This window comes from Streptomyces sp. Q2, from assembly GCF_056820935.1.
Map to the genome: position 1 here is coordinate 56,922 of NZ_JBXEJE010000020.1, position 104,376 is coordinate 161,297.

154 protein-coding genes and 1 pseudogene (2 of these 155 running past the window's edge) are annotated in these 104,376 nt (G+C 69.1%); 133 read left to right on the forward strand and 22 right to left on the reverse strand.

What is annotated here, in order from left to right:
• A protein-coding gene (locus ACWBNA_RS22640; RefSeq protein ID WP_482706278.1) for a M24 family metallopeptidase crosses the window boundary here: on the forward strand, positions 1-836 show its 3' portion. Its footprint begins 292 nt before the window's first position; 836 of the gene's 1,128 nt are visible here — the last part of the coding sequence; the start codon falls outside the window, past its left edge; it ends in the stop codon at positions 834-836.
• Between the two features lie 72 nt (positions 837-908).
• On the forward strand, positions 909-1,847 hold the full coding sequence (locus tag ACWBNA_RS22645; RefSeq protein ID WP_482706279.1) for an aminoglycoside phosphotransferase family protein: 939 nt from the start codon (positions 909-911) through the stop codon (positions 1,845-1,847).
• 75 nt (positions 1,848-1,922) lie between these two features.
• On the opposite strand, the gene treZ is transcribed toward ACWBNA_RS22645, so the two are convergent.
• Positions 1,923-3,668, reverse strand: coding sequence for a malto-oligosyltrehalose trehalohydrolase (gene treZ / locus ACWBNA_RS22650; protein WP_482706280.1), 1,746 nt, complete (start codon positions 3,666-3,668; stop codon positions 1,923-1,925).
• Between the two features lie 171 nt (positions 3,669-3,839).
• Here treZ and ACWBNA_RS22655 point away from each other — a divergent pair, with 171 nt between their 5' ends.
• From ACWBNA_RS22655 to ACWBNA_RS22665, 3 genes are all read left to right on the forward strand, one after another.
• The gene (locus ACWBNA_RS22655; RefSeq protein ID WP_482706281.1) at positions 3,840-4,391 is read left to right on the forward strand and encodes an FHA domain-containing protein; all 552 of its coding nucleotides are present in this window, start codon (positions 3,840-3,842) and stop codon (positions 4,389-4,391) included.
• A 146-nt stretch (positions 4,392-4,537) separates the two neighbouring features.
• Positions 4,538-5,902, forward strand: coding sequence for a M14 family zinc carboxypeptidase (locus tag ACWBNA_RS22660; protein ID WP_482706282.1), 1,365 nt, complete (start codon positions 4,538-4,540; stop codon positions 5,900-5,902).
• Positions 5,899-6,324, forward strand: coding sequence for an SSI family serine proteinase inhibitor (locus ACWBNA_RS22665; RefSeq protein ID WP_482706283.1), 426 nt, complete (start codon positions 5,899-5,901; stop codon positions 6,322-6,324). The genes ACWBNA_RS22660 and ACWBNA_RS22665 overlap by 4 nt, the downstream gene beginning before the upstream one ends.
• 81 nt (positions 6,325-6,405) lie before the next feature.
• Here the strand turns inward: ACWBNA_RS22665 and ACWBNA_RS22670 are convergent, their stop codons facing one another.
• From ACWBNA_RS22670 to glgX, 3 genes are all read right to left on the reverse strand, one after another.
• Entirely contained in the window at positions 6,406-7,656 is a 1,251-nt protein-coding gene (locus tag ACWBNA_RS22670; RefSeq protein ID WP_482706284.1) for a M14 family zinc carboxypeptidase, read from the reverse strand.
• A gap of 581 nt (positions 7,657-8,237) precedes the next feature.
• Positions 8,238-10,586, reverse strand: a complete 2,349-nt coding sequence (gene treY / locus ACWBNA_RS22675; RefSeq protein WP_482706285.1) for a malto-oligosyltrehalose synthase — start codon at positions 10,584-10,586, stop codon at positions 8,238-8,240.
• Positions 10,587-10,656: 70 nt separating this feature from the next.
• Positions 10,657-12,774, reverse strand: a complete 2,118-nt coding sequence (gene glgX / locus ACWBNA_RS22680; RefSeq protein WP_482706286.1) for a glycogen debranching protein GlgX — start codon at positions 12,772-12,774, stop codon at positions 10,657-10,659.
• Between the two features lie 193 nt (positions 12,775-12,967).
• On the opposite strand from glgX, the gene ACWBNA_RS22685 reads away from it, so the two are divergent.
• The 4 genes from ACWBNA_RS22685 to ACWBNA_RS22700 all read left to right on the forward strand — a co-directional run bounded on the left by ACWBNA_RS22685 (position 12,968) and on the right by ACWBNA_RS22700 (position 17,387).
• Positions 12,968-13,798 (forward strand): Tat pathway signal sequence domain protein, encoded by an 831-nt coding sequence (locus ACWBNA_RS22685; RefSeq protein ID WP_482706287.1) that lies wholly within the window; start codon positions 12,968-12,970, stop codon positions 13,796-13,798.
• A 99-nt stretch (positions 13,799-13,897) separates the two neighbouring features.
• On the forward strand, positions 13,898-15,211 hold the full coding sequence (locus ACWBNA_RS22690; RefSeq protein ID WP_482706288.1) for a copper amine oxidase: 1,314 nt from the start codon (positions 13,898-13,900) through the stop codon (positions 15,209-15,211).
• A gap of 102 nt (positions 15,212-15,313) precedes the next feature.
• Positions 15,314-16,555 (forward strand): SAV2148 family HEPN domain-containing protein, encoded by a 1,242-nt coding sequence (locus tag ACWBNA_RS22695; protein WP_482706490.1) that lies wholly within the window; start codon positions 15,314-15,316, stop codon positions 16,553-16,555.
• A 109-nt stretch (positions 16,556-16,664) separates the two neighbouring features.
• Positions 16,665-17,387, forward strand: a complete 723-nt coding sequence (locus tag ACWBNA_RS22700) for an exonuclease domain-containing protein (RefSeq protein ID WP_482706289.1) — start codon at positions 16,665-16,667, stop codon at positions 17,385-17,387.
• A gap of 8 nt (positions 17,388-17,395) precedes the next feature.
• Here the strand turns inward: ACWBNA_RS22700 and ACWBNA_RS22705 are convergent, their stop codons facing one another.
• Together ACWBNA_RS22705 and ACWBNA_RS22710 are read right to left on the reverse strand one after the other, a co-directional pair.
• Positions 17,396-17,893 carry a YbaK/EbsC family protein gene (locus ACWBNA_RS22705; RefSeq protein ID WP_482706290.1) on the reverse strand — a complete coding sequence of 166 codons (498 nt, stop codon included), beginning with the start codon at positions 17,891-17,893 and terminating at the stop codon, positions 17,396-17,398.
• Positions 17,863-18,840: a DMT family transporter gene (locus tag ACWBNA_RS22710; RefSeq protein WP_482706291.1), complete on the reverse strand. Its 978-nt coding sequence runs from the start codon at positions 18,838-18,840 to the stop codon at positions 17,863-17,865. The genes ACWBNA_RS22705 and ACWBNA_RS22710 overlap by 31 nt, the downstream gene beginning before the upstream one ends.
• 93 nt (positions 18,841-18,933) lie before the next feature.
• Here ACWBNA_RS22710 and ACWBNA_RS22715 point away from each other — a divergent pair, with 93 nt between their 5' ends.
• The gene (locus tag ACWBNA_RS22715) at positions 18,934-19,890 is read left to right on the forward strand and encodes a LysR family transcriptional regulator (protein ID WP_482706292.1); all 957 of its coding nucleotides are present in this window, start codon (positions 18,934-18,936) and stop codon (positions 19,888-19,890) included.
• 45 nt (positions 19,891-19,935) lie between these two features.
• Here the strand turns inward: ACWBNA_RS22715 and ACWBNA_RS22720 are convergent, their stop codons facing one another.
• Positions 19,936-20,799: a phosphotransferase enzyme family protein gene (locus ACWBNA_RS22720; protein WP_482706293.1), complete on the reverse strand. Its 864-nt coding sequence runs from the start codon at positions 20,797-20,799 to the stop codon at positions 19,936-19,938.
• A gap of 236 nt (positions 20,800-21,035) precedes the next feature.
• Here ACWBNA_RS22720 and ACWBNA_RS22725 point away from each other — a divergent pair.
• Positions 21,036-21,767 (forward strand): annotated as a pseudogene (locus ACWBNA_RS22725) (carbohydrate ABC transporter permease); the annotation flags it as partial.
• 86 nt (positions 21,768-21,853) lie between these two features.
• Here the strand turns inward: ACWBNA_RS22725 and ACWBNA_RS22730 are convergent.
• Positions 21,854-23,143 carry an integrase gene (locus tag ACWBNA_RS22730; RefSeq protein ID WP_482706294.1) on the reverse strand — a complete coding sequence of 430 codons (1,290 nt, stop codon included), beginning with the start codon at positions 23,141-23,143 and terminating at the stop codon, positions 21,854-21,856.
• Between the two features lie 442 nt (positions 23,144-23,585).
• Complete coding sequence (locus ACWBNA_RS22735) at positions 23,586-24,014, reverse strand: hypothetical protein (RefSeq protein WP_482706295.1); 429 nt, start codon at positions 24,012-24,014, stop codon at positions 23,586-23,588.
• A gap of 176 nt (positions 24,015-24,190) precedes the next feature.
• Here ACWBNA_RS22735 and ACWBNA_RS22740 point away from each other — a divergent pair, with 176 nt between their 5' ends.
• The 24 genes from ACWBNA_RS22740 to ACWBNA_RS22855 all read left to right on the forward strand — a co-directional run bounded on the left by ACWBNA_RS22740 (position 24,191) and on the right by ACWBNA_RS22855 (position 35,777).
• Positions 24,191-24,439 carry a helix-turn-helix domain-containing protein gene (locus ACWBNA_RS22740; RefSeq protein ID WP_482706296.1) on the forward strand — a complete coding sequence of 83 codons (249 nt, stop codon included), beginning with the start codon at positions 24,191-24,193 and terminating at the stop codon, positions 24,437-24,439.
• A gap of 1 nt (position 24,440) precedes the next feature.
• Positions 24,441-24,698, forward strand: coding sequence for a helix-turn-helix domain-containing protein (locus ACWBNA_RS22745; RefSeq protein WP_482706297.1), 258 nt, complete (start codon positions 24,441-24,443; stop codon positions 24,696-24,698).
• 110 nt (positions 24,699-24,808) lie between these two features.
• Positions 24,809-25,090, forward strand: coding sequence for a hypothetical protein (locus ACWBNA_RS22750; protein ID WP_482706298.1), 282 nt, complete (start codon positions 24,809-24,811; stop codon positions 25,088-25,090).
• Complete coding sequence (locus ACWBNA_RS22755; RefSeq protein ID WP_482706299.1) at positions 25,087-25,794, forward strand: hypothetical protein; 708 nt, start codon at positions 25,087-25,089, stop codon at positions 25,792-25,794. The genes ACWBNA_RS22750 and ACWBNA_RS22755 overlap by 4 nt, the downstream gene beginning before the upstream one ends.
• On the forward strand, positions 25,791-26,198 hold the full coding sequence (locus ACWBNA_RS22760) for a hypothetical protein (RefSeq protein ID WP_482706300.1): 408 nt from the start codon (positions 25,791-25,793) through the stop codon (positions 26,196-26,198). The genes ACWBNA_RS22755 and ACWBNA_RS22760 overlap by 4 nt, the downstream gene beginning before the upstream one ends.
• Positions 26,195-26,476 carry a hypothetical protein gene (locus ACWBNA_RS22765; protein ID WP_482706301.1) on the forward strand — a complete coding sequence of 94 codons (282 nt, stop codon included), beginning with the start codon at positions 26,195-26,197 and terminating at the stop codon, positions 26,474-26,476. The genes ACWBNA_RS22760 and ACWBNA_RS22765 overlap by 4 nt, the downstream gene beginning before the upstream one ends.
• Positions 26,473-26,724: a hypothetical protein gene (locus ACWBNA_RS22770; RefSeq protein ID WP_482706302.1), complete on the forward strand. Its 252-nt coding sequence runs from the start codon at positions 26,473-26,475 to the stop codon at positions 26,722-26,724. Before ACWBNA_RS22765 ends, ACWBNA_RS22770 begins: the two co-directional genes overlap by 4 nt.
• A 1-nt stretch (position 26,725) precedes the next feature.
• A complete protein-coding gene (locus ACWBNA_RS22775) occupies positions 26,726-26,968 on the forward strand; it encodes a phiSA1p31-related protein (RefSeq protein ID WP_482706303.1) in 243 nt (80 codons plus the stop codon).
• Entirely contained in the window at positions 26,965-27,147 is a 183-nt protein-coding gene (locus ACWBNA_RS22780) for a hypothetical protein (protein WP_482706304.1), read from the forward strand. Before ACWBNA_RS22775 ends, ACWBNA_RS22780 begins: the two co-directional genes overlap by 4 nt.
• Positions 27,144-27,506 (forward strand): DUF6197 family protein, encoded by a 363-nt coding sequence (locus tag ACWBNA_RS22785; protein ID WP_482706305.1) that lies wholly within the window; start codon positions 27,144-27,146, stop codon positions 27,504-27,506. Before ACWBNA_RS22780 ends, ACWBNA_RS22785 begins: the two co-directional genes overlap by 4 nt.
• Positions 27,506-27,823, forward strand: coding sequence for a hypothetical protein (locus ACWBNA_RS22790; RefSeq protein ID WP_482706306.1), 318 nt, complete (start codon positions 27,506-27,508; stop codon positions 27,821-27,823). Before ACWBNA_RS22785 ends, ACWBNA_RS22790 begins: the two co-directional genes overlap by 1 nt.
• Complete coding sequence (locus ACWBNA_RS22795; RefSeq protein ID WP_482706307.1) at positions 27,824-28,024, forward strand: hypothetical protein; 201 nt, start codon at positions 27,824-27,826, stop codon at positions 28,022-28,024.
• Positions 28,025-28,155: 131 nt separating this feature from the next.
• Complete coding sequence (locus ACWBNA_RS22800) at positions 28,156-28,830, forward strand: hypothetical protein (protein ID WP_482706308.1); 675 nt, start codon at positions 28,156-28,158, stop codon at positions 28,828-28,830.
• Positions 28,831-28,848: 18 nt separating this feature from the next.
• Positions 28,849-29,010 carry a hypothetical protein gene (locus ACWBNA_RS22805; protein WP_482706309.1) on the forward strand — a complete coding sequence of 54 codons (162 nt, stop codon included), beginning with the start codon at positions 28,849-28,851 and terminating at the stop codon, positions 29,008-29,010.
• On the forward strand, positions 29,010-30,143 hold the full coding sequence (locus tag ACWBNA_RS22810) for a DNA polymerase III subunit beta (RefSeq protein WP_482706310.1): 1,134 nt from the start codon (positions 29,010-29,012) through the stop codon (positions 30,141-30,143). The genes ACWBNA_RS22805 and ACWBNA_RS22810 overlap by 1 nt, the downstream gene beginning before the upstream one ends.
• Before the next feature lie 125 nt (positions 30,144-30,268).
• Entirely contained in the window at positions 30,269-30,910 is a 642-nt protein-coding gene (locus tag ACWBNA_RS22815; RefSeq protein WP_482706311.1) for a 3'-5' exonuclease, read from the forward strand.
• Positions 30,907-31,746: a PD-(D/E)XK nuclease-like domain-containing protein gene (locus ACWBNA_RS22820; RefSeq protein ID WP_482706312.1), complete on the forward strand. Its 840-nt coding sequence runs from the start codon at positions 30,907-30,909 to the stop codon at positions 31,744-31,746. Before ACWBNA_RS22815 ends, ACWBNA_RS22820 begins: the two co-directional genes overlap by 4 nt.
• A gap of 10 nt (positions 31,747-31,756) precedes the next feature.
• The gene (locus tag ACWBNA_RS22825) at positions 31,757-32,731 is read left to right on the forward strand and encodes an AAA family ATPase (RefSeq protein ID WP_482706313.1); all 975 of its coding nucleotides are present in this window, start codon (positions 31,757-31,759) and stop codon (positions 32,729-32,731) included.
• 82 nt (positions 32,732-32,813) lie between these two features.
• Positions 32,814-33,188, forward strand: a complete 375-nt coding sequence (locus ACWBNA_RS22830) for a hypothetical protein (protein WP_482706314.1) — start codon at positions 32,814-32,816, stop codon at positions 33,186-33,188.
• On the forward strand, positions 33,185-33,742 hold the full coding sequence (locus ACWBNA_RS22835; protein WP_482706315.1) for an HNH endonuclease: 558 nt from the start codon (positions 33,185-33,187) through the stop codon (positions 33,740-33,742). The genes ACWBNA_RS22830 and ACWBNA_RS22835 overlap by 4 nt, the downstream gene beginning before the upstream one ends.
• 103 nt (positions 33,743-33,845) lie before the next feature.
• Complete coding sequence (locus ACWBNA_RS22840; protein ID WP_482706316.1) at positions 33,846-34,076, forward strand: hypothetical protein; 231 nt, start codon at positions 33,846-33,848, stop codon at positions 34,074-34,076.
• Entirely contained in the window at positions 34,073-34,921 is an 849-nt protein-coding gene (locus tag ACWBNA_RS22845) for a hypothetical protein (RefSeq protein WP_482706317.1), read from the forward strand. Before ACWBNA_RS22840 ends, ACWBNA_RS22845 begins: the two co-directional genes overlap by 4 nt.
• A gap of 5 nt (positions 34,922-34,926) precedes the next feature.
• Positions 34,927-35,586 carry an SAM-dependent methyltransferase gene (locus ACWBNA_RS22850; RefSeq protein WP_482706492.1) on the forward strand — a complete coding sequence of 220 codons (660 nt, stop codon included), beginning with the start codon at positions 34,927-34,929 and terminating at the stop codon, positions 35,584-35,586.
• Positions 35,583-35,777, forward strand: coding sequence for a hypothetical protein (locus ACWBNA_RS22855; RefSeq protein ID WP_482706318.1), 195 nt, complete (start codon positions 35,583-35,585; stop codon positions 35,775-35,777). Before ACWBNA_RS22850 ends, ACWBNA_RS22855 begins: the two co-directional genes overlap by 4 nt.
• A 55-nt stretch (positions 35,778-35,832) precedes the next feature.
• Here ACWBNA_RS22855 and ACWBNA_RS22860 read toward each other — a convergent pair whose 3' ends face one another.
• A complete protein-coding gene (locus ACWBNA_RS22860) occupies positions 35,833-36,114 on the reverse strand; it encodes a type II toxin-antitoxin system prevent-host-death family antitoxin (protein ID WP_482706319.1) in 282 nt (93 codons plus the stop codon).
• A 150-nt stretch (positions 36,115-36,264) separates the two neighbouring features.
• Between ACWBNA_RS22860 and ACWBNA_RS22865 the strand changes: the two genes are divergently transcribed.
• The 17 genes from ACWBNA_RS22865 to ACWBNA_RS22945 all read left to right on the forward strand — a co-directional run bounded on the left by ACWBNA_RS22865 (position 36,265) and on the right by ACWBNA_RS22945 (position 45,512).
• Complete coding sequence (locus ACWBNA_RS22865; RefSeq protein WP_482706320.1) at positions 36,265-37,026, forward strand: HNH endonuclease; 762 nt, start codon at positions 36,265-36,267, stop codon at positions 37,024-37,026.
• A gap of 53 nt (positions 37,027-37,079) precedes the next feature.
• Positions 37,080-37,988, forward strand: a complete 909-nt coding sequence (locus ACWBNA_RS22870; RefSeq protein WP_482706321.1) for a hypothetical protein — start codon at positions 37,080-37,082, stop codon at positions 37,986-37,988.
• A complete protein-coding gene (locus ACWBNA_RS22875; protein WP_482706322.1) occupies positions 37,988-38,572 on the forward strand; it encodes an ATP-binding protein in 585 nt (194 codons plus the stop codon). Before ACWBNA_RS22870 ends, ACWBNA_RS22875 begins: the two co-directional genes overlap by 1 nt.
• Positions 38,569-39,945, forward strand: coding sequence for a replicative DNA helicase (dnaB, locus tag ACWBNA_RS22880; RefSeq protein WP_482706323.1), 1,377 nt, complete (start codon positions 38,569-38,571; stop codon positions 39,943-39,945). The genes ACWBNA_RS22875 and dnaB overlap by 4 nt, the downstream gene beginning before the upstream one ends.
• Positions 39,946-39,963: 18 nt before the next feature.
• Positions 39,964-40,131 carry a hypothetical protein gene (locus ACWBNA_RS22885; protein WP_159050182.1) on the forward strand — a complete coding sequence of 56 codons (168 nt, stop codon included), beginning with the start codon at positions 39,964-39,966 and terminating at the stop codon, positions 40,129-40,131.
• Positions 40,131-40,838 carry a hypothetical protein gene (locus ACWBNA_RS22890; RefSeq protein ID WP_482706324.1) on the forward strand — a complete coding sequence of 236 codons (708 nt, stop codon included), beginning with the start codon at positions 40,131-40,133 and terminating at the stop codon, positions 40,836-40,838. Before ACWBNA_RS22885 ends, ACWBNA_RS22890 begins: the two co-directional genes overlap by 1 nt.
• A gap of 29 nt (positions 40,839-40,867) precedes the next feature.
• Positions 40,868-41,419, forward strand: coding sequence for a hypothetical protein (locus tag ACWBNA_RS22895; RefSeq protein WP_482706325.1), 552 nt, complete (start codon positions 40,868-40,870; stop codon positions 41,417-41,419).
• 327 nt (positions 41,420-41,746) lie between these two features.
• Positions 41,747-42,277, forward strand: a complete 531-nt coding sequence (locus tag ACWBNA_RS22900; protein WP_482706326.1) for an NUDIX hydrolase — start codon at positions 41,747-41,749, stop codon at positions 42,275-42,277.
• Positions 42,274-42,519, forward strand: a complete 246-nt coding sequence (locus ACWBNA_RS22905; protein ID WP_482706327.1) for a hypothetical protein — start codon at positions 42,274-42,276, stop codon at positions 42,517-42,519. Before ACWBNA_RS22900 ends, ACWBNA_RS22905 begins: the two co-directional genes overlap by 4 nt.
• Positions 42,520-42,562: 43 nt before the next feature.
• The gene (locus ACWBNA_RS22910; protein WP_482706328.1) at positions 42,563-42,928 is read left to right on the forward strand and encodes a hypothetical protein; all 366 of its coding nucleotides are present in this window, start codon (positions 42,563-42,565) and stop codon (positions 42,926-42,928) included.
• 79 nt (positions 42,929-43,007) lie between these two features.
• Positions 43,008-43,196 carry a hypothetical protein gene (locus tag ACWBNA_RS22915; RefSeq protein WP_482706329.1) on the forward strand — a complete coding sequence of 63 codons (189 nt, stop codon included), beginning with the start codon at positions 43,008-43,010 and terminating at the stop codon, positions 43,194-43,196.
• A 2-nt stretch (positions 43,197-43,198) separates the two neighbouring features.
• Positions 43,199-44,179, forward strand: a complete 981-nt coding sequence (locus ACWBNA_RS22920) for a hypothetical protein (protein WP_482706330.1) — start codon at positions 43,199-43,201, stop codon at positions 44,177-44,179.
• 1 nt (position 44,180) lies between these two features.
• Positions 44,181-44,399: a hypothetical protein gene (locus ACWBNA_RS22925; RefSeq protein ID WP_482706331.1), complete on the forward strand. Its 219-nt coding sequence runs from the start codon at positions 44,181-44,183 to the stop codon at positions 44,397-44,399.
• Positions 44,400-44,544: 145 nt separating this feature from the next.
• Positions 44,545-44,730, forward strand: coding sequence for a hypothetical protein (locus ACWBNA_RS22930; RefSeq protein WP_482706332.1), 186 nt, complete (start codon positions 44,545-44,547; stop codon positions 44,728-44,730).
• A gap of 157 nt (positions 44,731-44,887) precedes the next feature.
• Positions 44,888-45,040, forward strand: coding sequence for a hypothetical protein (locus ACWBNA_RS22935; RefSeq protein ID WP_482706333.1), 153 nt, complete (start codon positions 44,888-44,890; stop codon positions 45,038-45,040).
• The gene (locus tag ACWBNA_RS22940) at positions 45,037-45,393 is read left to right on the forward strand and encodes a hypothetical protein (RefSeq protein WP_482706334.1); all 357 of its coding nucleotides are present in this window, start codon (positions 45,037-45,039) and stop codon (positions 45,391-45,393) included. Before ACWBNA_RS22935 ends, ACWBNA_RS22940 begins: the two co-directional genes overlap by 4 nt.
• Positions 45,390-45,512: a hypothetical protein gene (locus tag ACWBNA_RS22945; RefSeq protein ID WP_482706335.1), complete on the forward strand. Its 123-nt coding sequence runs from the start codon at positions 45,390-45,392 to the stop codon at positions 45,510-45,512. The genes ACWBNA_RS22940 and ACWBNA_RS22945 overlap by 4 nt, the downstream gene beginning before the upstream one ends.
• A 45-nt stretch (positions 45,513-45,557) precedes the next feature.
• On the opposite strand, the gene ACWBNA_RS22950 is transcribed toward ACWBNA_RS22945, so the two are convergent.
• Both ACWBNA_RS22950 and ACWBNA_RS22955 read right to left on the reverse strand, forming a co-directional pair.
• A complete protein-coding gene (locus ACWBNA_RS22950; RefSeq protein WP_482706336.1) occupies positions 45,558-46,208 on the reverse strand; it encodes a GIY-YIG nuclease family protein in 651 nt (216 codons plus the stop codon).
• A 78-nt stretch (positions 46,209-46,286) separates the two neighbouring features.
• Positions 46,287-47,021 carry a GntR family transcriptional regulator gene (locus ACWBNA_RS22955; protein ID WP_482706337.1) on the reverse strand — a complete coding sequence of 245 codons (735 nt, stop codon included), beginning with the start codon at positions 47,019-47,021 and terminating at the stop codon, positions 46,287-46,289.
• 224 nt (positions 47,022-47,245) lie between these two features.
• Between ACWBNA_RS22955 and ACWBNA_RS22960 the strand changes: the two genes are divergently transcribed.
• From ACWBNA_RS22960 to ACWBNA_RS23050, 19 genes are all read left to right on the forward strand, one after another.
• A complete protein-coding gene (locus ACWBNA_RS22960) occupies positions 47,246-47,725 on the forward strand; it encodes a DUF6907 domain-containing protein (protein ID WP_482706338.1) in 480 nt (159 codons plus the stop codon).
• On the forward strand, positions 47,722-47,964 hold the full coding sequence (locus ACWBNA_RS22965; RefSeq protein WP_482706339.1) for a hypothetical protein: 243 nt from the start codon (positions 47,722-47,724) through the stop codon (positions 47,962-47,964). The genes ACWBNA_RS22960 and ACWBNA_RS22965 overlap by 4 nt, the downstream gene beginning before the upstream one ends.
• Positions 47,961-48,248: a hypothetical protein gene (locus ACWBNA_RS22970; RefSeq protein ID WP_482706340.1), complete on the forward strand. Its 288-nt coding sequence runs from the start codon at positions 47,961-47,963 to the stop codon at positions 48,246-48,248. The genes ACWBNA_RS22965 and ACWBNA_RS22970 overlap by 4 nt, the downstream gene beginning before the upstream one ends.
• Positions 48,249-48,448: 200 nt before the next feature.
• Positions 48,449-48,685: a hypothetical protein gene (locus ACWBNA_RS22975; RefSeq protein ID WP_482706341.1), complete on the forward strand. Its 237-nt coding sequence runs from the start codon at positions 48,449-48,451 to the stop codon at positions 48,683-48,685.
• A 111-nt stretch (positions 48,686-48,796) separates the two neighbouring features.
• A complete protein-coding gene (locus tag ACWBNA_RS22980; RefSeq protein ID WP_482706342.1) occupies positions 48,797-48,982 on the forward strand; it encodes a hypothetical protein in 186 nt (61 codons plus the stop codon).
• Between the two features lie 5 nt (positions 48,983-48,987).
• Positions 48,988-49,191 (forward strand): DUF4236 domain-containing protein, encoded by a 204-nt coding sequence (locus ACWBNA_RS22985; protein WP_482706343.1) that lies wholly within the window; start codon positions 48,988-48,990, stop codon positions 49,189-49,191.
• 3 nt (positions 49,192-49,194) lie between these two features.
• Positions 49,195-49,323: a hypothetical protein gene (locus ACWBNA_RS22990; RefSeq protein ID WP_482706344.1), complete on the forward strand. Its 129-nt coding sequence runs from the start codon at positions 49,195-49,197 to the stop codon at positions 49,321-49,323.
• A 50-nt stretch (positions 49,324-49,373) separates the two neighbouring features.
• Positions 49,374-50,711 carry a hypothetical protein gene (locus ACWBNA_RS22995; RefSeq protein ID WP_482706345.1) on the forward strand — a complete coding sequence of 446 codons (1,338 nt, stop codon included), beginning with the start codon at positions 49,374-49,376 and terminating at the stop codon, positions 50,709-50,711.
• Positions 50,712-50,739: 28 nt separating this feature from the next.
• Positions 50,740-51,210, forward strand: a complete 471-nt coding sequence (locus ACWBNA_RS23000; protein WP_482706346.1) for a hypothetical protein — start codon at positions 50,740-50,742, stop codon at positions 51,208-51,210.
• 60 nt (positions 51,211-51,270) lie between these two features.
• The gene (locus ACWBNA_RS23005; protein ID WP_482706347.1) at positions 51,271-53,517 is read left to right on the forward strand and encodes a hypothetical protein; all 2,247 of its coding nucleotides are present in this window, start codon (positions 51,271-51,273) and stop codon (positions 53,515-53,517) included.
• Between the two features lie 223 nt (positions 53,518-53,740).
• Complete coding sequence (locus ACWBNA_RS23010) at positions 53,741-54,151, forward strand: hypothetical protein (protein WP_482706348.1); 411 nt, start codon at positions 53,741-53,743, stop codon at positions 54,149-54,151.
• A 19-nt stretch (positions 54,152-54,170) separates the two neighbouring features.
• A complete protein-coding gene (locus ACWBNA_RS23015) occupies positions 54,171-54,353 on the forward strand; it encodes a hypothetical protein (protein ID WP_482706349.1) in 183 nt (60 codons plus the stop codon).
• 41 nt (positions 54,354-54,394) lie between these two features.
• Positions 54,395-54,556 carry a hypothetical protein gene (locus tag ACWBNA_RS23020; protein WP_482706350.1) on the forward strand — a complete coding sequence of 54 codons (162 nt, stop codon included), beginning with the start codon at positions 54,395-54,397 and terminating at the stop codon, positions 54,554-54,556.
• 88 nt (positions 54,557-54,644) lie between these two features.
• Positions 54,645-54,830, forward strand: coding sequence for a hypothetical protein (locus ACWBNA_RS23025; RefSeq protein ID WP_482706351.1), 186 nt, complete (start codon positions 54,645-54,647; stop codon positions 54,828-54,830).
• The gene (locus ACWBNA_RS23030) at positions 54,827-55,342 is read left to right on the forward strand and encodes a DUF6197 family protein (RefSeq protein WP_482706352.1); all 516 of its coding nucleotides are present in this window, start codon (positions 54,827-54,829) and stop codon (positions 55,340-55,342) included. The genes ACWBNA_RS23025 and ACWBNA_RS23030 overlap by 4 nt, the downstream gene beginning before the upstream one ends.
• A 14-nt stretch (positions 55,343-55,356) precedes the next feature.
• Positions 55,357-55,554, forward strand: coding sequence for a hypothetical protein (locus ACWBNA_RS23035; protein WP_482706353.1), 198 nt, complete (start codon positions 55,357-55,359; stop codon positions 55,552-55,554).
• Entirely contained in the window at positions 55,551-55,739 is a 189-nt protein-coding gene (locus ACWBNA_RS23040) for a hypothetical protein (RefSeq protein ID WP_482706354.1), read from the forward strand. Before ACWBNA_RS23035 ends, ACWBNA_RS23040 begins: the two co-directional genes overlap by 4 nt.
• A 16-nt stretch (positions 55,740-55,755) precedes the next feature.
• The gene (locus ACWBNA_RS23045) at positions 55,756-55,956 is read left to right on the forward strand and encodes a hypothetical protein (RefSeq protein WP_482706355.1); all 201 of its coding nucleotides are present in this window, start codon (positions 55,756-55,758) and stop codon (positions 55,954-55,956) included.
• A 32-nt stretch (positions 55,957-55,988) separates the two neighbouring features.
• Positions 55,989-56,471, forward strand: coding sequence for a hypothetical protein (locus ACWBNA_RS23050; protein ID WP_482706356.1), 483 nt, complete (start codon positions 55,989-55,991; stop codon positions 56,469-56,471).
• Here the strand turns inward: ACWBNA_RS23050 and ACWBNA_RS23055 are convergent, their stop codons facing one another.
• From ACWBNA_RS23055 to ACWBNA_RS23065, 3 genes are all read right to left on the reverse strand, one after another.
• On the reverse strand, positions 56,472-56,669 hold the full coding sequence (locus ACWBNA_RS23055) for a hypothetical protein (RefSeq protein WP_482706357.1): 198 nt from the start codon (positions 56,667-56,669) through the stop codon (positions 56,472-56,474). It abuts the gene before it with no gap.
• Between the two features lie 70 nt (positions 56,670-56,739).
• Positions 56,740-56,880, reverse strand: a complete 141-nt coding sequence (locus ACWBNA_RS23060; RefSeq protein WP_482706358.1) for a hypothetical protein — start codon at positions 56,878-56,880, stop codon at positions 56,740-56,742.
• Complete coding sequence (locus ACWBNA_RS23065) at positions 56,877-57,110, reverse strand: type II toxin-antitoxin system prevent-host-death family antitoxin (protein ID WP_482706359.1); 234 nt, start codon at positions 57,108-57,110, stop codon at positions 56,877-56,879. The genes ACWBNA_RS23060 and ACWBNA_RS23065 overlap by 4 nt, the downstream gene beginning before the upstream one ends.
• A gap of 177 nt (positions 57,111-57,287) precedes the next feature.
• Here ACWBNA_RS23065 and ACWBNA_RS23070 point away from each other — a divergent pair, with 177 nt between their 5' ends.
• From ACWBNA_RS23070 to ACWBNA_RS23165, 20 genes are all read left to right on the forward strand, one after another.
• On the forward strand, positions 57,288-57,704 hold the full coding sequence (locus ACWBNA_RS23070; RefSeq protein ID WP_482706360.1) for a hypothetical protein: 417 nt from the start codon (positions 57,288-57,290) through the stop codon (positions 57,702-57,704).
• A 118-nt stretch (positions 57,705-57,822) separates the two neighbouring features.
• Positions 57,823-58,179: a hypothetical protein gene (locus ACWBNA_RS23075; RefSeq protein WP_482706361.1), complete on the forward strand. Its 357-nt coding sequence runs from the start codon at positions 57,823-57,825 to the stop codon at positions 58,177-58,179.
• Positions 58,176-58,541 carry a hypothetical protein gene (locus ACWBNA_RS23080; protein ID WP_482706362.1) on the forward strand — a complete coding sequence of 122 codons (366 nt, stop codon included), beginning with the start codon at positions 58,176-58,178 and terminating at the stop codon, positions 58,539-58,541. The genes ACWBNA_RS23075 and ACWBNA_RS23080 overlap by 4 nt, the downstream gene beginning before the upstream one ends.
• Positions 58,542-58,543: 2 nt before the next feature.
• The gene (locus ACWBNA_RS23085) at positions 58,544-58,729 is read left to right on the forward strand and encodes a hypothetical protein (protein ID WP_482706363.1); all 186 of its coding nucleotides are present in this window, start codon (positions 58,544-58,546) and stop codon (positions 58,727-58,729) included.
• Entirely contained in the window at positions 58,729-59,037 is a 309-nt protein-coding gene (locus ACWBNA_RS23090) for a hypothetical protein (RefSeq protein WP_482706364.1), read from the forward strand. The genes ACWBNA_RS23085 and ACWBNA_RS23090 overlap by 1 nt, the downstream gene beginning before the upstream one ends.
• Before the next feature lie 162 nt (positions 59,038-59,199).
• Positions 59,200-59,697 (forward strand): hypothetical protein, encoded by a 498-nt coding sequence (locus tag ACWBNA_RS23095; RefSeq protein WP_482706365.1) that lies wholly within the window; start codon positions 59,200-59,202, stop codon positions 59,695-59,697.
• A gap of 148 nt (positions 59,698-59,845) precedes the next feature.
• Positions 59,846-60,550, forward strand: coding sequence for a hypothetical protein (locus ACWBNA_RS23100; protein WP_482706366.1), 705 nt, complete (start codon positions 59,846-59,848; stop codon positions 60,548-60,550).
• A gap of 328 nt (positions 60,551-60,878) precedes the next feature.
• Positions 60,879-61,115: a hypothetical protein gene (locus tag ACWBNA_RS23105; protein WP_482706367.1), complete on the forward strand. Its 237-nt coding sequence runs from the start codon at positions 60,879-60,881 to the stop codon at positions 61,113-61,115.
• Positions 61,112-61,570, forward strand: a complete 459-nt coding sequence (locus ACWBNA_RS23110; protein WP_482706368.1) for a DUF6221 family protein — start codon at positions 61,112-61,114, stop codon at positions 61,568-61,570. The genes ACWBNA_RS23105 and ACWBNA_RS23110 overlap by 4 nt, the downstream gene beginning before the upstream one ends.
• A 132-nt stretch (positions 61,571-61,702) precedes the next feature.
• The gene (locus ACWBNA_RS23115) at positions 61,703-61,945 is read left to right on the forward strand and encodes a helix-turn-helix domain-containing protein (protein ID WP_482706369.1); all 243 of its coding nucleotides are present in this window, start codon (positions 61,703-61,705) and stop codon (positions 61,943-61,945) included.
• 190 nt (positions 61,946-62,135) lie between these two features.
• Complete coding sequence (locus ACWBNA_RS23120; protein WP_482706370.1) at positions 62,136-64,310, forward strand: polysaccharide deacetylase family protein; 2,175 nt, start codon at positions 62,136-62,138, stop codon at positions 64,308-64,310.
• Positions 64,311-64,323: 13 nt separating this feature from the next.
• On the forward strand, positions 64,324-64,977 hold the full coding sequence (locus tag ACWBNA_RS23125; RefSeq protein WP_482706371.1) for a hypothetical protein: 654 nt from the start codon (positions 64,324-64,326) through the stop codon (positions 64,975-64,977).
• Positions 64,978-64,998: 21 nt separating this feature from the next.
• The gene (locus ACWBNA_RS23130; protein WP_482706372.1) at positions 64,999-65,391 is read left to right on the forward strand and encodes a phage tail fiber protein; all 393 of its coding nucleotides are present in this window, start codon (positions 64,999-65,001) and stop codon (positions 65,389-65,391) included.
• A 166-nt stretch (positions 65,392-65,557) separates the two neighbouring features.
• The gene (locus ACWBNA_RS23135) at positions 65,558-66,163 is read left to right on the forward strand and encodes an HNH endonuclease (RefSeq protein WP_482706373.1); all 606 of its coding nucleotides are present in this window, start codon (positions 65,558-65,560) and stop codon (positions 66,161-66,163) included.
• Between the two features lie 27 nt (positions 66,164-66,190).
• A complete protein-coding gene (locus tag ACWBNA_RS23140) occupies positions 66,191-67,306 on the forward strand; it encodes a hypothetical protein (protein ID WP_482706374.1) in 1,116 nt (371 codons plus the stop codon).
• Positions 67,303-68,517, forward strand: coding sequence for a hypothetical protein (locus tag ACWBNA_RS23145; RefSeq protein WP_482706375.1), 1,215 nt, complete (start codon positions 67,303-67,305; stop codon positions 68,515-68,517). The genes ACWBNA_RS23140 and ACWBNA_RS23145 overlap by 4 nt, the downstream gene beginning before the upstream one ends.
• A gap of 25 nt (positions 68,518-68,542) precedes the next feature.
• Positions 68,543-68,899 carry a hypothetical protein gene (locus ACWBNA_RS23150; protein ID WP_482706376.1) on the forward strand — a complete coding sequence of 119 codons (357 nt, stop codon included), beginning with the start codon at positions 68,543-68,545 and terminating at the stop codon, positions 68,897-68,899.
• A gap of 10 nt (positions 68,900-68,909) precedes the next feature.
• Complete coding sequence (locus ACWBNA_RS23155; protein ID WP_482706377.1) at positions 68,910-69,620, forward strand: glycosyltransferase family A protein; 711 nt, start codon at positions 68,910-68,912, stop codon at positions 69,618-69,620.
• Entirely contained in the window at positions 69,617-70,219 is a 603-nt protein-coding gene (locus tag ACWBNA_RS23160; RefSeq protein WP_482706378.1) for a class I SAM-dependent methyltransferase, read from the forward strand. The genes ACWBNA_RS23155 and ACWBNA_RS23160 overlap by 4 nt, the downstream gene beginning before the upstream one ends.
• A 94-nt stretch (positions 70,220-70,313) precedes the next feature.
• Positions 70,314-71,072 carry a GIY-YIG nuclease family protein gene (locus ACWBNA_RS23165; protein ID WP_482706379.1) on the forward strand — a complete coding sequence of 253 codons (759 nt, stop codon included), beginning with the start codon at positions 70,314-70,316 and terminating at the stop codon, positions 71,070-71,072.
• Positions 71,073-71,078: 6 nt separating this feature from the next.
• On the opposite strand, the gene ACWBNA_RS23170 is transcribed toward ACWBNA_RS23165, so the two are convergent.
• Positions 71,079-71,279 carry a helix-turn-helix transcriptional regulator gene (locus tag ACWBNA_RS23170; protein ID WP_482706381.1) on the reverse strand — a complete coding sequence of 67 codons (201 nt, stop codon included), beginning with the start codon at positions 71,277-71,279 and terminating at the stop codon, positions 71,079-71,081.
• 84 nt (positions 71,280-71,363) lie between these two features.
• Between ACWBNA_RS23170 and ACWBNA_RS23175 the strand changes: the two genes are divergently transcribed.
• The 18 genes from ACWBNA_RS23175 to ACWBNA_RS23260 all read left to right on the forward strand — a co-directional run bounded on the left by ACWBNA_RS23175 (position 71,364) and on the right by ACWBNA_RS23260 (position 84,053).
• On the forward strand, positions 71,364-71,918 hold the full coding sequence (locus ACWBNA_RS23175) for a hypothetical protein (protein ID WP_482706382.1): 555 nt from the start codon (positions 71,364-71,366) through the stop codon (positions 71,916-71,918).
• Positions 71,867-72,736, forward strand: a complete 870-nt coding sequence (locus ACWBNA_RS23180) for an NAD-dependent epimerase/dehydratase family protein (RefSeq protein ID WP_482706383.1) — start codon at positions 71,867-71,869, stop codon at positions 72,734-72,736. The genes ACWBNA_RS23175 and ACWBNA_RS23180 overlap by 52 nt, the downstream gene beginning before the upstream one ends.
• A 24-nt stretch (positions 72,737-72,760) precedes the next feature.
• Complete coding sequence (locus ACWBNA_RS23185; protein WP_482706384.1) at positions 72,761-72,985, forward strand: hypothetical protein; 225 nt, start codon at positions 72,761-72,763, stop codon at positions 72,983-72,985.
• Positions 72,986-73,002: 17 nt separating this feature from the next.
• On the forward strand, positions 73,003-73,575 hold the full coding sequence (locus ACWBNA_RS23190; protein WP_482706385.1) for a hypothetical protein: 573 nt from the start codon (positions 73,003-73,005) through the stop codon (positions 73,573-73,575).
• A 24-nt stretch (positions 73,576-73,599) separates the two neighbouring features.
• Positions 73,600-73,944 (forward strand): hypothetical protein, encoded by a 345-nt coding sequence (locus ACWBNA_RS23195; protein WP_482706387.1) that lies wholly within the window; start codon positions 73,600-73,602, stop codon positions 73,942-73,944.
• Between the two features lie 300 nt (positions 73,945-74,244).
• Positions 74,245-74,484, forward strand: a complete 240-nt coding sequence (locus ACWBNA_RS23200) for a hypothetical protein (RefSeq protein ID WP_482706388.1) — start codon at positions 74,245-74,247, stop codon at positions 74,482-74,484.
• Positions 74,485-74,516: 32 nt separating this feature from the next.
• Positions 74,517-74,696 carry a hypothetical protein gene (locus ACWBNA_RS23205; protein WP_482706389.1) on the forward strand — a complete coding sequence of 60 codons (180 nt, stop codon included), beginning with the start codon at positions 74,517-74,519 and terminating at the stop codon, positions 74,694-74,696.
• A 299-nt stretch (positions 74,697-74,995) separates the two neighbouring features.
• Positions 74,996-75,163 carry a hypothetical protein gene (locus ACWBNA_RS23210; protein WP_482706390.1) on the forward strand — a complete coding sequence of 56 codons (168 nt, stop codon included), beginning with the start codon at positions 74,996-74,998 and terminating at the stop codon, positions 75,161-75,163.
• 228 nt (positions 75,164-75,391) lie between these two features.
• The gene (locus tag ACWBNA_RS23215; protein WP_482706391.1) at positions 75,392-76,030 is read left to right on the forward strand and encodes a bifunctional DNA primase/polymerase; all 639 of its coding nucleotides are present in this window, start codon (positions 75,392-75,394) and stop codon (positions 76,028-76,030) included.
• Positions 76,031-76,158: 128 nt separating this feature from the next.
• A complete protein-coding gene (locus ACWBNA_RS23220; RefSeq protein WP_482706392.1) occupies positions 76,159-76,557 on the forward strand; it encodes a phage terminase small subunit in 399 nt (132 codons plus the stop codon).
• Positions 76,526-78,298 carry a terminase gene (locus ACWBNA_RS23225; RefSeq protein WP_482706394.1) on the forward strand — a complete coding sequence of 591 codons (1,773 nt, stop codon included), beginning with the start codon at positions 76,526-76,528 and terminating at the stop codon, positions 78,296-78,298. The genes ACWBNA_RS23220 and ACWBNA_RS23225 overlap by 32 nt, the downstream gene beginning before the upstream one ends.
• Positions 78,196-79,761 carry a phage portal protein gene (locus ACWBNA_RS23230; protein ID WP_482706396.1) on the forward strand — a complete coding sequence of 522 codons (1,566 nt, stop codon included), beginning with the start codon at positions 78,196-78,198 and terminating at the stop codon, positions 79,759-79,761. Before ACWBNA_RS23225 ends, ACWBNA_RS23230 begins: the two co-directional genes overlap by 103 nt.
• A complete protein-coding gene (locus ACWBNA_RS23235) occupies positions 79,739-80,554 on the forward strand; it encodes a VG15 protein (protein WP_482706397.1) in 816 nt (271 codons plus the stop codon). The genes ACWBNA_RS23230 and ACWBNA_RS23235 overlap by 23 nt, the downstream gene beginning before the upstream one ends.
• Before the next feature lie 63 nt (positions 80,555-80,617).
• Complete coding sequence (locus tag ACWBNA_RS23240; RefSeq protein ID WP_482706399.1) at positions 80,618-81,256, forward strand: hypothetical protein; 639 nt, start codon at positions 80,618-80,620, stop codon at positions 81,254-81,256.
• A 13-nt stretch (positions 81,257-81,269) separates the two neighbouring features.
• The gene (locus ACWBNA_RS23245) at positions 81,270-82,226 is read left to right on the forward strand and encodes a phage major capsid protein (protein WP_482706400.1); all 957 of its coding nucleotides are present in this window, start codon (positions 81,270-81,272) and stop codon (positions 82,224-82,226) included.
• A gap of 74 nt (positions 82,227-82,300) precedes the next feature.
• Positions 82,301-83,260, forward strand: coding sequence for a glycosyltransferase family 4 protein (locus tag ACWBNA_RS23250; RefSeq protein WP_482706401.1), 960 nt, complete (start codon positions 82,301-82,303; stop codon positions 83,258-83,260).
• A gap of 8 nt (positions 83,261-83,268) precedes the next feature.
• The gene (locus ACWBNA_RS23255; RefSeq protein ID WP_482706402.1) at positions 83,269-83,682 is read left to right on the forward strand and encodes a hypothetical protein; all 414 of its coding nucleotides are present in this window, start codon (positions 83,269-83,271) and stop codon (positions 83,680-83,682) included.
• Positions 83,683-83,720: 38 nt separating this feature from the next.
• Positions 83,721-84,053, forward strand: coding sequence for a hypothetical protein (locus ACWBNA_RS23260; RefSeq protein WP_482706403.1), 333 nt, complete (start codon positions 83,721-83,723; stop codon positions 84,051-84,053).
• Here the strand turns inward: ACWBNA_RS23260 and ACWBNA_RS23265 are convergent.
• Positions 84,050-84,370, reverse strand: a complete 321-nt coding sequence (locus tag ACWBNA_RS23265; RefSeq protein ID WP_482706404.1) for a DUF4429 domain-containing protein — start codon at positions 84,368-84,370, stop codon at positions 84,050-84,052. The genes ACWBNA_RS23260 and ACWBNA_RS23265 overlap by 4 nt on opposite strands.
• A 37-nt stretch (positions 84,371-84,407) precedes the next feature.
• Between ACWBNA_RS23265 and ACWBNA_RS23270 the strand changes: the two genes are divergently transcribed.
• The 16 genes from ACWBNA_RS23270 (at position 84,408) to ACWBNA_RS23345 (ending at position 98,824) form a co-directional block, all read left to right on the forward strand.
• Positions 84,408-84,737, forward strand: coding sequence for an HK97 gp10 family phage protein (locus tag ACWBNA_RS23270; protein ID WP_482706405.1), 330 nt, complete (start codon positions 84,408-84,410; stop codon positions 84,735-84,737).
• Positions 84,734-85,126: a phage tail termination protein gene (locus ACWBNA_RS23275; RefSeq protein ID WP_482706406.1), complete on the forward strand. Its 393-nt coding sequence runs from the start codon at positions 84,734-84,736 to the stop codon at positions 85,124-85,126. The genes ACWBNA_RS23270 and ACWBNA_RS23275 overlap by 4 nt, the downstream gene beginning before the upstream one ends.
• A gap of 70 nt (positions 85,127-85,196) precedes the next feature.
• A complete protein-coding gene (locus ACWBNA_RS23280) occupies positions 85,197-85,784 on the forward strand; it encodes a phage tail tube protein (protein WP_482706407.1) in 588 nt (195 codons plus the stop codon).
• Positions 85,785-85,877: 93 nt separating this feature from the next.
• The gene (locus tag ACWBNA_RS23285) at positions 85,878-86,297 is read left to right on the forward strand and encodes a hypothetical protein (RefSeq protein WP_482706408.1); all 420 of its coding nucleotides are present in this window, start codon (positions 85,878-85,880) and stop codon (positions 86,295-86,297) included.
• A gap of 80 nt (positions 86,298-86,377) precedes the next feature.
• Positions 86,378-86,707: a hypothetical protein gene (locus ACWBNA_RS23290; RefSeq protein WP_482706409.1), complete on the forward strand. Its 330-nt coding sequence runs from the start codon at positions 86,378-86,380 to the stop codon at positions 86,705-86,707.
• A 19-nt stretch (positions 86,708-86,726) separates the two neighbouring features.
• The gene (locus ACWBNA_RS23295; RefSeq protein ID WP_482706410.1) at positions 86,727-91,352 is read left to right on the forward strand and encodes a hypothetical protein; all 4,626 of its coding nucleotides are present in this window, start codon (positions 86,727-86,729) and stop codon (positions 91,350-91,352) included.
• A 9-nt stretch (positions 91,353-91,361) separates the two neighbouring features.
• A complete protein-coding gene (locus tag ACWBNA_RS23300) occupies positions 91,362-93,590 on the forward strand; it encodes a hypothetical protein (protein ID WP_482706411.1) in 2,229 nt (742 codons plus the stop codon).
• A gap of 3 nt (positions 93,591-93,593) precedes the next feature.
• On the forward strand, positions 93,594-94,688 hold the full coding sequence (locus tag ACWBNA_RS23305) for a DUF5047 domain-containing protein (RefSeq protein WP_482706412.1): 1,095 nt from the start codon (positions 93,594-93,596) through the stop codon (positions 94,686-94,688).
• Positions 94,685-95,287: a hypothetical protein gene (locus ACWBNA_RS23310; protein ID WP_482706413.1), complete on the forward strand. Its 603-nt coding sequence runs from the start codon at positions 94,685-94,687 to the stop codon at positions 95,285-95,287. The genes ACWBNA_RS23305 and ACWBNA_RS23310 overlap by 4 nt, the downstream gene beginning before the upstream one ends.
• Before the next feature lie 9 nt (positions 95,288-95,296).
• On the forward strand, positions 95,297-95,881 hold the full coding sequence (locus tag ACWBNA_RS23315) for a hypothetical protein (RefSeq protein ID WP_482706414.1): 585 nt from the start codon (positions 95,297-95,299) through the stop codon (positions 95,879-95,881).
• A 63-nt stretch (positions 95,882-95,944) separates the two neighbouring features.
• Positions 95,945-96,853, forward strand: coding sequence for an N-acetylmuramoyl-L-alanine amidase (locus tag ACWBNA_RS23320; protein ID WP_482706415.1), 909 nt, complete (start codon positions 95,945-95,947; stop codon positions 96,851-96,853).
• Entirely contained in the window at positions 96,850-97,401 is a 552-nt protein-coding gene (locus tag ACWBNA_RS23325; RefSeq protein WP_482706416.1) for a 3'-5' exoribonuclease domain-containing protein, read from the forward strand. Before ACWBNA_RS23320 ends, ACWBNA_RS23325 begins: the two co-directional genes overlap by 4 nt.
• Complete coding sequence (locus ACWBNA_RS23330; RefSeq protein ID WP_482706418.1) at positions 97,398-97,715, forward strand: hypothetical protein; 318 nt, start codon at positions 97,398-97,400, stop codon at positions 97,713-97,715. The genes ACWBNA_RS23325 and ACWBNA_RS23330 overlap by 4 nt, the downstream gene beginning before the upstream one ends.
• Positions 97,716-98,150 carry a hypothetical protein gene (locus tag ACWBNA_RS23335; protein WP_482706419.1) on the forward strand — a complete coding sequence of 145 codons (435 nt, stop codon included), beginning with the start codon at positions 97,716-97,718 and terminating at the stop codon, positions 98,148-98,150.
• The gene (locus ACWBNA_RS23340; RefSeq protein ID WP_482706421.1) at positions 98,147-98,521 is read left to right on the forward strand and encodes a hypothetical protein; all 375 of its coding nucleotides are present in this window, start codon (positions 98,147-98,149) and stop codon (positions 98,519-98,521) included. The genes ACWBNA_RS23335 and ACWBNA_RS23340 overlap by 4 nt, the downstream gene beginning before the upstream one ends.
• A 3-nt stretch (positions 98,522-98,524) precedes the next feature.
• A complete protein-coding gene (locus ACWBNA_RS23345) occupies positions 98,525-98,824 on the forward strand; it encodes a hypothetical protein (RefSeq protein WP_482706423.1) in 300 nt (99 codons plus the stop codon).
• 156 nt (positions 98,825-98,980) lie between these two features.
• Here the strand turns inward: ACWBNA_RS23345 and ACWBNA_RS23350 are convergent, their stop codons facing one another.
• A complete protein-coding gene (locus ACWBNA_RS23350) occupies positions 98,981-99,160 on the reverse strand; it encodes a hypothetical protein (RefSeq protein WP_482706425.1) in 180 nt (59 codons plus the stop codon).
• A 263-nt stretch (positions 99,161-99,423) separates the two neighbouring features.
• Here ACWBNA_RS23350 and ACWBNA_RS23355 point away from each other — a divergent pair, with 263 nt between their 5' ends.
• The 4 genes from ACWBNA_RS23355 (at position 99,424) to ACWBNA_RS23370 (ending at position 101,325) form a co-directional block, all read left to right on the forward strand.
• Entirely contained in the window at positions 99,424-100,074 is a 651-nt protein-coding gene (locus ACWBNA_RS23355) for a recombinase family protein (RefSeq protein WP_482706427.1), read from the forward strand.
• Positions 100,071-100,550: an endonuclease domain-containing protein gene (locus ACWBNA_RS23360; protein WP_482706428.1), complete on the forward strand. Its 480-nt coding sequence runs from the start codon at positions 100,071-100,073 to the stop codon at positions 100,548-100,550. Before ACWBNA_RS23355 ends, ACWBNA_RS23360 begins: the two co-directional genes overlap by 4 nt.
• Positions 100,547-100,819 (forward strand): hypothetical protein, encoded by a 273-nt coding sequence (locus ACWBNA_RS23365; protein ID WP_482706429.1) that lies wholly within the window; start codon positions 100,547-100,549, stop codon positions 100,817-100,819. Before ACWBNA_RS23360 ends, ACWBNA_RS23365 begins: the two co-directional genes overlap by 4 nt.
• Before the next feature lie 167 nt (positions 100,820-100,986).
• Positions 100,987-101,325, forward strand: coding sequence for a hypothetical protein (locus tag ACWBNA_RS23370; protein ID WP_482706431.1), 339 nt, complete (start codon positions 100,987-100,989; stop codon positions 101,323-101,325).
• A gap of 69 nt (positions 101,326-101,394) precedes the next feature.
• Here the strand turns inward: ACWBNA_RS23370 and ACWBNA_RS23375 are convergent, their stop codons facing one another.
• The 3 genes from ACWBNA_RS23375 to ACWBNA_RS23385 form a co-directional block, all read right to left on the reverse strand.
• The gene (locus ACWBNA_RS23375; RefSeq protein ID WP_482706432.1) at positions 101,395-101,712 is read right to left on the reverse strand and encodes a hypothetical protein; all 318 of its coding nucleotides are present in this window, start codon (positions 101,710-101,712) and stop codon (positions 101,395-101,397) included.
• Between the two features lie 11 nt (positions 101,713-101,723).
• Positions 101,724-101,909, reverse strand: a complete 186-nt coding sequence (locus ACWBNA_RS23380; protein ID WP_482706434.1) for a hypothetical protein — start codon at positions 101,907-101,909, stop codon at positions 101,724-101,726.
• Positions 101,910-102,164: 255 nt separating this feature from the next.
• Positions 102,165-102,458 carry a hypothetical protein gene (locus tag ACWBNA_RS23385; RefSeq protein ID WP_482706435.1) on the reverse strand — a complete coding sequence of 98 codons (294 nt, stop codon included), beginning with the start codon at positions 102,456-102,458 and terminating at the stop codon, positions 102,165-102,167.
• A 141-nt stretch (positions 102,459-102,599) separates the two neighbouring features.
• On the opposite strand from ACWBNA_RS23385, the gene ku reads away from it, so the two are divergent.
• Complete coding sequence (ku, locus tag ACWBNA_RS23390; protein ID WP_482706436.1) at positions 102,600-103,487, forward strand: non-homologous end joining protein Ku; 888 nt, start codon at positions 102,600-102,602, stop codon at positions 103,485-103,487.
• On the opposite strand, the gene ACWBNA_RS23395 is transcribed toward ku, so the two are convergent.
• Complete coding sequence (locus ACWBNA_RS23395; RefSeq protein ID WP_482706437.1) at positions 103,484-103,822, reverse strand: DUF6233 domain-containing protein; 339 nt, start codon at positions 103,820-103,822, stop codon at positions 103,484-103,486. The genes ku and ACWBNA_RS23395 overlap by 4 nt on opposite strands.
• A 45-nt stretch (positions 103,823-103,867) precedes the next feature.
• Here ACWBNA_RS23395 and ACWBNA_RS23400 point away from each other — a divergent pair, with 45 nt between their 5' ends.
• The 3 genes in view from ACWBNA_RS23400 to ACWBNA_RS23410 are tightly spaced (at most 35 nt apart) and all read left to right on the forward strand, a layout consistent with a single transcriptional unit that may run on beyond the window.
• Positions 103,868-104,089 carry a LexA family protein gene (locus ACWBNA_RS23400; protein ID WP_482706438.1) on the forward strand — a complete coding sequence of 74 codons (222 nt, stop codon included), beginning with the start codon at positions 103,868-103,870 and terminating at the stop codon, positions 104,087-104,089.
• Positions 104,086-104,280, forward strand: a complete 195-nt coding sequence (locus tag ACWBNA_RS23405; protein ID WP_482706439.1) for a hypothetical protein — start codon at positions 104,086-104,088, stop codon at positions 104,278-104,280. The genes ACWBNA_RS23400 and ACWBNA_RS23405 overlap by 4 nt, the downstream gene beginning before the upstream one ends.
• A gap of 35 nt (positions 104,281-104,315) precedes the next feature.
• Positions 104,316-104,376 carry the beginning of a hypothetical protein gene (locus ACWBNA_RS23410; RefSeq protein WP_482706440.1) on the forward strand. 284 nt of this gene lie beyond the right edge of the window, so 61 of the gene's 345 nt are visible here — the first part of the coding sequence; the start codon lies at positions 104,316-104,318; the stop codon falls past the right edge of the window.

A 104,376-nucleotide genomic window follows, 5' to 3' on the forward strand; every position in this document is an offset into this window, starting at 1 on the left:
ACCCCTACGCCGTCACCGCCGCCCTCCTCGACGCCTCCGGCAGCTTCGGCGTCAGCGACAACGCCTGGGCGATGCACCTCCTCGGACTGCAGAGGGCCCTGCCCGGCACGTCCTACGCGTCCCTCACCGAGGCCCTGCCGATGCTGCGCGCCGTCAAGAACGCGGCGGAGCTGGAGCTGATGGCGGCCGCGGGCGCGGCCGCGGACGCGACGTTCGAAGAGATCAGGCACGTCCCCTTCGCGGGCCGAAGGGAATCCGAGATCGCCGCGGACCTCAGCCGGCTGCTGCGAGAACACGGGCACGAGCAGATCGACTTCACCATCGTCGCCTCCGGTCCGAACGGCGCCAACCCGCACCACGAGGTGGGCGACCGGGTCGTCGAGCACGGCGACATGGTCGTCCTGGACTTCGGCGGCCTCAAGGACGGCTACGGCTCGGACACCTCCCGCACGGTCCACGTCGGCGAACCCACCGACGAGGAGCGCCGGGTGCACGACCTCGTGCGCGAGGCACAGCAGGCGGGCTTCGCGGCGGTACGGCCCGGCGTCGCCTGCCAGGAGGTCGACCGGGCCGCCCGCGCGGTCATCGCCGACGCCGGGTACGGCGAGTACTTCATCCACCGCACCGGCCACGGCATCGGCGTCACCACCCACGAGCCGCCCTACATGATCGAGGGCGAGGAACAGCCCCTCGTACCCGGAATGTGCTTCTCCGTGGAACCCGGCATCTATCTGCCGGGCCGGTTCGGGGTACGCATCGAGGACATCGTCACGGTCACCGGGAACGGCGGCCGCCGCCTCAACGACACGACCCGCGAGATGGTGACAGTGGACTGACGCAGACGCAGCAGCGGTGACACCGGCAGGAGCAGGAGCCCCTACGTCCTCAGGAACGACAACGGCGCGACCATGACCCAGGCACCGACACCCACCGCGGACACCGTCCGCCGGCTGGTCCGTACGCTCCTCAGGGAGGGCGCGGCCGACGCCGCCGGCCCCGACGTCCGGCCCGTCGTCGAGGGCGCCGAGCCCGCCACCTGGTGGGTCGGCACGCGCCATGTGCTGCGCCTGGCCCCCGACCGCGAGGCCGCGGTCCGCCGACGCCGCGAACTGCAGCTGCGCGACCTCGTCCGCCCCTACCTGCCGGTCGTGGTGCCGACGAGCGTGGCGCACGGCGAGTGGGCACCCGGGCTGACGTACACACTGGACACCAAGGTGCCCGGCGGCTCGGGGGAGGAGCACGACGTGTCCGCCGTCGGCGAGGCCGACCTGGCGGGTCTGCTCACCGGCCTGCGCGAGGTGCCCGTCCGGCAGGCGGAGGCGCTCGGGGTGCCGCGCACCGGCCCGCGTTCCCTGGAGGGCCTGCGCCGGGAGGCCGAGCGCGCCGCCGCGCGCCTCGCCGCGGCCGACGAGTTCGACCCCGCCCGCCTCCAGCAGCTCACGGCCCCGGCCGCCGTCCAGCTCGCCGCCCAGTCCGGCAGCGCGGTCCTCGTCCACCACGGCCTCACCGCCGACCACCTCGTGGTCAGCGCCGACGGCCGGGTGCGCGGGGTCCTGGACTGGACCGACGCGGTCATCGGCGACCCCGCCGAGGACATCGCCGGCCTCGCCCGCGCCGTCGGCTCCCCGGCCGCGGTCCGCGCCGCCACCCTCGCCGGCTACGGCGCCCGCCCCTGCCTGCGCGGCCTCTGGCTGGCCCGCTGCGACACGGTCGTCCACCTCGCCGCCCGCCTCCAGGGCCGCGACGACACCCCCCTGCCCCTCCTCAGGTCCCGGCTGCGACGGGCCTGGGAGGCGATCCTGCTGGAACGGGTGACGGAACTGCGGGACGAGGCGACCGACGAGTAGCGGTACGGGGACGCCCGGGTTCCGGTCCGGTGACGCCGTCCTGGCCGCCGCCGATGTGCGACGGGCCGGACGGGCTCAGTCCTGCAGGAGCACCACGCAGGACTCGCCGGGCAGGCGCAGCGCCCCGTCCGCGCCCGGCGCCTCGACGGGCTCCCAGGCGGCGAGGACCTGCGCGGGGCGCGAGCCCAGCGGGATCGCCGCCGGCTCCTCGGCCAGGTTCACGGCCACCCGGATGTCCCCGCGCCGGAAGGCGAGCCAGCGGCTCTCCTCGTCGTACGCCACCTTCGTGTCGGCCAGATCCGGATCCGTGAGGTCCGCCTGTTCGTGCCGCAGGGCGATGAGCCGGCGGTACCAGGCCAGCACGCGCGCGTGGGGCTCGCTCTCGGGCTCGGACCAGTCCAGGCAGGAGCGGTCACGGGTCGCGGGGTCCTGCGGGTCGGGGACGTCCTCCTCGGCCCAGCCGTGCGGGGCGAACTCCCGCCGCCTGCCCTTGCGTACGGCCTCGGCGAGTTCGGGGTCGGTGTGGTCGGTGAAGAACTGCCAGGGCGTACCCGCCGCCCACTCCTCGCCCATGAACAGCATCGGCGTGAAGGGAGAGGTGAGCGTCAGCGTCGCCGCGCAGGCCAGCAGGCCGGGGGAGAGGGAGGCGGCCAGGCGGTCGCCCTGGGCGCGGTTGCCGACCTGGTCGTGGGTCTGGGAGTAGCCGAGGAGCCGGTGCGCCGCCACGCGGTTGCGGTCCAGGGGGCGCCCATGGCGGCGGTCCCGGAAGCTCGAGTACGTGCCGTCGTGGAAGTAGCCGCCGGTGAGGGTCTTGGCCACCGCCGCGAGCGGGGCGCGCGCGAAGTCGGCGTAGTAGCCCTGGGACTCGCCGCTCAGCGCCGCGTGCAGGGCGTGGTGGAAGTCGTCGTTCCACTGCGCGTGCAGCCCGAGGCCGCCCTCCTCGCGCGCGGTGACCAGGCGCGGGTCGTTCAGGTCGGACTCGGCGATCAGGAACAGCGGCCGGCCCAGGTCGTCGGCGAGGCCGTCCACGGCCGTCGACAGTTCCTCCAGGAAGTGGCACGCGCGTGTGTCCGCCAGCGCGTGCACCGCGTCCAGGCGCAGCCCGTCGATCCGGTAGTCGCGCAGCCACGCCAGCGCGCTGTCCAGCAGGTACGCCCGCACCTCGTCCGAACCGGGCGCGTCCAGGTTCACCGCGGAGCCCCAGGGCGTGTGGTGGGTGTCCGTGAAGTACGGGCCGAAGGCGGGGAGGTAGTTGCCGGACGGGCCCAGGTGGTTGTGCACCACGTCCAGGACCACGCCCAGACCGAGCTCGTGCGCCCGGTCGACGAAGCGCTTCAGCGCCTCGGGCCCGCCGTAGGGCTCGTGCACGGCCCACAGCGAGACCCCCTCGTAGCCCCACCCGTGCCGGCCGGGGAAGGGACACAGGGGCATCAACTCGACGTGAGTCACGCCCAGTTCGACGAGGTGCCCGAGCCGCTCGGCCGCCGCGTCGAGGGTGCCCTCGCGCGTGTACGTGCCCACGTGCAGCTCGTACAGCACCGCGCCCGGCAGTGGCCGGCCCGGCCACCGGGCGCCCCACGCGTACCGGTCGTGCTCGACGACCGCGCTCAGCCCGTCCGGGCCGTCCGGCTGCCGGCGCGACCGCGGGTCGGGCAGCACGGGGCCGTCGTCCACCGCGAAGCCGTACCGCGTGCCGTCCCGCGCTTCCGCGTCTGTCCGCCACCAGCCCGCGCGCGCCGGATCGTGCTCCATCGCGCGCGTGGCGCCGTCGCAATGGAGCGTCACACGATCGGCCTGCGGTGCCCACACCTCGAACTGCACGGACGGTTCCCCTTCGTCTGCTCAGTGATGTAGCCCGTCCATCGTGCTTCAAACGCGATCAATGTGCCGGTGAATCCGTCCCATTGCGGCAGGTGTCGCCAGGTGGGCGTGTGTGACGGCCGTTTCCGCGTTTTCTGGACACCCGGCGTTCACTGGCCGACAATCACGAGCGTGACGTCGTCCTTCGAGTTCAACACGTACCCCGCGCGGTTGTCCGACGCGGAGCGCGACAAGGCGCTGCAGGTGCTCCGTGACGGCGTCGCCATGGGACGGCTCTCGCACGACACGTTCGTCCGGCGGATGGAACTGGCGCTCTCGGCCCGCCGCTCCGACGAGCTCGCGGCGCTCACCGCCGACCTGCCCACGGAGAGCCGCCTGTCCCGCGTGGTGTTCGGCACCGTCGAGGCGGTCTCGGGGTTCACGGTCAGGCTGCGCAGGGCCTGGCAGGCCGAGCGGCTGCCCAAGCTGCTGCTGCCCCACCCCGGCAGCGGCCACGCCCTGCGGATCGGCCGCGACCCCGCGAACGGGCTGCGCCTGACCCACGAGACGGTGTCCCGGGTGCACGCCGAACTCAGCCGGCAGGGCGGCATGTGGGTGCTGCGCGACCTCGGCTCGACCAACGGCACGACCGTGAACGGGCGACGGGTCATCGGTGCCGCCGTGGTCCGCGAGGGCGACCAGATCGGGTTCGGGCGGATGGCGTTCCGGCTCTCGGCCCACTGAGCCCACCAAGCCAACACTTAGTTCTGGCCCGCGCTTTACGCCCTGTGCGCCTCAAGTCCCTTTGCTCTCCGTGGTGTTGACGTACCCGTCAACTCGTGACTGACTGTGCGTACACCATGTACATCAGGTGAACCGACGGCACCACATTGTGGAGGTGCGCCCTGCCGCCACTCCTCCGCTATCCGACCGTCGACGAACTCGGCTCCCGGGCGGCCGCCCTCGTCGCCCGCCACCCCGAGGACGCCCGACTGCGCCGGGTGGGCACCTCGCGCGCGGGCACTCCCATGTGGCTGCTCTCCGTCGGTCACGGCAGCCGACAGGCCCTCGTGGTGGCGGGCCCGCACGCCAACGAGCCCGTGGGCGGCGCTACCGTCCTGCGGCTGGCCGAGCGCGCCCTCGCCGACCCCACGCTCACCGCGGGCGCCGACGCCACCTGGAACCTGCTGCTCTGCCTCGACCCCGACGGCCTGCGCCGCAACGAACGCTGGCTGCGCGGCCCGTACGCCCTCGGCCACTACTTCCGGAACTTCTTCCGGCCCGGCTTCCTGGAACAGCCCGAATGGCTGCCCGACGGCGCGGCCGGCGCCGTACTGCCCGAAACCCGGGCACTGCTCGGCCTCCAGGACGAACTGCGGCCCTTCCTCCAGTGCTCCCTGCACGGCGTCGACGTCGGCGGCGGCTTCGTCGAGCTCACCCGCGACCTGCCCGGCCTCGCGCAGCGCGTCGCGCACACCGCGGCCCGCCTCGGCATACCGCGCGAACTCGGCCCCTACGACACCCTGTACTGGCCGAACCTCGGGCCCGCCGTCTACCGGATACCGCCGCCCAGACCGACCGACCTGGCCGCGGCGATCACCGAGGCCGCCGTCGAGTCCACCTGGTTCCACCCGCACCGGCACGGCACGGTGACCGCCGTCGTGGAGGCGCCCATGTGGGGCGTGGCCGCCGTGGAGGACGGGGCGCCGCCCGCCGACGCCGCCGCGGTGCTGCGCACCGTCAGCCGTACCCTGCGTCACGACGCGCACCTCCTGGAGCGGATCCTCGCGCGGCTCCGGCCCCACCTCGCCGCCGCGCCGGACGCGGCCCGCCTGCTCGCCCCGGTCGAGGACTATTTACTGGTCTGCCCCGGCCTCGCCGACGCGTGGGACCCCGACGTCGCCGTGGGCGAGCGCCCGCTGCCACCCCTCAGTACCGCCCACCTGACGGCCCTGCGGATCGCCGGACGACGCCTCGCTCTGCGGACCGCGGGGTTGCTGCACCAGCTCGTGACCCGCTCCGGCACCGACCCGGCCGGTGCGCTGCCGGAGCTGGACCGGCTGGTCGACGAGTGGTGCACCGACTACCGCGACGGCTGCGGGGCGCGCTGGGTCCCCGTCGCGCGCCAGGTGGAGTACCAGTCGCGGGTCGTCCTCGCCGCCTTCGAGCTCGCCGGACGGTACGCGTCCGCGCGCTCCCGTTCGGGTGAGTCGGGCTGGGGTTCCGAGGCCGCCGTGCCGATGCACCGGGAATGACGTACACCACCACAGCAACAGCGACAGCGGTACGGGGTGGCCTGCTCGCGACGGCCGCCCTTCTCCTCGCCACCGCGGCCCCGGCGCAGGCGGCGCCCCAGGAGTCCGCCGGGAGCGACTGGCTCTTCGTCACGCTCACCACGGGCGACACCCGCTCCAGCGACACCCGCGGCACCCTCCTGCTCTGCGACCCGCCGCAGGGCCACGGGCGCGCCGTCGAGGCCTGCGCGCAACTCGCGGCGGCCGACGGCGACATCGGCGCCGTCCCCACCCGGCAGACGTACTGCTCCATGATCTACGCGCCGGTGACCGCCCACGCGCGCGGGGAGTGGCACGGACGGCCCGTCGAGTACCGGGAGACCTTCTCGAACACCTGTGTGCTTCGGGCGCGCACGGGGGCGATCTTCGCACTTGACGGCTGACGGCTGACGGCTGACGGCTGACGGCCGCCGATCACGGGGCGCCGCACGTCGGGAGGCGCCGCACGCGCGCGTGCGGCAGTCTCACGCCGCCCGGTCACGGGCGTGCAGCGCCGCCGCGACGACCGTGCGGGACTGGTGCTCGACCTGGTGCTCCAAGGGCACCCAGCGGGCCCGGAAGCGTTCCGCGAAGGCGTGGCTCCAGGTCGCGACCAGCCGTTCGAGGCAAGGTGCCGCACGGTCGTCGGTCTCCCGCAGGACCCGCAGCAGCATGGCCGCGGCCCGCAGCGGCACCCGGCGCGCGAAGGCGTCCACACTGCCGACGTACGCCCGGGTGTTGTCGGCGGGCGGGGTGTGGACCAGGTCCGCGGCCAGCCCCGGTACCAGCTCCAGCCCCCACCTGGCGGCCCGCAGCAGGGGCCCGTCGGCGCCCCGCAGCCGCGGCAGCACGTCGGCGAGCACCTGCTCCACCTCCAGCGAGTCCCGCAGCAGCCGCCCCGCCAGCTGCCGCATCGCCGCGGCGGGCGCGGGGTGCGGCGCGGGGTCGTCCACCAGGTCACTCGCCCACATCGGTACCTCGACGATCGCGGTCAGACCGCCGTACCGGTGGGTGTGGTACCAGGTGCTGCGCCGGGCGTCGTCCGGCATGCTCGGGTAGGCCGCACCCGCGCCGGGCGAGGGCATGACATGCACGCCGGGCCCCGAGGCGGGCCAGCCCGCCGCATCCGAGGCACCCGTCTCCACCGGGATGTTCAGCTCCGCCGCGGACTTGGCGAACGGCTCGGCCAGTCCCGGCACGTCCTTCGTCAACTGCACCCAGCTGCCGCCCAGATCGGTCCCGTGCAGCGTCACCTGCAGATAGGGGCGCAGCTCGTCGATGACCCCGGTCAGGGCGCGCGTCTCCGGCGGCAGCCGGTCGGGAGGCAGCACGGAGGGCGACCACTCCGGCTGCTCCTGTCCCGCGGGCCGGTAGAACCCGAGGTGGTAGTCGAGCAGGCTGCGCGGCGCCGGGGTGACATGGAGGCTCGCCCCGTCGGGATCGGCGCACAGCAGGAAGTGCCAGGACGTGCCGTCGCGCAACTCCCGCTCCTCCAGCACCCGTTCGGCGACCGCGAGGAGCGTGGCGCCACCCGTCGGCTCGTTGGAGTGGGCGCCCGCGACCACCAGCACGGCACGGCGGGCGTGCCCTATCGAGAGCAGGTGCAGGGGTCTGCCCGCCCGGGAGACGCCCACCTGCCTCAGGACGCACACGCCGGGCCGGTGGGCGGCCAACGCCCGTGCGGACGCGACCAGTTCGTTCACCGTGGGGTAGCGCAGCTCCGGCAGGAGACTCACCCCCGTCACATCCGCCCGGCTTCGCAATCGCAGTAGCCCACGCTGTGATTGACGTGTCAAGGACGCCTCGGGGGAGGCTCTCGGGGGCGCCCGGAGGCATTGACCGGCCGCGGGCTCAGCCGCATGTACCGGCGGGCGTGCGGTCGCCCGGCCCGCCGGGGTGGCAGGCCCTTGCGCAACCGCCCTCAAGACCCACGTCCGGCCCGCGCCGGGAGCACGCACCGACCGCCGCGTGTCCACGCACGCGTACGCCCTCGTCGAGCCCCCTCGGCTCCAGCGCTCCCTCGGCCACCACCACGCGCCGGCCCTCCGGCACGAGCCCTGGGAGCGCGCGCGGGCGCACCCCGGTCGCGAGGACGGGCCCGTGGCGCGCGGCGAAAGACGCACGCCGGGCGTGAGGCGTCCGGGGCATGCTTCTCGTGCGTCTCAGCGCGCCTGTTCCAGTGGTGCCACTGGTGGGTGTCTGTCAGGCGTGAGGTGTCCGGGGCATGCTTCTCGTGCGCGTCAGCGCGTCCGTTCCAGCGGTGCCACCGGTGCGTGCCCGCCGGGCGCGAGGCCATCGCGGCACGCCGCCCCTCCGCTCAGCCCACCCGCTCCAGGAGCGTCACCGGCAGCCCTTCCAAGAGCTCCGCCACGCGCGCGTGCCCCGTGAACTCGCGTCCCGGGGTCAGGGCGTCGGCCCACCGGCCCGCCGGCAGCGGCAGCACGGTGTCCCGCCAGCCGCCCGCCTCCGCCAGCCGCAGCGACAACCGCGTCACGGCCGTGAGGACCTCTCCCGAGCGCGTGAAGGCCACGCAGTGGGCCGCCGCCGGGCCCTCGGCGGCCAGGGGCGCGTAGGTCGCCGAGTCGCCGAACACGTCAGGGCGTCGGGCACGCAGACCCAGCGCCGCGCGCGTCAGCGCGTCCTTGGCGCCGGGATGCTCCGGGGGGAAGCGCACGGGCCGGCGGTTGTCCGGGTCGACCAGGGCGCGGTACTCGCTCTCCGTGCCCTGGTAGAGGTCCGGCACCCCCGGCATCGTCAGGTGGACCAGGGCGGTGCCGAGCAGGTTGGCCAGGATGTGGGGCTCCAGCAGGCTCCGGAAGGCGGTCACGTGCTCGCCCGGCGCCCCGCACGGCCCCGCCGCGACGAACGCGGCCACCGCCTCCTCGTACGGGGGCTCCTGCTCCGTCCAGCTCGTGTACAGGCCGGCCTCGCGCACGTGCTTCAGCAGGGCCTCCTGGACACGCTCCGGGGCCGCCGGGCCGAGCCCGAACACCGTCTGCCAGGCCGCCCAGGCCAGCTGTGCGTCCGGGACGCCCTCGCCGGTGCGGGTGACCTCGGCCAGCACGTCTGCCCAGCGCTGCGGGCACTCGGTGAGCACCGCCAGCGCCGCCCGCACGTCGGCGCTGCGCTTGGTGTCGTGGGTCGACACGACCGTCCCCGACGCCGGCCAGTCGCGCTGCACGCGCGCGCAGTAGGCGTGGAAGTCCTCCGGGGACACGGCCGGGCTCCCCGGGTTCCCGCCCACCTCGGTCGCCGACAGCAGCGGCACATAGCGGTAGAACGCCGTGTCCTCCACGGACTTGGCGCGCAGCGCCGACGAGGTCTGCGCGAACCGGGTCCGGAACTCGACGTGCCCGGGGCTGTCGCCGTAACGCCCCAGCACCAGGTCGCGTACGACGTCGACCGCGCCGGCCTCCTCGGGGACGACGAAGGCGAGCCGGGCCTCGGCCGCGGCCTCCTCGGTGACGACCCGGGCCGCGTCCCCGGAGGCGTACGGCCGGTAGACCTCCAGCCGGACCAGGAGCTCCTGGAGCGCGGTGCGCAGCGCCCAGGGTGCCCGGTCGCGCAGCGCCGGCTCGGGCGACAGGGCGCACAGGCGGCTCGCCACCCGGGTCAGCCGGTCGGTCTCCGCCGCCAGCTCGTGCGTGAGCACCTTGTACGCCGCCCGCCGCACGGTCGCGTCCCAGTCTCCGCCCCGGTCCGTCTGCGGGGCCGCGAACCGCCGGTACTGCCCGAGGAGTTCCCCGGCCCCCGCCGGGTCCGCGAAGAGACCGTCGACGTGCCGCAGGGCGTCGTAGCCGGTGGTGCCCGCGACGGGCCAGGAGGCCGGCAGGGGCTCCCCGTCGGCGAGGATCTTCTCCACGACCGTCCAGCGGCCGCCGGTCGCCTCGTGCAGTCGCAGGAGGTAGGCGTCGGGGTCGGCGAGGCCGTCGGGGTGGTCGATGCGCAGGCCGTCGATCACGCCCTCGTGAAGCAGTTCGAGGATCTTGGCGTGGGTGGCCTCGAACACCTCCGGGTCCTCGACCCGCACCCCGATGAGCTCGGAGATGCTGAAGAACCGTCGGTAGTTGAGCTCCGTACGGGCCAGCCGCCACCACACCGGCCGGTACCACTGCGCGTCCAGCAGCTGCGGCAGCGGCAGGTCCTCGGTGCCCTCCCGCAGCGGGAAGACGTGGTCGTAGTAGCGCAGCAGGCTCCCGTCGACCGACAGGTGCTCGATCTCCGTGCCGAGCGGGTGCCCGAGGACCGGCAGCAGCACCTGCCCGTCCTGCGCCTCCCAGTCGATGTCGAACCAGCGCGCGTACGGCGACTTGGGGCCCTCCTTGAGGACCTCCCACAGGGCGTGGTTGTGCCGGGGTGCCATGGCCATGTGGTTGGGCACGAGGTCCACCACCAGGCCGAGCCCGTGCTCCCGGGCGGTGCGCGCCAGCGCCCGCAGCCCCTCCTCGCCGCCCAGTTCCTCGCGCACACGCGCGTGGTCCACGACGTCGTAGCCGTGCGCCGAGCCGGGAACGGCCTCGAGGACCGGCGACAGGTGCAGGTGCGAGACGCCGAGCGAGGCCAGGTACGGCACGGCCGCCGCCGCGGCCGGGAACGGGAACGCGGGCTGCAGCTGCAGCCGGTAGGTGGCCGACGGCACCGCCGGGTCAGGTCGCTCAGGTGTCATGCAGACCTACGTACCCGCCTGGCGGCCGTTCGTGTCATCGCCCCCTCCATATGCGTTCGCGCGGGACCGGCTAGACCGGCCGCTGCAGCACCGTCATGCTCCGGTCGACCAGCGTCAGCCGGTCCCCGGCCTGCACCTTCGGCACCGTGGCGGGCGGTACCCCGTCCGTGCGGGCGGTGTCGACCAGTACCTGCCACTGCCGGCCGTGATTGACCGGCACCACGAAGTCGAGGGTCTTCGGCGAGGCGTTGAACATCAGCAGGAACGAGTCGTCGGTGATCCGCTCCCCGCGCGCTCCGGGCTCGGAGATCGCGTTGCCGTTCAGGAAGACCGTCAGCGCCGACGCCTGCGAGCGGTCCCAGTCCCGCTGGGTCATCTCCTTGCCCTCGGGGGTGAACCAGGCGATGTCCGACAGCTCGTCGTGCGTGCCCTCCACGGGCCGCCCGTGGAAGAAACGCCGTCGGCGGAAGACCGGATGCTCCTTGCGCAGCCGCACGATCGCGCGCGTGAAGTCCAGCAGCTCGCTTTCGGGCCCCCCGGCTTCCGGCCACTGGACCCAGGCCAGCTCGCTGTCCTGGCAGTACGCGTTGTTGTTGCCGCGCTGGGTGCGCGCGACCTCGTCGCCGTGGCTGATCATCGGGACGCCCTGGGACAGCATCAGCGTGGCGATGAAGTTCCGCATCTGCCTCGCCCGCAGCTCCAGCACGGCCGGGTCGTCGGTCTCACCCTCCACCCCGCAGTTCCAGGAGCGGTTGTGGCTCTCGCCGTCCCGGTTGTCCTCGCCGTTGGCGTCGTTGCGCTTCTCGTTGTACGAGACCATGTCGTGCAGGGTGAAGCCGTCGTGGCAGGTCACGAAGTTGATCGAGGCGAGCGGGCGCCGCCCGTCGTCCTGGTACAGGTCGGAGGAGCCGGTGAGCCGGGACGCGAACTCGGCGAGGGTGCGCGGCTCGCCGCGCCACAGGTCCCGGACGGTGTCGCGGTACTTGCCGTTCCACTCCGTCCACAGCGGCGGGAAGTTGCCCACCTGGTAGCCGCCCTCGCCCACGTCCCAGGGCTCGGCGATCAGCTTCACCTGGGAGACCACCGGGTCCTGCTGCACCAGGTCGAAGAACGAGGACAGCCGGTCCACCTCGTGGAACTGGCGGGCCAGGGTGGCCGCGAGGTCGAAGCGGAATCCGTCGACGTGCATCTCGGTCACCCAGTACCGCAGCGAGTCCATGATCAGCTGCAGGACGTGCGGGGACCGCATGAGCAGCGAGTTCCCGGTGCCCGTGGTGTCCATGTAGTAGCGGGGGTCGTCCGTCAGCCGGTAGTACTGCGGGTTGTCGAGGCCCTTGAAGGACAGCGTCGGGCCCAGGTGGTTGCCCTCGGCGGTGTGGTTGTAGACCACGTCCAGGATGACCTCGATGCCCGCCTCGTGCAGCGCCCGCACCGCCGACTTGAACTCCAGGACCTGCTGGCCGCGGTCGCCCCAGGAGGCGTACGCGTTGTGCGGGGCGAAGAAGCCGATGGTGTTGTAGCCCCAGTAGTTGTTCAGGCCCATGTCGACCAGCCGGTGGTCGTTCACGAACTGGTGTACGGGCATCAGCTCCAGCGCCGTGACGCCCAGCTCGGTGAGGTGCTCGATGATCGCCGGGTGCGCGAGGGCGGCGTAGGTGCCGCGCAGCTCCTCCGGCAGCCCCGGGTGGCGCATGGTGAGGCCCTTGACATGGGCCTCGTAGATCACCGTGTGGTGGTACTCGGTGCGCGGCCGCCGGTCGTCGCCCCAGTCGAAGTACGGATTGACCACGACGGACGTCATGGTGTGCGGCGCCGAGTCCAGATCGTTGCGCCGCTCGGGCGCGTCGAAGTGGTAGCCGTACACCTCCTCGCCCCAGTGGATCGAGCCGCTGATCGCCCGCGCGTACGGGTCGAGCAGCAGCTTCGACGAGTTGCAGCGCAGACCGCGCTCGGGGGAGTACGGCCCGTGCGCACGGAAGCCGTACCGCTGTCCCGGCATGACGCCGGGCAGGTAGGCGTGCCGTACGAACGCGTCGCTCTCCCGCAGTTCCACCGCCGTCTCCGAGCCGTCGTCGTGCAGCAGACACAGCTCTACTCGGTCCGCGGCTTCCGTGAAGACCGCGAAGTTGGTGCCGGCGCCGTCGTACGTGGCGCCGAGCGGATATGCCTCTCCAGGCCAGACCTGCATGGATTCGACTCTTCCAGGTGTCCCGCGCCGCTGGGGCGCCTTGGCCCCGAGTGTCCACGAAAGTAGTGGAACCACCTATGACGTGGCTCCCTCTTACCGAGCGACCAGTGCATACCCCGCCTCATGCGGCCGGTATGCCGAACCAGTGGGGCAAATTCGCACTCCCGGGATCTCGGGGGAGCAGGGGGAAGACGTGCGCGACGCAGTGCACCGTCATCTCGGCAAGGTGGTGGCCGGTACGGCCATCGCGGTGGCCTCGACCGCCGCGATGGTCGCCATCACCCTGCCGGGATCGGCGGGGGCCGACGAAACGAACGGTGGACAGGCGGGCAGCCGGTCCACACAGCAGGCGGGACAGGGCCAGGACGGGGGCCGGGAGCAGGGCGCGGCCGTCGCTCCCGGCGTGGTCGAGCAGGCCCCGGCCGAGGGCGAGAAGGGCCAGGGAAGTGATCCGCTGACCGACGACGAGATCAAGCGGGTCGAACAGATCGCCGTGAGCCGGCAGATGTTCAACGCGAGCGAGGACGTCGAGGGCGAGCGCGGCCCGCAGCGCCTCACCGTCGACCTCGCCGAGCCGGAAGCGGACGGGAGCGGTGCCACGGACGCGCCCAGGCGTGCCGAGGTGACCTTCTACGACTACCGCGACGACACCCTCGTCACCAGGACCGTCGACCTCGACGCCGGCAAGGTCGTCGGGACCACCGAGCAGCAGGGTGTCCAGCCGCCGCCGAGCCGGACCGAGACCATCGAGGCGGCGAACCTCCTGATCGGCGACCCGCTGGGCGCCGGTCTCAAGGCGGACTACAAGGACGCCACCGGCAAGGAGCTCACCTCCCCGGACCAGCTGAGGCTGAGCGGCGGCGTCTACCGGGCCGCGCCGGGCGCCCAGCCCGCCGTACTGGACACATGCGGCGAGCACCGCTGCGTGCGGTTGTTCCCGAAGGTCAAGAACGGGCCGTGGATCGACACCAGGTCCCTGGTGATCGACCTGAGCGCCCGCAAGGTCGCCGAACTCGACCGCTGAGCCGATCTTCGTCCGGCCTTCGTCCGGCTTTCGCTCGGCTTTCGGCCGATCTTCGTCCACCTTTCGTACCCGCACCTCCTGCGAGGGAGTCACTTCTTCATGCACGTGAACAGAATCAGCCGTGCCCGAAAGCGGACGGCCGCCCTCGGCCTCGCCGTGGCCGCGCTGGCCGCCGGTCTGACCACCGGCACGGGACCGGCCGCCGCCCAGCCGGCAGCCGCCGCGGCGGCTGCCGCCGACTGCAGCGCCGCGTACCGCATCGAGCAGAAGCTCTCCACCGGCACGACCTGGCGGATGTGCTGGCGCTACGACGGCATGGCCGGCCTCGTCCTGGACGACGTCTCCTACCAGCCCAAGGGCGAGCCCAAGCCGATCAAGGTCCTGAACAGTGCCCGGCTTGGCCAGATCCACGTCCCGTACGACGACGGGAAGGAGGAGTACGACGACCTCACGGGCCAGGACTTCGCCAAGGACCTGATGCCGCTGGCGGCGGCCGAGTGCCCCGGCGGCACCATCAAGACCGTCAAGATCCCGGACCAGTACCCGGGCGAGAACCCGAACGTCAAGGGCCTGTGCACCACCACGCGCTCCCGCGGCCACGCCTACCGCATGCAGGGCGACACCGGGAACAAGGTCTACCAGGCCCAGGGCAAGGACCTCCTCGTGTACACGGTCAACCAGGTCGGCTGGTACGAGTACATGACCGAGTGGCGTTTCCAGGACGACGGCACCATCACCATGAACGTCGGCGCGACCGGCAGCCTCTCGCCGTTCGACTACGACGCGGGCGACGGGCGCGGCTGGCCCATCGGCAAGGGCGCCAAGGGCAAGGCCACCAGCCACAGCCACAACGCCTTCTGGCGGCTCGACTTCGCCCTCGACGGCTCCACCAGGAACCAGGTCGAGCAGTACGACTCGGCCGTCACCACCCGCGGCCGGCTGACCCCGACCACCAAGACCACCCGCACCGAGGTCACCAAGGAACGCGCCGGCGACGCCAAGGCCTACCGCTGGTGGCGCATGGTCAGCGCGACGGGCAAGAACAAGGACGGGCACGCGCGGTCGTACGAGATCGTCCCCGGCCCCACCACGCGCTACCCGGGCCGCGGTTTCACCCAGCACGACGTCTACTTCACCCAGTACGACAAGTGTGAGCTGTTCGCCAGCAACAACCCGCGCTGCGCCCGGACCCATCCCAAGTCCGTCGACAAGTGGGTGAACGGACAGACCCTCACCCACCCCGTGGCCTGGGTGAACGTCGGCTTCCACCACATAGCCCGGGACGAGGACCAGCAGCCCATGCCGGTCCACTGGCAGGGCTTCTCCATCGCCCCCCGTGACGTCACCGCTATGAATCCGCTCACTCCGCCCGCCCTCGCCGGTGAGAACGGACGTCCGGCGAACGGTAGTTGAGAAACGACCTGTCCATCCTGCTGCACCGCCGACCGCTCCCGGAGTACCCTTCCTTGATCGTTGGGACGGGGAGTGCTCGGGGGAGCGGAAGGCGGTGCGCGGGTGGGCTCGGGAGGGCTGGAGTTGCCCCCTGGTGACGAGGGTCACGAGGGGAACTCCGCAGACGCCCCGCCCGGCACGGTGTCCCTGGCACGGCCGATGGACGCGGGTGCCACCATCGGACCGGAGCTGGACTGGGACGCCGACGCCTGGCGCGAGGTCCGTACCCGTGCCCAGCGGGCCGGGCGGGCCTACATCTGGCTGAACCTCGTCGAACAGCGGCTGCGGGCCGTCGTGGCCGCCGTTCTGCGCCCCATCTACGAACCCGTCCACGGCGACGAGTGGGTGGTCGCCGCCGCCGGCCCCGCCGGACAGGAGTGGGTCCAGCGTGCGGTCGCCGTACGCGAAGTCAGCCGCCGCAAGGGCTACTTGCTCGATCCGGCCGACGACAACGTCCTCAGCTTCCTCACCCTTCCGCAGCTGCGTGAGCTGATGGTGCAGCACTGGCCGTGCTTCGAGCCGTACTTCGACGAGCGCCGGGACGTCGAACTCGCCCTGGACGAACTCGAGGTCACCCGGAACGTCGTCTCGCGCAACCGGGCCCTGTCCGAGGCCGTCCTGGGCCAGGCCGAGCGGGCCTCGGCCCGCCTCCTGGAGATGCTCGGCACGGCCGGCGACGTGCCCTCCGCACGCCGGCTTCCCGTCGACGCCGTCGAGGACCTCGTCGGCGACCGGTACGGGGACGTGGTCGCCGTGCACTCCGACCGGGTGCGGCTGATGCGCCAGTTCCCCGCCGAGGACATCTTCGGCAGCGCCCGCCGGCTCGACGCCGTCGGCATCGGCCTCAACCTGCTCGTGCAGAACTTCTCCGGCCGCCGCCTGGTACGCCTGGCCGAGTCCGGCTGCCGGGTACGGCTGCTGTTCCTCAACCCGGCCTCCAGCGCGGTCAAGCGGCGCGAGCGCGAACTCGGCATCAAACGGGGCGAAATGAGCCGCGCGGTCGAGATGAACATCCTGCACATGCGCCGGGTGCGCTCCAAGCTGCGCGACCCCGGGGCGTTCGAGATCCAGGTCTACGACGACACGCCCCGCTTCACGGCGTACCTCGTCGACGGTGACGGCGCGGACGGCATCGCCGTGGTGCAGTCCTATCTGCGGCGCTCGCGGGGCATGGAGGCGCCGGTGCTGGTCCTGCGCGGCGGGAGCAAGCTGGTCAAGTCGGGCCAAGTCGACGAGGCCGGTCTCTTCCCGACCTATCGCGAGGAGTTCGAGGCGTCCTGGGCGGATTCGCGGCCGGTGTCCTGAACTGTCCCCATGGCAAGGCCGTAAGCGGAACGCGGTCCTCGGATTGTCAGTGGCACATGGGATCGTGGAGACCACTGGGGGAAAGCACCACCAAGAAGGGGGACCACCCATGGGCTGGCACCGGGAGCTGTTGATCGGCTTCGACCTGGAGACCACGGGGACCGATCCGCGCGAGGCGCGCATCGTCACGGCGGCCGTGATCGAGGTCAGGGACGGACAGCCCCTCGGGCGCCGGGAATGGCTGGCGGATCCGGGCGTGGAGATCCCGGCGGACGCGGTGGCGGTGCACGGCATCAGCAACGAACGCGCGAGTGCCGAGGGCCGCCCGGCCGACCAGGTGGCGGACGCGATCGCCGAGGTCCTCGTGGCGTACTGGAAGACGGGCGTACCGGTCGTCGCCTACAACGCGGCCTTCGACCTGACCCTGCTCTCCGCCGAACTGCGCAGGTACGGCCTGCCGTCCCTGCGGGACCGCCTGGGCGGTGTCGACCCGGCCCCGGTCGTCGACCCGTACACCATCGACCGCTGGGCGGACCGCTACCGCCGCGGCAAACGCAACCTCGAAGCGGTCTGCACGGAGTACGGCATCCGGCTCGACGCCGCCCACGACGCCTCGGCCGACGCCCTCGCCGCGGCCCGGCTGGCCTGCGCGATAGCCGCCCGCCACCCCAAGGTCGCGGGCCTTGGCCCGGCGGAACTGCACCGCCGCCAGATCGAGTGGTATGCCGAGTGGGCGGCGGACTTCCAGAGCTTCCTGCGCCGCAAGGGCGAGACGGACGCGGTGGTGGACGGCACCTGGCCGCTGCGGGAACTGGCGGACGAGCCGGTCTGACCCGGGCGTCAGGCATCCACCGGGCTCGCGATGGGCTCCACCCGGGGCCGGGCGACCTGCTCGTAGTCGGGGCCTGAGAGGAGCAGGGAGCGGTCGAGGCGGGCCGCGTTGAAGTACAGCCTGGGCTGTGCCACCACGTGCGGGTCGGCGATGACTTCGAGGCCGGGGTCGAAGCTGAAGGGCAGGACCGTGCCGGGCACCGCGCGGGCGAGCCGCTCGGCCGTCTCCGCGTCGCTGAAACCGACATACCGGGCGTCGAACAGTGCGCGGACGGCAGCCAGATCCACCCGTCGGTCACCGGGAACGACCGCGAGGACGTGGCGGGTGGTGCGCCGGTCGACCTTGACCCGCAGCACGAGGCACTTCGCGGCCTCGGAGGCGGGATGTCCGCGCAGCGCGCAGACCTTGTCGGTGGTGCCCTCCGGCTCGTGGTCGATGAGGCGGTAGTCGACACGGGCGGCGTCGAGGAGCGAGATCAGGTGCTCGTAAGTGTCGTGGCCGGACATGCGGGTTCCTCTGCGGTCGGGGAGGTGTCTGCGGTGACGGAGGTCTTCTGTGCTGTCGCCGTCCGGTGGCCGCGTTCCACCGCCTGCCCCCAGTAGGTGCCGGCGACCATCAGGGCCGCGCCGAGCCCGGTCAGCGATGTGAGGTGTTCGCCGCCGAGGGCGATGCCGACCGCGGCGGCCCAGATCGGCTCGGTGCCCAGCAGGAGGCTGGCGCGGCTGGCGGAGGTGCGCTGGACCGCCCAGGTCTGGGCGAGGAAGGCGAAGACACTGCAGAACAGGGCGAGGTAGACCAGTTGCGTCCAGGTCGCGGCGTCGGCGCGGGCGAGCGCCGGAAACTCGCGCGCGGCCGGTGCCAGGAACAGGGCCGAGCCGACGAGGGTCTGCACCGTCGTCAGGTGCAGCGGACGTATCGCCCGGCCCGCGGTGAGCCGGCCGACGAGCGCCACGTGCGCCGCCCGGACGAACGCCGCGGCCAGCATCAACAGGTCGCCGAGGCGCGGCGCGTGGAATCCGTTGCCGGACATGAGGAGTCCGACGGCCAGGACGCACACGCCGGCCGCGGCATAGAACGCGGGAGGCAGGCCGCCCCGGTGACCGGTGCGGTCGAGGAAGGGGGTGAGGACGATGGTCAGGCTGATGATCAGCCCCGCGTTGGCGGCGGTGGTGTGGGCGACGCCGTATGTCTCCACGACCAGGACGGCGGCCTGCGTGAGGCCGAGGGGCACGCCGACCCGGAGTTCCTCGCGGGTCCACCGGCGGGAGCCGTGCCGGGACCCGGCCCGGGAGGCGACGAGCCCGGCACAGGCGAGTGCGGACAGGGCGTAGCGCGCGAAGAGGACCAGCAGGACGGGGAGGGCGGCGGTGGCGGTCTGGGCGGACAGATAACTGGAACCCCAGACGAGCGCGACCAGCAGGAGTACCGCATCGGTACGGCGGGCGTCGGACACCTGCCTACCGTGCACCGGGACGCCACTGAAGCCCAGAGCCACTTTCTTCAACGATCTTTTAGCAGTCCTACAGAGTCCATCTACACTGAGCAGGTGGACGAACGGCAGTTGCGGATCCTGCGGGAGTTGGGCGAACTGGGCAGTGTCACGGCGGTCGCCGAGGCACTGCTGGTGACACCCTCGGCGATCTCGCAGCAGCTGCGGCTGTTGCAGCGTTCGATCCCGGTGCCGCTGACCGAGCGGGACGGGCGGCGCCTGGTGCTCACCGACGCCGGGCAGGCCCTGGCGGGCGCGGCCGTGGAAGTGGAGACGGCGCTGGCACGCGCGCGGCACACGGTCGAGGAGTTCGTGGACCGGCCGGACGGCGAGGTGTCGGTGGCGGCGTTCCACAGCGCGGGCGCTGCCTTCTTCCCACTGTTGCTGCGCGCTTTCGCGGGCCCCGGCCACCCGGTGCTCGCGCTCGCCGACGAGGACGTCGCGCAGGACGACTTCCCGCGGCTGACCCGCGAGTACGACGTGGTGCTGGCCCACCGCCTGGACCACGCCCCGCCGTGGCCGCGCGCGGTGACCGCGACGACGCTGCTGCGCGAACCGCTCGACGTGGCCATGCCCGCCGACCATCCGCTCGCCGCCAAGCGACGGCTGACCCCGGGCGACGTGGCCGACGAGCCGTGGATCGCCGTGCACGAGGGTTTCCCGGTCAGGGCGACCATCGAGGCGATCGCCGCGGCGGCGGGGCGACGGCTTCACCTGGCCCACACCATCAACGAGTTCTCGGTGGCGGCGGAGGCGGTGGCCGCGGGCGGCGGCATCGCGCTGATGCCGCGCTGGACGACTCGTCCGCATCCCGCGCTGGTCCTGAGGCCCCTCACCGGGGTGCAGGCGAGTCGGCACATCGACGCCCTCTGCCGCCCGGAACGCACAGCCCGGGGAGCGGTCCGGAGGGTTCTGACCGAACTACGCCACGCCGCGCGAACCATCAAGGACCGTGACGCCGACGGCAAGGTGACGCCCCAAGGGGCGCGGGGAACTGCGCGACCAGCCACATGAGGCCCGCAGTCGCACGAAAACGTCACGCACCGAGCCAGTAGGCGCTCAGAACGGATACCACCGCACCCGCTCGTCCCCGTCCCGCAAAGACGCCACCCGCCGCTCGAACTCCGCCCGCGCCTTCGGATTGCTCGGCGCGTGCTGCGCCACCCACGCACAGCTCGCCGTCTCCCGCGCACCCCGTAGCACCGAACAGCCCGCCCACTCCCGCACATCCCACCCGTACACATCGGTGAACGAGCCGTACGCCTCGGCCGGCAGGCCATAGCGATCGTGGGACAACGCCATGACCACCAGATCGTGCTCGCGCAGGTCGGCGGAGAAGGTCTCCAGGTCGACCAGGACCGGCCCGTCCGGACCGACATGGACGTTGCGGGGGAGCGCGTCACCATGAATCGGCCCCGGCGGCAGCTGCGGCACCAGCGCGGCCGCGGCCGTCGCGAACCCGTCGCGGCGCTCGCGCAGATACGCCGCGTCGGCCGGGTCGATCGCGTCGCCCGCCAGGCGCAGCCAGCGCTCCACGCCACCCAGCAGCTCGCGGGGCGGGAGCGTGAAGGAGGGGGAGGGCAGGGCGTGGACGGACCTGAGCAATTCGGCCAAATCCTGGGGTTCGGCGGGCCGTACCGGGTCGGGCAGCCGGTGCCACACGGTCACCGGGTGCCCCTCGACCAGCAGCGCCTCGGGCTCGGCGGCCCGGACGGCGGGCACGCCCGCCTCCTCCAGCCATGCCGCGATGTCGAGTTCACGGGCGGCGCGGTCGAGGAGTTCGGCGTCACGGCCCACCTTGACGGCCAGGTCACCGGCGGCGAACACCGCGTTCTCGCCCAGGGCGAGCAGTCGCGCCTGCCGCGCCGGGCCGGGCAGCACACCCGCCGCGGCCAGTACCTCCCGTGCCCGTGCCTCGTCCATGCGTCCGCCTCCGTGTCCGTCCTCGATGTGCCGGATGCGGCGGTTCGCCCCGCGTCCGGCGCCGCACACGCCGTCGAGTTCCCGCCATCCGTCGGTCAGTCTCGCATTCGCACAGGTCGGACCGTGTGCGAGGTGCCTTGACGGTGCACAGGGCCTTCACGACCATGACGGGGGCCCGCAGGGGCCGGGCCTGTCCGACGAACCCTCGCCGCGAGCCGCGCGAAGGAGCCGATCACGTGACACTGGTGACCGCGACGAAGACGAAGCGGTCGGCGCAGGGCGCGCGACGCGCCGACGGGGGCCGACGGCCACCGGACCACGGGGCCTGGTTCCTGGTGCTGCCCGCGCTGATCCCGATCCTGGTGCTGAGCGTCGGCCCCCTGCTGTACGGCATCCTGCTGGCCTTCACCGACGCCCAGTCGGGCCGCACCCGGCCCACCCAGTGGATCGGCGGTCTCAACTTCCGGGACCTGTGGCACGACACGCTGTTCTGGGAGTCGTTCCGGATCGGCCTGGTCTGGGCGGTCGGGGTGACGGTCCCGCAGTTCCTGCTCGCGCTCGGCCTCGCCCTCCTCCTCAACCAGGAGCTGAAGCTGCGCTGGCTGGCCCGCGCTCTCGCGATCATCCCGTGGGCCATGCCGGAGGTCGTGGTCGGCGTGATGTGGCGGCTCGTCTACAACCCGGACGCGGGCGTCCTCAACGAGACCCTGCGCGACCTCGGCCTCGGCGACGGCCGCGACTGGCTCAGCGGTCTCGCGACCGCCCTGCCCGCGGTGATCGTCGTCGGCGTCTGGGCCGGCATGCCGCAGACGACGGTCGCCCTGCTCGCCGGCCTGCAGAACACCCCCCGCGAACTCCACGAGGCGGCCGCGATGGACGGCGCCGGCGCCTGGCGGCGCTTTCGGACGGTCACCTGGCCGGCCCTGCGGCCCGTCGCCCTCGCGATCACCGCGCTCAACTTCATCTGGAAGTCGGGGGATTGCGACCCTGTAGCGCTCCGACCTGCGGGTTCCTAGATCCCAGTCCCCCAACTGGGAAACGAGTGGGAAACGAACTAGCTTTTCGTTCGCCTCAACCGCTCCTGCAGACCGTCCCAACGCTCCTGCAACGACTTCATGATGGCACGCTCCATCGGCACCGTCACGCTGCTGTACACGCCCTCGACACCCGGCACCTCGTGGCCCATCCGGGACTCCACCGCAAACTTGCTGTGCCCGTCCTCGTCCAGCCAAGCCTTGTGTCCATGCCGCAGCAGATACAGCCGCTTGCCTTTGAAAGACGGCACGTCCGGCATCGCTGCACGGTCCCACCGCGGCTGACGCGACTTGCGCTCCTCGGCCCCGTCAGCGATCGGCCGCCAGTACCTGTAGTCGAAATTTACCGCGCCCAGGCTGCCGCCCTGGATCGCTGGGAACACCCACCGATGGTCGTGCGAGGCGAGCAGCTGCTCGAGCATCTCCGCAAGGAACGGCGGGACCACCAGGCTCCTGTAGCTCTCGTACTTCGGCGGGAAGAACCGCAGCTCACTCTCTTCATACTGAACTTGGCGTTCAACACGGATCGCCGGCATGCGCTCGCCGCCCTTGCCGTAGCGCTCGAGGTCTTCCTCGTACCGCTCTTCCTCGTCCGGATCGGGCCGTGGGTCGGAGGCGGGCCAGTTCGGGTAGCAGTACTCGCGAGTGAGCCCGTACAACTCCGCCGGCCGCATCCCGGTCATCGCCATCGTCCACATGAAGACGTAGCCGGCCTGCCCGAAATAGGTGCGCGCGTTGCGGGCGAGCTGCTCCACGGACTCGGGGGTGACGTCCTTCTTGCGCTCCTTGGCCTTCTTCTTGAACTTGCCTCGCCGTCTGGTGCGTTCGACGGGGGAGGTCTTGAGGAGGCGGGGCACGGCGTCGTCGAGGATCATGCCGAAGACCATCATCACGTTCTTCGCGCTGCCGGGCTTCTTGAGGGCGCCGTTGACGTACTTACGGAACGCCCGGTAGGCGAGGACGTCGATGTCCTTGACCGCGGTGTTGCGCTTCTTGAAGTACGGACGGATGTGATTCTCGATCACGGAGCGGTAGCCGCGCTCCGTGAGGTGGGCGTGGTCCATGGCGGCAAGCCAGTCGTCGAGCCAGTCCGACATCAGGGTGGCGCCGTCACGATTGGAGACGCTGCTGCCCTGCCGGATCTCCGACATTTTATCGAGGCCGTGGTTGTAGGCCTCGTCCTCGTCGGTGAAACCGCCTTTGGACTCGAAGCGTTTGCGGCCGTCGTCGTGGTATTCGCCGGTCCACCACTTCACGCGGCAGGTTCCGCCGCGCCACTCGGTGTACACGTCACGTGCGCGTCTGGCCATATCGCCCCCTCAGCGTGCGGGTGGTGCGCGGTGGCCCGGCAGGCACCCCTGCCACCGAGACTCCGCGCCACCCATGATCTCAGCCATCCTGCCCAAGAGGGCAGAAGCGGCAGCGACCGCATTCACCACCGAGGTCCCGCACCAACTCCGCCATGGAGGCCTGCAGGTCAGGCCGTTCGCGAATCTGGCGTGGAACCACGCAGACGATCCCTTCATCGGTGCGGACCGCTGTCCCTTCGAACTTTGGCCCGTAGTCGACTATGAGTGCGTCTTTTTGCTGCATGACTCCCCCTATGTCGCTTGGTAGGGAGCCTCCGAGGACGTGTCTCGACTGTGCCACGTCCTGTGTCTTTTGGGACTGGTTGGGACCAAGTGAAGTGTGGAGAAACGGTAATTGAACGGTAAAAAGCAAATGGTTGTACGGCATTCGGCTGAACTTCAGCTAGATCAGCCCGCGTTCCCGCAAGTCACGCACTACGCGCTCACTCATCTCCCGGATCTCCTCGACAGAGGTCCCCTTCGCCGTCGCGATGAGCGCCAGTTGGACAACATCCCGCGCCTCGGCGTCGAGAACCTCCGGCGGCACCGGCGACTTCTGGCCTTCCGGGTTTCCCGTGACCTCATCGGCCGGAACCGGTTCGCCGCCCTCTAGGACGCTGAGGCAGCTGCCGGGCGCCCAATGCAGCAAGCCGTCGATCTTCACGTAGTTGGTCTCACGGATGGACTGCCCCTTCTCGACGCGCTGCCACGTGCCCTTGGAGGTGCCGGCCGCTTGCGCGTTGGAGTCGTTCAGGGCGAGGCCCAGGTCGGCGCGGCGTCGGCGGGCCGCCGTGGCGAGCCTCTTCAGGTCGACATCGGTAGGGGAAGGCATGGCCTCATCTTGGCAGGACTGGCGGGGACCAGCCAGGACTAGGCCTTACTTAGACCCAAAAGTGACCCCCGGTTTCCCCAGCTCAGAGGGCTAGTGGGGGTAGCTAATGGCAACAGATGGCTATTCGAGGCCATCTATGGCTAGACACCGTGGGCATCTATGGGTAAGTTCTGGGCATGGCACAAACCCCAACCACCTTCGAGGTGGACGGGACGGCTATCTGCACCAGACGCATGAACGCGGGGATGGACGTCCAGCAGCTCGCCGACAAGGTCGGCATCACCGCCAACTACCTCCGAAAGGTAGAGCGCGGCGACCGCCCCCGCATGAGACCTGGCCCCTACCAGGCACTCAGAGCCGCCCTGAACGCGAACGAAGACGAACTCCTCCGCACCCCCCACCCGAACCCCCCAGAAAGGAAGTGAAGTGAACACCAAGCAGTCCCCGACCCCCACGGCGGACATCAGCGCCCTCGAGTTCTACAGCCTCCCCCAGGTCGCGGCGATCCTCCACGTCAGCGTCCGCACCGTTCGTCGCTACATCGCCAGTGGCCTCCTCGGCTGCAGCCAGGAGAAGCCGGGTGCCGCCATCCGGGTCAGCGCTGAGGACATTGCCGCCTACTACGCGGCCACCCGGCGCGGTCCGGCCAGTCGGCGACGCCGCTCCGTCCCCGTCGCCGCCTAGTGCGGCCATGGCCCCAACCGCCGGGGGTCAGAGACCGGCAGCCGGGGCCCCGCGGCCTAGCCGCGCGATCCACCCCTCACGAACCTCACGAAACGAAAGGGGCTTCACGGATGCCTCAATCCTCTCAGACCACCGGGACCATGACGGTCCGGGTGTGTGACCGCGGCTCTGGCCGCGACTACGTCGGCGTCAGGATTCGCCGGGTCACCATCTCGGACCGCTGCCCGCAGTGCGGCGGCCCGCGCGGCGTCGACACGATCCGCAACCACAACTTCCACGAGGACGGCGACTGGCTGTCCGTGGACCGCTGGACTAACCCGTGCGGCCACGTCGACATGTACTCCGCCGTGCTGGCCGAGGCCCGCGCCGTACAGACGGGCGGTGCGTCATGACGGACCGTCTGTCGCCGCAGCGCAAAGCCGAGATCGCTGCCCGTGCCGAGCGGCGTATGGAGAAGTGCCGCAAGCGGGACCGGGTCAGCCTCGCCGACCTGGAGTTCATGAAGAACGACGTGCTGGAGCTCGCCGCCGAGCTGGCCGCGTACCGCGCCCTCGACCTCGGACACCCCGACGGCCGCGTCTCCGCATCCTGCGACAACCCCGAGCACCCCACCTGGCTCCGCGCTCCGGGCGACAACCGTGGCTGCCCCTGGTGCCGCATCGCCGAGCTGGAGAGCGATGGCCACCTGACCGTCGCCGATGTCGTCGCCTGGCTGATCAAGAAGGCTTGGGAGTATCCGACCGCATCGGCGCGCCAGGAGAAGGTATCGGACGCGATCGCACGGCTGGCGAGCAAGGTTTCGCGCGGCGCCATCCGGCCCGACAACCTGAACACCACGGCACAGCCGGACGAGATCGAATACGCCGTGCGGATGCCCGGCAGCAAGGACGTGTGGCCGCGCAAGGAGTTCCGCATCGGCCACTGGGAGAAGGTCCTTGCCGACGGCGGGGTCCTGATGCAGCGCACGATCGTGCGCACCCCGTGGGTTGAGGCGCCGAACCAGTGCCCCGGCTTCGAGGGCAACCCGGTAGCGCCGGACCTGTGCGCTGGCTGCGGTGAGTCCAGCGACGACCACGGCAAGGCGGTGGCGTCGTGACCAGCACGATGGAGTGGATCCGCCGCACCTACGACGTGCCCGCCCGGCACGGCATGCGCATCGAGTACGACGGCAAGCCCGCCACGATCGTCGGCACCCGCGGCCCGTACCTCGCCTTCCGCATCGACGGCGAGAAGCACATCGCGGCCGACCACCCGACGTTCCGCATCGTCTACCCGGCCGTGCCCGAGCCTGCCCGGCCGCGCGGCTGGTGCAAGCACTGCATGCAGGACCGGGCCATGACCGCAGACGGAGTGATGGGCCGCCACCACTGGAGTGGCCGCGACTACATGGGGTCCCGCACCTTCCGCTGGTCCAAGCCCTGCCCCGGTACCGGCAAGCCCCCGTGGAAGCCCGTCCGCAACCAGACCCACCCCGGCGAGCAGCGGGAGGTGTCCGCATGACCGCCGACGACGCCCTGGTCCGCGCCCGCGAGTTCATGGGTGGCGCGCTGCCGATGCCGTTGGGTTCCGACCGCTGCTACCGGCCGGCCCCGAAGCCCGAGGACGCCGAAACGCCGCTGGCCGTTCTGGAGCAGCAGCTCGCCGACCTCCGCGTCCACGCCCTGCAGCACCTCGCCGAGCGCGGCCTGACCCCCACCGGCGACCACTGGGAGCAGTGGCACGCCTTCCTCGACATCGACCCCGACCTGCGGGGCCGCAACTACCAGGAGGCGTTGTGACCGCTCGAATTGTCGGCGGCGTGACTGTCGGCCTCTCCGACGGCCCGATCCGTACCGCATACGACCGCAGCGAGATCGACGGCAGGCAGGCTGCCCGCCTCGTCATCGGCGAAGGCCGCGACCAGGTCTCCATCTACGTGACCGACTCCCCGGCGGAGACGCTCGCCCAGCTACAGGAGGCAGTCGCCGAACTCACAGTCTGGGTGCAGCGGCAGCAGATGCTGCACGGCCTGCCTGAGGTGGCGTGAGATGACCACCGACCTCGACGGAACCGTCATCAACCTCGACCGGGCTCTCACCGCCCTGGACGGCACGCGCTGGCTGTGGACGTTCGACCACACCGACGCCGGTGAGCCGCTCATGCTGCGGCTCGACGCCCGCAGCGCCGCAGTCCTGCCCCTGCCGGACGTGTACGCCAGCCGCGGCCCGCTCATCGCCGACCGTCAGCCCACCACCGCCGCCATGTACCGGCAAGTCCTGGAAGCGGCATGACCGCCCCGCCGGCTGTGGACACGGACTCGCTCGCCGAGATCTGCCGCCTCACCCGGCGGGTCACCGATCTGGAGCAGCAGGTGGCCGCCGCCCGAGAGCGCAACCACCAACTCCGCACCGCCCGCGACTTCGCCGACAGCGTCGCCGCCGGATACGTCACCCCACTGGAGGGGCCGTGAGTACTACCACCGCAGACACCGCCGTTCAGGCCGCGGATGTTCTCGACAAGGCCGCCGAGCACCTGCTGGAGGTTGGCCTCCACAAGGGCTACCTGTACGACGAGGAGCAGGCCCGGGAAGGTCTCGCCCTCACCCGCTGCAAGGTCGACGCGGTTGGTGCGATCCTCGCCGCCGCCTACGGGCTGCCCCGCTACCCGGCCACCGAACCGGTCACCAACGTCACCGACATCGCCCTCGGCGCGCTCGAAACGCAGGTCGGGGCGCCGCCGGTGATCTGGAACGACGCCACCGAACGCACCGTCGACGAGGTCTTCGATGCGCTCACCGCCACCGCGGCCCACCTTCGGGAATCGGCGTGATGCGCGGCACGGGCCGGCGCCGGGCCGGGGAGGACAACGTGCGGCTGCGGCAGCTGCTGCGGAATGTGACCGACGACCTCGTCTGGCATCGCCGCCGCCTCATGGCCGTCACCGCACGCTGCCGCGCGCTGAGGGCGCAGGCGGAGATCGCCGACGGGCAGCGGATCCTCGCCGAACAGCTCATCGCCCGCCAGACCGCCCAACTCATCGCCCTCGACACCGAGAACCAGCGACTGCGCCGCCAGGTGAAGGCCGCCTCCGACGACACCGTCGAAACGCCGATCGTCACCGCGGCCCGACTCGCGGGGGTGGCGTAGATGGCGATCTCTCTTCGAAGCGAGCCCATCGACTTCAAGGTCGGGGATCGCATCGTCGACAGCCGGTGCGGCGCCTCCGTTACCGGCACGGTCACCGCGGTCCGAGGCGGGTCCGTCTACTACCGCGACGGCTGCATGGGCTGCCGGGACGGCGCCCACCACCGCACGCAGGCCAACTTCTCCACCACCAGCAAGGCGTAGGCGCCAGGACTGGCGCCTACCCACAGGCCGGCCAGGCGGAAATCCGTCCCGCCACGGCCGGCGCCCAAGAAGAAGCCCCGAGCGCTAGAGACGCCCGGGGATCCGACACCAGCATCCCATGGAGGGATCCCGTGACCACCACAACATCCGCCGTCGAGCGGGTCGCCGCGATCCGCGCTGAGGCCGCAAGGCTCGGCGAGGACGTCACCGGCCTGACCGACACGGAGCTCCTGCTCCGCCAGATCGACCAGGCCTGGGCCGAGTCCCGCCGCCACGAAAACAACCACAGCAGCCTGCTGCAGGACCAGGTGAAGCGTGAACGCTCCACCCGCGCCGCGGCCCGCCGTGCAGCCGTCGAGGACCGCATCGCCTGGGCCGGCATGTACCTGGCCAACCTGGTCGGCCAGTCCGCGCACAACATCAACGCGGTCATCAACCGTGCGGCCGAACTCCCCGACGGGCGCGTGCCGGTCGAGCAGGCCCGCGAACTGAAGACTGCCGCCGAGCGGGCCAAGTGGATGATGTCCGGTCTCATCGGCCACCGGCAGGACCAGTTCGACAAGGCCCGACGCCAGAGCGAAGGCATCCAGCTGGTGGAGAAGCAGCGCGACGAGATCTGGCGGCTGCGTTCCTTCATCTCGGCGCAGGGCGAGCGGCTGCACGCCGAGTACGGCGGCAGCGGAACCCGCGAGAACGGCTGGCGCTGCGAGTGCACCGGCTGCGAGCTGATCCGCGCCATGGACGACGTGCCCGCCGAGCAGGTAGTCGAGCCCACCCCCACCCCTTCTACGGCCACGGCCGCCTGATCCCGCCAGGAGATTCCGATGCAGCAGGAACAGCTCGCCCTCTTCGGCGACAACGACGTGACCGGCAGCGGCCAGCTCTACCCGTGGCCGACCGTCGACGCGGAGCCCGAGCCCGAGACGCCGACCGTGAACCCTGACCAGCTCGCCTTCGACGACGAGATCGACAAGGACGCAGCCTGATGCGCCTCACCATCCCGCAGCCCGAGCTGGCTGCGGCGACGAAGTGGATCGAGCGCGGTCTGCCCACCAATCCGCTCTACCCCGTGATGATGACCATGCGGCTCCAGGCCACTGGTGGACGCCTGATCATCTCCGGCTGGGATGGCGACACCGCCCTCCATGCCGATCTGGACGCCGACGTCGAAGAAGAGGGCGTCGCCCTTCTGCCGGGGAAGTTCCTGAAGGGCGTCGTCGATGCCCTGCGCAAGAACGATCTGACGATCGAGTGCCGCAGGGGACAGGGAATTCTGACTGCCCCGGGAGTCCGGATCGACATCCGCCCCAGCGACGCCGGCCAGTGGCCGACGTTGCCCTCCGCCCCAGCGGTTGCCGGAACGGTGGACGGACCGGAGTTCATGCGGGCCTTCAGCCGGATCAAGCCCGCCTCGGTGAAGCCGAGCGAGGACGAGGTCAACGACCTCTCCGGGGTGGGCAGCGTGCGGCTGGTCGCCTCGGACGGCGAGCTCAGGATGGCGACCACCGACCGGTTCCGGGTCGGCCTGGAGGCCGTTGCCTGGGCGCCGGCCACTCAACTTGGGGACGCGTTCGCGCTCGTGCCGACCCAGGCGATCGAGCGAGTGCGGCCGTTCGCCAAGGGCCGGCTCACGCTCGCCCTCCCCGAGAACGGGGTGGGCACGGCCGGCCTGAGCGGAGAAGGGCACGAGGTCGTCACGAAGCTGTCGATCCCGAAGACCTTCCCGAACGTCGACCGCGCAGTACCGCAGAAGATCATGGCCAGCGCCCACCTGGAGGCGAGCGAGCTGATTGACGCGGTCCGCACTGTCTCGATGGTGAACACGAAGATCACGCGCCCGGTCTGGCTGCGCTTCGACGGCGAGAGCGTGGCCGTCTCGGCGAACGACCTGGACACGGCCGAGGTGCGGATCGACGCCCGACTGGACGGCGATGTCGGCGAGTTCGAGGTCCCATTTCGCGGCTATTTCCTGACCGACGGGCTCGCCCAGGTCGAAGGCGCCGTGCGGATCGACTTCAGCGGACCGAAGCATCCGGCCCTGCTCCAGGGCGCCGAGGGCGGCACCTTCCGGTACGTCGTCCTGCCGATCGGCGATCCCGGCAAGGCGTCCGCCGGCTGACCAACAACCACAGACCGCCGCGTCGAGCAGCCCTTCCCCCAAGGCGACTCCGCGGCACCCAGGGCGGCCCGCCCCCTCCCCCTCGGGCGGGCCGCCCCCACCAACCACACCCGAAAGCAGGTCTCATGAGCACCAGCAGCACCAGGAAGCCCGCAACTCCGCTGGCTTTCGTCGACACCGAAACGACGCACCTCGACCCGCGCTCCGGCGATGTCTGGGAGATCGCGGTCATCCGCCGCCGCATCGACGGAGTGGACAGCGAGTTCGTCTGGCAGGTCCGGCCCGACCTCACGACCGCAGACCCCGAGGCCCTGAAGATCGGCCGCTTCGAAGAGCGGTTCGCCATCCCTGACGGGTGGGACGCTCTTGAGTTCATTCCGTCCGGCCCGCCGATGCGGTCGCTGATCCCCGAGATGTTGTTCGACCTGCAAGAGGCGCTGTCCGGCGCGATCGTCGTCGGATCGAACCCCGGCTTCGATGTCGCGTTCCTGACCAAGCTGCTGCAGGCCCACGGCCGCAAGCTGCCCTGGCACTACCGGCCGATCGACATCGCCACCCTGGCCGCCGGCTACATCTACGGCAAGGACCGCGAGTTCATGCTGTGGAACGACCGCCCTTTCTCTTCCCATTGGGTATCGCGCGAGGTGGGCGTCGAACCGCCCACCAAGGAAGTTGCGCACACGGCTCTCGGCGACGCCCGCTGGGCCCGCGACGTGTACGACGCCGTCACCGGCAGCCGGGCCGACGCCCTGGATGATGCCGCGTGACCGCCACGGTCGAAGCGCCGGCCGAGGTCGAGCCGGGCGTGTACGACAACGTCGACGCCGAGATCTACCACGCCGACCCCGTGCCCGGCGGCAGCCTCTCATCAACCGGCGCCCGCAAGCTCGCTACGGAATGCCCAGCCGCCTTCAAGCACTGGCTCGACCACCCCGAGCCGAGCAAGAAGGAATTCGACTTCGGCACTGCCGCCCACAAGGTCGTCCTCGACGACGGGCCCGAACTCGTCCTCGTCGAGCGCGACATCTGGAACACGAACGAGGTCAAGGAGCAGGTCAGGAAGATCCGTGCCGCTAAGAAGATCCCGCTCAAGCAGCGCGACCTCGACAAGGTCCACGCCATGGCCAAGGCCTTGCGCGAACACCCCGAGGCCGCACAGCTACTGGAGCCCGGCAGCGGCATCGCCGAACGCACGATCATCTGGAACGACCGCGGAGTCTGGCGCCGCATCCGCATCGACTGGGCCCGCCACGACGGAACCCTCGTCGACTACAAATCCTGCCGCTCCGCCAACCCGTCGAAGCTGGCCAACCACCTCTTCGAATACGGCTATCACCAACAGCAGGAGTACTACCGCGACGGCGCCCTGGAGTTCGGGCTGACCGAGCTGGTCTGCCCGTTCAAGTTCATCTTCCAGGAGAAGGAACCGCCCTACCTGGTCTCGGTGATCGAGCTCGACTCGACCGCCTGCGGCATCGGCCGCCACCTCAACGAGGTCGCCCTCAACACCTACGCCCTCTGCCGCAAGAACGGCGAGTGGCCCGGCTACCTGCAGACCCCGCTCATCTCGCCGCCCGCCTGGCTTGAGCGCCAGTACCGCTAGGAGAACCCGCATGTCCCAGCTCGGCAAGCCCGTCCAGACCGGCCGTCAGTCTCAGCCGCAGACCGACGAGTACAGCGACAACCTGTTCACCTTCAGCCCGGCCACCAAGGACGGCGCCAAGGCCCGCATCTCCATCCAGGGTCCCTCCGGGTCCGGCAAGACGTGGACCGGCCTGTCCATTGCCAGCGGACTGGCGGACGGCGCGCGCTTCGCCGTCATCGACACCGAGCGCGGCGCCGCAGCCCTGTACGTCAACGACCTCGCAGCCCAGTTCGACATCCTCCCGATGCGCCGCTTCGACCCGCGCAACCTGCCCAAGGCGCTGGCCGCCGCAGCGCAGGCCGAGTACCCGGTCGTGATGGTCGACTCCCTGTCGCCCTTCTGGAACGGCCCGGAAGGAACCCTCGACCAGGTCGAAAAGGCCGCCAGCAAGTACGGCGGCAACAAGTTCGCCGGCTGGAAAGACGGCGGCGAGATCCAGACCGAAATGATCGAAGCGCTCATGGCCTACCCCGGCCACGTCGTCGTGACCATGCGCTCCTCGATCAAGTGGGTGCTCGAAGACAACGAGCGCGGCAAGAAGGAGCCCGTCAACAAGGGCATGCGCGCCGAGCAGCGCGAAGGCATCGAGTTCGAGTTCGGCGTCGCCACCGAGATGAACCAAGACAACCAGCTGCGCTTCATCAAGAGCCGCTGCCCCAGCTTCCGCGGCGTCCACCTCGACCAGCCCGACGGGGCCCGCGACATCGCCAAGCCGTACCTCGACTGGCTCCGCGACGGCGCCAAGGACATCGACGTCACCGCCTGGATCGACACGGCAAGCGACGAAGAAGCGACCGCCGAAGGGCTGCTGAAGCTCTACCGCGAAGTCGAAGCGGCCAGTGCGCTCGCCACCCCGCTCATGCACCCCCAGACCGGCCAGCCGACCAACCTCGGCGCCTTCATCAAGGAGCGCGGCATCGCGCTCAAGAACGCCCAGCAGTAGCCACCCCGTTCGGCGGCCGGCCGCACCCGTAATGCGGCCGGTCGCCACCAGCCAAGGACATCACAGCCTCAAGGAGCCCGCCATGGCCCGCAAGCTCACCCCCGCCGAACGTCTCGCCTCCGCCGAAAAGGATCTCCTGCTGGAGGAGATTGCCGACCAGTCCTCGTGGGACCAGTTCCTCGTCGAGCAGGCCGTCTTCCATTTCGGTCAGCGCCACGACGAGTGGAGTTGTAACGACCTCCGCGACGTCCTGCCCGAGCTGGGCCACGGCTTCCTCGGCGCCGCCATCAACGCCCTGCGCACCGGCGGGATCATCCAGCACGCCGGTCGCATGGTGCCGTCCACGCAGGCCAACACGCACGGACACCGCATCTCCTGCTGGCAACTCAGCAGCAAGGGCCGGCAGATCGCTGCCGCTCGCCGGGCCGCTCGGGCTGAGCGGAGGGCCGACGCATGATCCCACTGAGCCTCACACCCGAAGAGATGCAGATCGTCCGAGAACGTTTTATGGCGAAGGTCAATCGAGGCCCTACCTGCTGGACATGGAAGGGGTTCGCGCAGACGCCCGGAGGTCGCGGCCGGATGCGGATCAAGAACCAGACGTACTACGCCTATCGCGTCGCCTACGCCCTTGAGCACGGCTCTCTGCCGGAGAACCTCAACATCTGCCATCGCTGCGACAACCCGGCATGCGTGAGGCCGAGCCACCTGTTCGCCGGCACACAGGCCGACAACGTCTCCGACATGGCTGCGAAGGGGCGTGGCAAGACGACGCCTCGATACAGCACCGCGCACCACCTGGTCACCGTTACCGACGACCAAGTCGCGTGGGCCATCGCCGCCTATCGCAGTGGACAGATGACCCAGGCAGCCATAGGCGAAGTCCTCGGCGTAGCGCAGCAGACGGTGAGCGACTGGGTGCACAGGAGGGTCCGAAACACCACCGACAAGGGCCGCGCCATAGCCGCCAAGCGCCAGGCCGCCCGCGCCGAGCAGGCGGAGGCCGCGTGATGGACCGCCTCCAGCACATCAACGGCGCCTGGTACGCGCTCGCCGTCCTCGCCGCCGGCGCCTGCATGACCCTCTGGTCCCTCTACCGCGAAAGGGGACGGGGATGAGCCCGATCGCCGACTGGTACCTCAACCAGCTCGCCACCCACGGCGTGGCCACCGTCCTCGCCGTACAGGGCACCGCACTCGCCGTCGTCTGGGGCGGCGCCTGGGCCGCCGTCGACGCCATCGAGAAGCGGCAACGCGCCCGTCGCAACCACCGACTCGAACTCCGCTTCAACCACCCCGGCGTCCGCGCCCACCACCTCGCCGCCCGAAAGGAGAACCGGCCGTGACCACCGCCGTCCGTGAAGCCCCCCACCACCACAAGCTCACCTGCTACACCGACTACGGCTGCCGGCTGCCGGCCTGCCGGGAGCGGTACAACGCCTGGCATCGCGAACGACGCAGCGCTCACGCAGCCAATGTCTGGGGCAACCTCGTCGACGCCGAACCGGTCCGCCAGCACATCGTCTGGCTGCAGTCCGAGGGCCTCACCCTCTACAAGATCGCCTACACCACCGGTTTGCCCCGGCAGGAACTCCGCGACTTCCTGGGCCCCACGCCCGGCAAGAAGCGGGGGAAGCGGCAGCGCACCAACCCTGAAACCGCCGCGAAGATCCTGGCCGTCACGCCGGACAACTGCCACAGCGGCACGGTCTCGGCAGTCGGCACCCAGCGCCGCATCCAGGCGCTCGCCGCCGCCGGCTGGCCCGTAAGGCGCGTCGCCGCCGAAGCCGGGATCAACGCCACCGACGCCACCCGGATCCTGCGACGCAAGGTCGTCCTCGCCACCACGGCCGCAGTCGTAGCCAGTGCCTACGAACGGCTCGCAGTAAAGAAGCCGGCCAGGGCCGGAGTCGCCCCGTCGATCGTCAAGCGCACCCGCAACTGGGCGGCAAAGGGCAACTGGCCCGACCCGAAGTACTGGGCCACTCGCATGGACGCCATCGACGACCCGCACTTCGAGCCTCTGTACGGCATCACCCGCCGCGAGCTGGTCGCCCAGGACGCGAACTGGATCATGCGGACCACCGGCCTCGACAAGACGGCCGCCGCCGACCGCCTCGGCGTCGACAAGAGCTACATCGAACACGCCTTCCGCGACCATCCCCAATACGCGCTGGAGGTGGCGGCGTGAGGAAGATGCTCCTCGACCTCTACTGCTGCCAGGGTGGGGCCACCAAGGGCTACGGCGACGCCGGTTTCAAGGTGACCGGCGTCGACAAGGACCCGCAGCCCCGCTACTGCGGCGACGCCTTCCATCAGGCAGACGCCGTCCGCTTCGTCCTCGACCGGCTCGACTGGATCCGGCGCGAGTTCGACTTCATCCACGCCAGCCCGCCCTGCCAGTTCGACTCCGACTGCCAGCGCATCATGCGCAACGACCACCCCGACCTCATCGAACCCACCCGCGAAGCCCTCGAACTCACCGGACTGCCCTACGTGATCGAGAACGTCAGCGGGGCCCTGCCCAAGCTGAAGCAGCCGGTCGAGCTGTGCGGGCTGATGTTCGGTATGAGCCGCACATACCGGCACCGCTACTTCGAAGCCGGCGGCGGCTGGACCCTCCCGCAACCGGACCACCCGGAACACACGGCACCCCAGGTCAAGATGGGACGCCCCGCCCGCGACGGCGAAGTCATCCAGGCCATCGGCAACTTCTCCGGCGTCGGCATCGTGCGCGCCGAATGGGACGTGCCGTGGATGAACCGCGACGGCATCCGCGAAGCCATCCCCCCGGCCTACTCCCGCTATATCGCCGAGCAGTTCCTTGCCTGGCGACGGCAGGAGGTGGCCGCGTGAGCGCCGACGCCTACCTGATCATCCTCTGCGATCAGTCCGGCTGCGAGCGACCCGAAGGGCACTGGCCAGTCCGGTTCGAACCGCACACGCATCGGGAGCTGCGCCGACTCCTCGAGGAAGACCGCGGCTGGCGACGCACCCGAGACGGCCGCGACCTCTGCCCCGACCACGCCAGCCAGAAGCCCGCCTAGCCCGCATACGACAACGGCCCCGCACACGCGGGGCCGAGGAGGAGGAGACGTGACGTCAGTCGTCGGAGTCGGAGTCGGTGCGCTTCGTGGACGTGCGCCGAACGACGATCTTGCGCTTCGGGCGGTCCTCAAGGTCGTCCACTTCGAGGACGCGCTCCTCGCCGAGAGCTTCCAGGGCGCGCTCGTAGAAGTCCATGCCTACCAGGACGGCGACGCGCTTGCCGCGGGACGTCAGGACGGTCGTCTCGTCGTAGTAGCGGGCCTTCTCGATCGCTTCGGCGAGCGAGTTGCGGAAGTCCGCGATCTTCTCCTGGCTCTCCTTCTTCGTAGCGCTCATGTCGGGAGTGTACCTCATGACCATGGTGTACATGAGCGCGATGACCGCTATGATGTACACGAACAAGGGATCCGTTGGGCCAACTTTCTCCGCGAAAGCTCCAGCCCAATTCGTCACGCGTCACAAGTTCGCTTCCAAAACGAGGGACAAATGGCCGTCTCAAAGCGCCTCCGGTACGAAATCCTCCGGCGGGACAACCACGCCTGCCGCTACTGCGGCGCCACCGCTCCCGGGGCGAAGCTCAACGTCGACCACGTCATCCCGCAGGCCCTCGGCGGCAGCGACAAGCCGACCAACCTCGTCACCTCATGCGCCGACTGCAACGCCGGCAAGACCAGCAGCATGCCCAACGCCGAACCCGTCGCCGACGTCGACCAGGAAGCGTTCCGTCATGCCGCGCAGGTGAAGGACGACGAGAAACAGCGGCACGACACCATCGCCATCCACCTCTGCATGGTGTGGGAGTGGGCTCACGAGAAGACGGGCCGCACTCCATCGCAGCAGGACAAACGCTGGTTCATGGAGGAGACCTACAAGGTCCTCGCCTGCGGCTACTCGGGGCAGGTCGACCTCACCGAGCCCGCCTACAAGGCCGGGCTCCAGAACGCGCTGGACCTTCAGTCGTACATCGAACTGCCATGGAGGGAGGCCTCCACGGTCGACGGGCGCTTCCTCGCCACGCTCGATGCGATAGAGGCCTGGTCGAACGCCTGGAACCAAGCCGCGGAAGACCGTGACCCCTACCTGCGTGAAACGAGGGCGGTCGTCTCGGCCGTTCACAGACTGCTGGACGAAGGCCGGGCGCGCACTGACGTCACCTACGCCGCCCACCGTGCTGGCAGCGAGCTCCGGTTGGACGTCGAAAGCTTCCTGGATTCCGCTCCGGAGACGAGCAGGGGCGGGGTCATCTGATGCCGTGGGTCAAGCTCGACGACCGCTTCCCTTCCCACCGGAAGATCGCGCTGTTGTCCGACCGGGCGTTCCGGCTGCACGTCTCCGCCATGTGCTGGTGCGCCGAGAACCTGACGGACGGGCACATCAGCGACCGTGAGCTGGCGCTGGTGGCGAACGTCCGTGGCGTCAAGGCGACCGCTAAGCAGCTCGAAGAGGCCGGCCTATGGGACCGCGTCGACGGCGGCTGGGTCGTCCACGACTACCTCGATTACAACCCGAGCCGCGACCAGGTGCTTGCCGAGCGGAAGAAGAACGCCGAGCGGCAGGAGCGGTTCCGTCAGCGCAAGGGCGGCAAGCCGACACCCCCGTCTAACGGTTCGAGTAACGGCGGCAGTAACGGCGTTACTCACGGCGGGAAAACGCAGCCCGACGACACGACGGCGACACGAACGCAGCACGACGGCGACACGACGGCGACACGAAAAGGTTCAGCTTCACGGGGAAACGCGCAGGTCGAAGCGATTCGTAACGGCGTGACTAACGAGGTCCCGGCCCGGCCCGTCCCGTCAGTACCTACTGACGTAGGTACTGCTGCTAGCTGGGCAGCACGCAAAAACGGCTTCCCCGACGCTCTCCAACCGCTCGCCGAAGGACTGGCGGCAGCCGACCTCGGAGCGGTCGCTTGGGACATCCGCAAGTTCACCGACTGGGAGCGCATCCGCATCCAGGTCGAACGCCTCGGAGTCGACGTCATGGTCCGCTCCGCCGCCACCGCCGCACAGCAGCGCGGAGAGCCGGACAGCGTCACCGCCTGGATCGGCCGATGGGAATCCCTGCCCGATCCGCAGCCGACCGGCCGCGCCAGCCACCTCCGCGCCGTTCCCGGCGGCTGGACCGGCCCGAACCGCCCGCACCCCGCCACCGGTGCCGCTGCGCCCACTCCGACCGCCGACGAATACAAGAACGCGAGGCCCTTCTGATGACCTCTGCCGAAGAGCGGCGCGCCCGCCACGACGCCGCCCAAGCCGCGGCTCGCGCCGAGATCCGCGCGCAGACTCTCGACCGCTACCTGGTCCGCCGCCCGAAGTCCTTCACCGAGGACCATCCCGTCCGGCCCGAGATCGAGAAGTGGATCAGCGACTTCCTCGCCGGCTCCCACGCCTCACTGCTGCTGCTGGGCGAACCGGGCACCGGGAAGACCTGGCACCTGTGGAAGGTCGGCGAACTACTGATCCGCCGCGGCTGGTTCGGCCGCTACTACCTGGTCTCCGACTTCGAGTTCAAGGCTGCCGCGGACCGGCCCGTCAATCACGAGCGGATGCAGACCTGGCGTGAGGCCCCACTGATCGCCCTCGACGACCTGGGCGCCACGCAGCTGTACCCGTGGACGGTCGACGCGATCGCCCAACTGATCGATGCCCGCTGGCAAAACCAGCTGCCCACGTTGATCTCCACCAACCTGCCGACCCTCGAGCCGCTCGGCCCGCGCACTCAGTCCCGTTTCGCCGACGGCGGATCCACCTTCGCCACCTTCACCGGCACCGACTTCAGGAAGGCCTCATGACCCACGACGACGAGTTCCCGGCCGACGATGCATTCGACGGCAGTCCGGCCGCGCAGCCGCCGCCGTTCGACTTGGACGCCGAGAAGGCAGTCCTCGGCTCGATGATCCTCTCCGGCAACGCGCTCGAGGAGGTTGTCGAGATCCTTGAGCCGGAGCACTTCTACCGTCCCGGCCACGAGGCGATCTACCGGGCGCTCGTAGACCTCCACAACGAAGGTGCCGCACACGACCAGATCGCCCTCACCAACCGGCTCGAGCGGGACGGCGACCTGACCCGCTGCGGCGGCCACGGCTACCCGTTCGCCCTCGTGCAGGCCGTGCCCACGGTCGCCCACGCCGAGTACTACGCCGGCGTCATCCGCGAGAAGGCCGTCCTGCGGAAGATCCTCGCCGCCGGGAACGGTATGGCTCAGGGTGTCCACAGTCGCGAGCGTTCGCCTGACGAGATCATCCAGGACGCTTACGACACCCTCGAAGGGCTCGCCGGCCTCACCGACACCGGCGACGAAGACCTGTCCATCGGCATCGACATCATGGACACCGTCGCCGAAGTCGTCGACATCCGCGAACACGGGCCCAAGCTCGGGCTCCTCACCGGGTTCCTCGACTTCGACGCCCTCACCGGCGGCCTCCTGCCCGGCCAGTTCATCCTCATCGCGGCGCGTCCCGCTATGGGCAAGTCGGTGCTCGCGGGGGATTTTGCCCGCTACACGGCGATCCGCAACGACGTCCCCACGGCGTTCTTCTCCCTCGAGATGGGCCGCAAGGAACTCGAGAAGCGGTTCCTGTCCGCGCACGCCACGTACCCGCTGCACTGGATGAAGGCCAAGGGCCCGATCGATGACGGCAAGGTCATGGACTTGGTCGAGGCCGGCAAGGACATGCAGTCGTCGCCGCTGTTCATCGTCGCCGACACCGGCATCACCCTCGCGAAGATCCGATCGCACTGCCGTCGCGTACAGCGCCAGCACGGTCTCGGCCTCGTCGTCATCGACTACCTGCAGCTCATGAGCGGCGAGACGACCGGCCGCAACGACAACCGGCAGCAAGAGGTCTCCCGGATCAGCCGCGGCCTCAAAACCCTCGCCATGGACCTCGGCGTGCCTGTCGTCGCCCTGTCCCAGCTCAACCGCGGGCCTGAGCAGCGGCAGGACAAGAAGCCGATGGTCTCCGACCTCCGCGAGTCCGGATCGCTCGAGCAGGACGCCGACATCGTCATCCTCCTCCACCGCGAGGACGCCTACGACAAGGAATCCCCGCGCGCCGGCGAAGCCGATCTCATCGTCGCCAAGCACCGCAACGGCCCGACGGCCACGATCACCGTCGCCTTCCAAGGGCATTACGCCCGATTCGTGGACATGGCCCAGACCTGACCCGAAAGGAGAACCACCGTGCCCTACCTCGACACCTGCGACCGCTGCCTCACCGAAGACAGCCCCGCCATACCGCCCGCCAAGGTCACGCCCAACGGCCCCGGATCCGTCCTCGCCACGTACCGCTGCCCCACCTGTGGCCGCACCTGGACCTGCGGATGGGCCGACCAGGGCGAGGCCGCCTGATGACTGCCTGCCCGAATCCGACGAAGTCCCGGTACGCGACGCGGGCTGCCGCGGAGAACGCCGCCAAGCGTGTCGCGCTCCGCATCGAAGATCCCCTGAGCCCTTACGAATGTGTCTGCACCTGGTGGCATTTGACCAAGAACCAGCCCGAGCAGGTGCCCCAAGCTGCTGACGCATCCGGGCCGATCGTCGAACGCCTCAGGGCGATACCCGACATCGACTTCCGGGAGATCGTCGTCGCGGACGCCCGCGGTGAAGGCGACCTCGAGGAGCGGTGTGCGCTCCGGCACCGCCACAACCTCAAGCGCTGGCAGCGGCTCCTCGGGCAGCTGATGGCCGACGTTGAACAGCAGCTCCGTGACCGGCGCAGCGACAAGAGCCTCGCCGGGCACGACTGGCGGAAGAAAGCCACCGGCCACCGCGACAGCCTCCTCCTCCGCGCCACCGAATGCCGACGGCTACGGGCTGAAGCCCACGAGGAAATGCAGCGGCGCGACGACTCCCGCCGGCGGGATGCCGAAACCGCCGCGGCCATGGGCGCCACGGCGAAGGAGCTCCGGGCGAACGCGGGGGAGCTGGCCGTCGACCGGCTGATCAAAGCCCACCGCGACGAGTTCGAGCGCTACCTCGTCGAGGAGTTCCAGACGTTCGGCCTGGAAATCCCCGACCGGTTCGCCAAATGGGCGCGCACCACCACCGCCGCCTGACCTGCACCACCGACACCAAGGAGAACCCCGTGACCGCCGCCATCCAGCCCAAGGCCGAAGTCGGCCGCCGCATCGAATACCGCGTCCACCGCAGCACCGTCGACGACCGTGCGGACGTGTACACCCCCGGCGTGATCACCTTCGCCGCCGACCCCGTTGTGTGGGTCCGCCTCGACGGGCAGCGCTCCAACCTCCAGCTCCGGGCCGACCATGACGGGCTTCGCTACCTCGACGAGGTCGGCCCCGTCCCGGCTCTGCCCATGGGCCGCTTCCAGCCCGGCACTCAGCACCCCGGCATCGACTACGAGTACGGCGGCGTCCTGGTAGTCGAGTTCGACGAGGGCGACATGGCCGCGATCACCGGCGACCGGGACAGGGCCGAAGCCGCCGTCGCCACCTACCTGCGGGAGCACTGCGGCATCGACGACGAGACCGCCGTCAGCGACGAGCTGGCCGAGCTGAAGCCGCAGTGGGTGGTGTTTGAGTGGGAGCCCGAGGACGCCGAGTGTGCATGGCTCATGAACTGCGCCGACCAGGGCGACGAGCAGGCCCTGCAAGTCCACTACCTGCCCACCGCGTGAACGCCGCGACCCGGGCGCGCTGTTACCGCGCCCGGGTCTGGCCCGACCCTACCGACCGCCCCGGCCGCGCGTTGACCCGCGCCCGGGGGACCGGACACCCCGCCATCCGCCTGCTGGAGCCCTGATGCCCCGCCACTCGTGGCTGCCTCATCCGGCCGCCGATCCGCCGCCACCGGCCTCGTGCCCGTCTGGCGGCCCGCATTTCCGGACGGCTGCTCTGGCCCGCGCCGCGATCCCGGACGGTGTGCCGTCCCGCGACATTCCGACCCGCTGCCACTGCGGCCGATACCAGCTCACCGACCCGACCACCCGACCGGAAGGAACCCGATGACCGACCAGACCAGCCGCCCCGCCGAGGAACTCCAAGTCCTCGCCCCGCTCGCCACGCTGATCGAGAAGACGATCCGCGACACCCCGATCCGCATGGGCCCCGGCGGCACCGACGACCTGACCGCGCAGCTCACCGTGAAGACGTGCGTGTGGGTCGGCAAGAACGTCCTGCCCCGCACCGAAGGCATGGCCGCGTTCGTCGCCGACGTCGACGCCGAACGCCAGCGGCAGCTCGCCAAGTTCGGGGAGCAGCACCACCCCGACGGCACCGGCCTCCACCCCGAGCGGCAGAAGCACCTCGCCGACGAGGCGCGTGCCCTGTGCGAGCGTGCGGACCGGGACGGCTTCCTCGCCTGGTCGCACATCTTCTGGGAGGAGGTCCGGGAGGCGATGGCCGAGGAGGACCCGGCCGCGTTGCGCACCGAGCTCGTCCAAGTCGCCGCCGTGTGCGCAGCGTGGATCGCCGACCTCGACCAGCGCCCCGCCGTTCCCGCTGTTGTTGGTGGCGTGTCCGGGACCAACCAGTGACCGCGGCCGTGCCCGGCGAGGCGCCGTACTGCACCGGCGACCGCTGCGAGGACTGCACCCCGGACGAGGAGTGCTGCGAGGCGACGTGCGGCTGCTGCCCCCGCGTCGACGAGCACGACCACTGCCGCCTCGCCCCCGGCAGCGAAGAGGACTCCAAGTACTGCGACCAGCACGGCGAGGGCTGGCTGTTCGGCCGCTCGCCGGAAGCCGAGCGGATGTACGAGATCCTCCGCCGCGCCTGACCCCGTGCCCTCTGACCCATCGCCCCGAAGGAGAAACCCGACCATGCAGATCGACCCCGCCAGCAGCAGCAACATCCACGTCACGCTGGCAGCCGAGGAACAGTCGCCCACCGAGACCCTCATCGGCTCGATCACCATCCGCAGCGAAAGCGTCCAGCTCGACAACGGCGAGTGCCTCCGTGATCTGGCCGTCGGCGACAGCGTCGAACTGCGGCCCGACACCGGTCACGAGGGGCTGTGGATCGCCGCCGCCTTCCAAGGCGACTTCCAGGACCAGATCACTCTGCAGCACGCCGAGGTCGTCGATGACTGCGGCAACGACCCGGTGATCGCCTGCAAGTTCAGCGGCACGCGGCACGCGCACCCGGTCGATCTTGACGGCAAGGTCCGCCCGCGGCCCACCCCGTGACTACCCACGCAGGACCGGCCCGCCGCGCTGTTATCGCGTCCGGCCGGCGCCCCGAACCCTACGCACCGCGAGGAGCCGCATGAACACCAACCCGACCACCGACCGCCCGTTCCGCGAAGAACCCACCGAGGTCTTGCACGCCGCTCTCGGTCTCGCCAGCACCCACGCCGCTCAGGCCGCCCGGTTCCGTCCGGCGCAGCCCGGTGACGAACTGCCCGCAGTCGTCGGCCTCTTCCGCACCGAGCTCCAGCACCGAGGGGAACTGTGACCATGACCGACAACCAGACTCCGCCGTCCGCTGACGAGCAGCTGCCGCAGGTCGGCTGGTGGTGCTGGCGCGGAGACGACCACGGCCACCTCGCGACGCAGCCTTGCCGCAGCGACAACGTGCCCGTCCACGTGCCTGCCGAGTGGGCGGATGAGATGCGGGCGGTGATCCAGCGGATCGAGGACGGCGACGAGGACGAGGAGCAGCCGGACACCCGCGCTGCTGTGCCTGCCGCCGTACCGCCCACAACCCGGACCGCCACCGAGCGCCGCGCCCGGTACGCCGCCCCACTGTTCGAGATCATGCGGGGGAATGGCTGGGACGGTGAACGCACCGAGCTCGTGGACCGCGAGATGGATCTCGTGCTCGACGCCGTCATCACCGTCGCGGACGCCGAGCAGACCGAGCTGCGCCGTGAGCGTGACCTTGCCATCGCCCACGACCGGCAGCCCTACCCGACCGCGTGGGCCTACGAGCAGGCGTGCAAGACCCTGCACCGGAAAGAAGCGGCGATCGAGCGGGTGCGTGCGGTCGCCTGCGACCCCGACACCTACGAAGACCCTGCCGACGTCATCAAGAGCGTGCGTGCCGCGCTGGACGATCCGAGCCGTCTGGCCGACGAGGCGCAGCAGCCGGAGGAGCCTGCCGCCGAGTGCTCCGCGCAGCATCACGGCTTCGACGACGGCCGCCTGTGCATCCGGGCCGCGCAGCACCGTGGCGATCACATTGATGAGCGCGGCTACCACTGGTCCGACACCGTCGCCGTGTATCCGGTGGCCGACGGGACGTTCCGCACCGGGGTGCGCCCACACGCCGTCGAGGCGCAGCAGCAGCCCGACATCGAGACGCGGCCCGCGCCCGACGAGTACGAGCAGACGACCGGCCACCTGATCACGTGCTTCGCCGTAGCGGGCGGCAACCCTGACCCGGACTGCCCCTGCACCGCCGCGTCTGCTGGCGTGCAGACCGACGAGGAGGCCTGACATGGGCCACGACTTCGCGCCTGGCCTCCGCAGTCGGAAGGGCCGGGCGCCAATGCCGCCGGAGGTGCAGGCGGTCGCGGACGAACTGTCCCGGCGGGCCGCCGAAATGTGGGCGGATTCGGACGGCGAGCTGTCGATTGCGGAGGCGGTGGAGCTGGCCGCATTCCGAATGGGTGTTGAAGCACCGCAAACCGGTACAGAACTTGGGAGCGAGTCGTGACCGCAGATCCCCACCACGTCAACTCGGGCCCGAGAAGCGGCCTGAGCGCCCCTCTCGCCGCCTCAACCCCGCTCGCCGGTGCCTCGCGACGTCCGGAGGGCTCCTGCGGGCTTCTGGGGGGCGTACAGGGCTTCGGGGGTGCCCGATGACCCGTATCCCGATCCGCTGGCTGCCGGACGACGAGTCGGCCGCGATCCTCGCCGCCTACGCACGCCGCCGCGAACCCCTCCGGTCCGTCCTCCGGCGCGCGCTGAGGCTCCTCGCCCAAGCCGACGGGATCCTCAACGCCAGCGGGCGAGTACCGCGGCCCGGACCCGGGAGCCCGTCGTGACCGGCCCGTCCAGCACCCCGCGCGGCGAACGCCCAGGCCGGCCCGGCGCCAACTGGGAGACCGAACTCCGCCCGACCGGCGAGCAGTACCTGCCCGACGGCGCACCCGAACCCCGCCCCAACCGTGCCACCCGGCGCGCAGCCCGACGGAGGAAGCGATGAGCGGCGCCTACCTCGAACAGCTCCTGATCATCGTCGACCGTGCGGAGCGCGGCGTGATACTCCCCGCCGAAGCCGCCCGACTCCGCACCGCGATACGCGCCCTGCACGCCCAAGCCGCCCGCAACCAGCCGAAGGAGACCGCCGCATGACCGACCGCTACGAGCAGCTCTCCGACCGGGCCCGCTGGTTCCTCAACAACTTCGACGAGATCGACCTCGCCGACATCTGCGCCAGCCACGAAGCCTCCAACCAGAAGCGGCAGGAAGCCCTCGACCGCGTCCACCACCTCGCCGACCTCATCGCAGCCGGCGCACCCTGGACCGCCAACCGCGACGACCTCGCCCAGCGGATCCGCGACGCCGCCCGCATCGACGGCGTGCAGACAGCGACTGAAGCGACCGAGCCCGCCACACGCCCGGCCCACGACGCCGGGCCGAGCATCGCCGAATGCGCCGCCGCCGACCGGCACTGGCCCGCCGACCACGACGGACCGCACCCGTGACCGACCTGCTGCTCGCCGCCCTCATGGTCGCCGCCGGAGCCGCCGCCAACGCGGTGATCGCCCTGCACGACCGGTGGCAGCGGGCGCGACGGCGAAGACGCAGGCAGGCGCCGCCATGACGAAAGCCCCCGGCCCGAATGGGCCGGGGGCTTTCTGGTGTGCGGTCAGGAGCTGAGCGAGATTTGCTCGCCCAACTCGAATGCGTTGAGCAGGGCGGCGATTTGGTTGGCGCGCAGCTTTGGGACTGAATAACCAGCGGAATAGTGGCACTCTACGAGGCCAGCCCATTCCAGGTGGTCGCATGCTCGCTTGACCGTCTCAGGATTGACCCCAAAGGCTGCTGCATACACCCGGCGAGGGGGCAACTTCTGGCCCGGCTGAATGTGCCCGCTCTGTATTTCCTGCATAACATGCCGAGCGATCTGGCGGTACATCGGAGCGACGCGCTGTTGCGGCGGCTTCGCCCGCTCGGACTTTGGCAGCCTCGCCGGACCAGGCATTACTACCTTGCGCGGGGTGACCTTTTCGAGGCTGATCTTTGGACGAAGCCAAGGCTGATCCTCGACCGCCCACCGGATGAGCGGAACTGGCTCACAACGGAACGTGAACCACTCGCCATGTGATCGCAGATGCTTGAAGTGTCGGTGCAGCTGCGTTTCGAGTTCATGGCTGCCGGGGTGCGCCCACAAGATCTGCAATGGAAGCGGTGAACCGCATTGGATCGCGGTAAGTCGTCTGGCGAGATGGATGGTGCGCCCGATCTTGACGGTTTTGCTACCAGGTGCACCGATGACGTAGACGAATTCCTGGGCCACTAACCCTCCACGCGTAGGATCATGATGAGTGGGGCCCGCTCACTTCACCTGAGCGGGCCCTCTTACTGCTTCCGTGCGCTACTTCGCGTCCGGGACATCGATCTCCTTGGTGGGGGGGTAGACGTCCTCCCAATGCTCGATCGGACCGTCCTCGTCATGGAAGGTGACGTTCGTAACGAGGACGGCGACGGCGACATGATCCGGCGCACTGATGCCTAGGGCATCGAGTTCATCTTGCGATGCCTGCCGCGCTCGCGCCCGACGCCGCCCACGAATGACCTGCCGGCCCGTTCGTTCGGTGTACATCTGCTGCCAGAAGCGTGGGAGCGGGCCGTCTTCGCTCACCTCTGGCACGGCGATTGTTGCGCGCGGGTGGATAACCGATACGCCGACGGACGTGGGCCTGCCATCCTGCCGGAAAGTGCGGATGCGGATGATGATTTCGTCACCGGGCTCGATGTCGAGCGCTTCGCAAATCCTGATGTCGTGGCAGGAGCGGCGCATGGCCCGGTGTCCTGTGGAGTCTTCTCCAGGCCCATACCGCCGACCGTTGCGCGCCATCCGATCGAGTCGGTCGACACCGCTGACGATGACGGGCAGGTCGGCTACGACCGTACCGGCGCCAGCCCTTGTCGTGATCAGCCCTTCGGTCTTCAGCATGCTGAAGGCCCGGGCGGCCGTGTTCCGGGCGACGCCCTGAGTCTGTGCCAGCTCGTTGACGGTGGGCAGTTGGTCGCCAGGCCTTAGGTCGCCGTCAGTGATCTTCTGTCGGTACTCGGCGGCGATGTCCGCGTACCCCTTTCGACTTTCCATGTAGCTCCCTCTATCGCAGGCGCAGTTCCTTCTCGCGTAGAACGTACCATCTTGAGGGGGGTAGAACGTACCCCCAAGCTCATGGTACGTTCTACCTCGTGCTCGACAGGGCGCCGCGAAAGCGGACTCATCGGGTGCGCCCTGAACGCGCAAAAGCCCCCGGTCGGGCCTTCCACAACACCGACCAAGGGCCACGGACTACCTGCGACAACAGGAGAACCGCTATGGCCAATCATGCCACCACCCCGACGCAGCCGCTCACGAACGTGCACCCCTTCCCGGCGATCGCACCGGGCCATCAGCTGGCGCCGGTCGCGATCGGCGCCCCGGGGTCGAACCAGAAGATCGTTTTCGTACCGTGCGCAGACTGGTGTACGACGAATCACGTCGCCGAGTGGGTGCACTTCCTGGAGGACGTCGACCACAGCGGCGACGAGTTCGAGGTCCACGTGCCGTCGTTCTTCAACGACAGTCAGCCGGCGTACACCCTGTCCGCCAAGCTGGGCTGTGACCCGATGTCGAGCGACCAGCGGATGCGGGACGCGCACATCGTCGTCGGTGACGAGGCGAGCGTCGACGCCTACTTGACGCCGGACAAGGCGAACGAGCTGGCGAACGACCTGCGCAAGCTGGCCGACAAGCTCGACGAGGCCGCCCGTACCGCTCGCCTGCACAACCAGCACGTCGAGGCGGTGGCGGCATGAGCACCGTGCTGGAAGTTCTGGACGCGGCGGCCCACCAGGCCGCGACCTACGTCCGCTCCACCCCGCCCGCCCCGAAGCCGGCCCGCAAGGTGCTGGAGCGGTTCTCGGCTGGTGCCCCGCGTGGCCAGTGGCCGGCGGAGTCCTACGCCGCGGTGCAGCGCCGTAACGGCGTCCCGGCCCGCGTGGTCATGGACCTGGCCTCGGACAGCTTCCTCGTGATCGTCGAGGAGACGTCGTGACTGGGGAGGAGCGTGCGGTGCTCCGCATGCTTGCCCCGCGGACGGCGACCGGTTTCCTGGCCGGTGTGTCCCGACTGGTGGCCGCCCATCCGCATCCGGTGGGGCCGACGCTGCGGCTCACGGTCTCCGTCATCGACGACGGGGAGGAGCTGGGCCACGCCGACGTCGACGTGACGAACCTGTTCGACCTGAGCCTCATGGCCGGCCTTCGGGCTGAGAGGCCGATCGTCGAGCCCGCCAAGCCGGGCGGCCGGCATCTGCGCATGGTTGGGGAGGCGTCGTGACCGACTCCGAGCGTGCCGAACTGTCCCGGAAGGTCGCCGAAGCCAACCGCCGCAGCGAGACCCGGCCCCGCTAACCCCCCTTACCGCCGCGGGTGGCGGGAGGTTCACGGCTCCCCCTCCGTCCCCGCTGCCCGCGGCTTTCCACCCCCTGCACTACCCCCACTCGTTCCTTGCGACCTTGAAAGGTCCCGTGATCAACCATGTCTCCGTTCATCTTCGATGCCGATCTCGCCCACACGGATCTGGGCCGGCAGGCCCGTGCCACGACCACGGTTGCCGAGGCTTCCGGCCTCAGCATCACCGACCTGTTCACCGCGTTCGCCGAGGCCCGTAAGGCTGGCGACAAGGGCCGGATGGCGTTGATCCGGAGTGCGGTGAAGCGGGATAAGGCCCTCGCCGCCGAGTTCGACGGCTTCGACTACCCGGCCGCCGCCTGACCCCCCTGATCGCCGTGGCGTGGGTTCCCCCGCCTGCGTCACGGCGCCCGGCTCTGGCCGGGCCCGAGCACGACCAGCACCACACCAACCGACAACCCGAAGGGACTGATCATGCACACCGGATCCGCTGACGAGCTGCGAGCTCAGACGGCGCGCAGCCAGGAGATCGGCCGGCAGATCGCCGACCTGCTGAACGAGGCGGCACGGATCGCCCCCGGCGCGGTCTCGGCGAACGTGTCCGGGTTGGGCTTCAGCATCCGCGGCGCGGGCGGCAGCTTCCGCGCCGACACGAGGTGACCGCCATGCCGGTCACCTTCCGCAAGAGCTTCCGGATCTTCCCCGGGGTCCGCCTCAACATCAACCGGCGCTCCTGGTCGATCACGTTGGGCGGCGGCAACGGTCCCCGCCACACGATCAGCAGCACCGGACGCCGCACCACCTCGATGGATCTTCCCGGCCCCTTCGGCTGGAGGAGCACCACCACCCGACGCCATCGAGAGGACTAGCTGATGGCTGCCGACGAGAAGACCCCCTGCTGGATCTGTGGTCAGCCCGGCGCCGAACCGGAGCGCACGCTCCTCGGCTTCAAGAAGCCGATCTGCCCGCCCGGCGCGGGCTGCTCCCGAACCGAAAAGTAACCCCCCACCGCAAGCCCCGTTCACCCCCACCGAGTCCTGGAAGGACAGCCATGAGCAGCGGATACCGTTCCTGGGAGGAGCGTGACGCCGACGTAGCCAAGACCAAGGCGGAGACGGCCCGCATCGCGGCCGAAGCCCAGGCCGCTGCACAAGCAGCCGACGCCGGGGCCGCCGCAACCGAGACCGCCAAGCTTGCCGAGCAGGTCAAGCAGGCCAAGCTCCTCAAGACGCTCGCCGACGTGAAGGACACCGCTAAGGACGACACGGCGGCCCGGAAGGCGCAGCGCCGTGAGAAGCGCGATGACGACGGCACCACGTTCAAGCTGCTCGTCAACGTCGTCATGGCGCTCGGCCTCCTCGCCGCGCTGCCCGCCCAGATCTCGTACTTCCTCGGCCTGCACCGCAAGGACGACACCAACCCCGGCCCTGCCTGGACGCTCGCCCCGGTCCCGTTCTTTCTCGAACTCCTGGCCTGGGTCGGCGTCATGGGCACCCGGTGGGCACACCGCAAGGGCCTGCCCCGCTGGCCGTTCTGGATGCTCACCGCGACCCTGGCCGGGCTCGCCGGCTACATCAACTTTGCGCACGGCGTCACCGAGTACGGCGCCGTCGCCGGCTATGCACTCGCCGCCACGTCGATCATCGGCCCGCTGCTGGCGGAGGTCCGCCAGTTCCTGGAGTCGAAGGCCGCCGAGGACGGGCGGAACCTGGCGCAGCGAGCCCGCGACCGCCGCGCCGCACGTGAAGCGGCGAAGGCTCAGCGCGAGCGGGAGCGGGTCGAGAAGGTCGAGGACGAGCGCCGCTGGAGGCTCTTCCCGAACGAGTTTGCCGAGTTCGAGCGGATCATCGCCGCGCACCCGACGGGCGGCATCGAGCGTGAGGCGGCGTGGCAGCAGGCGTGGGACACGATGCACGGTCTGCCGCTGTCGGTAACGGCCGAATCTCTCGCCTCCAAGGAGGCCGCCCGCGAGGCGATCGAGACGGTCATGCACGACTACGGGCGAACCCCGGAAAGCGTTGCCGTCGACCTGTGGCTCGCCGAGATTTTCGGCTCGAATCGCGGCGACGACGGACCCACCGGAACGCCCGCAGGAGGCACTCCGAACGGGCCCACGGGGGGAGGGTCACGTGCCCGCTCCGAGAGGCGCCGCCAGACCGCTACAGCCCTTGAGGGTAAAGGGAAGCAGCCCCCTAGCCGTCCCGTCGACCCGGACACGGAACGGCCCCTCGAAGAAGCCGACCTGATCAAGGTCCGCGCCCTCGCCAAGGCCCTCGGCGGAACCGGCCGGCTCTCCGCCCGCAACGTCCGCGAAGCCGTCGGCTGCCGCACCAAATACGCCATGCGTCTGCGCGACGCGGTAAAGGCAGAACCCGCCCCGACCAACTGACCAACCACCCTTACCCAGGAGTCTGAAAATGAACGAGACCATCCGCCGGATCGCCGTGTCGGGCACCGCCACTGTCGCCCTCCTCGGAGGGGCTGCCGCCACCGCATCCGCCACCGTCACCGACCAGCACCAGGCGACCGTCGTCGCCATCGCCAAGACCGACGTCAACGACCCGGCCGGCATCACCAACGGCCTCACCCCCGACAACGGCAGCGGCTCCAGCCTGCAGAACCCGAACAGCGTGCAGCCGGCCGGAGTCAACGGACAGCAGATCCAGACCCAGGCCTCCGGCGGTGCTGTAGCTGGCGGCGTCGTCGCGATCCTCGTCCTCGGCATCGTCGTGTTCGTTCGCGTGAAGCACCGCGACATCAAGCCCGGTGACGCCGTTCTGGTCGGCCTGTTCGGCATCGCCCTCTCGGGCACGGTCATCGGCGCCATGGGTGACCAGATCACCAACTCGGCTATCGCCTCCCTCGGCAACGTCCTCGGCGGCCTGTAGCCACACGCTCCGCGGGGCCCATCCCCGGGCCCCGCCCCCATTCAAGGAAGGACCAGGCCAGTGGCCACCGAAGTGCAGCCCGAACCGATCGAGCAGCAGCCCGACAAGGAGGCCGACGAGCCCGGCCGTGGCGACCGCGCGAAGGCCGCCTTCAAGGAGCAGCGCGGCCACGCCGCCGCCCGCACCAAGGACTGGCTGGCCACCGCCGACCTCGACGAGGTGGCCGTCATCCACATGGCCATCGAGAAGAAGCAGCGCAAGCACGACGAGAAGGTTGCCCAGCAACAGCGCGCTGCAGCACAGGCGCACGCCCACTTCGTCGTCGCCAAGGCCGCGGCAGAAGCGGATGAGAAAGGCGGCAACGCCAGTAGCCTCGCCTCCCACGCCGGCCGGGTAGCGTCCGAAGAATCCAAGCTGGAGGCGCTCCGCAACACTGTCGTGCTGCCGCCCAACGACCGGGAAATCAACGCCGTCCGGCAGAGCAAGAAGGCCATGCGCGCAGGCATCCTCGCAGGTGGAGGTCTCGCCTCCCTCCCGGTGCTGGGTACAGCGATAGAGCAGGCGGCCAACGGGCAGCCGCTCATCCTTGCCGTCGCCGCGGCTGGGGCGAGCTGGGGCTGGTATCTGATCTCCCGCCCGTTTGTCGCCCGGGACAGCGAGCAGGACGGTGAGGCCCCTTTCGGCCTGACCCCGGTCCTGCCCGCCACGTTCCAGGCGGGGACGGCCGGGGGAGCGCCGACAGTCGGATCGCACGTCGTCATGAACGTCGAGCAGCTCGCCGAAGGCGCCAAGCCGTACCCGATCCGCAACGCGCGCACGCCCCAGCAGCTCGCTGAATGCGTCCTGCTCGCGGCACGGGCCGAGGGAGTGCCGATCGTCGAAGTGTCGGACGTGCAGCAGCAGCCTTGGGGCTGGCAGTGCACCGTCCGCGTCTCCGACGGCACCCCCGAGGCGATCATCGCGAAGAGTGGCGACCTGGAGACCAAGTTCGACTTGCCCACCAACGGCGTCCGACCCCAGCCGATCAAGGCCCGGCGAGCGTGCGCCGTCCTGCGACTCGTCGACGGCAACCCGTTCGCGTCCGCCCCCGGCCTGCCGTACCGCGCCCCCAAGTCCCTGTCGATCACCGACAAATTCCGTGTCGGAACCTCCGTCGGCGGCGACCCGCTCGAGCTGTCCCTGGCCGGCGTCATGGGCCTGTGGGTGGCCGCATCCGGCGGCGGCAAGACCGGAATCCTCCAGGCCCTCGCCGAGGGTGTCACCGCCTGCCGCGACAACATCACCATCGACCTCGACCCATTCGGTGACGGGCTGGAAGACCTCGGTGACGCTGTCCGGATCACCGCCCGCACCAACGAGCAGATCGAAGCCGTCCTGCTGTTCTTCCTGGTCATGGCAAAGGGCCGGGCTCGACTGCGGGCCAAGCTCGGCATGGGCAAGAAGTGGCAGCCCAGCCCCGAACGCCCGGCCATCACGATCTTCTACGACGAGCTTCCGAAAGCCAGCGCCCTGGCCAAACGCCTGTACAACGACCTGCTGCTCGTCGGCCGCAAAGAGTTGATCGTCGTGGAGGCCGCATCGCAGGGCGGCCAGAGCACCTACCTCGGAGCGAACATCGCCCAGATGGTCGCCTTGCAGGCGGTCGGCCCCTGCAAGGTCGAAGACACCCGCTCCGTGTTCGGCGACGGCTCCGTCAAGGAGGGATACCTTCCGCACCGTCTGTCCCCAGCCACCCAGACCGACCCCAAGGACGCCGGCCACATCTACATCAAGGGTGTGCCTGGCAAAGCCGACGAGCCGATCGAGTACGCCATCCACGAGATTCCGTCCGACACCCTGCGGCATCTGGCGCAGGAGCGACTGGAGGCCGGGCTCCTCGACCCCGATCAGGACAGCCTGGACGCGATGCGCGGCGTGGACCTGCCGGAGTACGTCGAGCCGGAGTACGACAAGGACGGCGACCTCAAGAAGCCCGCCCCGGTCGAGCTCCTGACCTGGGAGCAACTGCTGAGGCTGTGCGACGCCGAGCCGCCCGCGGGAGCGGAGTTGACGAACGGCCCCGCCCGCGCCGCCGTCGAGGACTCCGTGACGGTTATGGAGAAGGCGGACGTCGACCGGATGAAGACGGAGACGCTGCTGCTCGCGCTGCAGGAGTACGACTCGGACGCCTACGGCGAGATGGCCGTCGACGAGTTCAAGGCGCTGATGAAGAAGGCCGGCGCCGGAAGCCCGATCACGCTCGGGCCGATCGGCGAGGAGAAGAGTCCGCGCGGCTTCAAGCGTGATCGCCTCCGCCATCTGCTGTGACCGCTATGTGAAATATGTACCCCTGATCAGGGCCTGCTCAGCCCTGCTCACGCCGCAAACCCGCAGGTCACGGCTGCTCAGCCTGCTGCTCAGCGCCTGCTCAACGGCTGCTCTGAGCAGGGCCTGAGCAGACCCTTGAGCAGCCCTGACCTGCACCTTTACCCGCTGAGCAGGGCTGAGCAGCAGGAATAAACCACAACAAACCGGAATTGGAGATCCACTCATGCCGAAGACCTGGGAGCCCACCAAGCAGGGCATCCGCGACCTCAACCGGCACATCCGCAAGGGCACCACCGTGTACACGGTCGCCCACATCGCCACCAACATGGCGCCCTACGAGGACAGCAAGTTGTACCGCGAGTACACCTTCGACTGGCGGTCCCCGATCACCGGGCACTGGATGACTGGCCACATGTCCGCCGCACAGCTCCTCGCCACGCAGGGCACCGTCTACGAGCGCCCGCCCGCTCGCATGCGTCCCCTCGCCGGCCCCGGCCCGCAGGTCGGTGCACCCCTCGGCAGCAACGACTACGAGGGCGTCCTCGACGAGGCCGAACTCCGCGGCCTGGAGAAGCACGTCGCGGGCGGCAGCAACCCCCGCAACCGCCGATCCGCCGGATCCTGGCGCCTCTGACAACGATCAAGGAGAACCAGTGAACACCACCCACCAGAGCGTCCGCGACTACATCGCCGCCCGCGAGCGAGGGGACCGCGCGGAAACCGAGCGACTCAAGAACGAGGCCATCGCCCGCTTCAACACCCGGACCACCGACGGCACCGAACTCCGCGACATGACCGAAGCGTCGATGGCCATCCCGTTCGGCCGCGACCAGTAGCTGAGCCCATCCAGTCCACAACAACCAGAAGGGATCTACACATGGCCACGAGGCAGGAGCTGCTCGCGCTCGCCGCGAACACCGAGGACCTGATCGCTCGTACCCCCGAGCCCGCCGCGCACCAGCTCGAACAGCGCGACCGAATCATCGCCGCCGCCCATGCCTCTGGAATTACCGACGCCGAGATCAGCGCCGCACGATAGCCAAGCCGGGGCGCCCCTTCCCGCCTGCCAGCAATCAGGGGCGCCCCATCCCTCCCCAGCCCGCAAGCGAACCAAGGAGACCTCCATCATGCCCAAGCGCATGACCGATCAAGAATGGGAGGCGCAGAACGGCGGCCTCTCGCCCGGCGAAGCGACCGCCCGCGGCCTGTGCTGGCACTGTTCCGGCAACGGTGTCCTCTACACCGCGCACGGCCGCGTGCAGCGCAAGGTCAACTGCCCTGAATGCAAGGGCAGCGGCGAGGCCAGCCGATGACCACCACTGTTCTCGCCCCCGCGGCAAGCCCGCCCAAACTCGACCTGGACGCCCGGCTCGCCCTCCGCCTGGCCGACATGACCGTCCGCCTCGACGAGGCCGCCGTTGCCTTCGAGGTGAACACCGCGCACCTGCCCGGCGCCGACCCCATCCCCGACATCGCCGAAATCGTCCCGCTCCAGCCAACCCTGACGCCGGCGGTCAGCCCGTACAGCACCCCGCTCGCCGCCCTCCTGCACCGGGCGCGCGTCCACATCGAAACGAACGGCTGGCTGCGCGGCGGCCTCCGCGAAGACCACGGCACCCGGCGCTGCCCCATCGGCGCCATCCGCATCGAAGCCGACAGCGGCTGGCAAGCCGACGACGCCTGTGTCCTCCTCCTCGACGCCATCCAGGCCGACTTCGCGGACGCCGAATCCATCCCCTCCTGGAACGACGCCCAGACCAGCCCCGCCCCCGTCCTGTGCTACCTCGACCGCGCCGCCCAACTCGGCCACAGCCGCGGCATCTGACAAAGGAGAACCCCATGCCCAACCCCACCCCCGACGAGATCCGTGAAGCCGGCCGCCAGCTCCAGCGAGGCGGCGTCCTCGGCCGCGGCAGCACCAAGAAGGCCGACCAAGTCGTAGCCCAAGCCGAGGAAGCCGGACTCGACGGTCGTGAGGTCGCCTTCCAAATCCTCGGCGCCGCCGCCGAGCACAAGCCCAGGTGGCGACGCCAGTGACCAAGACGTACCGCTTCACCGCCGCCGTCAGCGACGGCAAATACCACGACGGCGAAACCGTCGGAATCGTCCGCGCCAACTCGGAGGCGGAGGCACGCAGGTTCGTCGCCGACGCGATTCGCGAAGACGGCGTCCGCAAGGGATCCCGCCGCCCCTGGACCGCCACCAGCATCAAACTCACCTGACCGACAGGAGAAACCCATGCAGAACCATCGGCTGGAAACGTGGGAAAACGTCGGCTCCCTCCGGGGCGACGCGATACCAGCGGGCGAGCGGTGGGCCGCCGCCATCGTCGACGACACCAAACAGAAGGTCATCGTTCAGGCAACGGCCGCCACGCCTGGCGCGGCAGAAGCCGACGCCAACGCCAAATACGCCGCCTGGCAGAAGCGCGGGCAATGACCGTCACGTTCGCCTGAGAGGACACTCGAACCATGGGATACGCGTACTACGAGATCATCCGCAACGGCGAGAAGATCGAAGCCGGGTACGGCGTCGAGGCCGTCTGCGAGCGGGATGGCTGCGAAGCGAAGATCGACCGCGGTCTCGCCCACTTGTGCGGGAAGACGCCCGGCGGCGACGAGCACGGCTGCGGCGGCTACTTCTGCGAGAACGACCTGCACGGCGACAACCAGTGCGGGCCCTGCGCCGAAGCCGCCGACGAGGCCAACCAGTGGATCCACCCGCAAACCGGCGAGGAGTTCGACCTGCGTGACCGCTTCCTGCCCGCCGGATCCAGCTACGACGGGCGCGAAATCGTCTGGCAGCACACAGGCAACTGGCAGGGCGAAGTCCCCCTGGTCGAGCCGGTCTACGCCCACACGCAGGTTCCAGCACCCGGTGCTGCGCGAATGCTCACCGAAGGGGAGTGGGAGGACGTCACCCGCATCATCCACCGGCAGCTGCAGACCGCCTGATCAGCCAGCGGAAGGGCCCGGACCGTCATCGGTCCGGGCCTTCGCCATACGCGGAACAGCCCGCGCCACCCAGCCGGAGCCGACCGCGTTCGTCGGCAACGTCGCCGGCCGGGCACCCATCCGCTCGCAGATCAGATCCAGCTGCTGCTGGCAGACCGCCCGGCTCTTCGCCCGCACCATGAACACGATGTCGTCCATGCCCGAAGTGTGACGCGGCCGGTGGGGGAGTGCGGGCGGAATCGGGGAAGCGGCTACTCGGGGGTGCCCGTCACCGCCCGGCTCCCAGCATGATCGGGCCAACGGTCAACGTGACGATGACCAGCGCAAAGGCGAAGCCGTAGGCGCACGCCTGGAAGTAGTCCGGGTCGCGTAGCCAGCGGCGGATGATGCGGAGCGGGTTCCAGGTCATCCGGCCTTCTCCTGAAGAGCCTGCTCAAGCTCGGCGATCCTGCGGCGGGCGGCCTTCAGCTCCTCGTGGTCCGAGAGGGCGGCGTCGTACCAGTCGGGCGGCACGAGAACCCCTGAGCGCTTCCCTCGTCGGGTGATCTCGGTGTGCTCGGCCTTGTGCTGGCTGCCGTCCAGAAGGTCGGCGAACTCCTTACGCGCCTGCTCGACGGGGACGCTCTGCGGCTTCTTCATGTCAGGAGTGTAAGGCGCGTCAGGTCTGTAAGGAATGCCAGGCTGCGACCTTACGAAGATCCTTGTCTGTAAGGTCTGCAAGCACCTTGCGAACCTCTCGGATTGAACTGTAAGGTTCGTAAGGAAGGTGGAGCTCGGCAAGGGGCATCGCCAGGGAGACCAGCAGGGGAGACGGCAATGAAGGTCTACGAGCGCACCGAGAACGGTGTCACCACCAACGTCTCCATCCGTGAGGGCCTGGACGAGATCAACCACGCACAGATGGCCGGCAATCGCGACGTGCGCACGATGTCGTCCATCACCCGCACCGACTTCGCCATCGAGTACAAGGACGGCCGCAAGGTCCGCCTGGTCCGGGTCGACGCACCGGCCGAAGAGCCTCAGGAGTGGGGCACGGCAAGTGCATCCATGCTGCTGCACAAGTTCCAGGGCACGGGGACCGACTACCGAGCGAAGTGCCGGAAGAGCATCAGGTGGTACGCCCGCCCGCTCTCCCAGCACGAGAAGGCCAGGCTTCAGACGCGCAGCGAGATCGAGTCGAAAGAACTGGCCCACCTGTACACCTTCTGCCCCCGCTGCGAAGCCAAGTCCTAACCCAGCCTGGGCCCGGCCTTCACCGGCCGGGCCCGCCGATCCACCGCACATCCGACACGACCCCTACACCGCAGCGCTCGAAGACCGCCGCTACTGGAACCGAGACGAGGACTGACCCGTGGACCTGAACCGTGAGCCCGCCACCATCGCCCGAAGCGCCGCCGAAGAAATCCGGGCCCTCAACCACCGCACCCTCGGCACCCACGCCTTCGAAGAGCCCTCCCAGATCTACAGCACCATCAACGAGATCAAGCAGGCCGTATGGGGAATGCCGCAGGCCATCGAACAGATCTGGGGCGAGCTCCGCACCATGAGGGACGCCGAGGCCATCCGCATGGACAACGGCACCAACGTTGCCGAAGCGGCGGAGGAAGCCCGGCAGGAGCTGAACGACGCCCGGCAGTTGCTCGCGCAGGCCGGCCAGGCACTCGACCGCGCCACCGGAATCCTCTCCCACATGGGCGGCCAGTGGTGAACGACCCCCGCATCCGCCGCCTCGCCGAGAGCATGAACCGCATCGCCGAGGAGGGCCCTGGCACCCCTCGATCCTGGAATGACCTGATCAGCACGGAGCAGAACAGGCTCCTCCGGGAGGCCGCCAACTGGCTGCGCGCCGCCGTCGAGGCCGGGATCGCCCCGCTCGCCGACCGGCCCTCCGACAAGCACGACGCGATCCTCCTCGACAACTACGGCCAGTTATGGGGCGAATACCAAACCAGCCCGTCATCGCACGGCGACGCACTCCTCCGCCTCGTCTGGGCGTCCGAGCAGTGCAGCTCGAAGCAGGCGCTCGAGGCCGAGGGCGTCGAGTTCCGCCTCATCGGATGGAGCGAATAGCCGTGCCCCTGCACCACATTCCCGCCGACGACCTCCGGGTCGGCGACGCCATCGTCCACGACGGCGGCACCACCACCGTCCGGGCACTCGACCGCCACGGCCACACCATCGTCACCAACCCCGGCGAGCCCGACGAGATCAGCGGCTACGTGTGGGAACACGTCGCCGTGCGACGAGAGGAGAACTGATGGACACCTGGCTGACCTTCGTCACCGTCAATGCCGTCTGGGGAAAGCCCGCCGACGCCAAGGCCGCGCAGGCGATCGAGGATGACCTGATCCGCCAGGCCGGACGCACCGGCCGGCCTGGCGTCGATCCGGTCGCCGAACCCCTCCATGGCGACCACATCCTTATCCGCCAGAGCTTTCCCCATGTCACTGCGTGGCAGGCTGTGATGCTCACCGGGGAAAGCCTGCGGCGGACGGTGCGCGACAACGAGATCGTTCGCATCGAGACTGTGCGACTCGCCGAGTGGCTGCAACTCGGAGGCCACTGAACCGCCCCACCGTGTGGGCCCGCTTCGAACCGGAGCGGGCCCACAGGCGTGTGGCGCGCAGACTATAAGCGCCACCCGAACGGTCACAACTAGGACACACCGCCACCCCTGGTCCCCCTGACGGCGCATGATGCCCTCCGGAAATCAACCCAGGGGGGCGCCGTGTTCTTCAGCAAGGATCCGCAGAAGGCTGCGGAGAAGCAGGCCGCGAAGGCCGAGAAGAAGCAGCAACGGGACGAAGCCGCCGCGCAGCGCGACGCCGAAAAGGCCGCCCTCAAAGAGTGGCGCAGCAGCCACCCCGCTGAAGCCACGATGAACATGGCCGCCATGTTGAAAATGTGGCCCTCCTCCAAGATGGGCGTCACCTCGCTCGGCCCCGTCAAAGGTGGGACGGCAGAGTTCATCAACGCCGGCGCGCACAAGAGTTGGACTGCAACCCGGCTCATCGCCGGCGTCGCCACCGCCGGCGTGTCCGCAGCCGCCACGGGGCGCAAGAACAAGGGCGCGGCGGTCATCAACGTGACCTTCGGGAACGGGGCGGCGCAAACGTACACGGTGAAGCCGGAGCCGGCGATCCTCAAGGCCGCCAACCAGTACGTGACCGCGTTCAACGCGCTCGCCGCGCAACTCGACCAGGAAGGCGCGGTCGGGGAGGCCTGATTCGCGGAGCAAGGCCCGGTCGTCCCCGTGGGCGGCTGGGCCTTCTTGTGCTCGCTGCCGCTGTGCCATTGGCCCGGCGTTGTCAACCTTGTGGTGCACCATTGGCCTAACGCGTCACTTGCTTCCCGCACCACACGAGGAGCCGATCGTGCACGACAACCCCGCCGAGCTCGACTATGAATGGCCGACCTGCGTGACCCCGCGCTGCAAGCGGCAGCTGTGGGTTGCCGAAGCCGGCCGGTGGGCGTGCCGGCCCTGCGAGGACGCGACGAGTCGCCGGATCGCCGAACTGCCTGGCCTCTTCGCGCAGCTGGATACGACGGGCATGCTGATGCGCGGCGCGCGACGCCCGGGCGGTGGCCCGTCCGGTAGCAAGGTTCCGCCGATCCCTCCCCGCCTCGAAGTCCTCGCCCTCGTCGGCCCTGGCGGGATAGCCGCGCGGCTGCGGGACATTGAGGACGCATGGCGAGCGGCTCTCGGCTGGACGGTCGCTCCGTGGCGCGGGTCCCCGGCAGAGGCCGTACCGGCGCACGCGGGCTTCCTCGCCAACAACCTTCTTTGGGCCTGCGGCAGTTACGAGCCGGTGGGGCAGGACATCGACGACCTGCGGCGCCTGCACGGCGAATGCACGGCGATCGCCAGCCACGAGAAGCGGCCCGGCCGGGTGCAGATCGGTCTGTGCCCCACCCCCGTTGAGGATGGCTGGTGCGGGCAGCCGCTCACCGCATCCACGGACAACCACCGCGTCCACTGCGGAACCTGCGGGGCACGCTGGGACGGACTCGGGGAATGGCGGGAACTCCGGGCTGCACAAGAGGCTGTGCTCACCGAAGCGGCAGGAGTCGCGGCATGAGCCCTGCGCTCCACTCTCCCCGACCGTTCGGCGATCCGTCGACTTACCCCATGGGCATCCGCAAGACGAGAAACCTCGAACTCGCGCAAGCCCGAGGCGAGCCACTCGAAGGCACGTGCCCATTGCATGCCTATCCGGTTCCTGAAGCGGCGATATGGGAGCTCGACGAGGTCAGGGGAGTCTGGGTCGTCACCTTCTATCCCTGCGAGCATCGCGGTTACCCGCAGTGGCCCACAACGAGCCGCTTCCTGCACGAAGACATCGCTCAACTGCCGCGACCATCTTGGTGGCAGCGGCGATTCGGCAGATGCGCGAAGGGAGCGACGGTGTGAGCGCCACCCCACTTCCGCACGCGGCGGACAGTCTGCCGATCGTGACAGCCAGCAACGGACAACCCTTCGTGCCCTGTGACGCCGCCCTTGCTCTCCTGCGGGCCATCGCCGAATCCTGCCGCAACCTCGCCGACGACCCCGACTGCGACCTCCACACCGCCGGGGCCGCTATCGACATCGAAGCCGACTCGCTCGAAGCCCGCGCCATCGCCCACACCACGGAAGCGGCATGAGCGAAATCGCCGACTTCCTGCGAGCCCGATACGCGGAGCGGCGGGCGCTCGCCCTCGCCGCCAGCCCCGGGCCGTGGCTCGCCAACGAAGAGTCCGACGAAGTCCTTGCCGCCGACGGGATCACCGTCGCCGAAGGGTTTGCACTCAGCGGCAGGCAGCTGCGAGCGACCACGGAGCACATCGCCACGCACCACCCCGTCGACGTCATCGCCGACCTCGACGCCAAGCTCGCGCTCGTCAATGACCTGCTCGCAGCACAACACGACGCCAACCACGAGGATCCCTGGTACTCCTGCGCCACCATCACCGAAGGCGACGCCGCTTGCCTCGACGAAACGCGAGCAGGAGGCCCCTGCGACTGCGGACACGACAGGAGCGTCAACCGGCGACTAGCCATCCTCGCCCGCCCATTCGCCCGGCACCCGGATCACAAAGGCGAGGAGTGGGCGCCGTGAAGCGCCGTGCTGTTTCAGCAACTCGACTTGCTATTTGATCAGGGGCGAGCGTATCGTCTGCTCCAATCGATCTCGCTGTGTCTGGAGGGCCGCCACTGCTGGCGGCCCTTTCGTGCGTCTGGGGGTGATCGAGTGCCCCCGCAGCTCGTTACGGAAGACCTCGCGGCCTACTGGACCGGACGGCCCCCGGCGACCATTCGGCGTTGGGCTGCCGAAGGCAGGCTCACCCGGCACGGCGACCCCAAGCGGCGACGCAACGGCGTCCTCTACGACCTCGCCGAACTACCCGCCGCCGAGCGAGACGTCGACACTCGCGAGTTGATCACCCCCGCTGACGCGCCGCCGGTACGCGAAACGACGTTACTGGCCGCCTAGATCCCCTGCGCTGGCGAGGCGCAGGCCGGGCTTTGAAGCGCCACGCGCTCGGCCCGCTCGTCCGCCTGGTCCTAGTGGGGGGCCAGGCGGACGCAAACCCCCTGACGGGGCGGGCCGGTCACCGCCCCGAAGTCCCGCCGCCCGTAACGCCCCCGTCTCGGGCGGCGGGACACCCCCGAGGAGGTGGCGCATGAGTTTCCCGAGTGGCGCCTCCACGATCACGCTCACCGGTACCTTCCCCGTGCCCGTCGCAGGTACGGCCCGCACGGGCCGTGTCGTCCTCACCCCGTCCGCGCGGCTCGTCGACTCGACGCAGAAGGCCATCTACAGCGGCGGCGGCTCCATCACCCTCGACAGCGCAGGCAAGTTCACCGTCACCCTGCTCTGCACCGACGACCCCGACGTGCAGCCCGAAGGCTGGCGTTGGCGGGTCGACGAGCAGCCCTCCGGCGGGACACGCGCCATCTACTGGATCGACCTGCCGTCCACGCTCGGGCCCACAGTCGACCTGTCGACACTCGCGCCGGTCTCCGAACCCGACGGGAGCGGCACCTCAACGCCGCCCACCGGTCCGGCTGGCGGAGCACTGACCGGCGCCTACCCGAACCCGCAACTGTCCGCCGCAACCATCGCCGCCTTCGACCCGGCCGGATCCGCGGCGACAGTCCAGACGACAGCGGCAGCCGACGCCACAGCGAAGGTCGCGGCCCACACCGAAGCCGCAGACCCCCACGGCGACCGGGCCGCCGCAAGCAGCAGCCTCGCCGTCCACGCCGCGGACACCACCGACGTCCACGGAATCCCGGACACCGCAGTTCTGGAGACCGGGGCCGGCGCCGCGGCGAAAGTCGCAGCTCACTCCGCGGTCACCACGAACGTGCACGGCATCGCCGACGCGTCGACACTCGAAACGCAGGCGGGTGCGGCCTCCAAGGTGGCCGTTCACGCCGCGGCCAACGACCCGCACGGTGATCGCGCCTACGCCGACAGCAGCAAGCTCGCCAAGACCGGTGGCAGCATCACCGGCGACCTCGACATCGCGGGCCGGCTGAGCACCGCGGGTGTGACTCTGCCGCTGATGGTCCCCTCGCACCCGCGCCCCGCCTACCGGCCCGCGTCGTGGTCGCAGCAGTTCCAGACGGGGCACGGCTGGTCAGCGTCCGGATCCGGCGTCGGCTCGTCGAACATGAACGACACGACGAACTTCGTCCGGGGTACGCAGTCCGCGCAGGTGACGACGACCGGTACGGGCGCGGTCGCGAACATTCGCAGGCTCGCGTCCGCTCTGCCGGACCTGACGGGCAAGGCGGTCCGGCTGGTTTTCCGGGTCTCGGACGTCACGCACCTGAACCAGATCAACGTGCAGGTCGGGACGTCGACGATCGCGAACACGTTCAACTGGCGGCTGCACACGCACACCGGGTCGGCCGAGAACCAGGTGCTGTCCGGCGAGTGGGCGACGGTGGTCCTGCCGTGGGCGGACGTCCGGTCGGTCACCGGCACCTACACCATCTCCTCCACCGGCGTCCCCTCAGTGACGTCCGGCTTCACGGACTTCGTGTTCCAGGTCGTCGACGACAACACCGGCAACCCGATCACGGTGAACTTGCAGGCCGTCGAGATCATCCCGGATACGACGGAGACGTTCCCGAACGGCGTCGTGTCGATCACCTTCGACGACTCCTACGCCACCCAGTACACCAACGCCCGCCCCAAAATGGATGCGCTCGGATTCAGGGGAACCCTGTACACGATCGTCGAGAACATCGGCACCAGCCAGTACCTGACGCTCCCGCAGCTCCAGTCAGTGCAGAACGCGTCCGGGTGGGAAGTTGCAGGACACGCCTACGCCTCGGCGAACCACAACGCGAAGTACAACACCCTGAGCTCGACGGTGGTCGAGGACGACATCCGCCGCACCCGCGCATGGATGGCCGGCAACGGGTTCCCCAGCTCGTCGTTCGCCTACCCGGGCGGCTGGTTCTCCCAGACCAGCGACGGCGCCAGCATCGAGGCCCTCGCTTGCCGGTACTTCTCCAACGGGCGCGGCATCAGCAACGCCGACACCCTGGAACCGTTCCCGCCGCCAATGCCCTACCGGATGCGGTCGATCAGCGGCATCGGCGCCCTCGCCGGCGGCGCCGCCCGCGGCCTGCCCGCCAACCTCGTCGGGGCGGGCGGATCCCTGGACCGCTGCCAGCTGGACGGCAACTGGACGATCCTCACGTTCCACGACATCGTCACCGGTTCCGTGACCACGTCGAACCAGTGCAGCCAGACGGACTTCAACACGATCATGGATGCGATCAGTTCGCGCGGCATCCCCGTCCTCCCGGTGGGCGACGTCCTCCGGCTCTACAGCTGAGGACGGTGGGCAGGTGACTCTGCAAGGGATTCCGCTCGCCTGGTCCCGGCTCCGTAGCCTGTGGCAGCTCACCGGCAGCATGGCCGTGGCTGGCAACCTGGCCGTCGACGGAACGCTGACCATCGGCGGGTCAGGAGTCACGGCGCTGCCTGCCGAGCCGATGCCCAGCGACCACGGGCTCATCTCGTGGGCGTACAAGCCGGAGCTGGCCGTCACCACCCTGACGCCCGCGCTGGGGACGGTCTACCTCACCGCCCTCCCCGTCCGCGCGGCGACCACCATCAGCAAGTTGTGGTTCCTGCTGGGTGCGGCGGCGACTACGCCGACGGCCGGGCAGAGCTGGGCAGGGCTCTACAGTCCGAGCGGCACGCTGCTGTCCACGGCCAGCCTGGACAGCGTCATCACCAGCGGCAACGCGCCGAAGTCCGCGACCCTGTCCACGCCGCAGGCGGTGAGCGTGGGTATGTACTGGGGCGCGCTGGTCTTCAACGCGGCGGCAGCCCCGGTGATCTACAAGACGAACATGCCGTTTTTGGGCTTCTCGAACATCAGCCAGTCGGCGGCCTCGTACCGGTACGCGATCAACGGAACCGGCCAGACGACGCTCAGCACCATCACCCCCTCCAGCAACACGGCCGGTCAGTCGATATGGATGGCCGCCAGCTGACTTCCACTCAGACCGAAGGCGGTGTCTTCCATTAGCGACAACCTTTCGAATACCGCCGAGAACCGGATCCTCGACTGGATCAACGGCCTGACGGCGACCGCACCCACAACCCCGATCAAGGTCGCGCTCGTCACCGCGGCCGGCGACGACGCGACCGCGGGCACCGAGGTCACGGGCGGCTCTTACGCCCGCAAGAACCTCACAGTCGGTGCCGCAGCATCCGGGGCCACCACCAACTCGGCGGACCTCCTGTGGACCGGCATGCCAGCCTGCACGATCGTCGGCTGGGAAATCTGGGACTCCGCAGGCACTCCGGTGCGGCTCTGGTACGGGCCCCTCGACGCGCCAAAGACCCTCGCCGCGGGGGATGAGTACCGAATCTCGGCGTCGGGGCTTTCGCTCTCCGTGCAGTAACTTCTAAAATGTCTCCGTGACCTTAACGGAAGAACAGCGTGCGTCTATCGTCCGAGAGTTCTCGGAGAACGAAGACCCAGATGAGACCGCTGCGAGATACGGTGTGGCTCGGCAGCACGTCTACCGTTTGGCTGCCGAGCGGGGGGTCCACCGAAGGCGTCGAAAAGTGCCGGCCGAGGATTACGCCAAGGTCGTCAGGAGATACATCTCCGGCGAGACGATGGTGGCGATCGCGAAAGAGTACGGATGCCATTCGGGAACGATCAATCAAATCCTGAGGAAGGCTGGCGTCACACGGCGACCGGGGCCACCTACTAAGGATCTGACTGACGATCAGCGTCAGAAGATAGTTGCACTTCGCGATGAAGGAGTGACGCAACAAGAGATCGCGAAGCGAGTCAAGACCCATCAGACCAAGGTCAGTAAGTACTTGGTCTCAATCGGTCGAGGGACTCGTCTCCATGGAGGCAGATATCGCGGTGGGCGCATAGTTACCGCTGGCGGCTACGTGTCGGTGCGGATGGAGTGGGATCACCCGTTCGCGGAAAGTATGCGGAACGCCATGGGTTACGTCCCCGAGCACCGTTTCGTCATGGCCCAGGCGCTCGGACGGCCTCTCCGTAAGAACGAGACGGTTCACCACATCAACGGCGACAAGCAGGACAACCGCCTAGAGAACCTTCAGTTGCGCTTCGGTGGCCACGGCAAGGGTGTGGCCCTGGAGTGCGGCGAATGCGGCTCGCACAACATCACTCCGGTCCACCTCAAGTGACTTGACGGGATCCCGGGGGGAGGCGACATGCCGTCCCTCTCAACGCTGGTCGACAATTTCAACGCGGGCACGCTCGGCCCCGAGTGGGGGAACTCCTACGGCGGCACGGCGGTTGTAGCCGGCCGGGCCCGAGTCCCCTGCACCACCGCCTACGCCGGCTGCCAGACCGCCTACGCGTGGACGCTGGCCGGCGCCACCCTGTTCGTGCAGGTGCCGACGACGCCGTCGGCGACCGGGGCGACCGTTGAGGCCTACGCGGCAGTCATGGTGCAGGGCGTCACCGAAGGCACGCGAGTCGGCTTCAGCATCAACAAAGTGTCCGGCCTGCTGCGTTGCGTGTCCGAGACGGACTACTGGGACGACGACGCCGTCGAGATCACCTACGATCCAGTCGCGCATCTGTTCCTGCGGATCCGCGAAGACGGCACCAACCTGCTGTGGGACACCAGCCCCGACGGGACGACGTGGACCAACCGTCGCACCCTCGCCACCCCCGCGTGGATCGACGCGGACATTGAGGCGTGCGCGCTCGACATGTCGGCCCACCGTGATGCCGGCACCGGCGACTACGCCGAATTCGACCTCGTCAACACCTTGTCGAACGGCGCCGTCTTCGCCGGCACCGCTACAGGCAGCGCCCAGTCCGCGGCCACCGCCACCGGCGTGCGTACCGGCATCGGAGCCGCCTTCGGTAGCGCCCAGTCCGCCGCTGCAGCGTCCGGCGTCGCCGTCTACGTGGGCACCGCCGCCGGCTCCGCCCAGTCGAACGCGAACGTCACCTCCGCCAGCGACGAAATCCCGGAGGTGGCAGCCGTGGCAGCTGGCGACCTCGACCTGGTCATCGAGCAAGGCGCGACGTTTGACCAGTCCTACATCTGCAACACGGACGACCCGAGCTTCACCTGGGCGGGCTGGTCCGCGCGAGCCCAGTTCCGGTCCTCCGCGTCGGCGACCGGGGAGCTGTACCTCGACCTCACGCCGTACCTGACCGTCGACGGCGCGGTTGTCCGGCTCGCCATTCCCGCCGCGCAGACCGCGACCCTGGACAAGGACGGCCGCTGGGACCTGGAAATGGTCATGGGCTCGACCGTCGTCCGGATCCTCAAGGGCCGGGTCATCGTCGATCCGGAGGTGACCCGGTGAAGATCCAGGTCGTCGGCGAAAACCTGAACGACAACATCAACGTCGTCGGCGGGGTCCCGTCGATGGTCATTGAAGCGCACGTCGGGACCGTCTGGTCTGTCATGGGACAGACCGGCTCCGTCACCGGCCTTGCGCTCGCCGTGGATGTGGTGGCTGCGCAGGCGGCAGCCGAAGCCGCAGCGGCCCTCGACGCGACCGCCAAAGTCGAAGCCCATCGGGTCGCCGCTGACCCGCACGGCGACCGCGCCTGGGCCACCGGTCAGTTCCTGCCCCTCGGCGGTGGCAGCCTCACCGGCGCCGTCACCACAACCGGAGCCGTCACCGGGGCGAGCTTCAACACCGACGGCACCGTCCGCAGCGGAAACTTCCGCACGCTCAGCGACACCGAGCACGCGCTGACCGTCTACCAGCGGGCCACCGGCACCTCGCCCGGAAGCGTTGCGCTGAACGTCATCAGCGACAAGCCCGGCGACAGTGCGATGTGGCTCACCGGACACGAGAAGGATCGCGGCACCTTCAAGGTCGCCCACAAGAACCCGGGTGCCGGCGCCACAGCGGACACCGGCTCCTCCGCGATCTCCATCGACCTGCAACGCAACGGGCAGGGAGGCACGGCGGCCCAAGGCATCTGGCTCACCGCGACCGAGGGCCCGACGACGGGCCGTCTGCTGGTTCTGCGGAACAGTGACCCCGCCACGACTGATGACTTCGTCGTCAACGCCGCTGGCCTGACCGGCATCCGCATCCCCGTCGGCAACGTTCCGGCCGCGGCCTTGGAGGTCCGGCAGCGCGACACGACCACGGTCGGCGCGCTCATCCTCGGCGCCGCGAGCACAACCCAGCCGATCTTCCAGGTGAAAACATCCGGCGGGACCGCGACGCTCGAGGTCGGCACGTCCGGCGCCATTGTCACCAGGGCCATCAGCTTCTTCACCAGCGCCCTCCAGCTCGGCTCCACGTCCACGGACTTGGGCGGGTCCGGCGGCGTCGTTATCTCGATGAAGGACGCGACGACCGCGCCGACGACGAACCCGACCGCCGGGGTGATCGCGTACAGCCAGGGTGGCGTGTTCAAGGTCCGCAACGCGGCTGGGGTCGTCTTCGACACGACCCGCCGCACCGTGACCGGCAGCCGGGGCGGCAACGCGGCGCTCGCGTCGCTCCTCACGCAGCTCGCAACGATCGGGCTGATCACCGACAGCAGCAGCTGACCTCACACCCGGAAGGCCCGCGCCCATGGCCGACGAAGTAGCGCAGCACACCCGAGTCGCCTGCGCCGTGCTCCATACGGACGGGCAGGGCAACGTCATCCCGTGCCCCGGCTATCCGCACGCGGAGGAAGAGTCGAAGCCCGACGAGTTCGGCCTGCACCACTGCCCGCACTGCACGGACGCGGTCGTCGACCTCGACGAGCACCTGAAGACGTGCACCGCACGCAAGGAAGACGAGATCGCCGAGGCGCGCCGTCTCCTCGCCGAAGACCAGCAACGCCGCATGCAGGCCTGCAACGCCGAGATCGAGCAGGTCCTCGCCAAGCACGGCATGCGGCTACAGATCAGCCAGCCCACCGTCGCCATCGTCCCCGCCGAATAGGAGGTACGCCATGGCCGACGACCTCCTCGTCATCATCCCGACCCGCGGCCGACCCCACGCCATCCCCGAGATCATGCAAGCCTGGGACGACACCGGGGCCACGGCGGACGTGCTGTTCTGCGTCGACAAGGACGATCCTGAACTCGCCGGCTACAAGGCGCAGGCGAAGGCGTTCGCCGACGACGGACGGGTGCGGTTCGTGTACTGGGCGCGGAAGCGGCTGTGCGGCACGTTGAACCAGGCCGCCGTGAAGAACGCGCCGAACTACCGGTTCCTCGCCTTCCTCGGCGACGACCACCGGCCCCGGCCCGCCGCGATGCCGTGGGATGCGCGGATCCGTGAATGCCTGTCCGGCGGGCCCGGCATCGTCTACGGGAATGACCTCCTCCAAGGCGAAGCCATGGCGACCGCCGTCGCGATGACCAGCGACATTGTCGAGACGCTCAACTACTTCGCGCCGGACTGCCTGGTGCATCTCTGCCTGGATCTGGTCTGGATCGAATGGGGGCGCGGCATGGGCCGCATCACCTACCTCGACGACATGGTCATCGAGCACCTCCATCCTGCGGCTGGCAAGGCGCCCAGTGACGCTGGCTACGAAGAGGTCAACAGCGAGCAGCAGGTGAGCAGCGACTCCGCCGCCTACTACGAGTACCGCGACGGCGGCGGGTTGGCCGCCGACCTGGACAAGCTGCGGAAGCTCGTCGAGGAGGCAGCGTGACCGCCGAAGCCGTCATCCGGGCGTGGGATCAGGCCGACCCCGAGGCGATCCACCCGCTTCGCCGCGTCTCCGAGGACGCCTACTGGGAGTCCGGTCGCGCGCAGGCCGACATGCTCGCCACCGTCATCCCCGGCGGCGTGAAGGTCCTGGACTTCGGCTGTGGTGACGGCCGTGTCGCCATCCCGATGGCCGGGCTCGGCTACGAGGTGACGGCTGTCGACTCGTCGCAGCGCATGCTTGACCGACTTACCGAACGCGCACCGGACATCACCACCGTGCAGGCCGCCGCCGACGGCATCGGCGCCCACCTCGGGCGCCGCCGCATGGACGCCGTTTACTGTCTCGCCGTTCTGATCCACCACAGCTACGACGACTGCCTGCACATCATCGAGCGCCTGCGGGCGGCCACCAAGCTCGGCGGGATCCTCGTCCTCGACTGGCCCGTCTCCGACCAGCCGTCCGAAGCCGACAGCTGGATCGGCGTCACCACCTGGTCCGACCAGCAGCAGGCCGACGCCTGCGAGCGGATCGGACTGGAGCCCGTCGACAGCGGGCTGCCGTGGGGCGTCTACCGAGCTGTGAAGCCCGCCACCGACTGAACCGCCACCCACTCAAACGCCTGCGGCTTGATCACCGCAGGAAGGAAGCCCCGAGTCTCCTGGCTCGGGGCTTCCGCATTTCCAGGAGAGAGCCATGGAGCAGCACTGCGGGAAGAACCGCTGGGAGTACGGCCATCACGCGATCGTCAGCCTCGATGGAGAAAAGCCCGAGGTTATCGGCTGCATCGAGTGCGACTGGGACTCCGTAGTCCATAGTGACCTAGGCGACGACCTGACGGCGGTGGAGCGCTTCGAGCATCGCTACGAGCAGCCGACGCGGTGCATAGCGATCAACCAGAACGGAACGCGGTGCAAGTTGCTTGCGGACGCTGGTGGTAGATGCGACCGCCACGAAGACAGGCGTGCACTCTGGAACAGGAGTTACGCCGAGTTTCGGTCTCCGTGGTCTCGCGTCTCGCTACCAGAGGCGTATCGAGAGGTCTTCATCCGCGCCATTCGGGACGCAGGGCTCGTCGAGAAGGGGCAGCAGGTCAAGCGTGAGACCTTCGAGAGAGCCCGCGAGCTGCGCAGGGCGTCCGTTGTGTACTTCGTGGAGCGCGACGGCATGATCAAGATCGGAACCACGACGAACTTGCAAGCCCGACTCAGGAATCTGGGACAGGGCGGGTGCAAGATGCCCGACGGCATGACGGTTGGGCCGGTCACCCTGCTCGCGTCGACGCCGGGCGACCGGGTGGACGAGTCGCAATATCATGAGCGCTTCCGCAAGCAGCGGGTCGGCGGGGAGTGGTTCCGTCCCAACAAGGCGCTATTGCGGGTGATCGAGGATCTGCAACGGGCCGAACGGAACGTCCGCAAGGACGTCCTCGATGAGGTGCTTGAGGCTGCTTGACCACCGCTATCGGTCCTGGGTGCGCTTCCGTTTCGGGTGGGCGGCACGCCACGCGTCGATCGCGTCCTCGGCCCACAGAGAGGCCCGTCCCACCTTCGTGGGCTTCGGGAAATCCGGTGTTCGAGTGGCGTGGTTGTACAGCGACTGGCGGTTGATACCGAGTCGCTCCGCTGCCTCGTCGGACGTCAGATAGCCGGGGATCTGCATGCCATCAGGGTAGCCGCGTTGGAGTAGCTCGGCTAACCATCGGTGATAACCTTGGAGTAGTTCAACTACTCCAAGGAGATCCGCGTGGAAGAGCCCAAGAAGGTCCCCCACCAGAAGACCCGACTGCGCGGCAACGCCATCAAGCGCATGCCAGACATCGACCGCTTCTGGACTCTCGTAGACCGGTCTGGCGGCCCCGACGCTTGCTGGCTGTGGCTGAGCGGCACGAACCGGGCTGGCTACGGCAGGTTTCGGGTCCATCCGACCACCTATCTGGCGACGCGCTGGATCATGAGCCAGATACTCGGCCGAACTCTTCGCTGGGACGCCGAGGTGAAGGAACTTGTCTGCCACCGCTGCGACAACCCGCCGTGTGTGAACCCGGCCCACCTCTACATAGGTGACGACTCCACCAACATGCAGGACTGCTCCCAGCGCGGGCGTCACCACTGGGCCAAGAAGACCCACTGCCCCCAAGGACACGAGTACACCCCAGAGAACACCTATGTGAACGGCGGCAGGCGAACGTGCCGCGAATGCGCCCTGCGGCGAGCCAGAGAGCAGAAAGCTAGAAGGGCGGCCACCAAGTGCGAAACGTCCTCCTCACCGGAGATCAAGGGTTCGTCGGGCGGCACCTGAGACACAGGCTCGAAGACCGAGGTTGGAACGTCGTCGGCGTGGACATCGCGAGAGGGCAGGACGCTCTCGACTTCTTTCGCACCGACGACACCCGGTTTGAACTGGCTGTGCACTGCGCGGCAATCGTCGGCGGCCGGGCCAGCATCGACGGATCCCCGCTCGGTGTCGGCACCAACCTGGCGTTGGACGCCTGGTACATGCGGTGGTTGATCCGCACCGGCACCCCGCGAGCCGTGTACTTCAGCTCGTCAGCCGCCTACCCGGTGGCGCTTCAGCAGCCCGGCGACGTGCGGCGTCTGCACGAAGAGGACATCAACCTCATGTACATGGAGGAACCCGACGCTTCCTACGGCTGGGCGAAGTTGACGGGGGAGAAGCTCGCCAGCTACGCCGAAGCCGAAGGCTGCCGCATCCTCATCCCGCGGCCGTTCTCCGGATTCGGTGAGGACCAGGCGCCGTGCTACCCGTTCCCCGCGTTCATTCAACGGGCCAAGCGGCGCGACGACCCGTTCGAGATCTGGGGCGACGGCAGCTCGACCCGCGACTGGATCCATATCGACGACCTGATCGGCGCCACCCTCGCCCTCCTCGACGCCGACGTCACCGGACCCGTCAACCTCGGCTGGGGACGGGCGACCTCGTTCGACGAGCTCGCCCACATCGTCACCACGGCGGCCGGCTACCAGCCCGAGTTCAAGCACCGGCACGACGCACCGCAAGGCGTCCACCATCGCGTGTGTGATCCCAGCCGGATGCTCAACCACTACGCACCGACCGTGACGCTGGAAGAGGGCGTGCGGCGGGCGCTCCACACCTGACCACCCCACGGAAGGCCCGCGCCCATGACTTCCGCCCCTCAGCGACGAGGCGCCGACATCGAGATCATCGACCCGGGGAGCGGCGGCCCCGTCCTCGTTCCGAGCGCGGTGCGCATCAACGGCGTCGACATTCCCATCCCGAGCGGCACGAAGATCCGCGTCCACGACATCAGCGAAGACGAAGCCGTCACCGTCACCCTCACCATGTTCGCCCGCCGCGTCGTCATCGCAGCCGAAGACGACCTGTAACCCCCGGAGCCCGCGCCATGGATCTCCACGCCTGGATCACCCAGCAAGTCGACCGCGCTGAAGCCGATTCGCGATCAGACCTGAAGGGACTGCGGGTCGCCTTCGATCCGGACGGCAGCGGGCCGGTTATCACCGGCGTCGTCACCGGGGCCACGCGCACCGGTGAAGGACTCCAACTCGACATCGCCCGATACGGGGCTGAGTCGATCGACGAGGCGTGGGCGGATGTTCCGGCGATCGCTGCCGCACTGCGCCGCTGCGAGGCAGACCGCCGCATCCTCGCCCGGCACCGGCTCGACCCCAAGGCTGACGGTGAACATGCAGCAGCCTGCGACGGGTGCGGCTACGAGTGGGTGCAGGACCACTGCGACCCGTTCGTCGACAACCTCAACGACTGCCCCGAGCTGCTGGACCTCGCCCACGCCCACGGCATCACGCCCGAGATCCTCGCCAGCCTCGACCGGCCGACGCCGCCCGAACCGCAGCCGCGTGACGGCAGGCGTCTCGGGCTCGGCGACATCCTCGCTACCCCGCCCATCACCACCAGCGACGTGCCCGAAGCGCTACGCGGACCCCGCTGGAAGCCGTAACCCCACACCACAGGAGCCCGCGCCATGGCCCGCCTGCAGATCCTCGAACTCCCCGAAGGCACCGGAGACGACAGGCCGCCATTCGTGCTCGTCGTCGACCAACTCGACGGAGACGCCGCGGAGGCCATTGCCAACGCTGGCCTGACTACAGCCGAACTGATCGGCGCCCGCGCCGTCCTCGTCTTCGAAGAGACCATCGACATCCCCGCCAACGAGACGCCCGTCGACCCCGACGGCTACCCGCTGAAGATCCGCGTCGAGCCCGACTTCGAGCAGTTCCGCCAGCAGGTCGAAGAAGAGATCCGGTACGCGCAAGGCAAGCTCACCCGGGCGCTCAACAGAGACACCGAACGCAGCCCCGAGGAGTAGTGATGGCCGGAGGGTGGCAAGGCTCAGGGCGCAAGGCGAGGCTCCCATCTGGGTGGGCCAGGATCCGCGCTGAGATCCTCAAGCGCGATCCGACGTGCAAGATCTGCGGAGTCAGGCCGTCGACCCACTGCGATCACATCGTGGCCAAGGCAGACCGGAACGGGCCGTCGGATCTGCAGGGCGTTTGCGGACCCTGTCACGACCAGAAGAGCAGCCGTGAAGGGAACGAGGCGCAGCGCGCTAACCCGCGGCCCGGACGGACACGGCCGAGCGAACAGCACCCCGGACTGAGGTGACCTGATGCTTTCGACCTACGTTCGCGTCCCGCACGGCACGGACCCCGAACCGGCCGCACTGACAGAGATCCTTTGGCGTGCGCAGACCGAACACGTCTTCCTCGCGCGCCCCCTCGATCTGAAGATCGCACCCGTCACCGGCGGCGTAGCTCAGCTCGCCACCGTCATGGGCCTCGCCCCCGACGAAGGCCACGACGTCTATCGCGTCGACAGCGAAACCACGCCGTGCCCGCATACCTCGTAGTCCACGCTGAACGCCGCGGCGACGATACCGTCGTGGAAGACCCCAACCTCGTCGTCGAGTTTGTAGACGGCTGGGTCCTCTTCAAAGACCGCGACCTCATCAAACCCAACCGGGTCGCACTCGCCATCCCTGCCACGCAGGTCCTACGCGTCGAACGGGTAGACGAAGAGCAGGACCCCGAACGCGAGGAGCCCGCGCCGCAGAAGGAGTGAACCGCTGTGGCAAGCAAGGGACGCGGAAGCCGAAGCCGGCGAGGGAACGTCGCAGCACTGCGCCAGCACTGGGGACCTTCAGGCGCTGGTGGAGCACGCATCAGGTGGGGGACACCGGGCGACTGGGGTCGATGCAACCGCCTGCTCAGCAAGTACATGGGAGCGAGGGCGAAGGGCTACTGCCAGCTCATGCACATCCGATCCACTGGAGTGGCGACCGGCAGTCGAGCCAACCCAGGCAGGCGGACCAGGTAGCACCAGCCGGCCGCCCACTGGGGCACGGCGCGGGGAGCACTGGCATGGCACTGCACGTCCTACCGATCGGCGACCTGGTCGAGCACGTGTCCGACGACAACTGCTTGTGCGGACCGACATCGAAGCCGATCAAGGCTGCTGACGGATCGGTCAGTTGGTCGGCGATTCACCACAGCCTGGACGGTCGCGAGCTGACCGAAGTCGATCACTGATCTCATGATCCAAACCAGAAACGGACATAGGGGGCATACCCCCTCCCTGTGATCCTTTAGGGATCGGGGCCGTATAGCACCTGACATCGCCCCCGGGTTTCCAAGGCCGCTGACCTGCAGTGATGCCCGACCGGTCAAGTCCACCCGCCTCCGGGTGTGCGGTCGCGAGATCATAACGATGCAGGTCAGAGCGCTATAGCCGTGACATCCGTTGGCTAGACTGGACGCATGACGTCGACCGCTGTTGCCCGCCGCGCCGAGTGCGTGCAGTGCGCCGGCCCGCTGCCGCTGATGGCGCGGGCGGATGCGCGGTTCTGTGGTGCGACCTGTCGGAAGCGGTCGAGCCGGGCCCGGATTGCTGCCCGCCAGGAGCGGATGGCCGCTGAGCAGCAGGCACGCATCCCGGTTGAGTTGACGTCGCGTCCTCGCTGGGTGCGGCACAAGGACAAGGTTCCGATGCGCACGGACAGTCGGTTCGCCTCGGTGAAGGATCCGTCGTCGTGGTCGGACTACGCCGCGGTCGCCGCCTCGAAGACTGGTGACGGTGTCGGCTTCGTCCTGACGGCCGGTGACGGCATCGTCGTCGTCGACTTGGACCACGCGGTGGAGGACGGCCGGGTACTGCCGTGGGCGCAGGCCATCATCGACCGGGTGCCGCCGACGTACATGGAGCGCGGCCGGTCTGGTTCTGGCCTGCATCTGTGGTTCCGTGGCGCGGTCCCGCATGGCCGGCGTATCCGCCGGGGGGAGTTGGCGTTCGAGGTGTACTCGGATCGCCGCTACATCATCGTGGGCGACCGGGTTGCCGGGACGCCGTTGAGTCTTGCCGAGCTGCCTGATGCGGCCGGTTTGATCGCCTCGCTCTGACGCCCTGGCGGCGTCCCTGAGTTGGGGCGTCGTTGTTTACAGCCCTCTGTGCGCCCTGGTGGCGTGCTCTGACCCTGGAGGTCGTCATGGGCGCTCGTGGACCTATCGGTAAGCGCTCCGAGGAGCGCATGGGCCATCGCTCGAAGGAAGAGAAGGACTCCGTCACGAAGGCGCCTTCAGGGACGCCGATGGATCTGCCTGACCTGCCGGATGCGGATCCGTTGTGGCATCCGATTGCCTCGGACTGGTATCTCTCTCTCAGGGAGTCGGGTCAGGCTGCGTTCTATCAGCCGTCGGACTGGGCGGTTGCCCGGTACGCGGCGGATCTGATGTCGAAGGTGCTGTTGTCGGAGCGTGGCCCGAACGGCCAGCTGGTGGCGGCGCTGAACTCGGTGATGTCGTCGCTGCTGACGACGGAGGGCGACCGGCGGCGGGCCCGCATGGAGCTCGAGCGGAAAAAGCCTGCCCCGCAGGGCGATGCGAAGGTGACGGCGCTTGACGACTACCGCTCCGCCTTCGGTGGCTGAGCAGGCAGTCGAGGAAGTCCCGGACGAGATCACGCCAGTTGTCATTGGGCCGACGTGGACGCGCGGCGAGGACGGTCTGTTCGTGCGGCCGGAGTTCACGCTCGGCTGGCATGTTCTCGTATGGACGGGCGCCTATCTGCAGCATCGCGGGCAGCCGTGGAGGTATACGAACGAGCAGGTCCGGCTGATTCTGTGGTGGTTCGCGCTGGACCCGGAGACGGGCGAGTTCGCGTATCGGGATGCAGTGCTTCAGCGCTTGAAGGGCTGGGGCAAGGACCCGTTCGGGGCGACGCTGTGCGCTGTCGAGTTCATCGGCCCGTCCCGCTGGTCGGGGCTAGTCGCCGGGCCGGACGACGAGAGCGGGGTGCCGGAGGGGCAGCCGATTGGCGAGCCGCACCCGGAGCCGTGGGTGCAGGTGGCTGCGGTCTCAAAGGACCAGACCCGCAACACCATGATCATATTCGGGTCGCTGTTCACACCGAAGGCCCGGGATGAGTTCGGCGTTGATGTCGGCAAAGAGGTCGTGTACGCCCACAAGGGGCTGGCCCGCATCGAGGCCGTGACCTCCTCGCCCCGCGCCCTTGAGGGCGGCCGGACGACGTTCACGCTGCTCAATGAAACGCACCACTGGATCGAGTCGAACCAAGGTCACGAGATGGCCGCGACGATCGAGCGCAACGCCACCAAGTCGGCGGACGGCTCGGCGCGCACCTTCGCGATCACTAACGCCTTCGAGCCGGGCGAGGACTCGGTTGCCGAACAGACGCGGGACGCCTACGAGGCTGCCGACGCCGGCCGCGCGGAGGACACGGGCATCCTGTACGACTCGCTGGAGGCCCCGCCCGAGGCGAAATTGACGAGGCCGTGGCTGGAGAAGGTTCTCAAAGCGGTCCGGGGCGACTCGGTCTGGCTGAACATCCCTCGCATCGTCAAGTCGATCCTCGACGTCCGTAACCCGCCGAGCCGCTCACGGCGCTTCTGGTACAACCAGATTGCCGCGGCCGAGGACGCATGGCTGTCCCGCTACGAGTGGGACGCCTGCAAGCGCGAAGATCTGACGCTGGCGGATGGAGACGAGGTCGTCTTGTTCTTCGACGGTTCGAAGAGCGACGACGCTACGGGCCTGGCGGCGTGCCGCATGTCGGACGGCCTGGTGTCTGCGCTGGGTGTGTGGCAGAAGCCGGCGAACTGGCCGGCGCCGAACACGCCGGGCTTCGTGCCGTATCGGGTGCCTCGCGACGAAGTGCACGGCGTCGTCGAGAACGCGTTTGCCCGGTTCAAGGTGCTGGCGTTCTTCGCCGACCCGGGCTCGGGCCAGGACGATGACGGCGAGATGTACTGGGACACCTACATCGACCTGTGGGGTCAGACGTGGGGCGCCAAGCTCACGCTGCGCTCCGTCCTGTCGGGCCCGAAGGCGCATGCGGTGCGCTGGGACATGCGTGATTCCCGCAATCAGGAGACGTTCACGGAGGCGGTGAAGCGGACGCATGCGGACGTGTTGGAGCGGACGCTCTTCCATGACGGGCACAAGGTGCTGCGCACGCATGTGATCAATGCCCGGCGGCGGACGAACCGTTGGGGGATCACCATCGGCAAGGAGCACCGTGAGTCTGCCCGAAAGATCGACCTTGCTGTGTGTGCGATTGGGGCACGCATGCTGCGCCGCATGATCCTCAACTCTCCGAAACGGGCCAAGAAGAAGACGCCAGGCAAGGGAAGGGTTGTGGTGCTGCGGTGACCCTGTCCATCCCTGAACTGCCGCTGGTGTACCTGTCGGATGATGAGCTTGCCCTGATCAACGTGCTGCGTGCGGACATGCTGCGTGACCGGTACGCCCTGCAGTTGCGGGACGCGTATTTCAACGGCGAGCAGCTGGTCAGGGATCTCGGCATCAGCATCCCGCCGCAGTTGAAGGGCCTGCACACGGTCATCGGCTGGCCGCGAGTTGGTGTCGAGTCGCTGGAGGAGCGCCTGGATCTTGAGGCGTTCCGGTGGGCGGACGGCTCCGATTCGTCGGAGCTGGAGGAGATCGCCGATTCCAACGATCTGTTCGACGAGTCGTCGCTGGCCCATCTGGACGCCCTGATCTACGGCCGGGAGTATCTGGCGGTTGGTACTGGCGACTGTGGTGACGACTGCCCTCCGCTGATCACGGTGGAGTCGCCGCTGGATATGACGCTGATGTGGGATGCCCGGCTGCGTATGGGTACGGCGGCACTCCGCGAGTGCGCGGCGGACACGTACATCGAGTCGGGCCCGGACGAGCGGATGATCGTCCTGTATCTGCCGGATCAGACGATTACGGCGTTGCCGTCGGAGTCTGGCGGCTGGGAGGTCGTCGACCGCGACATCCACAACCTTGGTGTCGTGCCGGTGGTGCGGCTGGCGAACCGGCAGCGCACCGCAGACCGCGTCGGCAAGTCTGAGATCACTACCGACGTCATGTCGATCACGGACGCGGCATGTCGGCGCCTGATGGGCATCGAGGTCGCGGCGGAGTTCTTCGGGGCCCCGCAGCGCTACATCCTCGGGGCTTCCGAGTCGGCGTTCCAGGACGCGGAGGGCAACGCGAAGTCGGCGTGGGAGACGTACATCGGCCGCGTCCTGGCGCTCGAGCGGGACGAGAACGGCGACGTGCCGGATGTCGGCCAGTTCGCCGCGCACGACCCGTCCGGCCAGACGCGGATCGTCGACTTGTACGCCCGGATCATGTCGGCGCAGTTCGGTCTGCCGCCGCACATGCTCGGCTACACCACCGACAACCCGGCCTCCGCGGACGCGATTCGGTCGACCGAGGCGAAGCTGGTGAAGAAGTCGGAGCGGCGGATCCGCCGTTTCGGACGGGGCTGGCAGGACGCGATGCGTCTCGCCTTGTGGCTTCGCGACGGTGAGCCGCCGGACAAGACTCGGCGGATCGAGACGGTGTGGCGGAACCCGGCGACGCCGACGATTGCAGCCCAGGTGGATGCGACCGTCAAGCTCGTCAGCGAGGGCATCCTGCCTGCCGACTCGGACGTCGCGTTGGAGATGGCCGGTTTGACGGAGAACCAGCGGAAGCGAGTTCGGGCGGACCGGCAGCGCGCCGCGGGCCGGGCCGGTAGCAGCTCGCTGATGGACCGTCTCGCTGAGCTCGGCGCCGGCGGAAGCGGCACGAGCCCGGAGCCGTCGGAGGCCGACCTTGGCATCGACAGTCTCGGATAGCTCAGCATCCGCATCCCGCTGGCGGGCGGCGCAGCTCGGGTTGACGACACTCCTGCTGCGTGACCTTCGTGGCCTGCGGCGTCTCATCAATCCGGCCCGGCTGCAGGCCACGGTGCCGTCGTGGATCGAGGCTGTGTCGTTGGTCGTAGCCCGCTACTCGGAGGTGTCGGCAACGCTCGCCGCCGACTTCTACGACGGGGAGCGCGATGCGGCCGGAGTGCCCGGATCGTTCACGGTTCCGCTGGCAGACGCTCCTCCGGCCGAGCAGACGTCGAGTTCGCTGCGCTGGGCCACGAAGGATCTGTGGCCGCGCGAGGAAGCGGTCGCCACGGCAGCGCAGTTGGACCCCTTCGATGTGAGGCTCGAAGCTGCGATGGGCAATGCGGATGCGGTGACGCAGAAGCTGGTCGCCGACCGCGGTCGAGCCACTTTGCGGCGAGCCGTCGACGACGACCCGCAGGCAGTGGCTTACGCCAGAGCGGCAGCTTTGGGCGCCTGCTTCTTCTGCAAGCTCATGTCCAGCCGCGGGGCCGTGTACGCGACGGCACAGACCGCAGGCCGCGACGCCAATGACCGGTTCTCCGGTGACGCGTCGGTGGTGAAGTTCCACAACAACTGCCACTGCGGGATCGTCCCGGTTTTCCGGGGGCAGCGGTTTGAGCTGTCGCCGCAGGCGGCGGAGTGGGATCGCATCTACCGCGAGTACGCCCAAGGCCGTCCGGGAGACCAGCTCCGCCTGTTCAGGCGGGCGCTGGCCGAGCACGACAGTAATCCGCTCCCCGGATCTCACTGATCAACGAGGTCGCCCTGGTGGCGGCCTTTCTCATTTCCACAGCCCCTGGAGGGCCGATTCGTCATGCCCGAAGAGACCGAGACCGTCGAGCAGCAGCAGGACACCGGCAGCGAGGAGACCGTCGAGGAGACGGCGACCGAGGAGAACGGCACCGAGACGGCGGAGGACGCCCAGGAGGCGGACGCCGGCGGCGAGGAGAAGCCGTTCGACCGGAAGAAGTTCGAGGCCGAGCTCCGCAAGAAGAACAGCGAAGCCGCGAACCTCCGCAAGCGGCTCAAGGAGCAGGAGCCTCTGCTCGCCGAGCTGCAGCGTCGCAAGGATGCGGAGAAGTCCGACACCGACCGGCTCACGGACCAGCTCACTGCCGCTACCGAGCAGATCATCAAGACGCGTCAGCGGCTGGTGCGCACGCAGGTGCAGGCGCTGGCGATGACCGGGTTCGCGGACCCGGAGGACGCGGTCGGCGCGCTCGATCTCGACTCGTACATCGACTCTGACGGCGATATCGACGAGGCGGCCATCGAGGCCGACCTTCAGGCGCTTTTGGAGCGCAAGCCGCACTGGGCGAAGGCCCAGCCCCCGGAGGGCCCGCGGCGTCCCGCACCGGATCGCACTCAGGCGTCCGGCGCCAACAAGCAACGGTCCCCCGACCCCGCGGACGAGTTCGCGGGGTTCATCAAGGCGCGGCTCAGTGGCCGCTGAAAGCAGGTAGACCATGGTGGCCACGGCCCCCCTCAAGCTGTCCGACGTCAATGCGTCGCTTCTGCCGCGCACGATCACGGCGCCGATCTTCGAGAAGTCGGTCGAGCAGTCCGCGATCATGACGCTGGCGCGTCGTGCCCCGCTGGCGATCGACGCGACGACGTCGGTTCCGATCCCGATGGACGTGCCGACCGCGGACTGGGTCGGCCAGGCCGCGAAGAAGCCGCTCTCCAGCGGCGGCGTCGACGTCAAGCAGATGACGGCGAAGAAGCTCGCCGTCCTCATCCCGGTCGCCGAAGAGGTCGTCATGACCAACGCGGGCGGCCTGTGGACGCAGCTGCAGACCGACCTGCCGACGGCGTTCGCCCGCGCCTTCGACCACGCGGCGATCCACGGCAAGACCATGAAGGGCGCCACCGGCCCCTTCGACGACTACCTGGCCATGACCACCAACGCGGTCGCCCTGGGCACTGCGGCGCAGGCGGACGGCGGCATCTGGGCCGACCTCGTGACCGGCATGGAAGAGGTCATCGACGGCGACTGGGACTACACCGGAACCATTGCCGACCACCGCCTCAAGCCGAAGCTGCTTCTGGCCACGGACACCACGGGCCGGCCGATCCTCGTGGACACGCAGACGCCGGGCACGAACATGGCGTCGGCGGGCACGCTGATCGGTGAGCCGCTCGCCTACTCGCGGTCGGTGTCGGGCAAGCAGCGCCGGCAGTCGGCTTCGACGGACACGGGCCTGCGCGCGATCGGCGGTGACTTTTCCCAGGCGGCGTTCGGCGTGGGAATGGACATCACCGTGCGGATCTCCAAGGAGGCCACGTACATCGACGAGGACGGCGGCGTCCACTCGGCGTTCCAGGAGAACCTGGTGCTGCTGCTGGCGGAGGCGTTCTACGGCTACGTGCAGGGCGACGCGGAGGCGTTCGTGAAGTACACCGGCACCCCTTCGGGGTCCTGATGGGGCGGGCTGTCCCGGCTTCCGCGCCGGGCGGGGCAGCCAGGCCGCTGTCCATCGTCGCCAGGGTTCACGCCATGCCACCGGAGCACAATGCGGGCGCCGAGCACATGCTCGTGTCGATGCTGCGGCCGATGGTGGAGCGTGGGCACGACGTGTCTGTGTGGCTGTCCCGCTACGGCAAGGCCCACAAGGAGTACGACTACCGCGGCATCCGTGTGGTGCCGCTGGAGTCGCGGCTCGATTTCCCGACTGCGGTCAAGCGGGCTGACGTGCTGCTGGCGCATCTGGAGACGGTGCCGTCGACGGCGTCGCTGGCTCGCGGGTGGGGCAAGCCGCTGATCGTGGTCTGCCACAACACGCACCGGCCGACGTTCCGTGACGCTGCGGCTGGCGGGACCGCGCTGGCGGTCTACAACAGCCAGTGGATGGAGCGGGAGGCGGAACTCTTCTTCGCCGAGTACCCGAAGTCCGTCCAGCCCGAGTCATCGCTGGTCGTGCGCCCGCCGGTGTTCGCCGACGAGTACGCGACGAAGCCCGGCAAGGCCATCACGCTGATCAACTGCAACCCGGAGAAGGGCGGCAAGGTGCTTGATGCGCTGGCCCGCCGAATGCCGGATCAGCAGTTCCTTGCGGTGCGCGGCGCCTACGGCGAGCAGATCCTCCCGGACCTGCCCAACGTCGAGATCGTCGAGCACGTCAGCGGCGAGGACATGCGGGAGACGGTGTACGCCCGAACCCGCGTCCTGCTGATGCCGTCGTCCTACGAGTCGTGGGGCCGGGCCGGCTGCGAGGCGCTCGCCTCCGGCATTCCGGTCGTGGCTCATCCGACGCCGGGTCTCACCGAGAGCCTCGGCGAGGCCGGCATCTTCGTCGACCGCAACGACGTGGCCGGCTACGAGGCGGTGCTGCGGAAGCTGAAGACGGCCGCCGAGTACCGACTGGCGTCGAAGCGGGCGAAGGCCCGGTCCGCTGAGCTCGACCCGGCATCGGATTTGACCGCCTGGTGTGACGCCGTGGAGTCCCTGGCCAGATAGGAGGAGTCGTGGCATTCGTCCCTCCTACCGTGGAGCAACTCGGCCTCTACCTGGGGCTGGAGGAGATCGACGGCAACCGCGGAGACCTTCTCCTCGCGACGGCGGTCAGTCTCTGCCAGACCGTCGTCAAGCCGCTCCCTGAGGGTGCGGAGGCGGTCGTCCTGTCTGTGGCTGGCCGCGCCTACGTGAACCCGCAGCAGGTGTCTTACGAGACGATCGGCCCCATGTCGGTGCAGCGCCCCCAGGGTTCTGGCGGCCTGTACCTGACGAAGGCCGACAAGTCCGCGCTCAAGTCCCTCGCGGGCCGCGGCGGCGCGTTCACCGTCGATCCGACACCGTCAACGGCGGACCCGTCGCCGACCTGGCCGATCGACGACGCCGGATTCGCGGACGAGTTCGAACCCGGCTGGGGATACTCCTGATGCCGGCGCCGTACCCGTTCGGTGAAACGGTACGCATCGTGCGAACCGGCCCCTCGCCCGGACGGGACCCACGCGGCCAACCGCTGCCGGGCCCGGACGAGTCATTCGACATCGAAGGCTGCGTCGTCACCCCGCGCGCGGAGACGCCCCAGGTGGGCGGTTCGCAGCAGCAGGACCGCGACACGGTCATCGTCGGCTGGACCGTGTACGCGCCGGCCGACCATCCGAAGATGCCGCTGCGCACCACGGACAAGGCCAAAGTGCGCGGCGTCGACTGCGAGATCACGGGCGAGCCGGGCGACTGGGGCCGTAGCCCGTTCACCGGCACGCGCGGCCCTGTCCAGTTCGCTGCTGACCGTGTGACCGGCTAGCTGCGGGCTTGCTCGACGGCGGCGACCAGCTTTTCGGCTGCGTCGTTGCTCTTCTTCGGGATGGACAGGCTGTGGGGGTCCTCGTATGGGGGCCTGCCGCCGTGTGTGAGTCCGTTCTTCTCGCCTGCGGCGAGGCTGCCGGGGAGCACGAATTGCACGTAGCCGTGCATGGGCAGGCTGCCTGCTTTGAAGCGGGTTCCGGTGATGTCGGCGGCGCGGATCCGTACTGGTGCGGGCTTGGGTCCGACGGGCGTCTTCGTGATGGTGACCCATTCCCCGTCAAAGCTGATCGTGCCGAGCACGCCCTTGACGTCCATGTCCGCCCCCTGGGTTGCGCGAGTTTCTGGAGGGGCTATGGCAGCACGGTTCAAACTGAAGCGCAAAGGCGTCGGCCAGCTTCTGCGGTCGCCGTCAATGCAGGCGGAGATGCTGCGGCGGGCCGAGGTCATCAAGGGTGTCGCCATCGGCCTGTCCCCGGTCGATGCGGGCGGCCCGCATCCCGGCCACTACAAGGAGTCGTGGGAGACGGACAGCACCGCCCGCGGCGGCCGTAACCGGGACCGCGCCACGGCGACGGTCCGCAACACCGCCTACTACGCCCGCTGGGTGGAGTACGGCACCGAGAAGGTTCCCGCACACCATGTGCTGCTTCGGGCAGCCCAGTTGGGCGGCCGGAACCAATGACCGCCCTTGTCGACATTGAGCTGGAGCTCATCACCCGTGGCACGGTCCGGTTCCCCGATGCGGTGGTGCGGGACGAGCTCGACAACAACCTGCTCGCCGAGCTGCCGACGATCCAGATCCAGCAGATCCCCGGCGGTGACGACGACGGGCTGAAGCTGGGTCGGATGCTCGTCGACATCGACGTGTACGCCGCCAACCGCGCGGATGCGATCACGCTGGCCCGCGAGGTCCACGACTGGGTCACCCGCGAGCTTCGAGGCTCGACCAGCGACGCCGCGGTCATCGGCCGGACCAAGGGCCTGACGCTTCCCGCGCCGAGGCCTTACGAGAACACCGCCCTGCGCCGCGCCGGGGCGACCTACGAATTCTTCTGCCACCCGGTCTCCTGACCGGTTTTGGGCCCGCGCCGGACCCGTTTTCCCGCCCGTGCGCGGGCTCTTCCATGTCTGGAGACATCTCATGGTCAACATCACCCGCGCTGCGGATCTCGCGCTGGTCGGTGCGAATGGCGGGGGGTGGGTGTCGCCGGTTGGTACGGCTGCGCCTGCTTCGCCGCTGATTCAGCCGGCCTCTCCGTGGGAGCCGCTGGGCGCCATCAGCGACGACGGCCTCACCTACGGGTTCGACGAGGACAGCCAGGAGTTCACCCCCTGGGGTCTGACCAGCCCGTTCCGCACGCAGATCACCAAGTCGGTGCGGACGTTCGGTCTGACCGTCTGGGAGACCTCTCGGGTCGCCGTGCAGTCGCTGCAGTACCGGCTGGACACAGCCGATCTGGAGCCGGACGGCGACGGACTCACCAAGTACGCCGAGACCGCCTCGCCGTCGCCGGACCGTCGCGCGTTCTGGTTCCTCGTCATCGACGGCGACGCCTACAAGGGCTTCTACGTCCCCGAAGGGGAGATCAACGACCGGTCCGACGTGACGTTCAAGCAGGACGAGATGTCCGGCTATGAGTGGACGATCACCACCTACCCGGATGCGTCCGGGAACACCGTCTACCACGTCGACAAGATCCCCGTCACGCCCGCCTACTCGGGCTCCTGAGCTGGTGGGCGGGCCGGTATAGCCAGCCGGCGCGGGCCCGGCCCGCCCACCTCACTTCCCCTGTCCCGCGCCAGAACATAGGAGGCCCGCGCCATGGCCGGAACCACCAACAGTCGCAAGCCGCGCACGACAGCACGTTCAACATCCCGGCCTGCCGCGACGCGAGCTGTGGAGCCGGAGGAGGACTTCGACGAGCCGGACGTGTCGGAGGCGGAAGCCCAGGAGATCGAGGCCGTCAACAAGCACGTCACTGGGCTGCTGTGCGGTGAGGAAGTCCGCATCATCCCGCCAGGGGCGTGGCGGCAGTCGTGGCAGAACCTGCTGAACAACGGGCAGGTCGGCGCGTTCATGGAGATCGTCCTCCACCCCGACGACTACGAAGTCTTCCTGGACCTCGACCCGACGAACGACGAGGTCGGCGAATTCATCAACGATGCGTCGACCCGCGCGGGTGAGAGCCTGGGGAAATCCGGTGGACCCGCTCCGTCGTCGAGGCGCATGCGGAGGCGGTAGAGGCCGACCTCGCTCGCTACTACCCGGGCACTGATCTCCTAGATGTCCACCGCGGGGCGCTGACCTGGCGGAAGCTCCGTGTGCTCATTCAGCACCTGCCGCCAGAGTCGGCGACGTGGACCGCGCTGCGGAATGCCATGTCGGACGAAGAGCTCGCGGAGCAGGCCGACAAGGGCGAGCCGGAGAAGGGCCGCTGGTCGCAGGTTGAGCAACTCCTAGCGATGGTCGCTGACCGTGTGGCCCGCCTCGAATACGTGCTGATCAGCGTCAACACGGAGCACAAGTCGAAGCGGCCGAAGGCCCCGGAGCCCATTCGCCGTCCGGGCGCGAAGCCCGTGCGGGCGAAGCAGAAGCTCACCGACGCGCAGGCGGACACTCTGTTCCGCCTGATCAATGGAGGCGCCGCGTAGCGCTGAGGGGAGGCCCTCAGTGCCCGCAATCTCTGTTGGCAGCGTCGAGGTCGATGTTCTGCCCAACACGCGGGGGATCTACGGCCATCTGCGCGGTGCGCTGGTTCCGGCGGCGACGCGGGCGGGCCAGGACGCGGGGAACGCGGCAGGACGTTCTCTTGGTCCTGCGATGCGCTCCGAGGTCGGCGGCATCGGCCTGCAGATCGGCGAGCAAATCGGCCGGCAGATCGCTGCCCGCATCAGTGCGTCGGTGCGCGGGGCCCTGCGGGATGGGATCACGCAGGGCGGGCAGACGGCTCGTCCTGCCGCCGTCCGGCAGGGTGATCAGACGGGTGGCGCGTTCGGGCGGGCGTTCCGTACACGCCTGCAGGCTGCGATGCAGAACCTGCCGCGCGCTGATGTCCGCCTCGGCGACACCGGCTTCAACGCCGACCTGGCCCGACTTCGGGCCCGGCTGGAAACCCTGTCGTCCAAGCGCATCGGCGTCGATGTGGATGCGGCGACGGCACTGGTCGAGGTGGAGCGGCTGCAGGAGCAGCTGCGCCGCCTGGGTGCGAACCACCCGGACGTCAACGTGCGCGTCGACACCGGCCAGGCCATCGGCGAACTGGAAGCCCTTCGAGCGGAGATCAACCGCCTGGATGGCCGGACGGCGAATGTCGACGTCGACACCCGGTCGGCTGCGGCGAACCTGCACCTCCTGGCCACGGCGGCGCTCGCGTTCGGCCCGGCGATCATCCCGGCTTTGCCGGTGGTGGCTGCCGGCCTGGGCGCGATCGCCGCTGCTGGTGTGGCTGCTGCCGCCGGTATCGGGGCGGTGGCGCTGGTGGCGGCCCCTGCGTTCAAGGGGATTGCTGGCGCTCTGCAGGCGCAGAAGGCTGCGCAAGATGCGGCGACGAACGCCACGTACCAGGGCGGTCAGGCAGCCGGGCAGGGTGCGTCGAAGGCGTTGCAGATGGCTGGCGCGCAGCAGGCGTTGGCGTCGGCGCAGCGGAATGCGGCCCGGCAGATCGCCGATGCGGAGCGGGGCGTGTCGGATGCGGTCCGCCAGGCCGCACAGAACAATGCGCGCGCCGCGCAGCAGGTGAAGTCTGCCCGCCAGTCGCTGGCGGACGCGTACACGCAGGCCGCGGACCGGATGCAGCAGGCCAACGCCGACGTGTCGCGGGCTGAGCGGGATCTCGCGCAGTCGCAGAAGGCCGCCCGTCAGGCACAGCTGGATTTGGTGGCAGCTCGCAAGGAGGCCACGCAACAGCTCGAGGATCTCAACAACCGTCTGACGGACAGCACCCTGTCGCAGCGGGACGCGCAGATCGCACTGACCGAGGCGACGATCGAACGCGACCGGGTGCTGGAGTCGGAAACCTCGACGGAACTGGACAAGCAGAAGGCGTTGCTCCAGTACGACCAGGCCGTCCAGCGCCTGAAAGAGCAGACGACCGAGACGAAGCGCCTCAAGAACGAGACGGCCGCCGCGAACAAGGCGGGCGTCGAGGGCTCTGACACGGTTCGGTCGGCGCAGGAGCGGCTCGCGTCCGCCCAACAGGACGTCACCGACAAGACGACCGCGCTGAAGACGGCGCAGCAGAACGTCACCAAGACGCAGATCGCCAACAGTCGGTCGATCGCCGAGGCCCAGTCAAAGCTCGCGGACGCGCAGAGGAACGTTGCGGAGACGCAGCGGCAGGGCGCCGAGACCATCGCGCGCGCCCAGGAGCGCGTGGCGCAGGCGCAGCAGGCCGGCGCGGATTCCGTGGCGTCGGCGCAGCGACAGATTGAGTCGGCGTCTATTTCGGCGGCCGGCGGGGTGGATCAGGCTGCGATCGCGCAGGCCAAGTACCGGGCTGAGCTGGCGAAGCTGACGCCGTCGGCGAGGGACACATTCAACGCGTTTTTGGATCTGCGCACAGCGTTCTCGGAGTGGTCGAAGGCGCTGCAGCCAGCGGTGATGCCGATCTTCACGCGGGCGCTGATCGGGCTCAAGAACTCGCTGCCGGGTCTGACGCCGTTTGTTCTGGCTGCAGCCGATGCGATCGGGGGACTGCAGGACCGTGTGTCGGCCGGGTTCAAGTCGCCGTGGTGGCAGCAGTTCAAGACGGAGCTCGCCGGTTCGGTCGGGCCTGCGGTCACAGGGCTGGGGATCAGCTTCGGCCGGATCTTCAAGGGGATGGCGGGTGTCATCGATGCCTTCCTGCCGCACATGGATTCGATCTCGTCGCGGATGCAGACCATCACGGGCCGCTTCGCGACTTGGGGCACCAGCCTGAAGGGTTCCCCGGAGTTTGAGCGGTTCCTGTCCTACTCGTCGGAGCGTGCGCCGCTGCTCGCCGAAACGTTCGGCAAGATCGGTGCCGCGCTTCTCAACATCGGGCTGGCGCTCGAGCCGGTATCGGGCCCGCTGCTGCAGGTGATCGGCGCGTTGGCGCAGGGGCTGAGTTCGATCGCCACGTACTTGCCTGAGCTGGTGCTGGGCATGTACGGCCTGTGGGTTGCCACCCGCCTGTGGGCGGCGGCTCAGGTCGTCGCCAACGGCGCGCTGCTGGCCTTCAACATCATTTCGAAGGCGGGACCGTGGGGCTGGATTGTCCTGGCGATCGCCGCCGTCGTGCTTGCGGTGATCTACATGTACCGGCGGTTCGACTGGTTCCGGGCGGCCGTGCAGGCGGTGTGGACTGCCATTCAGGTGGCGGCGATGTGGCTGTGGACGAACGCCCTCCAGCCTGTCTTCAACGCCATCTGGGGTGCGTTGCAGACGGTCGGCCGGTGGGCGATGTGGCTGTGGACGAATGCCATCAAGCCGTCCTTCGACTTCATCGCGGCGGCGGCGAAGATCCTTCTGACGGCGATCGTGGTCCTGGTCCTGCTGCCGATCATCGCCACGATCAAGATCGTGGGCGCCATCGCGATGTGGCTGTGGACCCACGCGATCAAACCCGCCTTCGATCTGATCGCCGCACACGCGATGTGGCTGTGGTCGAGCGTCTTCTCCCCGGTGTTCACGTGGATCGGCGACAAGGCCACCTGGCTGTGGAAGAACGCCATCAAGCCCGCCTGGGACAGCATCAAGGTCGCAGGCAAGACGCTGTGGGAGACGCATCTACGGCCCGTGTTCCAGAACATTTGGGGCGGGCTGCAGACACTGGGCGGCTGGGCGACCTGGCTGTGGCGTGAAGCGATCAAGCCTTCGTTCGGGCTGATCGCCGACCGGGCGAAGTGGCTGTGGACCAACGGCGTCCGACCCTGGTTCGAGTCCCTGCAGAACGGCGTGAAGGCCGTAGGGACGGCCTTCCGGGTAGCCAAGGACTACATCGGCAAGCAGTGGTCGCAGGTTTCGGCCCTCGCCCGCAAACCTGTCCAGTACGTCGTGGACGTGGTGTACAACCGTGGCATTCGAGGCGTCTGGAACTCTGTGGCCAGCGCATTTGGCGCCCCGAAGCTGGACAAGTTCACGTTCGCCTCCGGCGGCATCATGCCCGGTTACACGCCGGGCCGCGACGTCCACAAGTTCGTCTCTCCGACGGGTGGGGCGCTCGAGCTGTCGGGTGGCGAGGCCATCATGCGGCCGGAGTTCACGCGCGCGGTCGGCTCTGGCTTCGTCGGCGCGATGAACTCGATCGCCAAGTCCCGGGGCGCGCAGGGCGTGAAGGCGGCCCTGTCCCCGGTGTTCGGCGGGAACCCGTCGACACCGACGGACCGGTCCCTGCCCTACGCCAACGGCGGTGTCGTCCAGTCCTTCGCGGATGGAGGCATCTTCGGATGGATCAAGTCCGCCGCGTCGTCTGCGGTCGGTGCGGGCTCGGCGGCCTGGAACACCATCAAGAAGGGCGCCGACTGGCTGAAGGACACGTTGGAGGGATCCGCTCGGGCGGGCGTGAAGAACGTCGTCAGCCCGCTGCTGTCCGGCTTCCCCGGCATGGACACCGGCATCGGCAAACTGATCCGCAAAATCCCCGACAAGATCATCGACGCCCTGTTCGGCTACAGCAAAAAAGCCGACGACAAGGGCGGCGGCGGTATCGGGGGACCACGGATCCAAGCCGCCCTGAGATGGGCGAAAACCCAGAACGGCCTGCCCTACCAGTGGGGCGGCAACGGGAATCCCAGCTGGGACTGCTCCGGCCTGGTCTCGGCCGCAGAGTCCGTCATCCGCGGGCAGACCCCGCACAGGCGGTGGGCGACCGGGGCGTTCTCCGGGAAGACCGCACCTCCGGGCTGGGTCTACCACGGCAACTCCGCATTCAAGATCGGCATCACGAACGCGGGCGTCGGCCACACGGCGGGAACCCTCGGCAAGACCAACATCGAGTCCCGCGGCGGGGACGGCGTCGTCATCGGCTCCCGGGCCCGCGGCTACAAGGACTCCCTGTTCACGTCGTGGTACGGCTTCAAGCCGGGGTCGTTCGACTCCGGCGGCTACCTCCAGCCCGGCATGAACTTGGCGTTCAACGGCACGGGCCGGCCGGAGCCCGTGTTCACGACAGCTCAGGCGAATGCGCTCACCTCGCTGGCCGCACGGTCGGCGTCGCAGCAGCTCGGCGACCTGTCCGTGGCGGTCTACGTCGGGAACGAGCAGATCACCGACATCGCCCGCACCGAGGTACGCACCGCGCAGGGCGAACTCATCCAGGTACTCAACGCGAGCTGAGGAGGAATCTTGGCGATCCCCGGAAACCTCCTCAGCCCGACCACCGAGTCCATCGACCCGACCACCTCGGGGTGGACACCAAAGCTCAACTGCACCCTCGCCAAGGGTGTCGGCGGGCGAAACGGCGACGGCTGCCTCGCCGTAAAGAGCGTGGCGGCGGGCGAGATGCAGGCCCGCACCGTCTCCTCCTACCCCGTCACCGCAGGCACCGTCTACGAGACGTTCGCCGACACGGCCGGCGTGGTGGGGGAGCGGATCGGTATCCGCTGGCTCAACGACTCCGGCGGAGAAGTCGGGGTTACCTGGTCCGCCACCACATCCGGCTCGTCGGTCAGCTGGCACCGGGTGAGCGTCGCCGGCGCTGCACCCTCGGGCACGACGAAAGCTCAGGTACTCCTCGGCTCGACCGAAGTCGGAGCGGCGGTCAACCACTTCTGGGAGAACGTCTACCTCGGCCTGCCGCTCCGTATTCTCGGCAACCTGCTCCCCTTCAACACGGAGAGCAGCGAGGTCGACGCCTCCGGATGGGCTGCCGTCGTCAACGCGACGATCAGCCGCCAGGTCCCTGTGATGTCGTGGGCCGTCGACAACTACTACGCGGGCGGTCACACCCTGGCGTTGACCGCTATCGCCTCCGGGAACGCCAGCATCCTGGCAGTCGACAGGCCGACGGTGACGCCGTTCACCGAGTACCTGGCCTACGCCTACCTCCAGCCGCCGACGATCGCGTCGACGTGCTGGATCGAACTGCGGTTCTACGACAGCAACGGCAACCAAGTCGGCGCACAGCGCAGCACGCTGGCGCCGCCGACTCCGGCGACGGGCATGTACCGGCAGCGGGCGTCGATGGTGGCGCCGGCGAACGCCGCGACCTGCTCGGTGGCGGCGGGCCTGGATTCGGCGTCAGCCGGGCAGGTGCTGCGGCTGGAGACGGTCGTTGTCACGGTGGCGCCGAAGCTTCAGGCGGGCAGCGTCCTGCCGTATGCGGACTCGTCGTTCGAGCAGGGCGTCGCCGGGTGGACAGTCGCGTCGGGTGTGGCGGCGATCGCCCGCACTACACCGTGGGGGCTGTCGGCCTTCGACGGCGCATACTCGCTGGCCGCCTCATCGGCGACCGCGACCGCATCCACGATCCGCTCGGCAAAGTTCCCGGTCAGCGCGGGAACGAACTGGCGGGCGCAAGCCATCGTTCATCCGGCGGCCGGAGCATGGTCAACAGTGTTGATCCGGATCCGCTGGTACGACGCAGCGAACACAGACCTCGGCGCGTCGACGGGCAACGCCTACACCGTGCCCGGCAGCGACTGGTACGTGATCCCCTCCGATGCGGTCGTGCCAGCAGGCGCGACACAGGGTGCCATCGAGCTGGTGCCGACAGCGTCGGCTACCAGCAGCGTCCTCCACATCGACCAGGCCGTGCTGTGGGAAGTCCTGCCGCTGACAGCGGTGGAGGCGTTCTCCGACAGCGGCTACATCGAACTCACCCTGCGGGAGCTACTCCTCGACTACGAACTGTCGGTGTACCGGGAACTGCAGGACGGTTCCCGCACTCTGGTCCGCGGCCCGTATGGGTTGATCGACCACCAGGCCATCACCTCCGACCTGGCGATCATCGAGGATCACGAGGCGCCACTGAACGTGCCGGTCAGGTACCACATCGAGCAGTGGCCGCCCGGCTCGCTCACCGCATTCACCCGGACGACCGGCTACGCCACCGTCACCCTCGACGACATCAACCAGATCTGGTTGAAGGACCCCGGCAACCCGCAACGCAACATGCGGGTGACGGTCGCGAAAGCACCGGACTGGAACCGGCCCATCGACCAGGCGTCATTCGTGGTCCGCGGCCGACGCAACAAGGTCACCCTCTCCGGGAAACGCCAGGGCCTCGAAGGGGATCTAGCGATCTGGACCTTGTCCGACCAGCAGCGCAAATCCCTCCATCTACTCCTCGACGACGGCAACACGCTGCTATGGCAGGCCGTCCCCGGCATGGGCGTCGACGACATGTACGTGTCCGTCGCCCAAGTCCCCGAGACCCGCACCGGCGGGCTCGCGCAAGAGCAGATGCGGGCCTGGACACTGCCGCTGACCGAACAGGACATGCCGGTGACGGTCGGCGTCGGCGGGCCGGCAGGCCGCACCTGGCAGGACGTGATCACAGAGTTCGCCACCTGCGCCGACCTGCTGCCCGTGTACGCCACCAGCGAGGATCTGCTACTCGACCGGCGGAGGTGAGGCGTGTATCCCGTCTCCGGCCGGTTCCTCGCCCGCCTCGCCGAAAGCCACATGCCCATCACCCAGGTGCAGCTCCTCCTTACAGACGGCCGCACCGTCGACCTGGAGCACACCGGCGGCAGCGTCACGGTGGACCGCGCCCAGGCGACCCGCCGTACCTGCTCCGTCACCGTCGCCGACCCAACGCTCATCCCGCGCACGCCCGCCGACCAGCTGGCCACCTACGGGGCACAGCTGCGGATCTCGCGCGGAGTCGAGTACGGCAACGCCAACGACACCGAGCTGGTGCCGCTCGGGGTGTTCCGCCTCGACGACGTCGGCGGCGACGTCAACGAAGGCCCCGTCACCCTGTCCGGCAAGGATCTGTCGGCGATCGTCTCCGACGACAAGATCACCACGCCGTATACGGCGTCGGGCACCGTCATCAGCACTGTCACGGCCCTCATCCAACGGTCCATCCCCGCCGCGGCCGTCGTCAGCACGGTCGCAGACCAGCCGATCGGGCGGAGAACCTTCGACTTTGAGGCAGACCCGTGGGCGGCCTGCCAGGAGATCGCCGCTGGCGCCGGGGCCGAGGTGTACTGCAACCCCGACGGAGTTTTTGTCATCGCCACCCTGCCCGACCTTGCCACCGCCACCCCCGTCTGGGAGATCAAAGCAACCGAGGGCGGCGTCTACATCAAGGCCAACCGTGGCATGTCGAGCAGCGGCGTCTACAACGGCGTCCAGGCCCGCGGCGAAAACACCTCCGAGAACGCGCCCCCGGTCAAATACCTGGCGACCGACAACGACCCCAACAGCCCGACGTACTGGGGCGGACCGTATGGGCGGCGGCCCGACTTCTTCACGTCCAGCACGCTGACGACGACTGCGGCCTGCCAGAACGCGGCCACGCTGAAACTCGCACAGGCCAAAGCACCGAACGCGACCGGCGACATCAGCTCCCTGCCCAACCCTGCCCTGGAACCCGGCGACGTACTGCGGGTCCAGCACGAAGACGGCAGCCGCGAACTCCACCAAGTAGCCAGCTTCAGCGTCCCCCTTGACCTCAGCGGCGACTTCCCGATCAGCACCATCAGCGCCAAGGAGGACGCGTGACGAAGTCCTCCCACGCCTCCACCCGCGACCTCAAATCCGCGATCCAACAGGCAGCGAAACGCACCGGCGAACAGGCCCCGTCCGTCCGCGGCTCCGACTGGCGCCTCGCCGTCGTCACCGCCGAAAACGGCGACGGCACCGTCGACGCCGACGACATCCCCGACATCCGCTGTATGGAGACCTACAGCCAGCCTCGCGTCGACGACGTCATCGTCATCACCCAGTCCTCGTCTGGGAACTGGCTCGCATGGGGGCGCACCGCTACAGCGGACCCCGACTGGACACCGCTCACACTCGCCGCCGGATTCCAAAACCCCGGCCACGGCTACACCGCCTCCTACCTGCAGCAAGGGCGACGCATCTGGCTACGCGGACGCATCGGCCCCACCTCGGGGACGATCGCCAACAACGCCACCCTGCTCACCCTGCCCGCCGGGATCCAGCCCGCCGCGGTGTGCGCGTGGGCTGTGGTCAGGGACGCGTCGGTGATGCCGGCCGTGTGCCGCCTGGAGATCAGTCTCGGCGGAATCGTTTCGACCTTCCAGTCCTCGAACCTGCCGTCATGGGTGGGCCTCGACGGCATCAGCTACACCATCTAGGAGGCCCTGGTGCCGGCAGACGACGACTACGGGCAGGGCATCGGCCTGTGGCAGATGACGGATGCCCCCAGCATTCCCGATGCCATTCAGCTTCTCGCCGCCGGCGTCATCCCGCGCAGCGTGCTGCGGTACGCTTCCGCGTCCGCCCGCGGCGCCGCCATCGACACCCCCGTCGAGGGCATGGTCACCTACCGGGAAGACGCCAACGTGCTGGAGGTGTACACCGGTTCGGCGTGGGTGACGCCGCCGTCCACGGTCACCAGCACCACGTCCGGGCTGACCTCCCTGACCGGCTTCGCGATCAACTCGTTCTACGGCCTCAAAGAGGGCCGGACGGTCGCCCTGGACGTTTCGCTGGAGCGCACGGGGGCGGCGATCACTAACACCAACGGCAACATCGGCGACACCGCCTGCTGCACCGTCCCATCCGGCTGGCGGCCCACACACCAGACCATCAACGGCGCGTGGGACTCCGGCACCGAGTCCGGATCGTTCGTGATCGGCGTCGACGGTATCTGCACCCTGCGTACATCCAGCGACAACATCAACACCGGCGCCAACCTGCGCCTGCATATCACGTTCATCATCGCCTGACCCGCACCAACCGCCCGCGCCCCGAAACCCTGGGCGCCCTTCTTCATGCCCAAGGGGGGCCGCATGGCTTGGTATCCCGGCGCCACGAAGATGGAGCTGCAGCCCGAGTCGGATCAGCAGGATGCGATCCGGCCGACGCAGTTCATCCTCCACTCGATCGCCGGCCCGTGGACCGCGCGCCGCACCTACGAGTACTGGCGCGACTCCACCAACCTCGAATCCCACTTCGGGCTCGGCTACGAGGGGGACATCGCCCAGTTCATCGGCACCGAGACCCGCGCCGACGCCAACGCCGCAGCCAATAGGCGTGCCGACGGCACCGGCGCCGTGTCGATCGAGACGGCCTCCAACACCGCGGCCTCCGACAAGTGGACGGCCGCGCAGGTCGAGGAGCTCATCAAGCTCGGCGTGTGGCTACACCAGAAGCACGGGATCCCGCTGCGGATCTGCCGCAGCGCCAGCGATCCCGGCTTCGGCTACCACCGCCTGTTCACCGCGTGGAACCCCAGCGGGCACAGCTGCCCGGGGGATGCACGCGTCACCCAGTTCCGAGAGGTCGTGTTCCCGGGGATCGTCGCCCGTGCGACCGGCGCCACCATTCCCGAGGAGGACGACATGCCGACCGCTGCCGAGATCGCCGCCGAGGTCGTGAAGCACGTGCCGAAGGCCGTGTGGAGCGAAGACTCTCTGCCCGCCGCCCGGCCGCCGTACAACAACACCGACTACTACGCGGCCGACGGCAAGACGCCCGCCAACGTCACCTGGGACTCCGGCTACATGCAGCGGACGCAGGTCGAGGGCATCCGCGAGACCCTCGCCCGGGTCAAGAACCTGGAGACCCGCGTCGGCGACGTACAGCTGACGGACACGCAGATCGCGACGCTCGCCTCCGCCGTCGCCGCGAACCCAGCCCTGGCCGAGCAGATCGCGGAGAAGGTCGCCGTCAAGCTCGCCGACAGGCTCGCCCAGTGACCGCCATCGACTACGACCTCGAGTTCCTCGAGGACGGCCGCCACATCGAGCTGATCTCCATCGGCATGGTGTGCGACGACGGGCGCGAGTACTACGCCGTCAACAGGGACATGCCGAAGCGGAAGATCCGCAAGCATAAGTGGCTGATGGAGAACGTCGTCCCGAGCCTGCCGAAGGCGTCCGGTGACGAGCGGAACTATCAGATCGGCTGGCTGTTCAACCCCTATGACCGGCGCGTGAAGTCGAAGGCCCGGATCGCCGACGAGGTCATGGACTTCATCCGCGCCGCCGGGCCCGACGTGCAGCTGTGGGCGAACTACGGCGCCTACGACCACGTCGCCCTCGCCCAGCTCTGGGGCCGCATGATCGACCTCCCCGAGGGCGTCCCCATGTTCACCAACGACATCCAGCAGGAAGCCCGGCGCCTCGGCATCGGCTGGGACGAGCTTCCCAAGCAGGAATCCGGCGAGCACAACGCGCTCGCTGACGCCAGACACAACCAGACCGTCCGGCGCTGGCTCGCCGAACAGGAAGCGAGAACCACGTGAACGAGAACCTCGACAAGGCCTACTGGCTGGGCCTGCTCATCTCCGTCGTCCTGCCCGTCCTCGTGGGGCTGGTCACGAAGCGGGTCACGCACCCCGGCGTGAAGGCCGTCCTCCTCCTCGCGCTCAGCACCCTGACCGGGTTCCTCACCGAGTTCGCAAACCCCGGCCCCGGCTGGGACTTCAGCACCGCGGCCATCCTCGCGCTCGTCTCCTTCGCCGTCGGCGTGCTCTCCCACTTCGGCCTGTGGAAGCCGGTCGGCGTGTCCGACAAGGCGCAGGCTGCACTCGGCGGCGGCGCGCCCCGGAGCGTCTGAGTGCTGCGCCGGGCGGCCCGGCGGATCGGCCAGCAGCTGGGCCGCCGCGGCATCGCCCTCGCCCTGCTCGGGGCCGGGAAGATGTGCTTCGGCATCGGCTACCTCCTCACCCCCGCACCCAACCCGCGCGGCCTCGAACTCCTCACCACCATCGCGGACATCCGCTGGTGGGCCAGTCTTTGGGTGGTGTGCGGGGCGGTAACCTTCGCTGCGGCGTGGCTGCGCGTCGGCCGCGACGGGGCCGGGTTCGTGGCCGCACTGATCCCACCGTTCGTATGGGGGGCGGCATTCCTTTGGGGGTCGTTCAACGGCGACTACCCGCGCGGCCTGGCCATCTTCGGCTGGTACGCCACCAGCCACGTCGGAATGATCCTGTGGGCCGCAGCCACGCCGGAATTCTCCGTGCCCCACCATGCCCCTGAGGAGAGACCGTGACCGGAGGGTGGGGGGTTGCGGCAGCCATCATCGGCTCGGTGGTCGGTGCCGTCGCACTGCTCGGCGCCGGCATGTTCGCCGCCCGAGCAACGAAAGCGGCTGCACGGATGACGGCCGAGGCGACACGGGCCACGGCGCAAGCCGCGGCCGAGCCGGCCCAACGACAGGCGGACCTGACCGCGTTCAAGGAAATCAGGGATGAGCTGAAGGGGAAGATCGAGCGGCAGGAGCGGCGCATCGACAGCCTCACCTCGCTCGTGCGCGCCTTCTCCTGGTACGTCTCCGAGCTGACTGGGCAGATGCGGGAGCACCGCATCGAGCCCCCAGCGCCGCCAGACCGGGTCGCCGAGTACAACCGAACTGGAGTGTGAGCCATGCCTGAAGCGGTCCTGTGGCAGCCGCGGCGTGACGACACCGCCGCCGACGCCCGGTCGCTGGAACGGATGGGCCGCATCGAAGCCCAGCCCGTACCGGCGCCTGCGGAGCTCCCGTCACCGGCTCCCGCCGACGAACAGGAAGCAGCGGAGCTTGCCGCAGCCCTCGCCGACGCAGGCATCGACACCACCGCCAGCGACCACGTCGCCCTGCGCGCCCTCGCCTCCCTCGATGCGGCCACCGTGGCGACCGTGACGAAGTGGCTCAAGGCGAAGAAGAAGGACCCCCCAAGCAAGTAGGAGGCCCTCATGGCCGACGACGATGACAGCCCGCCGTTCTGGCTGTCACCCCGCCCGTTCCGCGAACCCGACTGGCCACCCGACGACGAAGGCGAATGACAACGCCCCCGTTCCCCTTGCTGCCTCACGGCGGCGGGGGGAGCGGGGGCGGTTTCGTCATGCCTGCGGGCGCTCCCGGACGGCCTCGGCCAGTTCCTGAATCGCGCCAGCCACCGCGAGCAGAGCGTTGACGCCCGCCATCCCGACCGCCACCGCCGCCGCCTTGGTCGTGCCGCTTGGACTGAGAGCCGCGTCCAAGTTGTAGTTGGCCCGGGCCTCGTACTTCTTCGGATCCACGTTCCCCCTTGGTCGTGTACCTACCTGGCACCCGAGTGTGACGGACCGACCAGGCGGTGTCAGCAGGGCCTCGCGCCGAGAGCCGCTGGAGCACGCCCGGTTGGGGGAACGGTGCGTGACTGTCCATCAATCGATCGATTGATGGCTAGTTGGACAGCCGAGGGGCGAAACGGGCATACCCGCCCGACCTGTTGTCCAAAAAGGGTGTACAGAAAGTCTCAATGTCCATTTACTAGCCACTACCCTTTGTTGGACGATGAGGCATGGACCTCGACACCCAAGACCTCCTCGCCCCAGTCGGAGGTGGGGGCGCCCTCATCGGCTACGCACGCGTCAGCACCAAGGGGCAGAACCTCGACCGACAGATCGCCGCCCTGCATGACGCGGGATGCCAACGGATCTTCTCCGACAAGAAGTCCGGGAAGAACGCCGAACGCGAAGAACTCCAGAAGGCCCTCGACTACCTGCGCCCAGGCGACACGCTCATCGTGCCGTCCCTCGACCGGCTCGGCCGCTCGATCAAAGACCTCATCGGCATCGTCGGTGCCCTGCGTGAAGAGGGCATCGGATTCCGCTCCCTCCATGAGTCCCTCGACACGACCACGCCCGGCGGCCGTCTCGTCTTCCACGTCTTCGCCGCGCTCGCCGAGTTCATCCGCGAACTCATCGTCCAAGGCACCCATGAGGGGCTCGCCGCCGCGCGCGCCCGCGGTGAACGTCTCGGCCGGCCGCCAGCCATGACGGAGGAACAGATCCGCCACGCTCGCGCGATGCTCACCGACCCGGAGGCATCCATCAGTTCCATCGCAAAACTGCTCGGCGTCAGCCGCATGACGATCTACAAGTACGTGCCCGAGTTGGCGGCCGGGCGAGCTTCCCTCGTTGCTGGCCAGGTGCAGGAGGTCGCCAAGTGACGGTCAACCCTGTCTGCTGGTACTGGCCCACCGAACACCCCGCAGAAGATGATGTTCGGCAAGGATTCCTCGAGCGTGCCGAGCGAACGGGATGCACACCCGAGCAGGCGCAGGCCCTCTGGAGCCTTGAGTGCGCTGCGGAGGCGCTGGTTGGCGGTGGCGATGGCATTCTCGCGCGGTGGCAGAACGGGCGCTGTGCGATCTGTGGACGGGCGAGAGATCTGGTCTGCGACCACGACCACGAAACCGGGCTGGTGCGTGGCTGGCTCTGCCAGTCCTGCAACGCAACCGAGGGTAGAAACCATGAACCCGGCACGATCTTCGAGAGGTATCGGGAGCGGCCCCCATCCGCGATCCTCGGGCTCACCATCCGCTACCTGAACCCGGTCACAGGGGAGTACGCCACGCCGCAGCTGCCGAGCGCGACCGACTGGGCCGACAAATGGATCGACGCCGCATCGGAGGGCATCCTGTGACCCGCGACGACACCTGGAACGGCGAACCTCTGGACCACGCCAGCGAGGTCCGTGACCACGCGCCGATCCACTACCGCATCCATGACGTTGACGGCGCCGGGCTGCTGGCGTTCGGCACAGCGCGGCCGGGGCCGAGCGGCTGGCTGGACATCGCTGACCACTACCGTCGGGTGCAGGCCGCGCATCCTGGTCGATTCCTTGCGCTCCGCGAGTACGACGCCGAGGCGGGAGGCGACTTCCGCCAAGAGGTCGGGCCTGCGATGGAGTGACCATCGCCCCGTGCCAGACTGACCCCGGCGCCCGCCTCGTCACCACCCCCGTTGACGAGGCGGGCGCTTTCGCGTCGGGGCGGCTGTCAGCGGCGTGCTGTAGCTTCTTCTGCAGGCGCGGGGCCTGTTGCGGTCGGGGTACGACCGCTGAGAGTCCGGGAGGACTCATGGCCCTTGGCCGCGTCAACGCCGCGAAGTTCATCGCTCGCCTTCTGCCGGAACCGCACGAGACGGATCTCGGCGGCGAGCCCGCTCACCATCTGATGGCCACCGCCCATGCCGACCGTGTGTGCCCGCCGTCGGGGCACCGCATCAGCTGGACTGATTGCTACGACAGCGCGAACATGCTGCCGCTGACCCTCAAAGCCGATCTGCTGCTGGAGCCGGACGGTGAGCCGAGGCCGATCCCGGGTCATCTGGTCGGCGAGGCGCGGGAGCTGGCGGATCGCGCCGGGCAGCGGGCAGCGTGGATCCGCCGGGAAGGTCACCGTCGCGGACTCCACTGAGGCTGCCGCACGCTGTCTGACCAGCGCTCACCGGGTGCCCGCCCCGAGTTGGGGCGGGCGTTCGCGTGTTCAGTCGCCGTATTCGCGCACTGACCAGCCCTCCGGCACCTCACGGACTTCGAAGCCCGGCGCCATGATCTGGTGCAGTGTTTCGCCGTCGGTCCACTCGTGGAGAGTGTCCGAGAGGAGTGTGATGATCGGATCGTCGACGTTGTCGAAGAGGATGACGGGCTCGACGGCCAGGTTGTCGTCGGTTCGCCGCATCCCATCGACGGGGCTGGCCCAGCCGACGATCGGCATCACCATGATCAGACGGTCGTCGGGACACTTGATCGCTACTCGCCACCCATTCGGGGCTGCAGCAAAGGGGAACGGGGCTCCGGTCATGACCGCAGACCCTAGCCCTTCGCGTCGGGCAGCTGACCGGGCTTGACCTCGACGAGCTCGACGTCCCTACAGCAGTCGCCCTCGAGTTTCTCCTTCTGCCTCTCGGCGCTGGCCTTGTCGTAGGCGACGGCGGAGGCGCGCGGTATGCCGTCGGTGTCGGTCCAGGTGAGCCCGTAGTTCTGCATGGTGATCGTCATGCGGTCATCATCGCTGGCGGCACTGACATCGCTCGCGAACTACTTCCGGCCGCCGTCTATCGCCGTGGCCGGTTTGTGGTGCATCGTTGATCGCGCGGGATCCGCCACCCCCAGGTGAGGCCCCCGTTCTGGGCCCTGCTGTCCTCTGGATGGCGGGGCCCGCCGCTCCTCCCGGTCCTCCCCACGGGAGGGCTTGCGGCTGCCCAGGACGCGACTGCCCGCCCCTCGGTCCAGAGGCGGGCGTGGGTGCTGTGGTCAGCCGGCCTGGTGTTCCTGCGCCTTCTCTATCCAGAGGTCGCGGACGCTGGTGGTGAGGGTGCCTTCTTGCTGCTCGTAGTGGGAGAGGGCGACGCCGAGGCCGAAGAAGGTGGGCGCCCATTCGCCGACGAAGATGCCCCACCTGTCGGCGCGGGCGAGGTCTGCGTGGCCGCCGGGTTCGGTTTGGAGGCTGGTGGCCCAGGTGAAGACGGAGAGGCCGATGGATGCGAGGGCGGCCATGTAGGCGTGTTCGCTGCGGATGCCCATGTCGTGCATCTTCTTGATGACCATGAGAGTGCTCCGTTCGGGTGGGGGGTTCCGTGTCCGTGTTCCTCGCACGGCCATCACCTATTCGTCGTTTTCGCGTGGATATGTGACGTGGGTGGTTGTCGCGTAGCCTGATCCTGCTCGGGGCTATCGCGGAGGTCTGCCATGCCCCGAACCATCTGGAGCGGCGCGATCAGCTTCGGTTTGGTCACCGTGCCGATCCACGTAGCGAGCGCTACCGAGAACCGCAGCATCCAGTTCCACCAGTACCACCTGGAGGACATGGGCCGGGTCCGCGTGCGGAAGATCTGCGAGACCGAGGACCGCGAGGTCACCCAGTCGGAGATCGGCAAGGGCTACGAGGTGTCGAAGGACAACGTCATCCCCATCTCGGATGCCGAGCTGAGCAACCTGCCGCTGCCGACGGCGAAGGCCATCGAGATCCAAGCGTTCGTGCCGCTCGACGCCATCGACCCGATCCGGATCGGCGAGGGCTACTACCTCGTCCCAGACGGGCAGGTCGCCGCGAAGCCCTACAAGCTTTTGCGGCAGGCCCTCGGCCGGTCATCGAAGGTCGCCATCGCCAAATACGCGTGGTCGGGCCGGGAGCGCCTTGGTCTGCTGCGGGTCCGCGAGGATGCGATCGTCCTGCATGCGATGCGCTGGCCCGACGAGGTCCGCGACCCGGCCGCCGTGGATCCGCCGACCGCCGAAGTGTCCGACGAGGAGATCGACGAGGCGGTCAAACTGATCGAGCGGATGACCCGCGACGACCTCGAAGGCGACGAATTCCAGGACGCCTACACCGAAGCCCTCGCCAAGGTCATCGAAGCCAAGCGGGAAGACCGGGAACTGCCCGCAATGCCGGAGCCGACCGAGCAGCCAGGCCAGGTACTCGACCTGATGGCCGCCCTGACCGAGTCCGTCTCCAAGGCGAAAGCGTCCCGCGGTGAGGACGCCGACGTACACGACATGCCGAAGAAGACCGCGAAGAAGCAGCCCGGCAAGAAGAAGGCGACGAAGAAGACGGCCAGCCGGAAACGAAGCGCCTAGCCCTCGAGGAACCCCAGCTCCGAGTCGGGCCGGCAGGCTCCGCATGCCTTCACTCCGTCGACGAGTGCCCGCAGCGCCTCGTCCCGGCTGATCTCCTTGCGGCGCTTGCCCGCGTTCCAGCAGCCGCCGACGTGCACCTGGACGGGCGGCGCGTCGCGGTTGAGGCCGACCTCGATGAGCCAGTCGGGCGCGGGCGGCCGGGCGTCGATGCCGTGCTGCCGCTCCTGCTCCCGCTGCTCGGCTGCCGTGATCTGCCGCCGCACCTCGTCGAGGGTGAGCTGTAGCCAGGTCTCCAGGGTGCGGAGTCTCGGCAGGTCGGGCGGTAGATCGGTCACGTCTCCAGCTTGCACCAAAATTCGAACACGTGCTCTATTGGCGGTATGGCCAACCACAAGGTCGACTACTTGACCGCCCGGCAGGAGGAGATCCTCCGCTGCATCCGCGAAGCCATCACCAGCGACGGTGACGCCCCGACCATTGCCGAGCTCGCCACCCGAGTCGGCCTGGCCCCGAGCACCGTGCACTACCAGCTGGTGGAGCTGGAGGCGAAGGGCGCGATCGTTCGCGAGCCCGGCCGGCCCCGCGGAACCCGGCTCACGTGACCGCCGACCGCTTCCACGTCACCCTCACCTCCGTCGGCCGCCCTACGATGCACGGCTGGTGGGCGGTCGAGTCCACGGCCCGCGGCAAATTCACCGAGTGGATCGGCCTCAGCAAAGGGCCCGGCGCCCGCGTCACCCTCGTCGACGAAGAGACCGGCGAGACGTTGACGACCTGGCCGGAGGAGGCGTGAGCTCTGCCATCCTGGTGTGGAGCAGAGGAGACGCCATGGCCTACCGCCCGTACCCGAACGCCGCCCGAGCCCTGCGGAAGCTCGACCGACACTATC

Excerpts from the sequence above, each read along its gene's own strand:
- ACWBNA_RS22690 (WP_482706288.1), top strand. The coding sequence starts at position 13,898 with ATGCACGTGAACAGAATCAGCCGTGCCCGAAAGCGGACGGCCGCCCTC.
- ACWBNA_RS22755 (WP_482706299.1), top strand. The coding sequence starts at position 25,087 with ATGACGGACCGTCTGTCGCCGCAGCGCAAAGCCGAGATCGCTGCCCGT.
- ACWBNA_RS22825 (WP_482706313.1), top strand. The coding sequence starts at position 31,757 with ATGTCCCAGCTCGGCAAGCCCGTCCAGACCGGCCGTCAGTCTCAGCCG.
- ACWBNA_RS22995 (WP_482706345.1), top strand. The coding sequence starts at position 49,374 with ATGAGCAGCGGATACCGTTCCTGGGAGGAGCGTGACGCCGACGTAGCC.
- ACWBNA_RS23280 (WP_482706407.1), top strand. The coding sequence starts at position 85,197 with ATGGTCAACATCACCCGCGCTGCGGATCTCGCGCTGGTCGGTGCGAAT.
- treY (WP_482706285.1), bottom strand. The coding sequence starts at position 10,586 with ATGACACCTGAGCGACCTGACCCGGCGGTGCCGTCGGCCACCTACCGG.
- ACWBNA_RS23265 (WP_482706404.1), bottom strand. The coding sequence starts at position 84,370 with ATGGACGTCAAGGGCGTGCTCGGCACGATCAGCTTTGACGGGGAATGG.
- ACWBNA_RS22700 (WP_482706289.1), top strand. The coding sequence starts at position 16,665 with ATGGGCTGGCACCGGGAGCTGTTGATCGGCTTCGACCTGGAGACCACG.
- ACWBNA_RS23345 (WP_482706423.1), top strand. The coding sequence starts at position 98,525 with ATGCCTGAAGCGGTCCTGTGGCAGCCGCGGCGTGACGACACCGCCGCC.
- ACWBNA_RS23000 (WP_482706346.1), top strand. The coding sequence starts at position 50,740 with ATGAACGAGACCATCCGCCGGATCGCCGTGTCGGGCACCGCCACTGTC.
- ACWBNA_RS22750 (WP_482706298.1), top strand. The coding sequence starts at position 24,809 with ATGCCTCAATCCTCTCAGACCACCGGGACCATGACGGTCCGGGTGTGT.
- ACWBNA_RS22865 (WP_482706320.1), top strand. The coding sequence starts at position 36,265 with ATGGCCGTCTCAAAGCGCCTCCGGTACGAAATCCTCCGGCGGGACAAC.
- ACWBNA_RS22705 (WP_482706290.1), bottom strand. The coding sequence starts at position 17,893 with ATGTCCGGCCACGACACTTACGAGCACCTGATCTCGCTCCTCGACGCC.
- glgX (WP_482706286.1), bottom strand. The coding sequence starts at position 12,774 with ATGCAGGTCTGGCCTGGAGAGGCATATCCGCTCGGCGCCACGTACGAC.
- ACWBNA_RS23195 (WP_482706387.1), top strand. The coding sequence starts at position 73,600 with ATGGCCCGCCTGCAGATCCTCGAACTCCCCGAAGGCACCGGAGACGAC.
- ACWBNA_RS22875 (WP_482706322.1), top strand. The coding sequence starts at position 37,988 with ATGACCTCTGCCGAAGAGCGGCGCGCCCGCCACGACGCCGCCCAAGCC.
- ACWBNA_RS23035 (WP_482706353.1), top strand. The coding sequence starts at position 55,357 with ATGCCCAACCCCACCCCCGACGAGATCCGTGAAGCCGGCCGCCAGCTC.
- ku (WP_482706436.1), top strand. The coding sequence starts at position 102,600 with ATGCCCCGAACCATCTGGAGCGGCGCGATCAGCTTCGGTTTGGTCACC.
- ACWBNA_RS22850 (WP_482706492.1), top strand. The coding sequence starts at position 34,927 with ATGCTCCTCGACCTCTACTGCTGCCAGGGTGGGGCCACCAAGGGCTAC.
- ACWBNA_RS22890 (WP_482706324.1), top strand. The coding sequence starts at position 40,131 with ATGACTGCCTGCCCGAATCCGACGAAGTCCCGGTACGCGACGCGGGCT.
- ACWBNA_RS23025 (WP_482706351.1), top strand. The coding sequence starts at position 54,645 with ATGCCCAAGCGCATGACCGATCAAGAATGGGAGGCGCAGAACGGCGGC.
- ACWBNA_RS23070 (WP_482706360.1), top strand. The coding sequence starts at position 57,288 with ATGAAGGTCTACGAGCGCACCGAGAACGGTGTCACCACCAACGTCTCC.
- ACWBNA_RS22975 (WP_482706341.1), top strand. The coding sequence starts at position 48,449 with ATGTCTCCGTTCATCTTCGATGCCGATCTCGCCCACACGGATCTGGGC.
- ACWBNA_RS23185 (WP_482706384.1), top strand. The coding sequence starts at position 72,761 with ATGACTTCCGCCCCTCAGCGACGAGGCGCCGACATCGAGATCATCGAC.
- ACWBNA_RS23190 (WP_482706385.1), top strand. The coding sequence starts at position 73,003 with ATGGATCTCCACGCCTGGATCACCCAGCAAGTCGACCGCGCTGAAGCC.
- ACWBNA_RS22925 (WP_482706331.1), top strand. The coding sequence starts at position 44,181 with ATGGGCCACGACTTCGCGCCTGGCCTCCGCAGTCGGAAGGGCCGGGCG.
- ACWBNA_RS23030 (WP_482706352.1), top strand. The coding sequence starts at position 54,827 with ATGACCACCACTGTTCTCGCCCCCGCGGCAAGCCCGCCCAAACTCGAC.
- ACWBNA_RS23155 (WP_482706377.1), top strand. The coding sequence starts at position 68,910 with ATGGCCGACGACCTCCTCGTCATCATCCCGACCCGCGGCCGACCCCAC.
- ACWBNA_RS22980 (WP_482706342.1), top strand. The coding sequence starts at position 48,797 with ATGCACACCGGATCCGCTGACGAGCTGCGAGCTCAGACGGCGCGCAGC.
- ACWBNA_RS22805 (WP_482706309.1), top strand. The coding sequence starts at position 28,849 with ATGCAGCAGGAACAGCTCGCCCTCTTCGGCGACAACGACGTGACCGGC.
- ACWBNA_RS23355 (WP_482706427.1), top strand. The coding sequence starts at position 99,424 with ATGGACCTCGACACCCAAGACCTCCTCGCCCCAGTCGGAGGTGGGGGC.
- ACWBNA_RS23215 (WP_482706391.1), top strand. The coding sequence starts at position 75,392 with ATGACGTCGACCGCTGTTGCCCGCCGCGCCGAGTGCGTGCAGTGCGCC.
- ACWBNA_RS23400 (WP_482706438.1), top strand. The coding sequence starts at position 103,868 with ATGGCCAACCACAAGGTCGACTACTTGACCGCCCGGCAGGAGGAGATC.
- ACWBNA_RS23065 (WP_482706359.1), bottom strand. The coding sequence starts at position 57,110 with ATGAAGAAGCCGCAGAGCGTCCCCGTCGAGCAGGCGCGTAAGGAGTTC.
- ACWBNA_RS22910 (WP_482706328.1), top strand. The coding sequence starts at position 42,563 with ATGCAGATCGACCCCGCCAGCAGCAGCAACATCCACGTCACGCTGGCA.
- ACWBNA_RS22960 (WP_482706338.1), top strand. The coding sequence starts at position 47,246 with ATGGCCAATCATGCCACCACCCCGACGCAGCCGCTCACGAACGTGCAC.
- ACWBNA_RS23240 (WP_482706399.1), top strand. The coding sequence starts at position 80,618 with ATGCCCGAAGAGACCGAGACCGTCGAGCAGCAGCAGGACACCGGCAGC.
- ACWBNA_RS22920 (WP_482706330.1), top strand. The coding sequence starts at position 43,199 with ATGACCGACAACCAGACTCCGCCGTCCGCTGACGAGCAGCTGCCGCAG.
- ACWBNA_RS23380 (WP_482706434.1), bottom strand. The coding sequence starts at position 101,909 with ATGACGATCACCATGCAGAACTACGGGCTCACCTGGACCGACACCGAC.
- ACWBNA_RS23245 (WP_482706400.1), top strand. The coding sequence starts at position 81,270 with ATGGTGGCCACGGCCCCCCTCAAGCTGTCCGACGTCAATGCGTCGCTT.
- ACWBNA_RS22965 (WP_482706339.1), top strand. The coding sequence starts at position 47,722 with ATGAGCACCGTGCTGGAAGTTCTGGACGCGGCGGCCCACCAGGCCGCG.
- ACWBNA_RS22665 (WP_482706283.1), top strand. The coding sequence starts at position 5,899 with ATGACGTACACCACCACAGCAACAGCGACAGCGGTACGGGGTGGCCTG.
- ACWBNA_RS23055 (WP_482706357.1), bottom strand. The coding sequence starts at position 56,669 with ATGGACGACATCGTGTTCATGGTGCGGGCGAAGAGCCGGGCGGTCTGC.
- ACWBNA_RS23170 (WP_482706381.1), bottom strand. The coding sequence starts at position 71,279 with ATGCAGATCCCCGGCTATCTGACGTCCGACGAGGCAGCGGAGCGACTC.
- ACWBNA_RS22765 (WP_482706301.1), top strand. The coding sequence starts at position 26,195 with ATGACCGCCGACGACGCCCTGGTCCGCGCCCGCGAGTTCATGGGTGGC.
- ACWBNA_RS22930 (WP_482706332.1), top strand. The coding sequence starts at position 44,545 with ATGACCCGTATCCCGATCCGCTGGCTGCCGGACGACGAGTCGGCCGCG.
- ACWBNA_RS22860 (WP_482706319.1), bottom strand. The coding sequence starts at position 36,114 with ATGAGCGCTACGAAGAAGGAGAGCCAGGAGAAGATCGCGGACTTCCGC.
- ACWBNA_RS23165 (WP_482706379.1), top strand. The coding sequence starts at position 70,314 with ATGGAGCAGCACTGCGGGAAGAACCGCTGGGAGTACGGCCATCACGCG.
- ACWBNA_RS23010 (WP_482706348.1), top strand. The coding sequence starts at position 53,741 with ATGCCGAAGACCTGGGAGCCCACCAAGCAGGGCATCCGCGACCTCAAC.
- ACWBNA_RS22780 (WP_482706304.1), top strand. The coding sequence starts at position 26,965 with ATGACCGCCCCGCCGGCTGTGGACACGGACTCGCTCGCCGAGATCTGC.
- ACWBNA_RS22720 (WP_482706293.1), bottom strand. The coding sequence starts at position 20,799 with ATGGACGAGGCACGGGCACGGGAGGTACTGGCCGCGGCGGGTGTGCTG.
- ACWBNA_RS23060 (WP_482706358.1), bottom strand. The coding sequence starts at position 56,880 with ATGACCTGGAACCCGCTCCGCATCATCCGCCGCTGGCTACGCGACCCG.
- ACWBNA_RS23210 (WP_482706390.1), top strand. The coding sequence starts at position 74,996 with ATGGCACTGCACGTCCTACCGATCGGCGACCTGGTCGAGCACGTGTCC.
- ACWBNA_RS22740 (WP_482706296.1), top strand. The coding sequence starts at position 24,191 with ATGGCACAAACCCCAACCACCTTCGAGGTGGACGGGACGGCTATCTGC.
- ACWBNA_RS23320 (WP_482706415.1), top strand. The coding sequence starts at position 95,945 with ATGGCTTGGTATCCCGGCGCCACGAAGATGGAGCTGCAGCCCGAGTCG.
- ACWBNA_RS23020 (WP_482706350.1), top strand. The coding sequence starts at position 54,395 with ATGGCCACGAGGCAGGAGCTGCTCGCGCTCGCCGCGAACACCGAGGAC.
- ACWBNA_RS22730 (WP_482706294.1), bottom strand. The coding sequence starts at position 23,143 with ATGGCCAGACGCGCACGTGACGTGTACACCGAGTGGCGCGGCGGAACC.
- ACWBNA_RS23045 (WP_482706355.1), top strand. The coding sequence starts at position 55,756 with ATGCAGAACCATCGGCTGGAAACGTGGGAAAACGTCGGCTCCCTCCGG.
- ACWBNA_RS23375 (WP_482706432.1), bottom strand. The coding sequence starts at position 101,712 with ATGACCGGAGCCCCGTTCCCCTTTGCTGCAGCCCCGAATGGGTGGCGA.
- ACWBNA_RS22990 (WP_482706344.1), top strand. The coding sequence starts at position 49,195 with ATGGCTGCCGACGAGAAGACCCCCTGCTGGATCTGTGGTCAGCCCGGC.
- ACWBNA_RS23090 (WP_482706364.1), top strand. The coding sequence starts at position 58,729 with ATGGACACCTGGCTGACCTTCGTCACCGTCAATGCCGTCTGGGGAAAG.
- ACWBNA_RS23250 (WP_482706401.1), top strand. The coding sequence starts at position 82,301 with ATGCCACCGGAGCACAATGCGGGCGCCGAGCACATGCTCGTGTCGATG.
- ACWBNA_RS22915 (WP_482706329.1), top strand. The coding sequence starts at position 43,008 with ATGAACACCAACCCGACCACCGACCGCCCGTTCCGCGAAGAACCCACC.
- ACWBNA_RS22775 (WP_482706303.1), top strand. The coding sequence starts at position 26,726 with ATGACCACCGACCTCGACGGAACCGTCATCAACCTCGACCGGGCTCTC.
- ACWBNA_RS22795 (WP_482706307.1), top strand. The coding sequence starts at position 27,824 with ATGGCGATCTCTCTTCGAAGCGAGCCCATCGACTTCAAGGTCGGGGAT.
- ACWBNA_RS22935 (WP_482706333.1), top strand. The coding sequence starts at position 44,888 with ATGAGCGGCGCCTACCTCGAACAGCTCCTGATCATCGTCGACCGTGCG.
- ACWBNA_RS22940 (WP_482706334.1), top strand. The coding sequence starts at position 45,037 with ATGACCGACCGCTACGAGCAGCTCTCCGACCGGGCCCGCTGGTTCCTC.
- ACWBNA_RS22810 (WP_482706310.1), top strand. The coding sequence starts at position 29,010 with ATGCGCCTCACCATCCCGCAGCCCGAGCTGGCTGCGGCGACGAAGTGG.
- ACWBNA_RS23150 (WP_482706376.1), top strand. The coding sequence starts at position 68,543 with ATGGCCGACGAAGTAGCGCAGCACACCCGAGTCGCCTGCGCCGTGCTC.
- ACWBNA_RS22645 (WP_482706279.1), top strand. The coding sequence starts at position 909 with ATGACCCAGGCACCGACACCCACCGCGGACACCGTCCGCCGGCTGGTC.
- ACWBNA_RS23275 (WP_482706406.1), top strand. The coding sequence starts at position 84,734 with ATGACCGCCCTTGTCGACATTGAGCTGGAGCTCATCACCCGTGGCACG.
- ACWBNA_RS23285 (WP_482706408.1), top strand. The coding sequence starts at position 85,878 with ATGGCCGGAACCACCAACAGTCGCAAGCCGCGCACGACAGCACGTTCA.
- ACWBNA_RS23270 (WP_482706405.1), top strand. The coding sequence starts at position 84,408 with ATGGCAGCACGGTTCAAACTGAAGCGCAAAGGCGTCGGCCAGCTTCTG.
- ACWBNA_RS22835 (WP_482706315.1), top strand. The coding sequence starts at position 33,185 with ATGATCCCACTGAGCCTCACACCCGAAGAGATGCAGATCGTCCGAGAA.
- ACWBNA_RS22985 (WP_482706343.1), top strand. The coding sequence starts at position 48,988 with ATGCCGGTCACCTTCCGCAAGAGCTTCCGGATCTTCCCCGGGGTCCGC.
- ACWBNA_RS23110 (WP_482706368.1), top strand. The coding sequence starts at position 61,112 with ATGAGCGAAATCGCCGACTTCCTGCGAGCCCGATACGCGGAGCGGCGG.
- ACWBNA_RS23140 (WP_482706374.1), top strand. The coding sequence starts at position 66,191 with ATGCCGTCCCTCTCAACGCTGGTCGACAATTTCAACGCGGGCACGCTC.
- ACWBNA_RS22840 (WP_482706316.1), top strand. The coding sequence starts at position 33,846 with ATGAGCCCGATCGCCGACTGGTACCTCAACCAGCTCGCCACCCACGGC.
- ACWBNA_RS22830 (WP_482706314.1), top strand. The coding sequence starts at position 32,814 with ATGGCCCGCAAGCTCACCCCCGCCGAACGTCTCGCCTCCGCCGAAAAG.
- ACWBNA_RS22815 (WP_482706311.1), top strand. The coding sequence starts at position 30,269 with ATGAGCACCAGCAGCACCAGGAAGCCCGCAACTCCGCTGGCTTTCGTC.
- ACWBNA_RS22790 (WP_482706306.1), top strand. The coding sequence starts at position 27,506 with ATGCGCGGCACGGGCCGGCGCCGGGCCGGGGAGGACAACGTGCGGCTG.
- ACWBNA_RS23385 (WP_482706435.1), bottom strand. The coding sequence starts at position 102,458 with ATGGTCATCAAGAAGATGCACGACATGGGCATCCGCAGCGAACACGCC.
- ACWBNA_RS23050 (WP_482706356.1), top strand. The coding sequence starts at position 55,989 with ATGGGATACGCGTACTACGAGATCATCCGCAACGGCGAGAAGATCGAA.
- ACWBNA_RS23200 (WP_482706388.1), top strand. The coding sequence starts at position 74,245 with ATGCTTTCGACCTACGTTCGCGTCCCGCACGGCACGGACCCCGAACCG.
- dnaB (WP_482706323.1), top strand. The coding sequence starts at position 38,569 with ATGACCCACGACGACGAGTTCCCGGCCGACGATGCATTCGACGGCAGT.
- ACWBNA_RS23370 (WP_482706431.1), top strand. The coding sequence starts at position 100,987 with ATGGCCCTTGGCCGCGTCAACGCCGCGAAGTTCATCGCTCGCCTTCTG.
- ACWBNA_RS23220 (WP_482706392.1), top strand. The coding sequence starts at position 76,159 with ATGGGCCATCGCTCGAAGGAAGAGAAGGACTCCGTCACGAAGGCGCCT.
- ACWBNA_RS23120 (WP_482706370.1), top strand. The coding sequence starts at position 62,136 with ATGAGTTTCCCGAGTGGCGCCTCCACGATCACGCTCACCGGTACCTTC.
- ACWBNA_RS22735 (WP_482706295.1), bottom strand. The coding sequence starts at position 24,014 with ATGCCTTCCCCTACCGATGTCGACCTGAAGAGGCTCGCCACGGCGGCC.
- ACWBNA_RS22900 (WP_482706326.1), top strand. The coding sequence starts at position 41,747 with ATGACCGACCAGACCAGCCGCCCCGCCGAGGAACTCCAAGTCCTCGCC.
- ACWBNA_RS22955 (WP_482706337.1), bottom strand. The coding sequence starts at position 47,021 with ATGGAAAGTCGAAAGGGGTACGCGGACATCGCCGCCGAGTACCGACAG.